Source organism: Streptomyces sp. WAC03905 (genome assembly GCF_057371075.1).
This window is the reverse complement of sequence record NZ_JBXYDZ010000002.1, coordinates 288,358-397,377: the sequence shown is the minus strand read 5'-3', so window position 1 is coordinate 397,377 and position 109,020 is coordinate 288,358. Positions and strand designations below refer to the sequence as shown.

Annotated in this window: 111 protein-coding genes and 27 pseudogenes (1 of these 138 only partly in view); 53 read left to right on the top strand and 85 right to left on the bottom strand. The window is 67.7% G+C overall.

Annotated features, from left to right (window positions below; translation table 11 throughout):
• Window positions 1–311: 311 nt before the first annotated feature.
• Window positions 312–1,125, top strand: a pseudogene (locus AC2RP6_RS02725) (IS110 family transposase); the annotation flags it as partial.
• An 828-nt stretch (window positions 1,126–1,953) separates the two neighbouring features.
• Here the strand turns inward: AC2RP6_RS02725 and AC2RP6_RS02720 are convergent.
• The 6 genes from AC2RP6_RS02720 to AC2RP6_RS02695 form a co-directional block, all read right to left on the bottom strand.
• Window positions 1,954–2,828 (bottom strand): IS5 family transposase gene (locus tag AC2RP6_RS02720; protein WP_486444433.1). Its coding sequence is split into 2 segments (ribosomal slippage): window positions 1,954–2,435 and window positions 2,435–2,828, totalling 876 coding nucleotides; the frame shifts between segments, so codons are not numbered across the junction.
• A 267-nt stretch (window positions 2,829–3,095) separates the two neighbouring features.
• Window positions 3,096–3,485 (bottom strand): DUF6632 domain-containing protein, encoded by a 390-nt coding sequence (locus AC2RP6_RS02715; protein ID WP_486444587.1) that lies wholly within the window; start codon window positions 3,483–3,485, stop codon window positions 3,096–3,098.
• A gap of 108 nt (window positions 3,486–3,593) precedes the next feature.
• Entirely contained in the window at window positions 3,594–4,664 is a 1,071-nt protein-coding gene (locus tag AC2RP6_RS02710; protein WP_486444586.1) for a hypothetical protein, read from the bottom strand.
• 217 nt (window positions 4,665–4,881) lie between these two features.
• A complete protein-coding gene (locus tag AC2RP6_RS02705) occupies window positions 4,882–5,937 on the bottom strand; it encodes a hypothetical protein (protein WP_486444585.1) in 1,056 nt (351 codons plus the stop codon).
• A gap of 150 nt (window positions 5,938–6,087) precedes the next feature.
• On the bottom strand, window positions 6,088–6,396 hold the full coding sequence (locus tag AC2RP6_RS02700) for a hypothetical protein (protein WP_486444584.1): 309 nt from the start codon (window positions 6,394–6,396) through the stop codon (window positions 6,088–6,090).
• 631 nt (window positions 6,397–7,027) lie between these two features.
• Complete coding sequence (locus AC2RP6_RS02695; protein WP_486444365.1) at window positions 7,028–8,272, bottom strand: IS701 family transposase; 1,245 nt, start codon at window positions 8,270–8,272, stop codon at window positions 7,028–7,030.
• A gap of 306 nt (window positions 8,273–8,578) precedes the next feature.
• On the opposite strand from AC2RP6_RS02695, the gene AC2RP6_RS02690 reads away from it, so the two are divergent.
• The 3 genes from AC2RP6_RS02690 (at window position 8,579) to AC2RP6_RS02680 (ending at window position 10,008) form a co-directional block, all read left to right on the top strand.
• On the top strand, window positions 8,579–8,785 hold the full coding sequence (locus tag AC2RP6_RS02690) for a hypothetical protein (RefSeq protein ID WP_486444583.1): 207 nt from the start codon (window positions 8,579–8,581) through the stop codon (window positions 8,783–8,785).
• Window positions 8,786–8,823: 38 nt separating this feature from the next.
• Window positions 8,824–9,105, top strand: coding sequence for a hypothetical protein (locus AC2RP6_RS02685; RefSeq protein ID WP_486444582.1), 282 nt, complete (start codon window positions 8,824–8,826; stop codon window positions 9,103–9,105).
• 381 nt (window positions 9,106–9,486) lie between these two features.
• Entirely contained in the window at window positions 9,487–10,008 is a 522-nt protein-coding gene (locus AC2RP6_RS02680; protein ID WP_486444581.1) for a hypothetical protein, read from the top strand.
• Window positions 10,009–10,077: 69 nt separating this feature from the next.
• Here the strand turns inward: AC2RP6_RS02680 and AC2RP6_RS02675 are convergent, their stop codons facing one another.
• Window positions 10,078–11,310, bottom strand: coding sequence for a replication-relaxation family protein (locus tag AC2RP6_RS02675; RefSeq protein ID WP_486444580.1), 1,233 nt, complete (start codon window positions 11,308–11,310; stop codon window positions 10,078–10,080).
• A gap of 454 nt (window positions 11,311–11,764) precedes the next feature.
• Window positions 11,765–12,004, bottom strand: a complete 240-nt coding sequence (locus AC2RP6_RS02670) for a hypothetical protein (RefSeq protein WP_486444579.1) — start codon at window positions 12,002–12,004, stop codon at window positions 11,765–11,767.
• Window positions 12,005–12,753: 749 nt separating this feature from the next.
• Here AC2RP6_RS02670 and AC2RP6_RS02665 point away from each other — a divergent pair.
• The 5 genes and pseudogenes from AC2RP6_RS02665 to AC2RP6_RS02645 form a co-directional block, all read left to right on the top strand.
• Window positions 12,754–13,389, top strand: coding sequence for a hypothetical protein (locus AC2RP6_RS02665; RefSeq protein ID WP_486444578.1), 636 nt, complete (start codon window positions 12,754–12,756; stop codon window positions 13,387–13,389).
• A 42-nt stretch (window positions 13,390–13,431) separates the two neighbouring features.
• Window positions 13,432–16,035 carry an ATP-binding protein gene (locus AC2RP6_RS02660; protein WP_486444577.1) on the top strand — a complete coding sequence of 868 codons (2,604 nt, stop codon included), beginning with the start codon at window positions 13,432–13,434 and terminating at the stop codon, window positions 16,033–16,035.
• Window positions 16,032–16,949, top strand: a complete 918-nt coding sequence (locus AC2RP6_RS02655) for a hypothetical protein (RefSeq protein ID WP_486444576.1) — start codon at window positions 16,032–16,034, stop codon at window positions 16,947–16,949. Before AC2RP6_RS02660 ends, AC2RP6_RS02655 begins: the two co-directional genes overlap by 4 nt.
• Window positions 16,950–17,387: 438 nt before the next feature.
• Window positions 17,388–17,777: a hypothetical protein gene (locus tag AC2RP6_RS02650; protein WP_486444575.1), complete on the top strand. Its 390-nt coding sequence runs from the start codon at window positions 17,388–17,390 to the stop codon at window positions 17,775–17,777.
• Window positions 17,778–17,946: 169 nt separating this feature from the next.
• Window positions 17,947–18,237, top strand: a pseudogene (locus AC2RP6_RS02645) (transposase); the annotation flags it as partial.
• Between the two features lie 41 nt (window positions 18,238–18,278).
• Here AC2RP6_RS02645 and AC2RP6_RS02640 read toward each other — a convergent pair.
• Together AC2RP6_RS02640 and AC2RP6_RS02635 are read right to left on the bottom strand one after the other, a co-directional pair.
• A protein-coding gene (locus tag AC2RP6_RS02640; protein ID WP_486444384.1) for an IS5 family transposase occupies window positions 18,279–19,153 on the bottom strand; the annotation gives its coding sequence in 2 pieces (ribosomal slippage) (window positions 18,279–18,760 and window positions 18,760–19,153; 876 coding nt in all).
• Between the two features lie 55 nt (window positions 19,154–19,208).
• Window positions 19,209–20,341 (bottom strand): annotated as a pseudogene (locus AC2RP6_RS02635) (IS630 family transposase).
• Window positions 20,342–20,566: 225 nt separating this feature from the next.
• Here AC2RP6_RS02635 and AC2RP6_RS02630 point away from each other — a divergent pair.
• The gene (locus tag AC2RP6_RS02630) at window positions 20,567–21,025 is read left to right on the top strand and encodes an alpha-ketoglutarate-dependent dioxygenase AlkB (RefSeq protein ID WP_486444574.1); all 459 of its coding nucleotides are present in this window, start codon (window positions 20,567–20,569) and stop codon (window positions 21,023–21,025) included.
• 55 nt (window positions 21,026–21,080) lie between these two features.
• On the opposite strand, the gene AC2RP6_RS02625 is transcribed toward AC2RP6_RS02630, so the two are convergent.
• Window positions 21,081–21,386: a hypothetical protein gene (locus AC2RP6_RS02625; RefSeq protein ID WP_486444573.1), complete on the bottom strand. Its 306-nt coding sequence runs from the start codon at window positions 21,384–21,386 to the stop codon at window positions 21,081–21,083.
• Window positions 21,387–21,837: 451 nt separating this feature from the next.
• Here AC2RP6_RS02625 and AC2RP6_RS02620 point away from each other — a divergent pair, with 451 nt between their 5' ends.
• A complete protein-coding gene (locus tag AC2RP6_RS02620) occupies window positions 21,838–22,179 on the top strand; it encodes a hypothetical protein (RefSeq protein ID WP_486444572.1) in 342 nt (113 codons plus the stop codon).
• 42 nt (window positions 22,180–22,221) lie between these two features.
• Here AC2RP6_RS02620 and AC2RP6_RS02615 read toward each other — a convergent pair whose 3' ends face one another.
• The 3 genes from AC2RP6_RS02615 to AC2RP6_RS02605 all read right to left on the bottom strand — a co-directional run bounded on the left by AC2RP6_RS02615 (window position 22,222) and on the right by AC2RP6_RS02605 (window position 24,683).
• A complete protein-coding gene (locus AC2RP6_RS02615; protein WP_158939436.1) occupies window positions 22,222–22,389 on the bottom strand; it encodes a hypothetical protein in 168 nt (55 codons plus the stop codon).
• A gap of 154 nt (window positions 22,390–22,543) precedes the next feature.
• The gene (gene istB / locus AC2RP6_RS02610; protein WP_314250970.1) at window positions 22,544–23,350 is read right to left on the bottom strand and encodes an IS21-like element helper ATPase IstB; all 807 of its coding nucleotides are present in this window, start codon (window positions 23,348–23,350) and stop codon (window positions 22,544–22,546) included.
• Window positions 23,343–24,683 carry an IS21/IS408/IS1162 family transposase gene (locus AC2RP6_RS02605; RefSeq protein WP_486444571.1) on the bottom strand — a complete coding sequence of 447 codons (1,341 nt, stop codon included), beginning with the start codon at window positions 24,681–24,683 and terminating at the stop codon, window positions 23,343–23,345. The genes istB and AC2RP6_RS02605 overlap by 8 nt, the downstream gene beginning before the upstream one ends.
• Window positions 24,684–25,829: 1,146 nt before the next feature.
• Between AC2RP6_RS02605 and AC2RP6_RS02600 the strand changes: the two genes are divergently transcribed.
• The 4 genes and pseudogenes from AC2RP6_RS02600 to AC2RP6_RS02585 form a co-directional block, all read left to right on the top strand.
• Window positions 25,830–26,291, top strand: a complete 462-nt coding sequence (locus AC2RP6_RS02600; RefSeq protein ID WP_486444570.1) for an ATP-binding protein — start codon at window positions 25,830–25,832, stop codon at window positions 26,289–26,291.
• A 369-nt stretch (window positions 26,292–26,660) separates the two neighbouring features.
• Entirely contained in the window at window positions 26,661–27,374 is a 714-nt protein-coding gene (locus tag AC2RP6_RS02595) for a transposase (RefSeq protein ID WP_486444623.1), read from the top strand.
• 133 nt (window positions 27,375–27,507) lie between these two features.
• A pseudogene (locus AC2RP6_RS02590) lies at window positions 27,508–28,511 on the top strand (IS5 family transposase).
• Between the two features lie 114 nt (window positions 28,512–28,625).
• A pseudogene (locus tag AC2RP6_RS02585) lies at window positions 28,626–29,742 on the top strand (IS630 family transposase); the annotation flags it as partial.
• Between the two features lie 86 nt (window positions 29,743–29,828).
• Here the strand turns inward: AC2RP6_RS02585 and AC2RP6_RS02580 are convergent.
• Window positions 29,829–30,359, bottom strand: a complete 531-nt coding sequence (locus AC2RP6_RS02580) for a hypothetical protein (protein WP_486444569.1) — start codon at window positions 30,357–30,359, stop codon at window positions 29,829–29,831.
• Window positions 30,360–30,547: 188 nt separating this feature from the next.
• On the opposite strand from AC2RP6_RS02580, the gene AC2RP6_RS02575 reads away from it, so the two are divergent.
• Window positions 30,548–30,886, top strand: a complete 339-nt coding sequence (locus tag AC2RP6_RS02575; protein ID WP_486444568.1) for a hypothetical protein — start codon at window positions 30,548–30,550, stop codon at window positions 30,884–30,886.
• A 23-nt stretch (window positions 30,887–30,909) separates the two neighbouring features.
• On the opposite strand, the pseudogene AC2RP6_RS02570 reads toward AC2RP6_RS02575, so the two are convergent.
• Window positions 30,910–31,702: pseudogene (locus tag AC2RP6_RS02570) on the bottom strand (IS5 family transposase).
• 499 nt (window positions 31,703–32,201) lie between these two features.
• A pseudogene (locus AC2RP6_RS02565) lies at window positions 32,202–32,353 on the bottom strand (IS5/IS1182 family transposase); the annotation flags it as partial.
• Here AC2RP6_RS02565 and AC2RP6_RS02560 point away from each other — a divergent pair.
• From AC2RP6_RS02560 to AC2RP6_RS02550, 3 genes and pseudogenes are all read left to right on the top strand, one after another.
• Window positions 32,333–33,163 (top strand): annotated as a pseudogene (locus AC2RP6_RS02560) (IS5 family transposase). The pseudogenes AC2RP6_RS02565 and AC2RP6_RS02560 sit on opposite strands and share 21 nt — an antisense overlap.
• A 114-nt stretch (window positions 33,164–33,277) precedes the next feature.
• A complete protein-coding gene (locus tag AC2RP6_RS02555) occupies window positions 33,278–33,841 on the top strand; it encodes a hypothetical protein (protein ID WP_486444567.1) in 564 nt (187 codons plus the stop codon).
• Between the two features lie 9 nt (window positions 33,842–33,850).
• Window positions 33,851–34,038, top strand: a pseudogene (locus AC2RP6_RS02550) (transposase); the annotation flags it as partial.
• On the opposite strand, the gene AC2RP6_RS02545 reads toward AC2RP6_RS02550, so the two are convergent.
• The 3 genes from AC2RP6_RS02545 to AC2RP6_RS02535 form a co-directional block, all read right to left on the bottom strand.
• On the bottom strand, window positions 34,014–34,238 hold the full coding sequence (locus AC2RP6_RS02545; RefSeq protein WP_486444566.1) for a hypothetical protein: 225 nt from the start codon (window positions 34,236–34,238) through the stop codon (window positions 34,014–34,016). The pseudogene AC2RP6_RS02550 and the gene AC2RP6_RS02545 sit on opposite strands and share 25 nt — an antisense overlap.
• A gap of 115 nt (window positions 34,239–34,353) precedes the next feature.
• Entirely contained in the window at window positions 34,354–35,472 is a 1,119-nt protein-coding gene (locus AC2RP6_RS02540) for a hypothetical protein (RefSeq protein ID WP_486444565.1), read from the bottom strand.
• A gap of 725 nt (window positions 35,473–36,197) precedes the next feature.
• Window positions 36,198–37,399 (bottom strand): IS3 family transposase gene (locus tag AC2RP6_RS02535; RefSeq protein WP_486444622.1). Its coding sequence is split into 2 segments (ribosomal slippage): window positions 36,198–37,108 and window positions 37,108–37,399, totalling 1,203 coding nucleotides; the frame shifts between segments, so codons are not numbered across the junction.
• A gap of 68 nt (window positions 37,400–37,467) precedes the next feature.
• On the opposite strand from AC2RP6_RS02535, the pseudogene AC2RP6_RS02530 reads away from it, so the two are divergent.
• A pseudogene (locus AC2RP6_RS02530) lies at window positions 37,468–37,944 on the top strand (transposase); the annotation flags it as partial.
• Window positions 37,945–37,987: 43 nt separating this feature from the next.
• On the opposite strand, the gene AC2RP6_RS02525 reads toward AC2RP6_RS02530, so the two are convergent.
• Entirely contained in the window at window positions 37,988–38,476 is a 489-nt protein-coding gene (locus AC2RP6_RS02525) for a GNAT family N-acetyltransferase (RefSeq protein WP_486444564.1), read from the bottom strand.
• A 504-nt stretch (window positions 38,477–38,980) separates the two neighbouring features.
• On the opposite strand from AC2RP6_RS02525, the gene AC2RP6_RS02520 reads away from it, so the two are divergent.
• A complete protein-coding gene (locus tag AC2RP6_RS02520) occupies window positions 38,981–39,475 on the top strand; it encodes an ATP-binding protein (RefSeq protein WP_486444563.1) in 495 nt (164 codons plus the stop codon).
• Window positions 39,476–39,751: 276 nt separating this feature from the next.
• On the opposite strand, the pseudogene AC2RP6_RS02515 reads toward AC2RP6_RS02520, so the two are convergent.
• A pseudogene (locus tag AC2RP6_RS02515) lies at window positions 39,752–40,015 on the bottom strand (transposase); the annotation flags it as partial.
• A gap of 278 nt (window positions 40,016–40,293) precedes the next feature.
• Between AC2RP6_RS02515 and AC2RP6_RS02510 the strand changes: the two are divergent.
• Together AC2RP6_RS02510 and AC2RP6_RS02505 are read left to right on the top strand one after the other, a co-directional pair.
• Window positions 40,294–40,419, top strand: coding sequence for a hypothetical protein (locus AC2RP6_RS02510; RefSeq protein ID WP_486444562.1), 126 nt, complete (start codon window positions 40,294–40,296; stop codon window positions 40,417–40,419).
• Window positions 40,420–40,792: 373 nt separating this feature from the next.
• Window positions 40,793–41,188, top strand: a complete 396-nt coding sequence (locus tag AC2RP6_RS02505; protein WP_486444561.1) for a hypothetical protein — start codon at window positions 40,793–40,795, stop codon at window positions 41,186–41,188.
• Here the strand turns inward: AC2RP6_RS02505 and AC2RP6_RS02500 are convergent.
• The 3 genes from AC2RP6_RS02500 to AC2RP6_RS02490 are packed head-to-tail and all read right to left on the bottom strand — an operon-like array spanning window position 41,163 to window position 44,918.
• The gene (locus AC2RP6_RS02500; RefSeq protein ID WP_486444560.1) at window positions 41,163–42,287 is read right to left on the bottom strand and encodes a glycosyltransferase family 4 protein; all 1,125 of its coding nucleotides are present in this window, start codon (window positions 42,285–42,287) and stop codon (window positions 41,163–41,165) included. The two genes, AC2RP6_RS02505 and AC2RP6_RS02500, sit on opposite strands and share 26 nt — an antisense overlap.
• A 39-nt stretch (window positions 42,288–42,326) precedes the next feature.
• Entirely contained in the window at window positions 42,327–43,622 is a 1,296-nt protein-coding gene (locus AC2RP6_RS02495) for a hypothetical protein (RefSeq protein ID WP_486444559.1), read from the bottom strand.
• 39 nt (window positions 43,623–43,661) lie between these two features.
• Complete coding sequence (locus AC2RP6_RS02490) at window positions 43,662–44,918, bottom strand: nucleotide sugar dehydrogenase (protein ID WP_486444558.1); 1,257 nt, start codon at window positions 44,916–44,918, stop codon at window positions 43,662–43,664.
• A 65-nt stretch (window positions 44,919–44,983) separates the two neighbouring features.
• On the opposite strand from AC2RP6_RS02490, the gene AC2RP6_RS02485 reads away from it, so the two are divergent.
• Window positions 44,984–45,757: a glycosyltransferase family 2 protein gene (locus AC2RP6_RS02485; protein WP_486444557.1), complete on the top strand. Its 774-nt coding sequence runs from the start codon at window positions 44,984–44,986 to the stop codon at window positions 45,755–45,757.
• Between the two features lie 103 nt (window positions 45,758–45,860).
• Here AC2RP6_RS02485 and AC2RP6_RS02480 read toward each other — a convergent pair whose 3' ends face one another.
• The 7 genes from AC2RP6_RS02480 to AC2RP6_RS02450 form a co-directional block, all read right to left on the bottom strand.
• Window positions 45,861–46,757, bottom strand: coding sequence for a TauD/TfdA family dioxygenase (locus AC2RP6_RS02480; RefSeq protein WP_486444556.1), 897 nt, complete (start codon window positions 46,755–46,757; stop codon window positions 45,861–45,863).
• Window positions 46,758–46,893: 136 nt separating this feature from the next.
• Window positions 46,894–47,370 carry an NUDIX domain-containing protein gene (locus AC2RP6_RS02475; RefSeq protein ID WP_486444555.1) on the bottom strand — a complete coding sequence of 159 codons (477 nt, stop codon included), beginning with the start codon at window positions 47,368–47,370 and terminating at the stop codon, window positions 46,894–46,896.
• On the bottom strand, window positions 47,367–47,570 hold the full coding sequence (locus AC2RP6_RS02470; protein WP_486444554.1) for a hypothetical protein: 204 nt from the start codon (window positions 47,568–47,570) through the stop codon (window positions 47,367–47,369). Before AC2RP6_RS02470 ends, AC2RP6_RS02475 begins: the two co-directional genes overlap by 4 nt.
• A gap of 276 nt (window positions 47,571–47,846) precedes the next feature.
• Window positions 47,847–48,317, bottom strand: coding sequence for a hypothetical protein (locus AC2RP6_RS02465; protein WP_486444633.1), 471 nt, complete (start codon window positions 48,315–48,317; stop codon window positions 47,847–47,849).
• Window positions 48,278–48,493 carry a DUF5999 family protein gene (locus tag AC2RP6_RS02460; RefSeq protein WP_486444553.1) on the bottom strand — a complete coding sequence of 72 codons (216 nt, stop codon included), beginning with the start codon at window positions 48,491–48,493 and terminating at the stop codon, window positions 48,278–48,280. Before AC2RP6_RS02460 ends, AC2RP6_RS02465 begins: the two co-directional genes overlap by 40 nt.
• Window positions 48,494–48,519: 26 nt before the next feature.
• Window positions 48,520–48,909: a DUF6415 family natural product biosynthesis protein gene (locus AC2RP6_RS02455; RefSeq protein ID WP_486444552.1), complete on the bottom strand. Its 390-nt coding sequence runs from the start codon at window positions 48,907–48,909 to the stop codon at window positions 48,520–48,522.
• Window positions 48,906–49,379: an ATP-binding protein gene (locus tag AC2RP6_RS02450; RefSeq protein WP_486444551.1), complete on the bottom strand. Its 474-nt coding sequence runs from the start codon at window positions 49,377–49,379 to the stop codon at window positions 48,906–48,908. Before AC2RP6_RS02450 ends, AC2RP6_RS02455 begins: the two co-directional genes overlap by 4 nt.
• 290 nt (window positions 49,380–49,669) lie before the next feature.
• On the opposite strand from AC2RP6_RS02450, the gene AC2RP6_RS02445 reads away from it, so the two are divergent.
• Window positions 49,670–51,019, top strand: a complete 1,350-nt coding sequence (locus AC2RP6_RS02445; RefSeq protein WP_486444550.1) for an NsdA family TPR-like regulatory protein — start codon at window positions 49,670–49,672, stop codon at window positions 51,017–51,019.
• 4 nt (window positions 51,020–51,023) lie between these two features.
• On the opposite strand, the gene AC2RP6_RS02440 is transcribed toward AC2RP6_RS02445, so the two are convergent.
• The 6 genes from AC2RP6_RS02440 to AC2RP6_RS02415 all read right to left on the bottom strand — a co-directional run bounded on the left by AC2RP6_RS02440 (window position 51,024) and on the right by AC2RP6_RS02415 (window position 54,895).
• Window positions 51,024–52,055: an NAD-dependent epimerase/dehydratase family protein gene (locus tag AC2RP6_RS02440; RefSeq protein WP_486444549.1), complete on the bottom strand. Its 1,032-nt coding sequence runs from the start codon at window positions 52,053–52,055 to the stop codon at window positions 51,024–51,026.
• A 91-nt stretch (window positions 52,056–52,146) separates the two neighbouring features.
• Window positions 52,147–52,524: a toxin Doc gene (locus AC2RP6_RS02435; RefSeq protein ID WP_486444548.1), complete on the bottom strand. Its 378-nt coding sequence runs from the start codon at window positions 52,522–52,524 to the stop codon at window positions 52,147–52,149.
• A gap of 4 nt (window positions 52,525–52,528) precedes the next feature.
• Window positions 52,529–52,780, bottom strand: coding sequence for an antitoxin MazE7 (locus AC2RP6_RS02430; RefSeq protein WP_486444547.1), 252 nt, complete (start codon window positions 52,778–52,780; stop codon window positions 52,529–52,531).
• 71 nt (window positions 52,781–52,851) lie between these two features.
• On the bottom strand, window positions 52,852–54,162 hold the full coding sequence (locus AC2RP6_RS02425; protein ID WP_486444546.1) for a site-specific integrase: 1,311 nt from the start codon (window positions 54,160–54,162) through the stop codon (window positions 52,852–52,854).
• On the bottom strand, window positions 54,159–54,404 hold the full coding sequence (locus tag AC2RP6_RS02420; RefSeq protein ID WP_486444545.1) for a hypothetical protein: 246 nt from the start codon (window positions 54,402–54,404) through the stop codon (window positions 54,159–54,161). Before AC2RP6_RS02420 ends, AC2RP6_RS02425 begins: the two co-directional genes overlap by 4 nt.
• A gap of 17 nt (window positions 54,405–54,421) precedes the next feature.
• A complete protein-coding gene (locus AC2RP6_RS02415) occupies window positions 54,422–54,895 on the bottom strand; it encodes a hypothetical protein (RefSeq protein ID WP_486444544.1) in 474 nt (157 codons plus the stop codon).
• A gap of 85 nt (window positions 54,896–54,980) precedes the next feature.
• Here AC2RP6_RS02415 and AC2RP6_RS02410 point away from each other — a divergent pair, with 85 nt between their 5' ends.
• Window positions 54,981–55,373 (top strand): hypothetical protein, encoded by a 393-nt coding sequence (locus tag AC2RP6_RS02410; RefSeq protein WP_486444543.1) that lies wholly within the window; start codon window positions 54,981–54,983, stop codon window positions 55,371–55,373.
• Window positions 55,374–55,409: 36 nt separating this feature from the next.
• On the opposite strand, the gene AC2RP6_RS02405 is transcribed toward AC2RP6_RS02410, so the two are convergent.
• Window positions 55,410–55,751, bottom strand: coding sequence for a DUF6354 family protein (locus tag AC2RP6_RS02405; RefSeq protein WP_486444542.1), 342 nt, complete (start codon window positions 55,749–55,751; stop codon window positions 55,410–55,412).
• 75 nt (window positions 55,752–55,826) lie between these two features.
• A complete protein-coding gene (locus tag AC2RP6_RS02400) occupies window positions 55,827–56,837 on the bottom strand; it encodes a hypothetical protein (protein WP_486444541.1) in 1,011 nt (336 codons plus the stop codon).
• 237 nt (window positions 56,838–57,074) lie between these two features.
• On the opposite strand from AC2RP6_RS02400, the gene AC2RP6_RS02395 reads away from it, so the two are divergent.
• On the top strand, window positions 57,075–57,506 hold the full coding sequence (locus AC2RP6_RS02395) for a hypothetical protein (RefSeq protein ID WP_486444540.1): 432 nt from the start codon (window positions 57,075–57,077) through the stop codon (window positions 57,504–57,506).
• Window positions 57,506–58,219, top strand: coding sequence for a hypothetical protein (locus tag AC2RP6_RS02390; protein ID WP_486444539.1), 714 nt, complete (start codon window positions 57,506–57,508; stop codon window positions 58,217–58,219). The genes AC2RP6_RS02395 and AC2RP6_RS02390 overlap by 1 nt, the downstream gene beginning before the upstream one ends.
• A gap of 338 nt (window positions 58,220–58,557) precedes the next feature.
• On the opposite strand, the gene AC2RP6_RS02385 is transcribed toward AC2RP6_RS02390, so the two are convergent.
• Entirely contained in the window at window positions 58,558–58,743 is a 186-nt protein-coding gene (locus tag AC2RP6_RS02385) for a hypothetical protein (protein ID WP_486444538.1), read from the bottom strand.
• Between the two features lie 383 nt (window positions 58,744–59,126).
• Between AC2RP6_RS02385 and AC2RP6_RS02380 the strand changes: the two genes are divergently transcribed.
• Both AC2RP6_RS02380 and AC2RP6_RS02375 read left to right on the top strand, forming a co-directional pair.
• Window positions 59,127–59,429 carry a hypothetical protein gene (locus tag AC2RP6_RS02380; RefSeq protein WP_486444537.1) on the top strand — a complete coding sequence of 101 codons (303 nt, stop codon included), beginning with the start codon at window positions 59,127–59,129 and terminating at the stop codon, window positions 59,427–59,429.
• A gap of 875 nt (window positions 59,430–60,304) precedes the next feature.
• Window positions 60,305–61,418: pseudogene (locus AC2RP6_RS02375) on the top strand (IS630 family transposase).
• 4 nt (window positions 61,419–61,422) lie between these two features.
• Here AC2RP6_RS02375 and AC2RP6_RS02370 read toward each other — a convergent pair.
• From AC2RP6_RS02370 to AC2RP6_RS02320, 11 genes and pseudogenes are all read right to left on the bottom strand, one after another.
• Complete coding sequence (locus AC2RP6_RS02370) at window positions 61,423–61,890, bottom strand: hypothetical protein (RefSeq protein ID WP_486444536.1); 468 nt, start codon at window positions 61,888–61,890, stop codon at window positions 61,423–61,425.
• Window positions 61,891–61,983: 93 nt separating this feature from the next.
• A protein-coding gene (locus tag AC2RP6_RS02365) for an IS5 family transposase (protein ID WP_486444433.1) occupies window positions 61,984–62,858 on the bottom strand; the annotation gives its coding sequence in 2 pieces (ribosomal slippage) (window positions 61,984–62,465 and window positions 62,465–62,858; 876 coding nt in all).
• Between the two features lie 338 nt (window positions 62,859–63,196).
• Window positions 63,197–63,517 carry a type I-E CRISPR-associated endoribonuclease Cas2e gene (cas2e, locus tag AC2RP6_RS02360; protein WP_486444535.1) on the bottom strand — a complete coding sequence of 107 codons (321 nt, stop codon included), beginning with the start codon at window positions 63,515–63,517 and terminating at the stop codon, window positions 63,197–63,199.
• Window positions 63,514–64,521, bottom strand: a complete 1,008-nt coding sequence (gene cas1e, locus AC2RP6_RS02355; RefSeq protein ID WP_486444534.1) for a type I-E CRISPR-associated endonuclease Cas1e — start codon at window positions 64,519–64,521, stop codon at window positions 63,514–63,516. The genes cas2e and cas1e overlap by 4 nt, the downstream gene beginning before the upstream one ends.
• Before the next feature lie 10 nt (window positions 64,522–64,531).
• Window positions 64,532–65,284, bottom strand: a pseudogene (gene cas6e, locus AC2RP6_RS02350) (type I-E CRISPR-associated protein Cas6/Cse3/CasE); the annotation flags it as partial.
• 5 nt (window positions 65,285–65,289) lie between these two features.
• On the bottom strand, window positions 65,290–66,087 hold the full coding sequence (gene cas5e / locus AC2RP6_RS02345; RefSeq protein WP_486444533.1) for a type I-E CRISPR-associated protein Cas5/CasD: 798 nt from the start codon (window positions 66,085–66,087) through the stop codon (window positions 65,290–65,292).
• Window positions 66,084–67,241 carry a type I-E CRISPR-associated protein Cas7/Cse4/CasC gene (cas7e, locus tag AC2RP6_RS02340; RefSeq protein WP_470166257.1) on the bottom strand — a complete coding sequence of 386 codons (1,158 nt, stop codon included), beginning with the start codon at window positions 67,239–67,241 and terminating at the stop codon, window positions 66,084–66,086. Before cas7e ends, cas5e begins: the two co-directional genes overlap by 4 nt.
• Window positions 67,242–67,345: 104 nt before the next feature.
• On the bottom strand, window positions 67,346–67,951 hold the full coding sequence (casB, locus tag AC2RP6_RS02335) for a type I-E CRISPR-associated protein Cse2/CasB (protein WP_486444532.1): 606 nt from the start codon (window positions 67,949–67,951) through the stop codon (window positions 67,346–67,348).
• 129 nt (window positions 67,952–68,080) lie between these two features.
• Window positions 68,081–68,494 (bottom strand): hypothetical protein, encoded by a 414-nt coding sequence (locus AC2RP6_RS02330; protein ID WP_486444531.1) that lies wholly within the window; start codon window positions 68,492–68,494, stop codon window positions 68,081–68,083.
• Window positions 68,495–68,510: 16 nt separating this feature from the next.
• Window positions 68,511–68,906: pseudogene (locus AC2RP6_RS02325) on the bottom strand (arsenate reductase/protein-tyrosine-phosphatase family protein); the annotation flags it as partial.
• A gap of 637 nt (window positions 68,907–69,543) precedes the next feature.
• Window positions 69,544–70,881, bottom strand: a complete 1,338-nt coding sequence (locus AC2RP6_RS02320; RefSeq protein ID WP_486444530.1) for an AfsR/SARP family transcriptional regulator — start codon at window positions 70,879–70,881, stop codon at window positions 69,544–69,546.
• 271 nt (window positions 70,882–71,152) lie between these two features.
• On the opposite strand from AC2RP6_RS02320, the gene AC2RP6_RS02315 reads away from it, so the two are divergent.
• Window positions 71,153–71,479, top strand: coding sequence for a hypothetical protein (locus AC2RP6_RS02315; protein WP_486444529.1), 327 nt, complete (start codon window positions 71,153–71,155; stop codon window positions 71,477–71,479).
• Window positions 71,480–71,500: 21 nt separating this feature from the next.
• Here AC2RP6_RS02315 and AC2RP6_RS02310 read toward each other — a convergent pair.
• From AC2RP6_RS02310 to AC2RP6_RS02280, 7 genes are all read right to left on the bottom strand, one after another.
• Window positions 71,501–72,375 (bottom strand): IS5 family transposase gene (locus AC2RP6_RS02310; RefSeq protein WP_486444433.1). Its coding sequence is split into 2 segments (ribosomal slippage): window positions 71,501–71,982 and window positions 71,982–72,375, totalling 876 coding nucleotides; the frame shifts between segments, so codons are not numbered across the junction.
• Window positions 72,332–74,050 (bottom strand): LysM peptidoglycan-binding domain-containing protein, encoded by a 1,719-nt coding sequence (locus tag AC2RP6_RS02305; RefSeq protein WP_486444528.1) that lies wholly within the window; start codon window positions 74,048–74,050, stop codon window positions 72,332–72,334. The genes AC2RP6_RS02310 and AC2RP6_RS02305 overlap by 44 nt, the downstream gene beginning before the upstream one ends.
• Before the next feature lie 7 nt (window positions 74,051–74,057).
• A complete protein-coding gene (locus AC2RP6_RS02300; RefSeq protein WP_486444527.1) occupies window positions 74,058–74,516 on the bottom strand; it encodes a TadE/TadG family type IV pilus assembly protein in 459 nt (152 codons plus the stop codon).
• Window positions 74,513–74,956 carry a TadE family protein gene (locus tag AC2RP6_RS02295; RefSeq protein ID WP_400751244.1) on the bottom strand — a complete coding sequence of 148 codons (444 nt, stop codon included), beginning with the start codon at window positions 74,954–74,956 and terminating at the stop codon, window positions 74,513–74,515. Before AC2RP6_RS02295 ends, AC2RP6_RS02300 begins: the two co-directional genes overlap by 4 nt.
• Window positions 74,953–75,375: a TadE/TadG family type IV pilus assembly protein gene (locus AC2RP6_RS02290; protein WP_486444526.1), complete on the bottom strand. Its 423-nt coding sequence runs from the start codon at window positions 75,373–75,375 to the stop codon at window positions 74,953–74,955. Before AC2RP6_RS02290 ends, AC2RP6_RS02295 begins: the two co-directional genes overlap by 4 nt.
• 27 nt (window positions 75,376–75,402) lie before the next feature.
• Window positions 75,403–75,591: a hypothetical protein gene (locus tag AC2RP6_RS02285; RefSeq protein WP_400751250.1), complete on the bottom strand. Its 189-nt coding sequence runs from the start codon at window positions 75,589–75,591 to the stop codon at window positions 75,403–75,405.
• A gap of 17 nt (window positions 75,592–75,608) precedes the next feature.
• Entirely contained in the window at window positions 75,609–76,043 is a 435-nt protein-coding gene (locus AC2RP6_RS02280) for a type II secretion system F family protein (RefSeq protein ID WP_486444525.1), read from the bottom strand.
• 47 nt (window positions 76,044–76,090) lie between these two features.
• Here AC2RP6_RS02280 and AC2RP6_RS02275 point away from each other — a divergent pair.
• Window positions 76,091–76,965 (top strand): IS5 family transposase gene (locus AC2RP6_RS02275; RefSeq protein WP_486444433.1). Its coding sequence is split into 2 segments (ribosomal slippage): window positions 76,091–76,484 and window positions 76,484–76,965, totalling 876 coding nucleotides; the frame shifts between segments, so codons are not numbered across the junction.
• Here AC2RP6_RS02275 and AC2RP6_RS02270 read toward each other — a convergent pair.
• The 4 genes from AC2RP6_RS02270 to AC2RP6_RS02255 form a co-directional block, all read right to left on the bottom strand.
• Window positions 76,949–77,443, bottom strand: coding sequence for a hypothetical protein (locus tag AC2RP6_RS02270; RefSeq protein ID WP_486444524.1), 495 nt, complete (start codon window positions 77,441–77,443; stop codon window positions 76,949–76,951). The genes AC2RP6_RS02275 and AC2RP6_RS02270 overlap by 17 nt on opposite strands.
• Window positions 77,440–78,357 (bottom strand): type II secretion system F family protein, encoded by a 918-nt coding sequence (locus AC2RP6_RS02265; protein ID WP_470195533.1) that lies wholly within the window; start codon window positions 78,355–78,357, stop codon window positions 77,440–77,442. The genes AC2RP6_RS02270 and AC2RP6_RS02265 overlap by 4 nt, the downstream gene beginning before the upstream one ends.
• A gap of 79 nt (window positions 78,358–78,436) precedes the next feature.
• On the bottom strand, window positions 78,437–79,996 hold the full coding sequence (locus AC2RP6_RS02260) for a TadA family conjugal transfer-associated ATPase (RefSeq protein WP_486444523.1): 1,560 nt from the start codon (window positions 79,994–79,996) through the stop codon (window positions 78,437–78,439).
• A complete protein-coding gene (locus AC2RP6_RS02255; RefSeq protein ID WP_486444522.1) occupies window positions 79,989–80,582 on the bottom strand; it encodes a hypothetical protein in 594 nt (197 codons plus the stop codon). Before AC2RP6_RS02255 ends, AC2RP6_RS02260 begins: the two co-directional genes overlap by 8 nt.
• 62 nt (window positions 80,583–80,644) lie before the next feature.
• Here AC2RP6_RS02255 and AC2RP6_RS02250 point away from each other — a divergent pair.
• Window positions 80,645–81,519, top strand: a protein-coding gene (locus AC2RP6_RS02250; RefSeq protein ID WP_486444384.1) for an IS5 family transposase whose coding sequence is annotated in 2 segments (ribosomal slippage) — window positions 80,645–81,038 and window positions 81,038–81,519 — 876 coding nt in all. Because the reading frame shifts where the segments join, the coding sequence is not laid out codon by codon here.
• On the opposite strand, the gene AC2RP6_RS02245 is transcribed toward AC2RP6_RS02250, so the two are convergent.
• From AC2RP6_RS02245 to AC2RP6_RS02230, 4 genes are all read right to left on the bottom strand, one after another.
• Window positions 81,503–81,868: a hypothetical protein gene (locus AC2RP6_RS02245; protein WP_486444521.1), complete on the bottom strand. Its 366-nt coding sequence runs from the start codon at window positions 81,866–81,868 to the stop codon at window positions 81,503–81,505. The genes AC2RP6_RS02250 and AC2RP6_RS02245 overlap by 17 nt on opposite strands.
• A complete protein-coding gene (locus AC2RP6_RS02240) occupies window positions 81,865–82,557 on the bottom strand; it encodes an SAF domain-containing protein (protein ID WP_486444520.1) in 693 nt (230 codons plus the stop codon). Before AC2RP6_RS02240 ends, AC2RP6_RS02245 begins: the two co-directional genes overlap by 4 nt.
• Window positions 82,558–82,598: 41 nt before the next feature.
• Window positions 82,599–83,177: an ATP/GTP-binding protein gene (locus AC2RP6_RS02235; protein WP_470195530.1), complete on the bottom strand. Its 579-nt coding sequence runs from the start codon at window positions 83,175–83,177 to the stop codon at window positions 82,599–82,601.
• 296 nt (window positions 83,178–83,473) lie between these two features.
• Window positions 83,474–84,106, bottom strand: a complete 633-nt coding sequence (locus tag AC2RP6_RS02230; protein WP_486444519.1) for a hypothetical protein — start codon at window positions 84,104–84,106, stop codon at window positions 83,474–83,476.
• A gap of 1,230 nt (window positions 84,107–85,336) precedes the next feature.
• On the opposite strand from AC2RP6_RS02230, the gene AC2RP6_RS02225 reads away from it, so the two are divergent.
• Window positions 85,337–85,873 (top strand): hypothetical protein, encoded by a 537-nt coding sequence (locus AC2RP6_RS02225; protein ID WP_486444518.1) that lies wholly within the window; start codon window positions 85,337–85,339, stop codon window positions 85,871–85,873.
• On the top strand, window positions 85,870–86,199 hold the full coding sequence (locus AC2RP6_RS02220) for a hypothetical protein (protein WP_469528228.1): 330 nt from the start codon (window positions 85,870–85,872) through the stop codon (window positions 86,197–86,199). Before AC2RP6_RS02225 ends, AC2RP6_RS02220 begins: the two co-directional genes overlap by 4 nt.
• 131 nt (window positions 86,200–86,330) lie before the next feature.
• On the opposite strand, the gene AC2RP6_RS02215 is transcribed toward AC2RP6_RS02220, so the two are convergent.
• Complete coding sequence (locus AC2RP6_RS02215; RefSeq protein WP_486444621.1) at window positions 86,331–86,810, bottom strand: hypothetical protein; 480 nt, start codon at window positions 86,808–86,810, stop codon at window positions 86,331–86,333.
• Window positions 86,744–87,271 carry a replication-relaxation family protein gene (locus tag AC2RP6_RS02210; protein WP_486444517.1) on the bottom strand — a complete coding sequence of 176 codons (528 nt, stop codon included), beginning with the start codon at window positions 87,269–87,271 and terminating at the stop codon, window positions 86,744–86,746. The genes AC2RP6_RS02215 and AC2RP6_RS02210 overlap by 67 nt, the downstream gene beginning before the upstream one ends.
• A 62-nt stretch (window positions 87,272–87,333) precedes the next feature.
• Here AC2RP6_RS02210 and AC2RP6_RS02205 point away from each other — a divergent pair.
• A protein-coding gene (locus tag AC2RP6_RS02205) for an IS5 family transposase (RefSeq protein WP_486444384.1) occupies window positions 87,334–88,208 on the top strand; the annotation gives its coding sequence in 2 pieces (ribosomal slippage) (window positions 87,334–87,727 and window positions 87,727–88,208; 876 coding nt in all).
• Window positions 88,209–88,229: 21 nt separating this feature from the next.
• Here AC2RP6_RS02205 and AC2RP6_RS02200 read toward each other — a convergent pair.
• Window positions 88,230–89,321 (bottom strand): IS630 family transposase, encoded by a 1,092-nt coding sequence (locus tag AC2RP6_RS02200; RefSeq protein WP_486444516.1) that lies wholly within the window; start codon window positions 89,319–89,321, stop codon window positions 88,230–88,232.
• Window positions 89,322–89,428: 107 nt separating this feature from the next.
• Between AC2RP6_RS02200 and AC2RP6_RS02195 the strand changes: the two genes are divergently transcribed.
• The 4 genes and pseudogenes from AC2RP6_RS02195 to AC2RP6_RS02180 all read left to right on the top strand — a co-directional run bounded on the left by AC2RP6_RS02195 (window position 89,429) and on the right by AC2RP6_RS02180 (window position 92,931).
• Window positions 89,429–89,725, top strand: a complete 297-nt coding sequence (locus AC2RP6_RS02195; protein ID WP_486444515.1) for a barstar family protein — start codon at window positions 89,429–89,431, stop codon at window positions 89,723–89,725.
• A gap of 146 nt (window positions 89,726–89,871) precedes the next feature.
• Window positions 89,872–91,071: pseudogene (locus tag AC2RP6_RS02190) on the top strand (IS3 family transposase).
• A 664-nt stretch (window positions 91,072–91,735) separates the two neighbouring features.
• Window positions 91,736–92,011 carry a DUF3303 domain-containing protein gene (locus tag AC2RP6_RS02185; protein ID WP_486444514.1) on the top strand — a complete coding sequence of 92 codons (276 nt, stop codon included), beginning with the start codon at window positions 91,736–91,738 and terminating at the stop codon, window positions 92,009–92,011.
• Between the two features lie 191 nt (window positions 92,012–92,202).
• The gene (locus AC2RP6_RS02180) at window positions 92,203–92,931 is read left to right on the top strand and encodes a transposase (RefSeq protein ID WP_486444513.1); all 729 of its coding nucleotides are present in this window, start codon (window positions 92,203–92,205) and stop codon (window positions 92,929–92,931) included.
• Here the strand turns inward: AC2RP6_RS02180 and AC2RP6_RS02175 are convergent.
• Window positions 92,922–93,225, bottom strand: a pseudogene (locus AC2RP6_RS02175) (transposase); the annotation flags it as partial. The gene AC2RP6_RS02180 and the pseudogene AC2RP6_RS02175 sit on opposite strands and share 10 nt — an antisense overlap.
• Window positions 93,210–93,377, bottom strand: a pseudogene (locus tag AC2RP6_RS02170) (IS630 family transposase); the annotation flags it as partial. The pseudogenes AC2RP6_RS02170 and AC2RP6_RS02175, both read right to left, overlap by 16 nt.
• 7 nt (window positions 93,378–93,384) lie before the next feature.
• Between AC2RP6_RS02170 and AC2RP6_RS02165 the strand changes: the two are divergent.
• The 3 genes and pseudogenes from AC2RP6_RS02165 to AC2RP6_RS02155 all read left to right on the top strand — a co-directional run.
• Window positions 93,385–93,629, top strand: a pseudogene (locus AC2RP6_RS02165) (helix-turn-helix domain-containing protein); the annotation flags it as partial.
• A gap of 7 nt (window positions 93,630–93,636) precedes the next feature.
• A pseudogene (locus AC2RP6_RS02160) lies at window positions 93,637–93,788 on the top strand (transposase family protein); the annotation flags it as partial.
• A complete protein-coding gene (locus AC2RP6_RS02155; RefSeq protein WP_486444512.1) occupies window positions 93,789–93,962 on the top strand; it encodes a hypothetical protein in 174 nt (57 codons plus the stop codon). It abuts the pseudogene before it with no gap.
• A gap of 116 nt (window positions 93,963–94,078) precedes the next feature.
• On the opposite strand, the gene AC2RP6_RS02150 is transcribed toward AC2RP6_RS02155, so the two are convergent.
• The 4 genes from AC2RP6_RS02150 to AC2RP6_RS02135 form a co-directional block, all read right to left on the bottom strand.
• Entirely contained in the window at window positions 94,079–94,561 is a 483-nt protein-coding gene (locus AC2RP6_RS02150) for a hypothetical protein (protein WP_486444511.1), read from the bottom strand.
• Window positions 94,562–94,567: 6 nt separating this feature from the next.
• Window positions 94,568–94,774, bottom strand: coding sequence for a hypothetical protein (locus tag AC2RP6_RS02145; protein ID WP_486444510.1), 207 nt, complete (start codon window positions 94,772–94,774; stop codon window positions 94,568–94,570).
• A gap of 53 nt (window positions 94,775–94,827) precedes the next feature.
• On the bottom strand, window positions 94,828–95,466 hold the full coding sequence (locus AC2RP6_RS02140) for a hypothetical protein (RefSeq protein WP_486444509.1): 639 nt from the start codon (window positions 95,464–95,466) through the stop codon (window positions 94,828–94,830).
• Window positions 95,467–95,551: 85 nt separating this feature from the next.
• On the bottom strand, window positions 95,552–95,863 hold the full coding sequence (locus AC2RP6_RS02135) for a hypothetical protein (protein ID WP_486444508.1): 312 nt from the start codon (window positions 95,861–95,863) through the stop codon (window positions 95,552–95,554).
• Window positions 95,864–95,910: 47 nt separating this feature from the next.
• Here AC2RP6_RS02135 and AC2RP6_RS02130 point away from each other — a divergent pair.
• Window positions 95,911–96,132: pseudogene (locus tag AC2RP6_RS02130) on the top strand (integrase core domain-containing protein); the annotation flags it as partial.
• Window positions 96,133–96,166: 34 nt separating this feature from the next.
• On the opposite strand, the pseudogene AC2RP6_RS02125 reads toward AC2RP6_RS02130, so the two are convergent.
• The 3 genes and pseudogenes from AC2RP6_RS02125 to AC2RP6_RS02115 form a co-directional block, all read right to left on the bottom strand.
• Window positions 96,167–97,118 (bottom strand): annotated as a pseudogene (locus AC2RP6_RS02125) (IS3 family transposase); the annotation flags it as partial.
• 103 nt (window positions 97,119–97,221) lie between these two features.
• Window positions 97,222–98,096 (bottom strand): IS5 family transposase gene (locus AC2RP6_RS02120; RefSeq protein ID WP_486444433.1). Its coding sequence is split into 2 segments (ribosomal slippage): window positions 97,222–97,703 and window positions 97,703–98,096, totalling 876 coding nucleotides; the frame shifts between segments, so codons are not numbered across the junction.
• A gap of 83 nt (window positions 98,097–98,179) precedes the next feature.
• Window positions 98,180–99,054 (bottom strand): IS5 family transposase gene (locus AC2RP6_RS02115; RefSeq protein WP_486444433.1). Its coding sequence is split into 2 segments (ribosomal slippage): window positions 98,180–98,661 and window positions 98,661–99,054, totalling 876 coding nucleotides; the frame shifts between segments, so codons are not numbered across the junction.
• A gap of 41 nt (window positions 99,055–99,095) precedes the next feature.
• Here AC2RP6_RS02115 and AC2RP6_RS02110 point away from each other — a divergent pair.
• A pseudogene (locus tag AC2RP6_RS02110) lies at window positions 99,096–99,299 on the top strand (integrase core domain-containing protein); the annotation flags it as partial.
• Window positions 99,300–99,331: 32 nt separating this feature from the next.
• Here AC2RP6_RS02110 and AC2RP6_RS02105 read toward each other — a convergent pair.
• Window positions 99,332–99,694 (bottom strand): annotated as a pseudogene (locus tag AC2RP6_RS02105) (IS481 family transposase); the annotation flags it as partial.
• Window positions 99,685–99,840, bottom strand: a complete 156-nt coding sequence (locus AC2RP6_RS02100) for a hypothetical protein (protein WP_486444507.1) — start codon at window positions 99,838–99,840, stop codon at window positions 99,685–99,687. The gene AC2RP6_RS02100 and the pseudogene AC2RP6_RS02105, both read right to left, overlap by 10 nt.
• 119 nt (window positions 99,841–99,959) lie before the next feature.
• Between AC2RP6_RS02100 and AC2RP6_RS02095 the strand changes: the two are divergent.
• Window positions 99,960–101,382, top strand: a pseudogene (locus AC2RP6_RS02095) (NF041680 family putative transposase).
• A pseudogene (locus AC2RP6_RS02090) lies at window positions 101,369–101,883 on the top strand (transposase). Before AC2RP6_RS02095 ends, AC2RP6_RS02090 begins: the two co-directional pseudogenes overlap by 14 nt.
• 118 nt (window positions 101,884–102,001) lie before the next feature.
• Here AC2RP6_RS02090 and AC2RP6_RS02085 read toward each other — a convergent pair.
• The gene (locus AC2RP6_RS02085) at window positions 102,002–102,157 is read right to left on the bottom strand and encodes a hypothetical protein (RefSeq protein ID WP_486444506.1); all 156 of its coding nucleotides are present in this window, start codon (window positions 102,155–102,157) and stop codon (window positions 102,002–102,004) included.
• Window positions 102,158–102,335: 178 nt separating this feature from the next.
• Here AC2RP6_RS02085 and AC2RP6_RS02080 point away from each other — a divergent pair.
• A protein-coding gene (locus tag AC2RP6_RS02080; RefSeq protein ID WP_486444505.1) for an IS3 family transposase occupies window positions 102,336–103,588 on the top strand; the annotation gives its coding sequence in 2 pieces (ribosomal slippage) (window positions 102,336–102,618 and window positions 102,618–103,588; 1,254 coding nt in all).
• 20 nt (window positions 103,589–103,608) lie between these two features.
• Window positions 103,609–103,953: pseudogene (locus AC2RP6_RS02075) on the top strand (helix-turn-helix domain-containing protein); the annotation flags it as partial.
• A gap of 73 nt (window positions 103,954–104,026) precedes the next feature.
• Here the strand turns inward: AC2RP6_RS02075 and AC2RP6_RS02070 are convergent.
• The gene (locus tag AC2RP6_RS02070) at window positions 104,027–104,275 is read right to left on the bottom strand and encodes a transposase (RefSeq protein WP_486444504.1); all 249 of its coding nucleotides are present in this window, start codon (window positions 104,273–104,275) and stop codon (window positions 104,027–104,029) included.
• Between the two features lie 165 nt (window positions 104,276–104,440).
• On the opposite strand from AC2RP6_RS02070, the gene AC2RP6_RS02065 reads away from it, so the two are divergent.
• Complete coding sequence (locus AC2RP6_RS02065) at window positions 104,441–104,551, top strand: CsbD family protein (RefSeq protein WP_486444503.1); 111 nt, start codon at window positions 104,441–104,443, stop codon at window positions 104,549–104,551.
• Window positions 104,552–105,583: 1,032 nt separating this feature from the next.
• Complete coding sequence (locus AC2RP6_RS02060; RefSeq protein WP_486444502.1) at window positions 105,584–106,192, top strand: hypothetical protein; 609 nt, start codon at window positions 105,584–105,586, stop codon at window positions 106,190–106,192.
• Window positions 106,193–106,539: 347 nt separating this feature from the next.
• Here AC2RP6_RS02060 and AC2RP6_RS02055 read toward each other — a convergent pair whose 3' ends face one another.
• Window positions 106,540–107,526, bottom strand: coding sequence for an IS3 family transposase (locus tag AC2RP6_RS02055; protein WP_486444501.1), 987 nt, complete (start codon window positions 107,524–107,526; stop codon window positions 106,540–106,542).
• Complete coding sequence (locus AC2RP6_RS02050; RefSeq protein WP_486444500.1) at window positions 107,457–107,756, bottom strand: transposase; 300 nt, start codon at window positions 107,754–107,756, stop codon at window positions 107,457–107,459. Before AC2RP6_RS02050 ends, AC2RP6_RS02055 begins: the two co-directional genes overlap by 70 nt.
• A 78-nt stretch (window positions 107,757–107,834) precedes the next feature.
• Here AC2RP6_RS02050 and AC2RP6_RS02045 point away from each other — a divergent pair.
• A pseudogene (locus AC2RP6_RS02045) lies at window positions 107,835–108,176 on the top strand (IS481 family transposase); the annotation flags it as partial.
• A gap of 56 nt (window positions 108,177–108,232) precedes the next feature.
• Window positions 108,233–109,020, top strand: the 5' portion of a protein-coding gene (locus tag AC2RP6_RS02040) for an IS630 family transposase (protein WP_486444344.1). The gene runs 295 nt beyond the window's last position; the window shows 788 of its 1,083 coding nt (coding positions 1–788); the start codon lies at window positions 108,233–108,235; its stop codon lies beyond the right edge, outside the window.

The window sequence follows — 109,020 nt, the reverse complement described above, 5'->3', positions numbered from 1 at the left end:
CGTGACACACCCCTGGGACTCGATCCCTTGGTCAAAAGCCGGCACCCGGTCCCGTCGCTGCCACCGCGTTCGTACGGAACCGAGGCAGACGACCGGAACGTTGAAGTTCGTGGTCCAAGCCGTTCGCAGGGGTCACCTCTGAAAGAGCCAGGAGCCTGACGAGCTCCCTCACAGACCGAGGGCACTGCAAATCGCTGGGGTCACGAACGGCTATTTGGATGCAGGGCCATCGAGCCCTTCCATTAGGGAGACGCGTGCCCCGCACGGCTGCGACCAGCAGCGACACACCTCAACCGCGAGGACCCGGACCCGTGAAAGTTTTCTGCGGTATCGACTGGGCCAGCGATCACCACGACATCGCGGTGGTCACGCGAAGGGACCCTTTTAGGCAGGGCCCGGATCGGCGACGACGCAACGGGCCTGCAGCAACTCCTCGACCTGCTCACCACACACGGCGACACCGCGGACACACCCATACCGGTGGCCATCGAGACCTCCCACGGACTGCTGGTCGCCTGCCTTCGGGCAACCGGCCGGCCCGTCTACGCAATCAACCCGATGGCAGCAGCCCGCTATCGAGAACGTCACGCCGTCGCCCGCAAGAAGTCCGACCACCTCGACGCTATGGTCCTGGCGAACATCCTGCGCACCGACAGGGCCGCCCACCGGCCGCTGCCCGCCGACAGCGAACTCGTCCAGGCCATCGCCGTCCTCGCCCGGGCCCAGCAGGACGCGGTCTGGGACCGCATCCAGGCCGCCAACAAGCTCCGCTCCCATCTGCGGGAGTACTTCCCCGGCTTCCTCGCCGCCTTCGCGCACGCCCGGGAGGGACTCTGCCTGCCACTCGCCCGGACCGTTCTGGCCGCGGCCACGACCCCGGCCCAGGCCGCCCGACTCACCCGCACCCAGCTGCGGTCCCTGGTGAAGAAGGCCGGCCGCAAACGAGGCATCGACGAGGAAGCGGACCGTCTCCGCGAAGCCTTCAGGATCCCGCAGATGAGACACCTGCCCCAGGTCGAACAGGCCATGGGCCTGCGGACCCTCGCGCTGCTGCGGCAGCTCGCGGCCACCTGCGAGAGCGTCGAGGAACTCACCGCCGCGGCGGTGGAGTCTTTTGATACGCACCCGGCGCGGGCAGGGGCGTGCCGGGCGGCCGGTTACCGGGTCTTCGCGCCGGTGGTGGCGACCAGGGCGGCGACCGTCTCCCAGCCGTGGTGCCAGCGGTCGCCACCGTGGTGGACGCCGAATGCCGAACTGGACATGCAGGACGTCATCAAGGCGAAGTGCTATGAGTCGGCGGCCGACGTCGTTGACGGCCTGGGCGGCCGTCGCGACCACGTCCGGGTGGCCACGGCGGAGGAGCTGGCGGCGGTGCAGGAGAACCTGTTCGCCCGACTCGCCACCAAGCAGGCGAGGAAGCGCCTCGAACGACTCGTGATCAGGCTCAGGGGCGAACTGGACGCCGCACTGGAGGCGCTGCCTGACGACGCCCCGGGCGACGTGGCGGCGGAGCTCCAGCAGAACTTCTTCCGCCAGCTCGTTGTTGCCGGAGCCCCAGACCTGGCCTGACCGGGTGGAGCAAGCTATCCGCCAGGACACTCTTCGGGTCCGCCTGCCGAAAGGCCGGCGGGGCCCGAAGCGCGTCCTGGCGACCCGGACCGAGGGCGGTCCGGGGTTCCCCGAGTAGGGGAACCCCCTTTGTAATACCCCGTGTTTGATCATGGTCGGCGGACCGTATGGCAGGGCCATACCTTGGTACTCCCCCGGCCGCTGACCGGCCGCCCCACACCTGCCAAACAACCTCTTCCAGCTCCGTGGAAAGAGGTGTCGGCGGCGGTTCTCAGCTTGCCCACGGGGTCTGACCGGCGACAACGCGCGGGCGGCCGGGACGGGGGGTCCCACCGACGGTCACACCTCCGGTCCCCCGCCTAGGGCCTGTTGTGAAAGTGCTGGTCACAGCCATTCGTTGATGGCTGCGATCAGCACTGTCGCTTCGTAACGGACGGCGAGTTTGTCGTACCGGGTGGCGACGGCCCGGTGGCGCTTGAGCCGGTTGATCCCGCACTCGACCGCGTGCCGCTGCTTGTAGTCGTCCTTGTCGAACTTTGGCGGGCGCCCGCCGCGCGATCCGCGCTTGAGGCGATTGCGGACCCGGTCCGCCGGAACCGGGATGGTGGCTTTGATTCCGCGTCTGCGCAGGTAGGAGCGGTTGCTGCGGGAGTCGTAGGCCTTGTCGGCCCGGACCCGGTCTGGCCGCTTGCGCGGCCTGCCGAGCCCGAGCCGGGGCACCCGGATCGCCTCCAGGACCGGCTCGAACTGCGGGGAATCACCCCGCTGCCCAGCCGTGATCACCACCGACAGAGGCTTCTGCCCCTGCTCGACCGCGAGGTGGATCTTGCTGGTCAGTCCGCCACGGGAGCGTCCGAGACCGTGGTCGGCCGGCTCGACGAACACTCCGCCGGGCGGCTCCTTCTGGAGGTCCCCCTTTTTGCCGCCCCGGCGGCGTGCTGATGGGCCCGGCAGACGGTGGAGTCGACATTCACGTCCCAGGTGATCAGGCCCTTCGCATCAGCCTCGGCCTGGAGCCGCGTGAGGATCCGGGCCCACGTGCCGTCCCGCTGCCAGCGCCGGAACAGGTCATAGACCCGGTCCCACGGCCCATAGCGTTCGGGCACGTCCCGCCAGGGAGCGCCGGTTCGGGTCCGCCACCGTATGCCGTCTATCAGCTGCCGCCGTGTCCATACCTGCGGACGGCCCGGCTTGATGCCCGTCGGCAGCAACGGCTCAAGCCGGGCCCACTGGCCGTTCGTCAGATCTCCACGTCCCACGACAGGTGATCATCAACGAACAAGATCCACTTTCGCAACAGGCCCTAGGCCCCCTCTGCACGCAACTCTCCAGCCGCCCTCCGGTGCAACTCCCGGAAGTGTCTTCACGGGTAATGCCACCCCCTGGGCAAGCCTAGGTCGAGCTGGGTAAGCCCCCCGGGTAAGCCTCGGACCAAGATCACGTATCGGAAATACCTTTGGTACTTCCGGGACCGGAATCGGATCGCAGAGTATATGAGGCTTTTATCCTTGGTTAGCTCGACGGCTTCATGTCCTGGTGGCGCGGCGGCGAAGGTAGCTTCCTAACCCCAAAACGGGATGCCCTGCAAGCAGGATGATCGCTCCTGCATAGGTTCCGGTTACGTCGCCAAAAGGTAAGAGATGTTCTTGCTCTGTGTGGTCAGATGAGGCTGAGAAGAGCATGGCCGTAGCGTGCATGATGTTGGAGACGATGACGTAGTCGACGAGTGGCCTGTATCGCAGTGGATCCCGTGCGCCCCAGAAGAGGAAGAATCCTAAGGGCACATAAATAGCGAAAAGCATGTACTCGAAGGCTGACATTCTGTTCGGTTCGCCCCATATCCATCCTGGTGCGGAGGAAACCACCAGTGCCGGGTAGACGACGGCATAGCTGAAGCCCGCCACCCTCATGGTCATGCGAGAGTCTTGGGGACTTGCGGAGCTATATGACTGAATACTCATTAGTGGCTCCTTGTTTGCGGGATCTTGACTGAGGCTCGAACCAGGTCAGCTTATGAGAGAACCTCAGGTCATCGATTGCTGCCCGCGCGCTTTCTTGTCGGACGTGTAGGTGGCTCTTCTGCGGGGCCGCTCTTCTCTGCTGGATCTACCAGCTTGGTTCCATAGGTGTGCGATCTGTAGCGGTTTGTCTGGCCGTTGGGTCGTGATGGAGCAATGCTCGGAACTTGTGGATCGGCCCGGGACGGGGTGCCTCCACCGGCCTGCCTCCGCGATCCGCCTGTCAAGGACTTCAGCGAGTTCGCGTACGGTCTCCTCGCTGCGGAGCTGCTCGAAGATCTTCCGGGCATCGGCCTGCCCCCGGCCACGCATCCTTTCCAGAGCTGAGTCCACCTCGGCGAGGAAGTTGCTGCGATTCTCGCCGTGCAGCTCCCCAATCCGCGCGTAGGAAGCCGTCAGGATGCCGCCTGTACCAGCCGCCGGATCGCAGACGGTCAGTTCCCCTCCTTTCAGGAGGATCTCCTCGAACGGCGCCAGGACGCTCTCGACGACCGCGCGCGTGAGTGAGGACGGGGTGTAGTACGAGTCCTTTGCCGGCTGCGGCGCTGCCGAGCGTACGGTGACGGGTGTTCCGGGCTGGACATCAACGATCACGCTGCCGTCCGGTTCCACGGTCAACACAGCGTCCCCGACGCGGGCCCGTAGAGCAGGGGCTTCTCCGCTGGGAACGGTCTCGACGTCGGTGTAGAGCTCCCGCAACCGCTTGAGTGCCAGCGTTTTTACGGGATTGCGCTCCCCTCGTGCCCAGGTTACCGGTGATGGCTGGCCGACCAGATAGGCAAATTCCTCGGAGGGCTGACCGTGGAACCGGACTCGCTGACGGTCGGGTACCAGGTGGTCTTCCTCGTGGAACCAGTGCTTCCCGCCCGGTTCGCCTGCCACGGTGTCGTAGACGCCGATCACCTTGCCGAACGCGGTTCCCACAACAACGGCTACGCGGCTCGGGTCGAAGTGCGTGTGCTTCCGTCCGTCCCCGCGCCCGGAAATCCATGCGCCAAGTACCCCGTGGGCGAGCTTCTCCGGTTCGGCGCCCCGCGCGTGCTTGGAGTTGGTGAACAAGGCGAGGTCACGCTTCACGGATCCCCCAGCATTCGTGGTCAGTGTCACGCCGACGCTAGCGCATCTATCGCATACAGATACTGGGAATCACTAAGTGATAGGCAGGGCAGCATGCTGCCAAGCACTGCCGCACTCCCAACTAGCTGCTCAAGTGGCGGCGAGCTCCAGCGCGCGCCCCCGGCTCGGGGATGTCATGGCTGATTTCCCCGGGCCCGTGGTGTTGCTGGACGAGCTCCTACATCAAGGCGGCGAGGGCCTGCTCAGCCATCTGCACGCCCATCGTGGCCGCGATGGTGGTGCCGGCCTCTACGAGCTTGTCCTTCACCTGGGTGGCGAGCTGGCGCAGGCGGCCTGGCTCGGGGTTCTCCGAAGTCGCCTCGTCGTGAAGGTCCTGAGCTACGCGTTCCAGCTCGACGCGGTCTGCTTCGGGCATGTCCAGGGTGCTACTGACCTGACCGATGTATCCGGCGAGCTGGGCGAACAGCGTGGGGTCGACGCCCTCGGTGTTGTTCTGGGTGAAGTGCTGCTGCTCGCCAATGATGACGCCCTTGGCGTTCGGCATGAAGTTGTTGTACGTGGTGCCGGTGCGGGGCTGGTTGACGTGGTCCTGCACGTTTCCTCCTGCCAGGGCACAGCGGGTGCCCTGCGGTGTGATGGCGGCCGTGGCCGGGTCGGTGTCGGTGTGGTCGATCAACTTGTGCTCGGCTAGGTAGGCGAGCGCCTGGTGGAGATCGGTGCCACTGATCTTGGTTCCGGCAAAGTAGGAGCCGGGGGCCTGGAGGAACAGGACCGGGTTGATGGGTGTCTGGTCGCTGGCGGTGTCGAAGAGCCACCGTAGCAGGGCGTCCATCGTGTGCCGGATCCGGGCGGCGCGGTCCTTTTGCAGGTTTTTCAGCTGGCGCACGGCGACGCGGCCGGCGTCGGTGAGGCGGACATGGGTCTGAGGCCCCATAGCGCGGAGGATCTGCACCAGGCCGTGCTGGTCGAGCTGGAGAGCCAGGATGGCCGGGTCCTCGTCCTCCAGCTGGAGTTCTTCGGGGAAGGCGGCGACGTTGATGTACCCGGCCGGGCTCTGCTTCGCTCGGTCGTCCAGCCACAGCAGCAGCCGGGCCAGGTAGCCGTTGCTTCCGACCATCTCACCGCCGGGTACCGCGCTCGAGGTGGCTTCGATCTGTGCGGAGACGCGAGGAGGGTTCTGTCGTTGGGCCCGCTCCAGGCTCTTGTTGGTCTCCCTGACAAGGTTCTTTGCCCACTTGTCGATCTCGCGCTTGTTGATGCCGCTGCGGGCCACGTTGCCCTCCTGTTTCAGGTACCTCAGCCAAGGGTGCGGAGCAGTTCCGACAACGAGCCTTCCGTCTTCCGCTGCGCCCGAGGGGCGCCGACCGTCCAGGCAGGCGCCCCTTTGTGGGCAGGGGCCGGGCGGCGCCAGGGCGGATGCGAATCAGTCGACGTCGGTGGTGCCGGCCGCGCCGCGAGGTCGGTTGCGGGCCCACCTCTTGAGGTCGCCGACGCGGTAGAGGAGTTCGGTGCCGCGCTTGTCGACGGCGTCGGGGAAGTCCGGGTCGTCGGCGCGCGCTCGGCGCAGGGCATCGAGGGTGAGCGCGGGAAGGTGGTCCTGCTGCGCTTTGCGCAGTCCGACCACGGCGTCGTCCGGGTCTCCGGCCGGGGAGGCATTCTCGGGAAGCGTCGCAGGGGAGCTGGCTGCGGCCTGTCCGGCGGCGGCAGGGGCGCGGGTTGATGCTCCAGGCATCGGCGAGGAAGTCCCGGTCGGTCGCCGGTTCAGCCGCGGGGGCGGGCGGGAAGGTCTGGACGCCGGTGCTCCAGGGGTCGTCGAGGACGTCGGCGGCCGGAGCGGCGGTGGCCGGCTTCTGCAGGGCCGGGCCGGTCGTGGCCTTCGCGTGGACGCCGGACATCGCCCACTCGCGGGCCTCCGCGTTCGACAGATTGAGTACCTGGGTCTCCTGGGCGCGGCCGCGGGTGACGACTTGAACACGGCCGGGATGTTCGGTCGGCATCGGGATGGGGCTGACTTCGGGTACGAGCATGCGCCAGGCGTTGAGGGTGTAGCGGACCAGGATCCGGGTGGAGAAGTTCTCGCGCATCTCCGGGCCGCCGATGGCGCGGGCGGTGGCGGACTGGGCGACAAGGAGGACGTGGAGGCGGACCTGGCGGCTCATGAAGAGGATCAACTCACGACCAGATCACTAGTACTCCAGCAGCGTTTTGCTATCTGGCCTGGTCAGGGGAGTCGTGGGGAGTGTAGTGGGAGGGTTGGGTGCCGGTGGTGGTCTTGGCCGGGTGCTCCACCAACGAGTGGATTCGCCGCTGGTAGTGGCAGTGGCGGGCTGTCGCCTGGCGTCTGCGACGCCAAAGTGACCAGCTCAGCACGTGGCGGCGGAGCGCCCGGCCCGGGCGGCCGCCTGGGCCGAGGCGAAGCGCCAGGAGCCGGCGGACTTCTGCCACGGTGAGGGGAACCACGGCGCCGGAACCGTTTCTGCACCCCCCTTTGTCGCTTCGTGGGCCATGACCGCGAGGTAGGAGTGGGCCAGCATCGCCAGCGTGATGTGGCGATACCAGCCCACGTATCGGCGAACTTCGTACTGGTCCAGGCCGCACTCGTTCTTCGCGGCCTGGAAGCACTCTTCGATCTGCCAGCGCATCCCGGCGATCCGCACCATCTCCTGAATGGCTGTCTCGAGCGGTGTGTAGGCGAGGTAGTAGGCGATCTCCTCAGGCTTGCTGAGACTGCGGCGGGCCAGAGCCCACCGGCGGCGCACGGGGGCCTGTCCCTGGTAGTCGAACTCGGCCACCGTGGGCAGCTCCAGGGCCGCCCAGTGGTAGAGCCGTGGCCCCTTGGCGCCGTCGCCGCAGGAGATCGCCTCCCATGCCTCGTCGGGGGCCCGGGCGAAGAGGTGGTCGATGCGCGGGCCGAAAACCTGCTGGGACTTGGGTACTGCGAGCACGTAGCCGAGCCCGGACTGCTCCAGTAGTCGGCGGAAGCGTCCCTCTTGCCCGTATGCGGCGTCCGCTGTCACCCAGGCAATCGGAAGTTCGGAGGCCAGAGCACGCAGGACCAGGCGCTTGGCCAGCTCTCCTTTGGTGGCGAAGCCCCGTTCGTCGGGGACCTTTGCCGCCTGGCAGCGGTCTCGGTCGTCCGTCCAGGACTTGGGCAGATAGAGCTCCCGGTCGACCAGTGCACGGCCGCGGGTGGTGGCGTAGGCGGCGAAGACGCCGATCTGGCAGTTTTCGGTGCGGCCGGCGGTGCCGGAGCACTGGCGCTGGACCCCGGCGGAGGTGCTGCCCTTCTTGATGAAACCGGTGTCGTCGACGACGAGCACCCCTGCTTCCTCGCCGAGATGCTCAGCGACGTAGGACTGGAGGTCGTCACGGACGTCGTCAGCGTCCCAGTTCGCCCTGTTCAGGAGCCGTTGCAGGCCGTCGGGCGTGCGATGGCCAGCGAATTCGGCCAGTTGCCAGCCGTTCTTGCGGCCGACGGGGGCGAGCAGGCCTCGTATGTAGTCCCGTCCGCGGCGCCGCAGGTCGGCGCGGCCGAAACGGTGGCCGATCCGAAGGAACAGGTCCTCGAGTTGTCGTTCCCAGGCCGCGTCCGCGTGGTCGTCGATCACGAAGACAAGCTGTCCACGACTCAGCCCGGCCCATACCTCTCATCCACTCGTTGGTGGAGCACCCGGCCAAGACCACCACCGGCACCCCACCCTCCCACTACACTCCCCACGACACCCCTGACCAGGCCAGATAGCAAAACGCTGCTGGAGTACTAGTGCAACCGTCCAGACACCTGTGCAGCCCCCTCCCGGTACAACCCTCCCCGGGGCGGCTTGCCCGGCCCCTGCCGTGCTGTCTGTCCCGCCTGCCCGCCGGCCTGCACGGATAACGTGAGGGCGTTCATCAGCGAGGCAGGGAGAGAGCACGTGACGGTGGCGAGGGAGCGGCTGTGTGACTGGGTGGTCAACAAGGACCAGGTCTGGGTCCACGGTGACCGGATCACCGACGGCCGCGTCGCGTTGGACATGGACGGCATCGCCGGTCTCGACCCGAGCATCGTGAACAGGACGGGCAGTGGCGGATCCGTAAGAGCCGGGACCCGCAGTGGCTGGGCCCGGACCACCCGGACCTGACCGACTGTCTTCCCTACACCGGCGCCGACTGGGAGCCGGTGCGGTGGTCGAACTGGACGACTGGCGGCGCCCGGATCGGCGCGGTCCACGGCCGGCCCGTCGCCGTGCACGCCGAGTGGCTGTCGCGGCTCGAGGCCGGCTACCGGATCGAGTGCTCTCCCGAGAACCCGCTCCTGCGCATCATCTGCGAGGCAGCCGCTCCGGCCGTGATCTACGGCACGGTCCACGCGCAGCCCACCATCGTCGGCTCCGTCGTGCCCGTGCAGGTGAAGGCGAGTCCGGCCGTGCTCCGGGCCATCGTGGAGGAGATCAGCGGCTGACCGACGTGCGCCCGGACGCCGCGGGGGCTTGCCCAGCCGGCCTTCAGGCTTGCCCACCCGCCGGATCGGTCACCGGGTCAGGCATGACCGATCTCCACGGTCATCGGTCAAACCGCACGTCAGCGCACGTGACCGATCCATGCAACTCCCCACCGCCCGGTCACCGGCCATCGGTCAGCCGCTGCCTCGCCGAGAGATTCCGGGGCAGGGCCGTGACCGACGCCGCCCCGCCCGACGTGCCCCGGCCGGGGTGGGCAAGCCACCCGTCGAAGCGGCTTGCCCAGGGTCCCCTTGGGCTTGCCCACTCCCCCGGAACACCCCGTTGCGGCAGTGCGCGGCGGGTAGCCTCCGGGCACGAGTGCGCTGAGCTGGGGGTGGGCGTTGAGGTTCACGATCGACACCGAGACCAATTCGTACGAGGACGCGATCCGTACCGTGCGCGCGGCCTACGGCAAGCCGCAGCCCGAGCCGGGCGGCCGGCCGGTGGTGCTGCCGGAGGACGTGGTGTGGAAGCCGCCCAGCCGGTACGACCACCCGGCCTGGACGGAGGAGATGCTGCGGTCCTGGGTGAAGTTGCTGCACACCGTGGAGGAGCTGGACGTGGTGTGGCGGGTGTGCGCGGAGCCGGGCCCGCCCGGGGTCCGGGGACAAGTCATCGCGGAGTACGTCTCCCCGGAGCTGACCGGCAAGCCGGCCCTCACGGCCCTGGGGCTCATCAGCCGGCGGCTGAACTGGGCCGCCCGCGAGCTGTGGGCGCGGGGAATGCCCTTCGTGATCGACGAGGTCAAGCGCACACGGACCGTCGACCGGTCGGTGGCCGCGATCCTGCTCGACGCCCTCGCCGAGCACCCCTTGTGGCCCCAGATGCGCCACCACAGCAACCCGCCCGCGCTCGGCTCCTGAGCCCAGCCGCCCTCCTGCTGGGCAAGCCGCCCTCCTGGACGGCTTGCCCAGACTCCCGGAACCGCGCAGCTATCCGCGACGCCTGAACAGCCCGCGTGCCTTCGACACCTCCGCTTCGGCCGTCGTGCCGGCCGCGACGTCCTCCGCCTGGCGCTGCGTCGCCCGCTCCGCCTCCGCACGAGCGACGGATGCCTCCGCGCACGCCCCGCACAGGTCGTCCCACTGCCCGGGCCACGAGGACCGCTCGGTCTCCCGCCAGCGTTCGTCGGTGAACTTCGCCCCGCACCGCGTGCACACCGGCCGCTTCGCCTCCCGCTCCGCTGCCTCCCGCGCCGCCCGCCGGTCGCGGGCCTCTCTCCGCTGTACGGCATACAGGCGGTCGCCGTCGGGGTTGTCCAGGGCCTCGGGCAGGGTCTGCCATTCCTCGCGCCCGAGCCTGCGCCACACCTTGCCTGCGGCCCCGGCCGGGTCGGCGGTGATCCGCTCCAGCTCGGTGACGACGACGGGCACCGCCTGGTGGTAATCGACGGCCGTGATGCCCGCTCCCCGGCCCGGGTACGGCTCCCCGCCGACGTACATGCGCGCGGCCTGTTCCAGCCGCCGCATCCGGCTCTCGCGCTGCGCATCGGTCTTCCCGGTGAACACGAAGGCGAGGGGCACGTAGCCCTCCCGGCCGGTCGGCGGGTAGATCCGCGACCACAGCCGGAAGTCGTGCACCGCCGCTCCCTGGGCCGCCCGCTCCTTGTTCGCGTCGACCTTCGGCGCCAGGAGCTCGAACCAGTCGTGGTACCGGCGCAGCTTGTCCACCAGTTCGTCGATGGGCTCGTTGACGCGGTCGACCTCCAGGAGCATCGCGGGCACCCCGGCGTCGGGGGCGCGCATCGTCAGGTCGGCGTACTGGGTGTACCCGTACGGCAGGCGGTGGGCGATCTCGGTCTGCCAGGACAGCGGTGTGCCGTACCCGGCCCCGGTGAGCACGGCCGCGGTCGAGGTGACGGCGGCAGCGTGCTCGTCGTAGCCCTCGGCTTTAACCGGCTTGCCTTCGTCGTCGTACTCGAACTTGCGCAGCGCGGACATCCGTACGTTCTTCGGGAGCAGCAGCTTGGCTTCCTTGTGTCCCTTCTCGGTGAGCACCCACAGCTGGTGTCCCGACTCCAGTCGCGTCTCCACCCGGGCCAGGCCCGTCTTCTTCAACGCGTTCAGGGTGTCCCTGGTGAGCCGGTCGTGCCGGTCGGTGGGGCGCAGCATCCTCCAGAGCTGATCGGCGGTAGCCCGCTGGAAGATCCCCAGAGCCTTCAGCACTTCCTTGCGTCACGCTCCGGTCGGCTTCCAGACCTGTGTCGACCTAGGAGGGTTGTCGAACGCGTCGCGGCCCCTTGACTGGCAAGTCTGACCTGCGGATATGCCTCCGGCGGGCGAAGTGGCCGTGAAGGGGGCGAAGGAGGGGCCCATGGAGGGGGCCTGCGGGGCCTGGTCCAGGGCGCCGGCGGGCGCCGGGCCGGGCACGCTGCGGAGGTCTTGGGCGGGGCGGGGTGTGTGGTCGGCGGGCACGGTGTCCTCGAATTCCCCCGGCCTGCGGCCGGGTCGGCAGTCGTCCGGCCCTCACGCTGATGTGCGCACGGGCCGGTGCCACCGTGAGGAGGCACCCCTTGTCCGCGGTCTGACCGTCACCGACGAACGGTGTCCGATTGCTCCTTGACCATCCCCTTGACGGGTGGTTTTGTCCGTGGCCGACGCCACACCGCCCGACCCGAGTTCAGCGGGCGGGCCGGGTGCTGGACGGCGAGGAGCCCAGCCTCCAGTCCGAGGGCTTCTGGCCGCGGAACGCCTCGCCGCTCTCGATCCGGGCCTTGTTCCGGGCGGACTCCCGCTCGGCCGCCGACAGCTGCCGTGGAGCGCAGCCGGGGTGTCCCCAGCCGTCGGCGACCTTCGTGATGACCTCGCCCTGGGCGTAGTCCTTGAAGCAGGCTGGGCAGGTGCCCGCCGTACTTGGCACGCAGCGAGCCGCGCGGCAGCGGTACGGCCTTCTTCGCCGCCGTCTCCTTCGCGGCCGGCTTCCCGCCGCCCGCCTTCTTCGCCGCCTGCGCCCGCTTGATCGCCTCGCGCTGCGCCTTGCCGGGCCGCTTCTTCGGCTGCTGCCCGCGTGCCGCCTTCGCGGCCTTCTGTGCCGGGGTCTGTCCCACGCCCGGATCGCGTAGAGTCCGCCCTCCCGGGTCCGACGCACACCGCGCACACCGGACGTCCGGGGCAGCAGCGCGTGGGTGCGCACCGGTGCGCGCACGGCGCGATGAGTTGCGCGCGATGGACCGCACCCCCCACCGGGCGGTGCGCACCGAGTGGACTCCACCCGCACCCCGGCGCGCACCACGATGGCTTCCACCCGCACCGCACCACGGTGGTGCGCTCCACCGTGGTGCGCTCCCTCCCACCGGTGCGCACGATGGGGTCCACGCTCACCCGGTGGAGCGCACCACCGAGCGGAGTGGACGCCACTCTGCACACCGCACCAGTGCTACGCACCGTGACGGTGCGGGACCGAGAAGTCTCCCCTCCGGCAAACCCCTTCGCGGGCCGATGCGCGACATCGCCTGGACGGTGGCGGACGTGATCGAGTAGCCGAGGGGGATCTCACCCCTCGGCTACTCGATCGCATCGCGCAGAAACGGCGGTCAGACCGCGGTCAAGGGGGGCCTCGGGAGTGTGAGCGCCATCGAGACCAGATGGCGCGAAAGGACGGACACGGACGTGGCCACCACCCAGCACACCCCGGCACTCGACTCCTCCGAGTCCACGCCCCGCTACGACACGCTCACCCTGATGAACCGCGACTGGGCCGCGCTCTGCCGCGACCTGCGGGCGACGGACCGCGTCGCCGCCTGGGCCGGGGAGCACCCGGACCTCGCCGGAGCGGCCGGCCCCCAGGACATCGTCGACAAGATCTCCGCCTACTACCGCCGCGGCGACCTGGACGGCCACGACCGCGTGATGCACCTCCTGGTCGAGCGGGCCGGCGGGACCGGCTTCGACGCCCACCTCGCGTGGCGGGTGGCCGTGCGGGTCCTGCTGCCCAAGGCGGTCTTGATGGCCAAGACGCAGCGACGGTCCTACGGCCTGCCGTGGGACGACGTGTGCCCAGGGCCGCCTGGCCGGCAAGCCGCAGCGGGTCGCTCGACCGCGACTGGCCACCGCCACCTGCACGGTGCGCGTCCGGTCCGCCGAGCGGCCCGCCCCGGCGGCCGCCCCGAAGCCTGCCCCGGCGCCCGCTCCCGTGGCCCGGCGCACCGCCCGCCCGGCACCGGTACCCGCCGCGGCCGCGGCGGGTACCGGGCGGAGCCCAAGACCGGACTGCAGGCCCTCCTGGCCTCCCTCGACGAGCAGTAACCAGCCGCTTCGTCCTCACCACCAGCACAGAAGGAAGAACCCATGCGTCTCCCCGTCCGGCACATCAGCGGCCACCTCATCTGGACCACCGCCGCCACCGTGTGGGCGGTGTGGCGCGTCGACACCGAGAACTACACCCACGCCAGCAAGTCCACGAAGCGGGAGCGGCTGGACTCGTTGGAGTCCCTCTTCAAGTCCCTACGGGGCGAGGCCCTCCTGCTCAGCCTGTGCCCGAGCGTCGACGCCGCGTCGGTCGTCACCCGCATGACCGCCGGCGTCGACCTCGACGCCTCCCCCGAATACGTCGACCTGGCGCTGAAGGTCCTCGACCAGCTCCAGGACCTCGAGCTCACCGGCCGCGTCGACTTCCTCGCCGTCCCCCTGCCGCACCTCGACTTCAAGCAGAGCAGCCGGGCCGTCCTCTCCTCCCTCCAGGTCGAGGTCATGGGTGCGCTCGGCCTGCCGGTCGCCCCGATATCCCTCGCAGAGGAACGCCAGCGCCTGGAGCAGGCCAACCGCCTCGCCGCCGGCTGGCCGTCCGGCATCAAAATGCGTCCCGCCACCGAGACCGAGATCCTGTGGATATACGGGCACAGCGCCCGCCGCGGCCTGAACGAGCCGCTCCTTCCCGAGGACGGCGCACCGCGCGGCCTGCGCGGCCGCGGCCACACGGTGACCGCCCACACCCAGGTGATCCTGGACGAGGGCGGCCGCGGCACCCGGGCCTCCAAGGGCCCGACCAACCCCTTCAAGCGCCGCTACCTGCGCGCCACCAGCGAGCACGGCGACTCCTACCAGGCCTTCTGCGTGCTCTCCGAGATGCCGGAGGCCTTCCGGTTCCCGGGCTCCGAATACCTGGCGGCCTTGGACGAATTCAGCTTCCCCGTCGACTGGGCCGTCCGTCTGCACGTCGAGTCCGGCGCGAAGGCCGAGCCGAAGTCCCGCCGTCAGCAGCGCGAGCTCGCGCACCAGCGCGGCGAGTACGACGGCGAGACCTCCGGCGTGCCGGCCTCACTCGACAAGGCGTCCTTCGCCCTGGACGAGTACCGCGACCGTCTCACCGCCTCCAGCACCGAAGTCGAGATCCGCGCCACCGTCGCCACCTGCGTGTGGGGAACCAGCCCCGAGGAGGCCGACGAGAAGGCGACGTCGCTGGCCAACCACTTCGGCGGCAACGACTACACCCTCGTGCGGCCCACCGGCGACCAGGTCGCGCTGTTCCACGGCATGCTGCCCGGCACCAAGACCCCGGGCCCGATGCTCGACTACACCCAGTACCTGCTCGCCCGCGACTTCGCCATGTCGATGCCGTTCTGCGGCGCCGGCCTGGGCGACGACTCCGGCAGCCTCTTCGGCCTCCAGCTCAACGGGGGCGGAGTCCGCCCCGTGCTCGTCGACTTCTCCCACGGCCCCCGCGTCGACGCATCCGCATCCGCGGCATTCGTCGGCGAGCTCGGGTCCGGCAAGTCGGTGGCGATGAAGTGCGCGATGTACTCGATCCTCACCACCGGCCACCGCGCGGGGCAGAGGAACTCCCGCGGCCGCGCCCTGGTCATCGACCGCACCCCCCAGCAGGAATGGAGCCGGTTCGCGAAGGCGTGCCCCGGCACGACGCAGATCATCAACGTCGACGAGAACGCCGGCGTCTCCCTCGACCCCCTGCGCGTCTTCCGCGGCCCGCGCGCCGCCCGCTACACCGAGTCCTTCCTCACGCCACTGCTGGACATCGGCTCGATGAGCATCGAGGGCATCACCCTCGCTGAGGCCATCGAGGCCACCCGCCTCGGCCCCAAGCCGAGCATGACCGCGTTGATGGAGACGCTCACCGACCGGGCCCGTACGCCCGACCCGGAGGAGCCGAACGACGCCGCGGTCCGTGCCGCCGCCTCCGAACTCGTGCGCAAGCTGCGCTCGCTGGCTAAGAAGGACCTCGGCCGCACCATCTTCGACCCCACGCTCCCGGTCGTGCGGATCACGGCCGCCGACAGCATCGTGTTCGCCGTCGACCGCCTTGGCCTGCCCACGAAGGAAGAGCTCTCCGAGCACCGCCTCCCGAGCCTGGAGGTCGAAAAGCGGTTCGGCTGGCGCCTCATGTACCTGATGACGGCGCTCTGCCGCGAGATCGCTTTCGCCGACCCGAACGAGTTCGCCGGCGTCTTCCTCGACGAGTGCTGGTGGCTCACCTCCTCCGCCGAGGGCTCCAACCTGATGCTCGAGCTCATCGCCGACGGCCGCAAGCACAACGCCGGCGCCTTCGCCGGCAGCCACGACCCGTACGACATCGGCCCCAAGTCCGAGATCGGCGACAAGATCCGGGCGCTGCTCAGCCACATCTTCGTCTTCCGCCACCGCGGCAAGGCGCTGGCCGCCAGGTGCCTGGAGTTCCTCGACCTCGACCCGGCCGACGACGAAATGCTCAAGGTCATCACCGAGAACCTCTCCCCGCTCAACGTCAGCGAGACCGAGCGCGCCCTGCGCGCCGGCGAAGGCCTGTACCGCGACCTCCGCAAGCGCATCGGCGGCATCAAGGTGCTGATCCCCGCCGATGAGAACGCGGCCGCCGCCATCACCACGACGCCCGGGCAGAACGACGAAGAGGACGACGAGGCCGTGGAGTTCGCCGAGGCGGACGGAGCCCTCGCATGAGCCGCATACCGCGAAGGGGGATCAAGCGGCGCCTGGGACTGATCGCCGTCCTGCTGGCCGTGTTCACCGTGGTGCTGGCCCCTGCAGCAAGCGCGGACCCGTCGCCGTCGCCGAGCACGTCCGCACCGGCGAAGCCGGGGGCCGGACCGAATCTGAACCAGAAGCCGAAGGACGGGTCCGACGGCCTGCTCCAGCCGTTCAACGTCACCGACAAGAACGGCGTCCCGATCTCCTCCTACACCGTCAAGACGGACACGGGCGGCTGGAAGGACATCGACCTCAAGATCTGGAACATCATCGCCCAGCTGTTCTTCGGCGCCTCGAAGTGGGTCATCGGCTTCACCTGCTGGCTGGTCGACTGGGCACTCGACTTCGGGCTGGCCAAGGTCATGGTCGGCCCCGTCGAGGACATCTCCAGCACCATCAAGAACCAGGTCATCGACAGGCTGGGGCTCCCCGGCCTGTTCCTGACGTTCGCCGGCTTCTACTGCGGCTGGCTCATCCTCTTCAAGGAGCGCTCGCGGGGCTTCGCAGAGATCGCGGTCTCCCTGGTCGTCGCGGCCCTGACCACCACCGTCCTCGTCTCACCGGCTCAGGTGCTGCTCGGCCAGCACGACCAGGCGCAACCCCAGGGCTCCACCATGCTGCTCTCGGAGGAGGGCCTGCTGGGGAAGTCGAAGGACTTCACCCTGGAGATCGCCAGCATCGTGCTGGCCGACGATCCCGCGAGCGCCAAGGGCAGCGCCGACCCCGAACGTGTCGAAGCCGATCACGAACGCGCTGGTGGAGGCGTTCATCGTCAAGCCCAACCAGCTCATGGTCTACGGGCAGACCTTCGACGGAAAGTGCGACAAGGCCACGGGGCCGGGAAACGGTCCGCAGAGTCAGGTCGAGGAAGTCCTGGGACCAGTTGACAAGCTGGCCTCCGTAGGCGGAGTCCGCCCAGACCTGGGGCAGCTGGGGCTTGACGGCAGACCCATAGGACTCCGTGGACCATCAAAATCCAAGTCTCTCCGGTGTGTAGATCCAGGGCCAAGGCCCACTGCATAACGCCCCTCAATCAGTTTACCCTTGAGTATTAACTACCCATGACACGCCCTCACGCCTTACGAATCATAATGACCATAAATCCACTATGACCCTTCAAGCGGCCACCTATCTACCGAAAGAGAAAAATGACTGCAAGTCTTTTAAGTCGAATTAATCGACCCGCCATTACTGCAGCTGCGGTCATGGGAATAGCGCTATCTTTAACTTCTCCTCAAGCTCACGCGGCCTCTACTATTACAGCCAACCTTCAGATGACAACTACATCTGAATGGACTACAGCAAGTATTACTGCACATCTCCCCATGACCCGGGAGGAGGCGGCGGGATACCTGTATAACGGTGCAAGGGCGTACGTCATGTGCTGGGGTGACGATGAATTGTCGGATGATAACCTCTTCCCATATGAAGCTGATCATGTAGCGAACAAGAAGAAGATATACAGTCCGTCCTACCCCGTCTATGCCGCCGAAGATGGCGTCAGGATTCATATGAAAATTCAGGTCCAGCGAGGCCAGACGCCTCTCATGAAAGATGAGAAAGCTGGCTGGCCGCACGGCCGATATGGCTTCAACGAGGACACCATCATCCCCTCTGGCGAAGATATGGACGAGGTCTTCTGCAGAGTCAGGTGGGTGGATGGCGACGGTGGAAAGCTAACCGCCTTCACCCCCGTCAGGAAGAGCATGTACTAACGAGCTCGTGCACGGTAAGCGGTGAGACGTCGAGGGCTCCGGTAGCACCGATGCTCACCCCTGTCGTCGTGGGCTCAGCTTGTTCTTTATCTTCTGGTCTCGAACGGCGTCTCGTACGGGGTCGCTCACCTGGGGGTTCGCCGGACGTGGGGGCGGCCTTCGTCTGATCATGTGCTCTGGCCAAGGTGCACCGATCAAGACGAAGGCCGTGAGGGTGAGTCTGCTGGCTGGTGTTGTCCGGAGGGAGGCGTTCACGGAAGCGTCACGCCTCCGGGGTGAGTTCTACGAGTGTCTGACGGCCCGGCGTGACGAGTTGTTCGAGTTGGTGGACGCGGTGCTGTGCGCCGATGGTGCGGTGAAGTCTCCGGTGGACCTGACGCTGGTGCCCGAGCACCGCCGTGGGCACGGCGCGCTGTACGGAGCCCTCGACCACGGCCGGATCAACGTCGACGGGTTGCGGTTTCCGACTCAGGTCACTAGGGCCTGTTGTGAAAGTGCTGGTCACAGCCATTCGTTGATGGCTGCGATCAGCACTGTCGCTTCGTAACGGACGGCGAGTTTGTCGTACCGGGTGGCGACGGCCCGGTGGCGCTTGAGCCGGTTGATCCCGCACTCGACCGCGTGCCGCTGCTTGTAGTCGTCCTTGTCGAACTTTGGCGGGCGCCCGCCGCGCGATCCGCGCTTGAGGCGATTGCGGACCCGGTCCGCCGGAACCGGGATGGTGGCTTTGATTCCGCGTCTGCGCAGGTAGGAGCGGTTGCTGCGGGAGTCGTAGGCCTTGTCGGCCCGGACCCGGTCTGGCCGCTTGCGCGGCCTGCCGAGCCCGAGCCGGGGCACCCGGATCGCCTCCAGGACCGGCTCGAACTGCGGGGAATCACCCCGCTGCCCAGCCGTGATCACCACCGACAGAGGCTTCTGCCCCTGCTCGACCGCGAGGTGGATCTTGCTGGTCAGTCCGCCACGGGAGCGTCCGAGACCGTGGTCGGCCGGCTCGACGAACACTCCGCCGGGCGGCTCCTTCTGGAGGTCCCCCTTTCTGCCGCCCCGGCGGCGTGCTGATGGGCCCGGCAGACGGTGGAGTCGACATTCACGTCCCAGGTGATCAGGCCCTTCGCATCAGCCTCGGCCTGGAGCCGCGTGAGGATCCGGGCCCACGTGCCGTCCCGCTGCCAGCGCCGGAACAGGTCATAGACCCGGTCCCACGGCCCATAGCGTTCGGGCACGTCCCGCCAGGGAGCGCCGGTTCGGGTCCGCCACCGTATGCCGTCTATCAGCTGCCGCCGTGTCCATACCTGCGGACGGCCCGGCTTGATGCCCGTCGGCAGCAACGGCTCAAGCCGGGCCCACTGGCCGTTCGTCAGATCTCCACGTCCCACGACAGGTGATCATCAACGAACAAGATCCACTTTCGCAACAGGCCCTAGTGCCGCATCAGGCAACGTTTGCCCTGTCGACAATGGCGCGTAGGCGTCGATCGTCGGCGTGGCGGTTTCGCCAGATGATGTAGCGGCGGATCATGCTGCCCTGTTCGTGGTGGGTGGCGTGGTCGGTGCCGTCGAGGGCGAAGTAGCGCAGGGCGGTGAACTGGGCCTCGATCCTGTTGAGCCAGGAGCTGTTGGTCGGTGTGTAGGCGATTTCCACGTTGTTCGCCGCGGCCCAGGTCCCGACCCGCGGGCACCGCTTGGTGGTCAGGTGGGGCGAGTAGTTGTCACAGATGATCGCGATGCGCACGGCCAATGGGCGCAGTGAGCGCAAATAGCGGCAGAACTCCAGGAACTTGGAGCGGTTCTTGGTCTTCTTGATGTGGCCGTAGAGCTGGTCCTTACCCAGGTCGTAGGCGGCGAACAGGTGGCGGACCCCGTGCGGGCGGGTGTAGGTCGCGCGGCGTCGCGGTCGGGGCTCGCGGTCGGGGTCCTTGTGCTTACCGCCGCGTTCGGCCCACTGGCGGCCGGGGTGGGGTTGGAGGTTGAGCGGGCCGAACTCGTCCATGCAGAAGACGACTCCGGGCTCGTCCTTGTAGGGTATGACCTCGCCGTCGGCGATCGCGTAGAGGTGCTCGACTCGGGCCTTCTTGGCCGCGTAGTCGGGGTCGCGGGAGGTCTTCCAGGTCTTCAGGCGTTGAAAGGAGACGCCTTCCTCGCGGAGCAGGATGCGCAGGCCCTCGTGGCTGATGTCGTCGACCACCCCCTCAGCGACCAGGAGTCGGCCAGCTTGGCCAGACTCCAGGTCGAAAACGGCAGGCCGTGCTCGGCTGGCTTCGACTTGGCGGTCTTCTTGATCTTCCGGCGCTCCGGCAGCGTGAACGTCTTGGGCCGGCCACCGGAATACTTCGGATACAGACACTCGAAGCCGTCGGCGTTGAAGTTGTGGATCATATCCCGGACCCTGTCGTCGGAGGTGAACGTCACCTCGGCAATCCTCGTCACGGACAGGCCCTGGGCCGATAAGAGCACCATTTGCGCACGCCGCCAGGTCACCACCGACCCCGAGCCCCGGCGCACGATCTGCAGCAGGCGCCGCCCCTCGTCGTCATCGATCTCCCGTACCCGCACCCGCTCAGTCATCCGCACAGTGTCCCGGAGCTTTCCGCTCCACGGCCATATCCGGCGTATTCGGCTTCCTCCGTTCCCAAAGAGGTGGCGCAAGGCTGGCTACTGTTCGGGGCATGTCTGAGACTTCCGGCCAGCTTTCCCTGGGCATCGACGCCATATCCCGACCGCAGCCCTCCGCTGGGGTGCCGGGCCTCGGACATCGACGCCGCGCCATGGTCGGCGCAGTTGAAGCGGCGCGTGCAGCACTACGGCCACCGCTACGACTACGGCCGCCGCAGCGTGGCAGCCGACCGGCAGGCAGCCGCGCCGCCGCTTACCGCGTGGGCCCGCCAGACGGCCGCCCGCCTGGCGCGTGAAGGCCTGATGGACCAGGAAGCGGAGCAGGTGATCGTCAACGAGTACCAGCCGGGTCAGGGGATCAGCGCCCATATCGACTGCCTGCCATGCTTCGGTCCGGTCATCACCGCTATCTCGCTGGGCTCTGGCTGCCTCATGGACTTCACCCATCCCGAGGACGGCACGAAGCTGGCCGTGCCGCTCGCACCAGGCAGCCTGCTGGTCATGACCGGCCCGGCCCGCTACACCTGGCGCCATGCCATCGCCGCACGCAAGAGCGATCCCGGAACCACCGGCCGCGTCCCACGCAGCCGACGCGTATCGGTGACCTTCCGCACCCTGCTGCATCCCGACCAGTAGCCTCCACCGAACCAGCGCTATACCCCCGACAGGGCGAACGTTGCCCGATGCGGCCCTAGTCGATACAGGTCAGGGTGGCGAGCTCGACGTGGTCGAGGGTCTGCCACGGACCACCGGGCTTGATCGTTTCGGCCTTGAACAGGCCGATCGTGGACTCCATGAACGCGTTGTCGAGTGCGTCGCCGACAGTTCCGACGCTCGGGGCGGCTCCGGCTTCGGACAGGCGCTGGGTGTAGCGAATCGCCAAGATCGGCTGCCGGGCGTCGCTGTGATGCACCAGCCCGTGCAGGTCACCGAGTCCTTCGCGGTCGCGGGACCAGATCGCCATCTCCAGGGCGTCCAGGACCAGGCTGGTGCGCATATGGTCGGCGGCCCCGCGACGTAGACGGTGCCGGCCAGGTGGCCACGCAGGGCCTCACGGTGGACGCCGGGCTGGTCGGCGACCCGGGAAAACGAACCGACCTTCTGACCGGTCTCCTGACGTATCTCGAACACGAGCCGCACGGCCCGCTCCCGTAGCTCGGCAGGGTACTTTCTCGGTGCTGGCATGCCTCCAACCCTTCCAGGGCTCAGAACCTTCACTCGTTCACCGGCTGGCACCGCCACGTCACCCTCGTCACCGCCGCCCACCTGTTCCTGACCGAACAACGGAGGAACCCAGAAGCCCCTGATGCGGATCTCGAATATTCCCCGGACCTGCTCTTCGCCTCAGTTGGTTCACGGAGTGAACCAACTGAGGAAGGCCGTGAGCGAGGCCGAGTACGACTGGCTGCTCATCGAGTGGTGTCAGACCCCTGGGCGATGATCTGGGCATGCTGCAAGCGAGAGATGAACACGGCCGACGGGTGAGGGATCCGAAGGAATCCGCGTTGAGCCGGATGGTGGCGAACCTCGGCCGGGGCAACGCCTTCGTGATCGTCGAGCGACTCGACGGTGAGGCGGACGGCGACTGGTATGTGCAGGTGTGGCTGAGGGATGACAACACCTATCAGCTGGAGTTCCGCGACGGGACCGCGGCGGAGCACTACCAGACCAGGACGATCTCTCAGGAAAGGGTGATCGCTGCCTTGGGCGGCTGGGCTGAGGAACGTCCGGGGTGGAAGGACGCCTTCATGTGGAACAACATCAGCACCATGTTCACGGACGAGGACTGACCCTGCCGTCTAGGTGGTCGGCAGGGTCGTTGACCTGCTCTTTCAGTTGCGGCGCATCGGAATGACGTCCGGGTTGGCCATCGGTATGGTGGGTCGTGCGGCCTCGGGGGTGGCCAGCAGGGCGACGATGGTGACGGGCTTGTCGCAGTGCGGGCAGTTCCGGACGGCCGTGGGCGCGAGTGGTGTCGGATCCGGCGACGCCGCCGTCATCGTCTCGCTTTCAGAAGCGCTGGTTGTTCCGTCGCGTTCCCGGCGCCGACGTCGGCTTGCCTCTGCTTTGCATCGGGGGGTGCAGTAGGTGTGCCGAACCCCCGCACTGGGGTTGACCTGGAATGACGTCCAGCAGATAGGGCACTCCCGGAACTCAACCAGCACGTCCGGTCACCCCTTTGCGGAGGTTGTCGGAGTGGGACTGGTGCGAGCGGAGACGGTAGGACGGTCCGTCGATGCCGACCACGGCTGCACGGTGCAGGAGCCGGTCGAGCATCGCGGCGGCAACGGTCGCGTCGCCGAAAGCGCCGGCCCAATCTGCAATACCGACATTGGTCGTGAGGATCGTGCTCGACTTCAGATACCTCTGGTTGATCACCTGGAAGAGGGCCGAAGCCCCGTCGCCCGGCAGTGGGAGGTAGCCGAGTTCGTCGATCACGAGCAGGCGGGGGCCCGCGAAGAACCGCATGATGCTCGACCAGCGGCCTTCGAGCGCGGCCTTGTGGCACTTGGCCGCGAGTTCGGCCGCGGTGGTGAAGTAGACGCGGTGGCCGGCATCGACCGCGGAGCGGGCGAGTGCGACGGCGAGCATCGTCTTGCCGACGCCGGGCGGGCCGACCAACAGGACGTTGGAGGCGTTGTCGAGGAACCGCAGCGTGGCCAGGTCACGGATGAGCTTCTCGTCGACGCCAGGCTGGGCGGCGAAGTCGAAGTCGTTGAGAGTCCATGGTTCTGGCAGACAGGCGAACCTCAGCCGGGAGGAGAGTTTGCGTGCTTCAGTCGCCTCGACTTCGATCTCGAGGAGCTTCTCCAGGGCAGTGGTGAGGGTCATCCGCTCGGCGCGGGCCTGGTCCAGGACGCGGGGAAGGGCTTCGGCGGCATCGTTGAGTTTCAGATAGGACAGGTGTCCTCGCAGCTGCTGGTAGCGGCGGGCCTCGCTCATCGGCATGGTGTCACTCACTCTCGCACTCCTGGTCTTCGTGGGTGGGGGCCTGCCGGAGCCGGTCGGCGACGGCGGCGTAGTGGGCCAGGTCGATCACGACCCGGTTCGCGACGTCTGATTCAGGTCGGCCGCGAAGCTTTTCGGCTTCTGCCTGGGCCGCGGCCGATGGAGGCCGCCGGACCTTGGTGCGGCAGGGCGCTTTGTCGGAGAACGAGGCGAGTACGGCTCGTTCGAGGGCGATGACGTGTCCGGCGTCGCGGATGGTCTGCCCGGCGCCGTCCGGTGCCCGGCGGTGGTGGGCGATGACCGCGCGGCCGGCGGTGGCCACGTGCAGGTCGTCCTCGCCGAGACGGATCCGGACTGTGACGTGGGCGCCGGTCAGCCCGGGCGGGACGGAGTAGTGGTTGCCGGCGAAGGAGACCAGCCCTTGAGGGCTGACGACGCGAGTCTGCTCCAGCTCAGCGGGGAACGGGCGGGTCGGCAGCTCCAGCAGCGGCTCGGCTTCAGCGAGCGCGGCGACGGTAGTCGCGGCTCCGTCGAGCTTGCGTTTGCGCAGGTCCATCTGCACGGCCAGTTTGTCGATGCCACTCTGGCCTGCCTCGATGCTGATGCCGTCCGGGACGGTCCGCCACCAGCGTTGGGCCGCGGAGTGGTTGGCCTTCTCTACGACACCTTTGCGGTTGCCTCGTCGCGGTGGGCAGATGTCGACGCCGGCTCCGTAGTACTTCGCAACGGCGGCGAAGGTCGGCAGGATCCGTCCGGTCGGCGGGTGGCAGACGGTGGCCATCCGGTCGAACCGCCACCTCCGGGCGGTTCCGCCCAGCCGCCGCAGCACCGCGTCGATCGCCTGGACCAGGTGCGGAAAGGTCTCCGCCTCCGCGAGCACGGCCCGCCACCGGCCCGAGTGCGCCAGGGCACCGACCAGGAGGTGCGCGTTGGCACCGACGCCCCACTCCGCGGGCGGGTCCGGGAGCTCGACCCAGTCGAACTGGATCTCCTCGCCCGCAGGGTGCTCGATGATCGCCACGTCGCGGCCGTTGGAGGCTTGGCACGGTTCGCAGTGCGGCCGCGCTTGGTATCGCCGCAGGGCCCGGGTGAAGGTGGAGTAGCCGCCTGCGTAGCCGAGTTCCACCACTTCATCGAAGAGCGTTGAGGCCCACAAGTGAGGGTCATCGCTCAGTCGTTGGCGGCAGTACTCCAGGAAGGGCATGAACGCGTCCGGCGACTGGCGGCGGTATCCAGGAACTCGCTCGCCGTTCAGATAGGCGCGGATCGTTTTGCGGTCGTGCCCCAGATGCCGGGCGATCGCCGAGACCGACCAGCCCTGACGACGTAGCGCGTGAGCATCCACGTCTTCCTCCCAGGTGAGCATTCAGGCCCCTCGAACAGGCCGAACTTGTGCTCACGCAGGCTCTCCACGACACGCCGACACCAGTTCGACACGCCGAGAAGGATCACGCAAAGGGTGGGGAGATCACCTGAGCAGGTTTGGCCACCCGAAGAGCAGCACCTGGGGAGGTTCAAAGAGCGCCATCACCCCCTGCCAGGGCCTGCCCCTCTACCAGGCTCCGGACCTCCTCCAACACCTCATCACCACCTGGACCGGCACCTGCCCCACCTGCCAACAAACAGTCCCATGGTAACGACCTGAGTCCGGAATTCTGTTTCGAATTGGGCCCCGCGCTCGAATGCCAGCGAGACGACGCGCCGGCCAAGGGGCAGGTTGCTCGCGAGCAGATCTTCGAGGGTCTCCTCAGCCGACTGGACGAGGAAAAGTCCTGGTCCCTCCCCACCGAGGGCCTATCCCGGTCAGTTCAACGGTCGAGGCAGAAGTTGGATCACCACAACCGAGGTGTCCTCGATCGGTGAAGCGTGGACGGCGCGGACCGTCCAGCTGCCAGGCCCGAGCGGAACGGGCGCCTGCTCCGGCAAGCCTCCGCCGTTCGGAAACTCAACACCCAGCTCGCCCTGGCTGTCGCGAAGACCCTGAACACCGCCGGACCGTCCTCTCCCACACGCCGCACTCCTCCGACGCGGTGGTGGGGTCGGCAACCGGCCTGCCGCCCGACTACTCGATCTATTTCGACAGTCTTGATGAAAATGGTCCGCAAGGTCGTCGACCGCCTGACGAACGGGCCGGCGACACCATCCGGGCACTGGCGAACCGACTGGTTCTACGCCGCGGTGCACCGCCTCCTGGCTGACGCCCGAGCGGACTTCCGCGGACTCGGCGGCACGATAAGCAAACAGCCGTTAACGGCTGTGCCTCCGACTCCTGCCCCAGATGTAGAGCATCCCGTTTCGCTGAACTGCCAGCGTGCGCGGCGCACCCCGCCTGCGCTCGCAGCCCGACATATGCCCACCCCGTAAACCCGGTGCCCGATTTCTTCCCCTTTGGGTATTGCTTACTCGGGGTTTTTGTGCTGCAGAGGCGTGTGATGGAAACAGCAGACGAGGACGCAAGGCTCCCGGCCCCACTGGATAGGCAGTGATCCTGATGACGACCACCACCATCTCCTCCACTAACCCGCAGACCCTGCCGCGGGCCGCCGAGACGGGTGAGTATGTTTTCGGCCTGCCGCTCGAGCACAGCCCGCTGGCCCCGGCCACCGCCCGCCACGCCGCCCAGCCCATGCTGGAATCCTGGGGATTGGACGAGGAGCAGGTCTACGACGCGCTGCTGATCATCTCCGAACTGGTCACCAACGCAATCGTCTACGCCCTGCCCCCCGTCATCCTCCAGCTGCACGCCGCCGCGGACGAGTTCATGCAGGTGCGGGTGCACGTCAGTGACGGCGGCCCCCAGCCCGCCACCGCCGCGGTCGGCTGGCCCGCCAAGCGTCCCGAGGGCGAGCACGGACGGGGCGGGAACATCATCACTACTCTCGCCGACCAAGTCGGCACCGGCTGCGACGCCGATGGCCTCATCGACTACTGGGCCACCCTCGACGCCGCATAACACCCACCACCTGCCACCCTGGACACATTCCGGATGGCCGGATCGCTGGAAAAACCTACCGGGTGCTGCGGGCCGCGACTGGTGCACCCTCGTCGCGCCTGACGGCCCCGGCCTCATAACCTCCTGCCCCACTACCAGGTCGGCCTCTCGTCCTCGGCTGCACTCCAGACCCTCTATACTCCCCGGGATGAAGCGCACCGCTGCACCCACCTGCCGGTTTGGGAGCCGTTAAGGGTGCCCGGCAAGGGCCGGCCAGGCCCGCGCGGCCCTAAAGGGTGTTGCAGAAGGCGTGGTCTTGGGCATTTCTCCTGTATGGGTGGGGTGTTGCGGGCTGAGCCGGTGTGAGTGGAGACGTTCACGGGCTTGCGGATGGACCGGTTCGCGAAGCTGGTGAAAGTGGTGAAGGAGCGGGGCGGGAACGGTCCCGGTGGGGGCCGTCCGTGGTGCCTGCCGCTGGCGGACCGGGTCCTCTTAGTCGCCGTGTACTACCGCACCAACCTCACGATGAGGCAGCTCGCCCCACTCTTCGGGATCTCCCCGGCCACCGTCTGCCGGGTCATCCACCGCCTGCGGCCGCTCCTGGCGCTCGAGCCCGCACCGCGGCCCGCCGCCGACGTGGACCGGCTGTGGATCGTGGACGGCACCCTCGTCCCGGTCCGCGACCGGAAAGTGGGCGCCTCCTCGAGGAACTACCGGTTCTCGGCAAATGTGCAGGTCATCATCGACGCCGACACACGCCTGGTCATCGCCTCCGCCCGGCCGGCACCGGGCAACAAGGCCGACGCCCACGTCTGGCGGGAGTCGGACCTGCCGGCCGCCGCGGCCGGGACGACGGTCATCGCGGACGGCGCCTACCTCGGCACCGGACTGATCGTCCCGCACCGCAGACGAGCCGGACGCCCCCTCCTGCGCGGCCAGGAGGAGGACAACGCCGAACACCGCCGGGTCCGCGCCCGCGTCGAGCACACCTTCGCCCGCATGAAGAACTGGAAGATCCTTCGCGACTGCCGCCAGAAGAGCGACGGCCTCCACCACGCCGTCCAGGCCGTCGCCACCATGCACAACCTCGCCATGGCCCGGTGAAACAACAGGTCAAAAGCCACTCCGACCTGCCCAAGCCCGGCCTTCTGCAACACCCTTTAGGGCCTGTATTGGGTCGTGATCGGTTTGTCGGATCTGCCCTCGCTGCGGGGGTGGATCCGGTAGTCCGGTGCGTGTGACGCGTGCGCAACTGACGGACGATGAGTGGGGATTCATCGAGCCGTATCTGCCGATTGGTGAGTACGGCCCGTATCCCGAGCGGCTGCGGGAGCAGTTCGAGGGCGTGATCTGGAAGTTTCGTTCGGGAGCGCAGTGGCGGGAGATGGCGGAGCGGTTCGGTGCCTGGTCCACGGTGCACAACAGGTTCAGGCAGTGGCGGGACGGCGGGGTCTTTGAGGGACTGCTGGAAGGCGTGATCGCCGAGGCGGCTGGGCGGGGCAGGGCTGACATGTCGCTGGTCAGCGTGGACTCCACGACGGTCCGCGCCCATCACGACGCGGCCGGGATGCGCTTAGAGAAGGAGGTTCTGGACGCTCTGGAGAAGGCCGCCCTCGAGGCGGAGGCGGCCCGGCAAAAAAAGGGGCGACACGGCGGAACAAGACGGACACGGCAACGCCGGGGATCCCGGCCGGGCCGAGCGACGGCGCGTCCGGCGACGGCGCAAGCTCCGTCTGAAAGCAGCTCTGCTCGGGCGATCGCGAGGCGGGCAGACCAGCAAAATCCACCTGGCTGCCGACCGCCGCTGCCGGCCTCTGGCCCTGACCTGACCGCGGGGCAGGCCGCGGACAGCCCCCAGTTCATCCCCGTGCTCAAGAAGGTGCGGGTCCGCGGGCCCGCCGGACGTCCGCGCACCCGGCCCGGCGCGGTCGCCGGGGACAAGGCCTACTCGTCCCGCGACAACCGCTCCTACCTGCGCAAACGCGGGATCAAGGCAGTCATCCCGGAGAAGAAGGACCAGGCCGCCAACCGGAAGAACAAAGGCCGCAGGGGCGGCCGGCCAGTCACCCACGACACCGACCTCTACAAGGAACGCAACACCGTCGAGCGCCTGATCAACAAGCTGAAGGCCTGGCGAGGCATCGCCACACGCTACGACAAGAACCCCGCAGCTACCTCGCAGGCCTCCACCTCCGTGCCGCCATGATCTGGATCAAAGACCTCACCCGGACCGACCTTTGATCACGACCCAATACGCGCCCTAGTGCTGTGACCGGGAAGGTTCGCCGGGTTGGCGGTGCGGGGTCCAGTGCCGGTTGGATGGGTGGATGTCCGAGTCGGTCTGGGGAGGCGTTGGTGTCGGAGCCGGTCCGAGTGCGAAGACTGACTGATCAGGAGGGGCAGCAGTTACAGCGGATCGTGCGGCGGGGCAGTACCAACTCGGTGCGCTGCCGGCGGGCGATGCTGCCTCTGGCCTCGGCCGGCGGCAACTGGGTTCCGGTGATTGCCCGGCTGGTGCAGGCGGACGAGGACACGGTGCGGGATACGATCCACCGGTTCAATGAGACCGGGCTGGCCTGCCTGGACTCTCGGTGGGCGGGAGGCCGTCCCCGCCTGCTCGGTCCTGACGACGAGGACTTCGTCGTCCAGACGGCCACCACCCGACCCACCAAGCTGGGCCAGCCTTTCACCCGCTGGTCGATACGCAAACTGCTCCCCTACCTGCTCCGGGCCCCCGGCCGGGTGATCCGCCTCGGCCGCGAGGCCCTGCGCTGCCTGCTCGCCCGGCGCGGCGTCACCTTCCAGCGGACCAAGACGTGGAAGGAGTCCACCGATCCCGAGTACGACGCCAAGCTGGAGCGGATCGAGCACGTCCTGGAGCACTTCCCGGACCGGACGTTCGCGTTCGACGAGTTCGGACCGCTGGGCATCCGCCCCGCCGGCGGGTCCTGCTGGGCGGAGCAGGGACGGCCTGACCGGATCCCGGCGACCTACCACCGCACCCACGGAGTGACGTACTTCCACGGCTGCTACTCGGTCGGCGACGACACCCTGTGGGGAGTGAACCGGCGCCGCAAGGGCGCCGCCAACACGCTTGCCGCACTGAGGTCGGTCCGGGCCGCCTGCCCCGATGGCGCCCCGGTCTATGTGATCCTGGACAACCTCTCCGCCCACAAGGGGGGCCAATAACCGGCGGTGGGCGCTGAAGAACAAAGTCGAGCTGTGCTTCACCCCGACCAACGCGTCCTGGGCCAACCCGATCGAGGCGCACTTCGGACCGCTGCGGCAGTTCAGCCTGGCCAACTCCCGCCACCCGAACCACACGGTCCAGACCCGCGCCCTGCACGCTTACCTGCGCTGGCGCAACGCCAACCCCCGCCACCCCGACGTCCTTGCCGCCCAGCGCCGCGAGCGCGCCCGCATCCGCAGCGAAAAAGGCCTGCGCTGGGGCGGACGCCCGCTTGCCGCCGCTGGCCGCGGGCCGCTGGCCGCGGGCCGCTGGCCGCGGGCCGCTGGCCGCGGGCCGCGCAGCCGCACCGCCGGTCCGTACCCTGGACATCAGGGGGCCACGTCATACACGGTGAAGAGCTGGTCAAGATCGTTGTCCAGCCCGGTCACTGCCTTGATCACGTTCCACAGATAATCCTCGTCCGGGCCCCAAGAGGGGATCTTGGCCCGTACCTCGGCCGGCAACGGGTCGCCGACGACGGCACCGAAGACCGGCGCGGGCTCACCATCCCTGAAGGAGACGTGACGGACCAGGGTCCCATCGTCATAAAGCCACAGAGCGTAGGTGCTCGAGATGCTCGAGAACAGGACCGCCAGCGCCTGCGTACCCCTGAGCGTTCCCGGACCATCCCTGTCGATGCGTAACCCCACTCGCGGCGGGAACCGCTGGTCGGGGTCCCACAAATGGCACCAGCCACCCTCGTCCGAGAGGTAGAGGCGCCGGCCCGGCGAACCAGCCCATGCAGACTCGGCTGCAAGCTCTTCCCCGGTCCGCCGGTACTCGAAGACATCCGGCAGGAAACCGAGAACATCCTCACTCGATCGGTCACGGACAAATAACGCGGAAGTATTCCATCCCATACGCGGAAGTGTCCTGCCAGCCAAGATCGTCGTCAAACATGGCAGCCGGTGAACCTTTCCGGCCACAGCACTAGCCAGCAAGAAATACCCGAGACGCCCACGGAACTTGGTCCAGCGAGAGGGGCAGCTACCAGCCAATCCGCAGTTCTGCGCTCTCGCCGGCTACCCTTAAGCCGTGGAGGGGCGACATGACCATTGACGACAGAGCCCATCCGGCGCAGATCATCGCCCGGGTGGGCAACTCTGCACCTCGGGAGCGCGCTCTTGAGGTGTGGATGTATCTCGCTACCAAGGCCGGGTGGACAGCGAGTGTCGTCCCAGACGCAGTATTGGACGCCGGCGCGGGTGACTGCGGCGTCGTCGAGGTGGAGGGTCTGCGTTATCGGATCCGTCTCACTCCCCGGGTGAGGACGACGCTGGTCGATGACGCGGGCGGCCGGATGTTGCAGCGTCCCGTCTTTACACACGCAGCCTGGGCCGACCCCTTGTTGGAGCCGGACAACGTTGTGCCCTACCTCGGCCGATGAGGCACTGCCGTCTCGCTGAGTCGTCAGTGGCAGATCAGGGCTGCAGCTTTGCCGACGAAGGCGAGGAAGTGTTCCGTCTTGCGTTCGTAGCGGCGGTGAAGCCGACGACAGCCGCCCAGCCAGGACACGGTCCGCTCAACGACCCAGCGATGACTGCCGAGACGTTTGTGAGGATTCGGTGCCGCGACGGGCGATGCGGTGGCGGACGCCGCGTCTACGAAGCCATCGCCGCAGGTGGTCGTAGTCGCAGCCCTTGTCGGCATAGCTTGCCGGGGCGCCGTCGGCGAGGGCCACGCCGGGACCGGATCGGCGGGATGCCCCGCACGAGCGGTTCTAGACCGAGGCTGTCGTGCATGTTCGCACCCGAGATACCCAGCGAGAGCGGCAGTCCGTTCCGGTCGGTGATCAAGTGAACTTTCGATCCGGGCTTGCCACGGTCGGTCGGATTCGGTCCCGTCAGAGGCCCCCTTTTGCGGCCCGCATGCTGACGGAGTCGATCGCACACCGCGATCAGTCCAGTTCCCCACGTGCCCCGAGTTCATCAAGGGTGACGCGATGGAGCCGGGCCTATACCCGAGCCCGGCTCCACTGTGCAAAACGTCGGTGGACCGTCTGCCAACTGGGGCCGAACACCGGCGGGAGCTGCCGCCAGGTGCAGCCTGAAGTCGCCACGAAGATGATCCCGGCCAAGGCTTCGCGGTCACCTGCTCGACGCCGACCGCCACCCTGCGGACGTATAGCCTCCGACGGCGGGACCACCCGCCGCAACAGTGCCCACAACTCGTCCGGCACGAGCCGCTCAACCAAGTCCGTCATGCACGGTTCAACGAACAATCACACCAAAAGAAACGACATCTTATACGGGACAAGCCTTGGGGCCCGATATCACTCGCTGGAACGCTCTATCTATATGCACATAGGCGTTGTCGGCGTACCGCAAGTCGGGGGCTGGTCCCGCACTAACGCGAGTGTTTCCTGGGAGGAAGTTGTAGAAGCGCCGCTTGCTAAAGTTAAAGCAGCTGCGGCGACTACGAGTTTCTGGAGTAATGCATTCATCTCTACGCTCCATTTCGGATAGTTGGCTTGGCCCCATAGAGAGTAAAGAGCCCTTGAAGCGCACCTGTAGGTAGTCACGACTCAAGAGGTTATCCGGGCTCCGGTATTTAAGGTGACGTCTGGCTCTTTGAAGGGGTCGTTTTTTCAATCTTTTGTGCCGATGCAGGATGTTCTGTGGTCTTCATTGAGTCGCGCCAGGTGGATGGCGTGGGCGCTGATGCGGCGCGTGGAGCATCACGCTCGCCTGTACAGGTGCCAAGCGCCGTCGCTGGCCACGGCGCGAGCGATTAAGGGGATATCCTTCACAAGCGGTATCAGGGCCTGTCTGTCGTGCAGGTTTGCCCCGAAGATGCCGACGGATATGGGCAGACCCGACCGTTCCGTGATCAGGTGGATCTTCGATCCGTACCCAGTGATCTGCCCGATGCCCGGTGGCAGCTGGTCGAGCCGGTGCTCACCGCCTGGCGGTCCGAGCGCCGCGGCGGGGGCCTGGACATCGGCCAGCCACCGGACCACGACCTGCGGAGCCTGCTGGACGCGGGCCTCTAGTGACCCGGACCGGCATCCATGGCGCTACCTGCCCCACGACCACTAGAACACCGTCTACGCCTACTTCGCCCGCCGGCAGGAAGAAGGCGTCTTCGACCAGCTCAACAGCCTCCTGCGACGTCAAGTCCGCAGGCAGGAAAAGGCTGGGAGGAAAACCGACCGCCTGCGTCATCGACTCCCAGAGCATCAAGACGTCCACCAAACGTCCCCGCCTGCGAGCAAGGCATCGATGGAGGGAAGAAGATCGTGGGCCGCAAACGGAGCATCGTCACCGACGCCGTCGGCCTCCTCCTCGGAGTCCTGGTGACCGCCGCGAGCGTGCAGGACTCGATCGCCGGCCAGACCCTCATCGAACGAGTCGCCGCCGAGCATCCCACCGTCCGCAAGACCTGGGTCGACGGCGGCTACCGCCAACACCTCGTCGACCACGCCGCAACCCTCGGAATCGACATGCGCATCGTTCGCCGTGACCCCGCCACCAGGGGATTTTCAGTCCTCCCACGACGCTGGACCGTCGAGAGAACACTCGGCTGGCTCATAAACCACCAACGCCTCGCCCGCGACTACGAAGCCCACTCACACCGCTCCGAAGCCATGATCAACCTCGCAATGATCAACCTCATGACCCGCAGACTCACCGCCGAATTCACCCCAACTTGGCGTGGTCTATGAATCGCACTCGCTCCGGCAATCTGTGATCAAACAACGGGATAAAACGCCCTCTAACGACCTCGTGCACGATAGGCATCGCCGCAGGTCAGCTCCTACGCCGCTATCATGGCAGCCATGACCGATGCAACTGAACCGGATCCGCTGGGCATATGTATCGTGGCCAATGTCGCCCAGGAGACCAGCCATGGCGAAGGTGGACTGGAGATCCGTAAGGGGCTGCGGCACTTTGCGCCGGGGGCGAAGGTGTATATAGCACCGCCGGCCTGGGGCGATGGCGGCGAACGCGTCATTGTGGCTGGACGCCATCGGGGTAACCACCGTCGCTACATGCGAATCGTGATCGAGAGCCGATTCCTGCTTAACTTCCGGGTCCGTGCCGTCTACAGCCCGGCGCTGGTGCGTGCGTTGACAGAGGCGGAGCGTGGTGAGGAGAAGAAGTTCGGCGCTCACTTCCTGTGGCCCCTGGAACAGGCGGAGAGCTGGGCACGGTCCTGGAACACGCCGAAGATGGAGGCCCGGGTGGACGGCCACCGCAGTTGGGGTCACCTGGTCACCGATCCTCCGCCCATGGAGCTGCAGCTCGACGGCATCACCTACTACCTGGCTCATTTCAATTCCCGTGGGGCCCGCTACTCGCCGGAGCCGCCACCGGTAGAGCCGTCGCCGACGACTGGCTGAGGAAAGCGACCGGCTCCTTTCCGCAGAGGAATCGAGTCCTCGCAGCGACTGGGCCGCCATCGCTGGACCATCGAACGCACCATGGCTTGGCTCGCCGGCTGCCGCCGCGCCGCCGCTACGAACGCAAAGCCGACCACTTCCTCGCCTTCACCAGCATCGCCTGCACCCTCATCTACTTCCGAAGACTGACCAAATGAGAGCCACGGGTCTCCTCCCACTCCTTCGTGGTCATGGTGGTCTTGGGGCGGAACTGGCCGAGGGCGCCGATCTCGCCCTCGGGGGCGAGCTTGAGCCCGGCCGGGACGGACGAGCGGGGGTCGGCGTGGTCAGTCGCGTACACCGGCTCGTCGGTGTTCACGGCGATCGGGTAGCGCTTGGTGTCGACCTTCCCGGTCATGAAGTCTGACGGACGTGTGGCCACTGGCGGCGTTCTGTCGAGTGTGGCTGAGCCTTGAAGATCTGGACCGCGACTCACGGCTGTAGTACCTGCAGCTATTCAGGATGAAAGAGGCTCACGGGCGGACGCTCCTACTATTTAGGCCTGCCACCAGGCGGCGCATGACGACGCGGCCTGTATCGCCATGTCCGGCTTCGGTGTAGCCAGCGGCAAGGAATGCCGATACCCAGCCCACATGCGCTGCTCTGTAGGTGGCACGTGTACCAGAGGCGAGAGGGTAGCCCTCGATCACATCGGCGCCTTGCTCGCCAGCGTAGCAAGCGGCCGCTTCCAGAAGCCGGATGGTGATGCCTTCACCATGGCGTTCCCGTGGTACATAAAAGCAGTTCACCGACCAGATTCGGTCACCGTCAAACCGTGGCAGTGAACGATCGCACATTTTTTCTAAGAAGGGAAAATGTTCCCGCGGGGCCACTGAGCACCAGCCGATCGGCTGGCCATGTTCGTACAGCAGCAGGCCAGGTACCGTGCCGTCGGCAACCGCCCGGCCCAACACCTTCCGGTTTTCGCCGTTATCCCGTCCCCGATGTCGATCTGTCGGACTCAATGTGCGCCAGTACGAACACCAGCAGTTGTCGTTCGCTTCGCCCTCCTTGAACAACTGGACGAGATCCAACCAACGATGCCGTGTCAGCGGGAAAGGACCATCCGGTAATGAGGTCGGCGGGCCCGACTCGGTGGTCACTTCCGCATTCAACGGTCGTTCAAGCCGGAAATCAGTCCATCTCCACCATCGGTGCGACTGCGGTATCCAGTCAGGAGCGTCCGCGCCCAGAGCTTCTGCCCTTGAGCGCAACCGTTCATCTAGCTGGTCCTCATCCGAGGCGATAACACAGGTCGCGGCGAATCGGTCTCCTGCCAATGTTCCGCTGAATAGTACGGCCGCCACCGCTAGCTGCGATCGCATGATCAGCGCCCGCTCAACCTCTTCTTCTCCACCGTCGCAAAGTTCCCAGAGCCAGCCTTCCCACTCGTCGAGCCTGGCTTCTACAGCCAAAAGCTGTTCAGATGCACGTAATGCCCAGGGCCGCGCGGCGGCCCAATCTGTCTCGCCTGCGAGGACCGCCTCACCCAGCTGTTCAAACACGCTCATGAAGCGCCGCATCTGCCAAGGCTGCTCTCCCGCGCTCGCCAGAGAAGCGTCAGCTTCCGCAATGATCGTTTCAATCGTCATCTACTAAGGGTAACCCTAATGGGCGTTGTCATATTGGCGGGGATATGGGCGTCAGGCTGCGGTCGGCCGGGTGGCGGTCCCTGGGGCAGGCCGTAGCGGGCTGGCTGATGACGCCGGACACGGAGGAAGGAGGTGCCACGTATGGCTGGAGCTCGAGCACGTGGAGAGCGGCAGCGATCGTGAGGGCGGGGCGGTCGTCGTCGGAGATGTGGAAGCTGATGTGTGTCGTCAGGCCGTAGGAGGGGCCCACGTGCCCGGTGTAGCCGACGCGGGGCAGGGAGCGGACGAGTTCCTCGGCATCGAGGTCATACCGATCCAGGATGTCGACGGTGAACTGCCAGACGGGCCACTGGCCCTCCCTGAGGTACTGCTGGGCCGTCGTCGTCAGGCAGGATCTGTTGCCGGGAGAGGGCGGCTGCCAGGTCGATCATGACACCTGTCTTCCATCGAGGGCTTGGTCAGGGCAGGGCCCTTCGGCGCGGGCGAGACGATGGCGGCAGCCCGGCTCGGCCCGGCGCCGCTGCAGAATCGCGGATTACGGTGTGCGCTGGACCAGGCCGGCGGTGAACCACTGCACGAGGGTGGCAGCCAGGTGTAGGGCCATCTGGCCTCGCGCTGGGTCTCGAACCGGGTCGGGGTTCTGTAAGCCGTGCCAGGCGGTCTGGCCTTTCCACAGCCGCTGCATCATGGCGGGTCGGGCCTTGACCCCGAGTCCTGGACACGGGCTATGCGGCTTGGGCCAGCGTAGGTGATGTTGTTGTGACTGCCGTCTCGTAGGCGATCGGGCTGCGTTGTCCGAGGCGGGAGTGTCGGCGTCGGGTGTTGTAGCGGTGGAGCCATCGGAAGGCGTCGAGGCGGGCCTCGCGCTCGCTGGACCATGCCTTCCTGTCTTGGAGCGTTTCGCGTTTGAAGGTCGTGTTGAAAGACTCCGCCAGCGCGTTGTCCGCGCTGGACCCGATCGCGCCCATGCTCTGGATCACTCCTGCTGACGTGCAGGCTTCGGCGGATGCCCGGCTCTTGTACTGCGAGCCGTGATCGGTGTGCATGATCGCACCGGTCAGGCTGCCGCGGGTCCGCCGGGCCGCGGCCAGGGCGTCGGTGACGAGTTCCGTGCGCATGTGACCGGCGATCGCCCAGCCGGCCAGGCGACGTGAGGCGAGGTCGATCACGGCCGCCAGATAGAGGAACTTCCCACCGTCCAGCGGTAGATAGGTGATATCGCCGACGTACTTCGTGTTCATCTCGGTCGCGGTGAAGTCACGTCCGAGCAGGTCGGGGGCGTTGGCCGCGGCCTGGTCGGGGACGGTGGTGCGGTGCCTGCGGCGAAGCCGCAGGCCTGCGAGCCCGATGCTCCGCATGATGCGGGCGACCCGCTTGTGGTTGACCGGCTCGCCGTCCTCTCGGAGCTCGGCAGTGATCCTGGGGACGCCGTAGGTTCCGTCCGATTGCTGGTGCACGACCGGTATTCGGGTGGCGAGCCGGGCGTCGGCCGCCTGGCGGGCGGCTCGGTCGGAGGCTGTCGCGCGCCAGCAGTAGAAGCTGGAGCGGGCGATCCCCAGAATCCGGCTTAACCGCTTGACGCCGTACCGGCGCTGGTAGTCGGCGACGAACTGGAAGCGGTTCACCAGCGCGTCTCCCCGGCGAAATACTTCGCCGCCTTCCTCAGGATCTCGCGCTCCTCCTCCAGCTCGCGGATCTTCATCCGAAGAGCGGCGTTCTCCGCCTCCAACGGCACCGCCGGCTGGGCCGGCGCCTGCGCTTGGTGTCCGCGGGGCCGCCTCGCGCCAGCGGCTCGGATCCAGTTGCGCAGGGTTTCGGGGTTGATTCCCAGATCGGCGGCGATCTGCTTGATCGTCGCTCCGGGCCGTGACTGGTACAGCGCGACCGCGTCCGCCCTGAACTGCGGCGGACAGTTCTTCATGACCACGAGATGTCCGTCCTTCAGATCCTCAGGATCCACTGTCTCGTGTGTCCAGGATCAGAGGTCAAGGCCCGGACCTCGCGCACCGGATCCTTGTCCTCGATGAACGCATCAAGGTCAACGAGAAGGCGATCGCAGCGCTGTTCCGCACTGACGAGCGGGCCGCGATCATCGAGTCTATGCCCGGCATGGGTCCGGTTCTCGGAGCCGAGCTCCTCGCCATCGTGGGCGACTTGTCCATGCACAAGGACGCCGGCCACCTCGCCGCCCATGCCGGACTCGCACCAGTGCCCCAGGACTCCGACCGCAAGACCGGAAATATGCACCGTCCCAAGCACTACAGCCGCCGCCTACGCCACGTGTTCTACATGTCGTCGCTTGTGGCGATGAGACTGCCGGGCCCCTCGCAGGACTACTACCGGAAGAAGCGGGCCGAGGGGCTGATCCACACCCAGGCCATCATGTCCCTGGCCCGCCGCCGAGTAGATGTCCTATGGGCAATGCTGCGGGACAAGAGACCCTTCACATTCACCCCGCCGGCACCCGAGTGAGATCGATCCTGCTACGACCCTAATCATGCAGCGGGATGCGGTCTCAAGCACCTGCTCTCTCGGCATCGTGCTGGAGCCAGGTGTAGTTGACCGGCTGGGCTGTATTCCAGCTGTCGGCGAGTTCAGCATCAACTGGCACGAAACCGGCTCCCCGATAGCATCGCAGCGCTGCTTCGTTGTCGGGGTGGACGCGCATGAAGACGTCGGAGTAGCCGGTCTCGAGCGCATGCGCGAGAAGTCCTCGTACCAGCACGCGACCGGTCCCCTTTCCGCGAGCGTCGGGCGCCACGATGATGCGAGCGAGTTCAACCTCCTCCTCTTCGGAGTCAAGCCATAACTCTCCGTAGCCGATGGTTTTGCCGTCTTCGACGAAGACGTACCCCTGTACGTCTTCACCCTTCTGCCAGTCGGTGACGGTCTGGGGAGGCACGGGGAACTCCTGCCGCCCGCACCACATGGCGACTTCATCGACGGAAACTGGCCAGTCAGCCACCGTGGCAGCGTGAGCGGAGGAAAAGGAAAGAAGATTCATAACTCATCCAACTAATTGACCTGGTCTAATCTGCGCATGGCCAGGTAGCCACTTGGTACGCAGGATGACATTACGCACCCCGCCCGCCTTCAGTCACCCTCAAACTTCACACGCAACGACCGCTGCACCTGGCTCCCAGGGTGCAGTCGCTCCACCGCACTCTCCTCGACGTCACAGGGCGCTTGACATCGGTTATTGAGATGCCCCCGAGCAGACTGTGACCACCGCCAAGGGGCTTTGCCGCCACTTCAAGGAGGGGGGAGTCTTTGAAGCGCAGGACTCACTGTGCACTCCCGGCCAGGAGAAACAGCCGTCCAACGGGGCGGACACCAGTAAAAATGTCCTGGTTCCTCCGGGTGGTGAAACGCCGGAAGGCTGGTCTTGGGCACAGGCTGCTCAGGATCCGGCGCGAGGGAGGAGGGAGTGTGGTGGATGAGAAGGAACGCCGTCCCGGACCGGGCCGGGCTTCCTGGCAGACGGATATTCCTACCGGAAGTGATCGTCATGTATGCCACCACCCCCTGCGTGGGCCCGGCCGGCGGCCCGCTGCCGCAGCCCAGCCCCACGGCCAGCAAGGATGACAGTCCTGCGGCGGCGGCTTCCTGCCCGCTCCCCAACGAGGTCAGCCAGAACCTGGACCACCGCCCCCAGGCCGTCGCTACAGCCCGCCGCGCCACCCACCGGGTGCTGAAAGGCTGGCACATCACCGGCGAAAGAGCCGACGCCGTGATGTTGGTGGTCTCCGAACTGGTCACCAACGCCGTCGAACACGCCCGGCCCCCGCTCGCCCTGCACCTGCACCGCGAGCACACCGGCAGCCGGCTGTGGATCGGAGTCAGCGACGGCGGCCCCGCACCCCACCACGGCCCCTGGACCACCTCCTGCATCCCCGACGAACACGGCCGCGGCCTGCACATCATCCACGCCCTCGCCCACACCCACGGCACCCGCACCCACCCCCACGGCAACACCACCCACTGGGCCAGACTCACCACCTGACCTCTCCCCTCATACTCCGGTTTCCTTCCACCCGACAGTGAAGGACACCGGACCGGCCCCGTCACCGGTGGACAGCATCCGGCGGCCAGGGCCAAAAGGGCGGGATCCCTACCACCCCCGGGGATCCCGCTCGCCCCCTATCGATCAGGGCGAATACCTCAAACGGCGGGGGCTGCCTCACAGGTGCGTGTCCAGTTCAGCGAAGGACCCTGGAACTGTGGTGAAGAAGAACGTCTGGACGTGCGGTCAGTGCGGGGGGTGCCCCTATGGGTTTCGTCAACCCGTGGGGGCGGGTTGGGGTTCGTAGAAGGTGCCGTCGCGGAGCATCGCGAAGAGCACGTCGGCCCGTCGTCTCGCGAGGCAGAGGAGGGCTTGGGTGTGGTGCTTGCCCTGGCTGATCTTCTTGTCGTAGTAGGCCCGGGACGTCGGGTCGGCCAGAGCCGCGAACGCGGACAGGAAGAAGGCCCGTTTGAGCTGCTTGTTTCCGCGGCGGGAGGGTTGTTCGCCTCGGATCGAGGAGCCCGAGCGAGGGTGGGCAGGCCGGTGACGATCGCGGCCAGGCGCTCGGTGCGGATGGCGTCGGTGGTGGCTTCGCCGAGGAAGGTCAGGGCGTAGCGCAGTTCGGCGTCGTCCAGGGCATCGAGGTCGCGGCCGACCGTGGTGGCCGCGGCGCGGAGGTCGTCGGGGATGTCGCGGGCGCGCTGGCTGTGGCGCAGGTGGAGCGCGGCCCACCACTGCTCGGGGAGGTTGTCGGGGAGCGGCTGGGTGGGCTGGAGGGTGGTGCTGTCGTCCAGGGTGGTGACCCGGACCGGGATGTCGTGTCCGTGCAGGGTGAGGGTGCCGATGAGGAAGGTGTCGTGTCCTTCGAGGCGTGCGTCCAGGACGAGCAGCGGGCCGGTGGCGGCGGGAACGGTGCGGCCCTGTACGGGCAGGGCGCGGGGTGAGTTCAGCATGGTGCGCTCCTCGGAGCGGCGCCCAGGCCTGAGGTGGTGGGCAGGGTGAGGTGTCCGTGGTCGGACGGGGTAGGCGTAGAGGTTCTGGCGGCCGGGCTCCCACTGCTGCCGGTATTCGACGGCCAGGACCCGGTCGGGCCGAGCGGCAGCCAGGTGGAGGCCGGGTATCAGGGAACGGCCGTGCAGGAAGACGGGGGTGGTGGTGCGGGCCAGGATCCGGCGGGCGGCGGTGAGTCCGCCGCAGCCGACCACATCCAGGGTGAGCACGGTCGGCCGGAATCAGGAGGGCGAGAGGGGTTGGCCTTACGTCAACCCCCGCACACCCGGCGGAGGAACGGTGACCACAGCGACAGCCCCCTCATACGTGAGCGAAGGGCGAGCCCCCCGGCAGCAAAGCCTGTTCGCCCTCCTCCGCCCGGGCCTGCAGACGAAGGCCGCCTCTCCTCCGCCCTCCCCTCCAGCAGAGAAGACCGCGAGCGACCTCTCGCACACCTGGGTTGCAGCCGCCGAAGTGGAGGTGACGCCCCGCATTGCGTCGATCGCCGAATTCCGCGGCTGCATCAAGGCCACCGCTGGGCAGCGCATCGAGGCGCTGGAGGTGTACTGCCGCGGCTGCCGACAGCCGTCCGCCGAGGTCACCCTGAACGCCAACAACGTCGTTCTGTTACACGGGTCCGAGGGACAGCGTCGCCATGTGCGCTATGCCCTCGTCGCCCCGGTCGGAGTCCGGTGCATCACGACGTCGCTCCGGAACGGCTGACGCGGAGCGTCAGTTCGCGAAGCCGACGGCTGGTGGTGTTGATGTCGTATCGGCGCGCATTGTTGAGAGCCGCGCAGGTCAGCGCCTCGCGACGGTCTACGTCCCGGCCCAGATCGTCCAAGGCCGCGGCCAGCGACTGCGGGTCGCCGGGGGTGTAGGGAACGCCGGTGTCTCCGAGGATCTCCCTCGCCTCGGGAAGGTCGGAGTAGGCCACCTGAAGGCCGTGTGCTTGGGCCTCAATGAGGACGAGCCCGAAGGCCTCAAGGCCCGTGGTCGTTCCCACGAAGGCGTCGAATTGCGGTAGCCGGCGCCACAGCTTGGCGCGGGGCAAGAACCGCTCGAACTGCACCCGATCCCGTACACCGAGCTCGAGTGCTCGCTGCTCGAGATGTTCCCGGAGTACGCCTTGGCCGATCACGGAGAGGTGGTGCGGCTGCTCGGTCAGGGCAAGGGCTTCGACGGCAGTGGTTGGTGACTTGTTGGCGTCGAGGCGGCCGGCGTGCACCAAAGCCAGGGGTCCGGGTCCGCTCGTCTGGCGATCGCGGACGTGGGCGTCGGCCAGACGGATACCCCAAGGGATGACGGTGAGCCGGTCGGTGAACCGGCGGCCGGTGAGGCGGTCGATGCGGTCCGCGAGGGCGGAGGTCGGGGCGACGATCGCCGCACTGGCAGCTGCCACTTCGTGCAGGCCTTCGCGCTCCCACTCGCTACGCTCGGCGACCATCACATCAGGGCCGTGGGCGATGGAGATGACCGGAATGTCGCCGGCGGTGCGGATGAAGGCCTGGCTGAGGGCGAAGCCGAGGTACTGGGCGTGGAGGGCGTGCGGCCGGACCTTCTCGATGAGCTCCCCGACTTCGGTGGTCAGCTCGTCCACGTACGACTCGAAGTCGGGGCCGTGGGGGCGCTTCACCGTGGAGAGGACGGCCAGCTCACCGAATGCGGCTGCCCAGGTTGCATCGACCGGTTCTCGGCCGAGGAAGGTCGTGTGAGTACCAGGCATCACGCTGTATAGGTCGTTGACGAGAATCATGCTCCCCGAGGAAGGCGCCGAGGGACGGTTGATTCCGGTCAGGATTTTCAGGAATTTGCTGGTCATGCGGAACCCCAATACCTTAGTTCGGACGCTAGGGCGCACCTAGATTGCACCCTGGCGGGGAGGCGCCCACCAGGACGCCAGGTGCGGTGTGACAACCGCTCTGACCTCCTCGAACGGATGGAGATAGCCCTCGCCGTCCTGCTCTGCGACCCAGACCCTGACCGAGGATCGGGGGTAGACGGGATGTATCCCGATTTCCCCCTTGGGGAGGATCCCATTGAACGGTGTTGGGATTCCTTCGCTGTTCCAGTATTCCCATGCTTCAAGAGCCTTGGATTTCTCGAAGCAGTGGTATAGCTGGCTGTAGCGGGTCATATGACGGATCACGCGGAATACCATCTGGCCGACGAGTCCAGGCGCGGTCTCCTGGAGCAGGTCGAGCTCGGCGCCCTGGAAGGTGAAGGTGGCCGCGTCCTGGGACGGCTCCAGGGAAGTTAGTGCGAGCAGGTGCGACAGCCGTCGCCGGACGTACTCGGCGACTCCCCGAACGAGATCGGGCTCCAGGCCTTCGAAGAGCTGGACGAGCCGGTGGTAGCGCGGGTTGAAGCGGGCCAGGTCGAAGAGGCGGTCCATGCCGTCCACGGCGGCGAAGGCCAAGCGCTTGTAGAGCCAGTTGTTCAGCTCGCCCTCCTGGGCGTAGGTCTTGGTCTCTGGCGTGACCGAGTGGAGCATCAGGTACTCGGACAGCACCTCGAAGTAGAGGTAGCCGAGGAACGGTACGTGGGGGACGGCGTCGGCCAGGCGGTCGACGAACTCGGGCGCTGACGTGGCATGGCCGGTGGCGTTGCGCAGGGCGATGTCCAGGAACGGGGCCGCTGCGTGCAGGCCGGCCCCGACGGTGTGTGCGAGCTGGTCGGCCTCGGCACGCGTGAGGAGGTTCTGGTAGCGCAGATAGGTGCGCAGGTGGATGGAGCCGAGATGCAGGTAGTCGATCCCCATGGGCCGAACCGGAGCGTCCGGGGTCACCTCGAAGACCAGGGGGGTGGTGGATGGCTTCGTCGCCATCAGGTAGGCGCCGAGGTTGTGGGGGCGCAGTCCCCCACCCCGTGGGGTGAGGGGCGAGCAGTACAGGGCTCCGACGAGGCAGCCGGCGGAGACGTGCACCTGGCCGCTGGCGCGGATGGCGTCGATGCCCCGGGTGAGGTGCAGGAGATACATCGGCTTGCCGCTGGCCAGCGCTGCGGTCAGGGCGCTGTTGCGGATCAGCCACCCGTTGGGGGTCGAGTGTTCCAGGTAGTTGCGCCAGTCGGCTTCGCTGTCGGCGAGCGAAGCCGGACTGCGGCGCTGCGCGGGCAGGGCGTAGTCCGTGTGGGCGTGCTCCCATTCGGTGCGCAAGAGGGAACTCCTGTTGGGGGTCGGTGCCGGTCGGTTGAGTTAGAGGACTTCGACATTCGCTCCGGACATGCGGTTGCGGCAGTCGAGAACCCAGACCGCGTTCTGCTGGATCATCGGAAGGTCAAAGCGCGCGTGGTCCATCAGGAGCACCACGGCGTCGGCGGCCGCGATCTCCTCGGGTGTCGCGTCCACCCGGCGGAGGTTCGGCCCAGTGTCGGCGTCGTCCGGAATGTTGGGCTCGGCTCCGCGGACATCGGCGCCGAGCATGGTCAGGAGCTCGGCGACACGTGCCGACGGCGAGTTGCGGAGGTCCGTGGCATTGATCTTGTAGGTCAGGCCGAGCAGCAGGATCCGAGCCCCCGCGACGCCTGCGCCCCGCGCGTCGAGTGCTGCGACAACGCGCTGGACGACGCAGTCGGGCATGCCGTCGTTCACCTCGGCGGCGAGCTCCACGAACCGGAAGGCCTCGCCGAGCTCCTCGCGGATCTTCCAGGACAGGAACAGGGGGTCGACGGGCAGGCAGTGCCCGCCGACCCCCGGCCCGGGGGTGAATCGTGTGAATCCGAACGGCTTGGTGGCGGCGGCGTCGATCGCCTCCCACACGTTCACGCCGAGGCGGCCGGTCAGCGTCGCCAGCTCGTTGACCAGGGAGATGTTGACGAGCCGGAACGTGTTCTCGATCAGCTTGGCCAGCTCGGCGACCTTGGGCCCGGACACCGGCACGGTGGTGTGAAAGATGCCGTCGTAGAACTTCTTGATCACTTCGAGTGATGTGGCGTCGATGCCCGACACCAGCTTCGGCGTCCCTTCGAAGCTGAACCGCGCGTTGCCGGGGGCGATCCGCTCGGGACTGAATCCGAGCCGGAAGTCCGTTCCGGCCTTGAGGCCCGAGGTCTGCTCCAGGATCGGCAGCAGCAGTTCCTCGGTGGTGCCGGGGTAAGTCGTGGACTCCAGGACCACGGTGGCGCCCGGGCGCAGGTGCTCGCCCAGGGTCCGGGCGCAGGCCTCGATGTAGGTCAGGTCGGGCACGCCGTCCCGCAGCGGGGTCGGGACCGTGATTACCGCGAGGTCGTAGTCGGCCAGCGCGGCGGCATCCGTGGTCGCGGAGTAGGCCCCGCCGCCCAGGACCGTACGCAGCCGGTACGAGGCCACGTCCTCCACGTACGAATCGCCGGCGGCGAGCTGCCGGACGCGGTGCGAATCCACGTCGTAGCCGACGACACGGTGCCCCACTTCGGCGGCACGTACGGCCAGCGGAAGCCCTACGTAACCCTGACCAGCGACAACGATCTGCATGGCAGCTCCTACTCGAATGCGGTGCTTGAATGGGGCGTCGTTCCTGGTCTGGCAAGGAGATCGCTGTGCCCTTGGTGTCTGTCGTGATGCCCGTCTACAACTCGGCGGCCACTCTCGGCGCAGCGGTTCGGTCGGTGCTCACGCAGACCCACAGCGACCTGGAGCTGCTGATCACCGACGATCAGTCCTCCGATGACTCCATGGACCTGCTCCGCGCGTTCGCCAAGGAGGACGAGCGCGTCCTGCCGGAGCCGGCACCCGAACAGGGCGGCGCCGGCAGGGCCCGCAACCTCGCGATGCGGCGGGCCCGCGGGGATTACATCGCCTTCCTCGACAGCGACGACATGTGGCTGCCGGAGAAGACCGAAAAGCAGCTCGCCTTCGCCGCGGACGGCGATGCGCCGCTGACCTTCACCTCGTACTTCAAAATGGACGCCAGCTACGGCGGCGAGAGCACCGACTGGATCCCGAACGGCCGGGTGGTCCGCGCCCGGCAGTACGTGGACTACCGCGCGATGCTGTTCCAGGACCACATCGGCGCCCTCACCGCCATGTACGACCGCAACGTGCTGGGTACGCGACTGATGCCGGAAATGCGCAAGAGGCAGGATTACGCCCTCTGGCTGTCGATCATGCGGGACGGCTTCGACGCCCGGGGCCTGGCCGAGCCGCTCGCGGTCTACAGAGCCGCGCGGGCGGGGTCGCTGTCCTCCAACAAGTTCTCGCTCGTGCGGTACAACTGGGACCTCTACCGCGAGCACGAGCACCTCTCCGTCCCACGGGCGACGCAGGCTCTGGTCGGCGCTGCGTGGCAGTCCCTGCGCAACTCGCGCATCTAGCGGTCCGGGAAGTCCGTCGCGACGGCCCCCGCCCTGAGGCCGCCCGCCTGCGCGACGGCTGGGCCCGGGGCGAAGACCGGAGGCGCGCGGTGCTGTCGGCCGGTTAGGCGGCCGTGCCGGCGTCGACGGGCGCTCGCAGGAACAGCTGGAGCAGCAGACGCCTGTCATCGACCGGGAGGGTCTCCTGCCCGTCCTGGAGCGCCTCCCGCCCGTGCAGGAAGCGGCGCTGGTTCACGACGAGGTAGTCCCCGGGTTCGAGCATGAAGGAGACCTGCCCTCGTACGAGCTCCCCCGCGAGCTGCCTGGCGGCGTCGGCATAGGCCGGGCCGAGCTGGGACCGCTGCAGCATCTTCGCGGTGAAGCGGACGAATCCGTTGGGGCCGTCCAGGACGGGGAACTGTGCGTAGTCCTCGCCGACGCCGTGCAGGTCGAAGAACGTCCCGTAGTGGTAGGCCGCCTCGGCCAGGAGCGCGCGGCAGTCCTCCGACAACCGCGACACGGCCGCGTGGCCGTTGGAGAGGATGCTGGGGCCGCCGCCGAGCGGGTCGCGGCGGACGCACAGGAGCGTGGTGTAGTCCGGCGGCAGAGTCCCGTTCACGATGTCCATGTGGAACGCGTTGTAGCCGATGCCGCTGGACTTCCCGGGGTCCTTGTCGATCTTGACTCCGATGGGCTTCCACAGGGGCCAGCGAGGGAAGGGCGAGAAGGGGATAGCCACCTCGGCAGCGAAGGCCGTCGCCAGCCGCAGGAACCGTTCGTCGTCAGCCCCGCCCAGGGCCTTGGCGAGGCGCCCCAGGCGCAGTACGGCGTATCCGCCGCCTTCCCCGGCCAGCGCGCGGCGCAGCGTCGTGACGGTGTCCTCGCACCGTGGGGCGGCCGCCAGCTCGGCCCGGTACTGCCCCCTGGTGGACTGCGCCAGGGACGGGACGTCCAGCTCCCACGGCGGGAGCGGACGGTCGAGCAGAGCGTCTTCGAGTTCGCTGGTGAGTTCGATGATCACGGGGAGCTTCCTGTCTCTTGAAGGATCAGAGGTCAGAGGCCGGCACCAGGGTTTCCGCAGGCGCGATCCGGGCGCCCGGGTGCGGCAGTGGGGGGCACACGGAGGCCGTCGGCAGGGTGCAGCGACGGACTCGGGATCAGCGGGCCAGGACTTGCACGGACTCGCCCTGCTGGGCGCGCAGCGCGGCCTCCAGCCAGGCGCCACGTTTGTCGTCGAGAAGCGTCATGGCGTCGGCCGGGCGGACCCAGCGGGCTTCGGACAGCTCGCTCTCCTGAAGGCGAACCGAGGTGCCGGCCGGGACCTGGCCGCCGTCGAAGAGGAACTGCACGACCGCCCGGCCGCCGCTCGACTCCGTCGGGATGTGCCACATCACTGCGAGCAGGCCGACCGCCCGGCAGTTCAGGCCGGTCTCCTCCGCGAGCTCGCGTTCGGCACACGCCGACGGGTACTCCCCGAGGTCGAGCATGCCCCCCGGGAACTGCCATCCGTACGGCTTGTAGTTCGCCTTCACCAGCAGCACGAGACCATCTTCGTCGGTGACGAGCATCGAGCCGACGGCGACTACGTGGGGCAGGCTGGCAAGCCATTCAGCTTTCGGAAGCAGCGTGTTCATCCGTCACTCGTTTCCGTGTCGTCGTCGGGGACGGTGAGGACGTCAAGGCCGGCGCGGAGCGCGGCTTCCAGCTCGGGTCCGTAGTCCTGGTCCTCCCAGTCGGCGGGCGGCAGGACCGCGGTGGCGTCTGTCAGTAGCGGGCGCAGATACTGCGCATCGCCGTGGTCGAAGCCCGCAGCACCCTGGACTACGGACCGCAAGCACGCGGGCCTCTTCGTCCAGTGACCACCCGTGGCAGCGGTAGATGACCACGGCGAAGCGGAACCAGCCACCTGGGTGGTCGGCGTCCATGGCCTTCCACAGCCAGTTCGCGGCCACCTCCAGGTCTCCCCGGGACAGCGCCACGGATCCCAGGCGGTAGCACGAGTTCGCGTGCGCCCTGAGCTCCAGGAGCGCCGTCTCCTCGGGTCGACCCTCACCCCAGTCGCAGTCGGGCCGGTCTCAGACATCGCGCCTCTCTGCGGCCGCCGCCGCCTTCACCGGGCCCTCATCCACTCGCGCGGGGCCCGGTACCTCAAGGCGACCCGGCCGGTCAGGATGCGGTCCTCGTTCGCCGACCGGGGCTCGTGCTCCGGGCTGACGGCCAGGAAGCACCCCCCGCCGCCACGCACCACAAACGGCCAGATCAGGTCCTGGGGGAAGAAGGTCAGCGCGTCGCGCGGGTGTCCGTAGTCCAGCGCCCAGTAGTCCCAGATGTTGTAGACGAGCTGCCCTGTCCGCGGGAAGCTCCGACCGTAGCGGAGCCCGAGACCGCTCGCGATCGCCAGCATCGCATTGCCGGCCACGGCATTGCGGGTGTGCGCGTGCGGGTGGAACAGGGTGACGACGGGCACCGATCCGCGCAGGGTGTACCGGGTGTCGACCTGGATCCCCGGCAGGAACTCCGGGTCCGGCGGTGCGAGCCTGCTCACCGGCTCCCCCTGCCCGAAGACGGCACTGCGGGGCACGGGCGGTGCGGCTCCACGACCTGGCCGTCCGGGAGGAGCTCCCCTGTGTCCTCGAAGAGCAGCACTCCGTTACACAGCAGGCTCCACCCCTGCTCGGGGTGATGTGCCACTGCGCGGGCTGCCTCTCTGTCAGGGGCATCGGAGGTCGGGCAAGGCGGCTGGTGCTGGCAGAACATGGCCATCCTCAGCGATCGGCGTGGGTTCAGGGGTGGGGGGCCGGGAGCGGGGCCAGGAGATCGACCAGTCCGAGGCCGACTACCGCCATGCGTCTCAGGTGCAGCCGGACGCCGAGGTAGTCGCCGGGGGGCTCCGTCTCCAGCAGGAGGTGAGCCTTCTTGATGAGGGCGGCGAAGTCCGGCTTCCTGGCGTCGTGGGAAGGGACCACGGGGAGGAGTTCCATGAGGGAGCCGCGCATCCACATGATCAGAAGGGGTACTTCCTCTTCGTTGGGCACGTGGTCCGGGCCGAGGACGGCGTCGAGGACATCGAATGTCGAGTCCGGCACGTCCGGGGGCGGGAAGGAGCGGCGGAGGCCTTCAAGTACCCGTAAGAGCACGGCCTCGCTCGTGCCGCCGTCGGTGTCGAACCTCACCGGGGACCGCCTGAGGTTGTGTGGTGGAAGACGCACCAGACCGCTCCGCTGTCGGCGATCCCCCACGCATCGGCGAAGGCCTCCACCAGGAGCATGCCGCGTCCGCCCTGCGCGAGCGGATCCGGGGAGAGCGGCCGCGGCGTCCACGACCCCCCGTCTCGGACCTCGATCCGCAGATGGGTGTCGGAGACGGAAATCCGGATGGTCACCGTCTCGCCCTGCCCGTGCACGAAGGCGTTCGTGACCAGTTCGGAGACTGCCAGGCAAGCGGGGTCCACGAGCTCGGCCAGTCCCCACAGCCGAAGGAGAGCAGCCGTGATCCGACGTGCCTGTCCCGTGCGCGGCGCGTCCCGGCCATGCAGCCCGCTGCGCTCGAAAGAAGCATCGGCCAGACGGTGAACTTGCGCGGATACGCGGAACCCGGCACGCCCAAGCGCGGCGGCATCGAGCGGTGGTGCGGCAATCGACATGGCGCCTTCCTCTCGCTTCCCTCCCGGTCGGTCGGGGACGGTGTGGGGCCCTTCGTCGGTTGGGTTGCGCTCGACGCAGTTGCCGTCCCCATCACTCCTCCTCGTCACGGACTGGCCACTTAGCGTGGCGCTATAAGGTAGGTGGTGCCTATGTCGGGGATGAGACTTCTGGCTGCCTCCTTGGGTGACACGATGACGCGGCTATGACTTCTTGCTGCCTTCTGGCGGAGGGCAGTTCCATCGGGCTGCAAAGGCGGTATCCCATGAGAGGGAACCGATCCGGAGGGAACATGGAAGACGGCCGGCGCACGGTGCTGTTTCAGCTGGTGAGCGCGAAGGGCATCAGCTCCCACCCGCACTTCAGCGAGGCGTACAGCCGCGCTGCAGACGAGTTACGGCGGGCCGGCTACGAGGTGGCGCCGCCACCCGGGGCCCGCCAGTACGCGCGCCTGCTCACCGTCGGAGGCGTCAAGACAGCCCCTTTCCGGCCCACCTCTCTCGTGCTGGAGCGGATGCTCGGCCGCCCGGTCAACGAGCTGCTGCGCGCCGCCGAGGAATCGCCGATCCAGAGCGCCCCCGGTCGGACTCCCTCTCCGCCTATGCCCACCGAAAGTGATCTACTGATGACCGCTCGGGACGCCGCCGACCACTCAGGCGAAGCCGCCGCGCTCCGCGTGGACGAGCTGACCCTCGACCAACTCACCGATGACCTCAACAGGCTCTCCCGCGAATACGGGTGCAGGGCGCCCGCGGAGGTCTTCCACGAAGCCACCAGCCTGCTCAAGCACGCTCAGATGACCTTGGAGCGAACCCGCTCCCCGGAACAGCTGACCCGCCTCTACTACGCCGCCGGGCAGGCCAGCTCCCTGCTCGCTGCGGTCTGCTTCGACCTCGGGAAGCTGGCGCCCGCGGTCTCGTTCGCCCGTACCGCCGTCCAGTACGGCAAGACCATAAGTCACGGCCCTCTCCAGGCGTACGCCTACGGGATGCTGGCCTTCATGGCCTTCTGGGACGGTCGACCGTCCGAGTCCGTACGACTGGCTCGTATCGCCCAGGACTGCACAGGGTTGGGCAGCACCGCCCGCCGGCGGTTGTACGCCATTGAAGCGCGGGCTCACGGACACCTCCGGGACGACGTGGAAGCGCGCCGCTGCATCGTGGCCGCCATGGAGCAGACCGGCGGCATCCGGGACGAGCTCCATGACGACATCGGGGGCGAGTTCGCCTTCGACGAAGCCCGAACTGCCATGAGCAACGCGACGACAAGCCTCCTGCTGCGGGACGGGGAGGCCGCAGAAGAGTTCGCCACCACGGCACTCACCCTGCTGAGCAGCCGCCCGACGTCGGAAGTCCCGTTGGTGGTGTCGGGGCCGGCCGCCATCGACCTCGCCCGCGCTCGGCTGACGCGGAACGAGGTCGAAGGCGCCCAGGAGGCCTTGAACCCCATGTTCCAGGTAGCACCCGGGCATCGGTCCTCGGGGATGATGGAACGGTTGACGGCTGCCCGGATGGAACTGACCCGACCCGACTTCCGCGGAGCAGCCGCAGCAGTCGCCCTGGCCGATCAGATCGAGGAGTTCAGCGCCCTCTCCCCAGCGCGCCGGCTCGGCGCCCAGAGCGCGCTCGCCATCGAGTCCTGACCTGCTACCGGCTCAGGGCGCCAAGGATCAGCGCCTCCTTCTCCGGTGCAATGCCGTGCTCTGCCCACCGCGGGTGATCCACCGGCACCCCGCCGCCGCGAAGCCACGTCCACGAGTCGGCCACGGTCTCCGCGAGCGGCCGGCAGACCAGCCCGGCCGCCTGCGCCCGGGTGGACTCGATCCGCCACACCCCCGCGTGGGTGCGCCACAGCGGCAGCTCCGTCCATTGCTGCACCCCGTGGTCGAGGAGCAGCTTGTCGGGTGCCCAAGCCAGCTGAGCGTCTCCGCCGGTGGCCAGCACGCATGCCGTGAGGAAGTCGGCCATCGTCTCCCGGCCGATGGGGGCGACGCAGTTGTACGCGCCGCCCCCATCGGCGGCGGCCTGGTCCAACGCGAAGGCGGCCACGTCGCGCACATCGATCGGCTGGATCGGCTTGTCCGGGGCTCCGGGGGCGAGCATCCGGCCGCCACGGGCTGCTCGGTTGAGCCACCACGGCAGTCTGCCCACGTACTCGCCGGGCCCGAGGATGACGCCGGGCCGCAGGATCACCGCGCGGTCATCACCGAAGGCCACGGTGGTCGCCCTCTCGGCGCCAGCCTTCTGCCGGCCGTAGTACCAGTCCGGCCCGTCCCAGCCGTCAGGGAGCCGGCCGTAGTCGGCGTCGGCGTCCGGGGGACCATCCAGGACTTCCGAGTCCTCCGTGAGGGAATCGTTCGGCCAGCCGCGATAGGCGTTCACCGTGGAGACGAACACGTATCGGCGTGCGACCGGCTCCAGGGCGCTGGCGCCCGCAAGGACATCGCGCGGAGCCATCTCGGATGCCGAGGTGTCCACCACGGCGTCCCACGGGCCTTCCCCGGCCAGCCGGGCCAGGTCAGCCGCGACGGTCCGATCGCCTCGAACCGCTTGGGCTCCCTCTGGCACCGCCCCCGACCGGCCGCGGTTGAAGACCGTCACCTCCCACCCACGGTCGAGCGCAGTCTGAGCGACCGCCCGCCCCAGAAACCAAGTCCCGCCCAGCACAAGAATCTTCATGTCGAAGATCCTCCTGTGCGGGCGGGGACGAGCGGAAGACGATCAGCGGCCATCCCCTCGCACGGGCCGCAAGGCGGTGAGGCCGCTGGCGTCAGCCGACCTGGATGGATCGGAGTCGGTCCGCAATGGCGTAGGAGTCGAGTCGCAGGGACCGGATGTCCGTGATGAGGTCGCGCCACGGCTCGTACTCGGCCACGACGCGCTTTCCGGAAGCCTCCAGGTAGGCGAGAGCGACGCCGTAGCCGTACGCCTCGTTACGGGCTGGGAGCGGGCGCAAGAGCACGCACTCCTCCAGAAACACCGCGGCGCGCCAGAACGCGTCGGGGTCGGCGTGGTCCAGGCGGGGGGTGTTGACCCGGTGCCGGGCGGCCATGCCGACCAGCGCGGAGAGGTCGTTGACGGTGAGGTCGGAGCGGAGGATGTCTTCCTGGCGGTCCAGGAGCCATCGGTAGTCGACGAGCAGTTCCACCGGCTCAGGCCACCCGCGAGGTGTCGTGGGCGGCGGCCGGCGGCAGCCCTCCGAAGTCGGCGTCGAAGCGGTCCAGGACCCCGGGCGCGCCGATGGCCCGCCGGAAGGCGGCCGTGGCGGTGTCCAGCAGCTGCTCGTGTTCCTTCTCCGCGGCGACGCGCGCGAGGTAGTCCTTCATGGACACGCCCGCGGCGTCGGCCAGGGCCTTGAGCCGGTCCCTGGTGGTGTCGTCGATCTTCACACTGGTGTCTGCCATGCCTTCGAGTATGCCCATCGGTATACCCGTCTGGCTACCGGTTCGCCCATGACGCCCCTGAGCTGCCCTTTTTACCCGTCCCCTCGCAGTGCGGCTGTGCCAGATCGAGCCTGAGCCACCGCGGCATGCGCGGGCCCGCCGAACAGCGGGACGGCGTCGAGGGGGTCGTGCTTGCTGATGTCGATGCTGCCGTCGGGCCGGTTGTAGTCGTCGTCGGAGAGGGTGGAGCCTGGGCTCCAGTCACCGGCCTCGTTGCGTTCGGAGAGCGGAACGTCGGCCTGGGCCATGTCGGTGTTCGGGCCGGCGCGCAGGCTGTGGGAGGTGACCTTGAGGCCGTTGATGAGGGAGACGCCGGCGGCTGCCGCGCGAGCCTTGACTATCTCGTTGACGGCCCGGCCGGTGAGGAACAGGCCGCGGACGGTGGCGTTGGCGCGGCGCTTGAGGTTGCCCAGGCGGGTCAGGGCCCGGAAGAGCGGCTTGTTCGGGAGGTAGGCCGGTTCACCATCGGTGGGGTTCTGGTCGGTGGCGGTGGGCTCGCGCAGTTCGCGAAGGTCGGCGAGCCAGGCGCGTGTGCGGGCGACGATCTGGAGGTCGGCGCGGTCGCGGATGAATCGCCACCGGCCCTTGCCATTCCGGCGGGTCTTGGACATCGCGGTCCACACCCATACCCCGTCGGTGTCGACACGGACGTGGCGGACGAGGAGGTTGGTGACCTCGATCGAGCGGTAGAGCATCCCGTACTGCAGGACGAGCATGGCAGCGTCGCGGCGGCCGATCCTGGTGGTCTCGTCGATCTCGGCGAGAACCCGCACCAGGTACCGCAGGGTGAGGCCCGCCGACTGCTCCTTCTCCCCGCCGGCCGGAATGTACTCCTCGAGGCGGTAGTCCTCGATCATCTGGCGGACCAGGGAGGCGTCGGGACGATCGCCCTTCGGGTACCAGGAGGTGATCCGGGACGAGTAGGCGAGCAGGGTGTCCGGGCTGTACCTGGTGCCGTCGTCCTTGCCCTGCTCCATGAGGTGGCCGAAGTACGCGGCAACGTTCGCCGTGGTGGTCGTCGGCCGGGCGACGCGGCCCTGGCTCGCACACCACTGCTCGAAGCGGTCGCGGGTGGAGTCCCGGTTGACGCGTGTGTTGCGCGCCCCGCGCGAGTCGAGCCGCTTCTTGACGCCTTCGGGGACCTTGAAGTCGATGTCGGTGAAGGTGTCCGGCTCGTCGGCCCGGGGTGGGAGCTCGCCGGGGCCGAGGACGGTGTGCCGGGTGACCCGGTACCGCGGTGCCGCGGTGGTCGGCGCGGCTGCGGGCGCCAGGGCAGCCTCCTCGACGAGTTCGGCGTCGAGGATGTCCAGTTCAGCCCCTTCGGCTACTGCGTCGGTGGTCACCGGTTGCCCTCCACCAGCTCGACGCACAAGGGATCGGCGCACGTCACCTCGGCGATTGCGAGGTCTTCCCCGAGGGGGTCCTTCTCGACGTGGATCGTGACGGCTCCGATCGAGCTGGTCAGGCTGCAGTACACGCCCGCGGTCGGCCGCTCCAGTGCAGCGCGGTGAAGCGCGGCGACGCCCTCCGGGAACAGGTTGCTGCTCCCCGGGACCCGCGCCTGGTGCACGACGTGGGCAGGCATGGTTCTCCCTTCAAGGGTCAGTCGCGGGCGAGGGCTGCGGACCAGCACTCGCCGCAGGTCAGGTCCTCGTCGTCGCGGGGCTGGAAGGGCAGTGTGCACCGGGTGCAGTTGTCCAGATCGTCGAAGGCCTGCGAGCAGCTGAAGCAGAACGCGCGCTGCTGCTCCGGTGCGTCGGCAAGGTACGCCTCGTCCACGAGCGTGCGGTCGCGGCACTCCGGGCAGTAGCCGGCCGGCTGACCCGTCTTGCGGTAGTCGCGCCAGGAGTGGCCGAGGACGTAGACGGCGTACTCGAGCGGAAACGTCGCTGGCTCCCACGAGCGCTCGCACACGCGGCAGCCGAGCAGGCCTCCCTCGGCGACCAGGGCCCACATGTCGCAGTCGGGGCAGCGCAGGGTGGAGTGCTTGAGCGGCGCGAGCTCGGATTCGAGCGTGGTCAACCTGGCGTTGGCGTACCCGCGGATGCGCGGCACGTTGGCCCGCACGAACCGCATCTCCTCCTCCAGGTACGCGGCGTCGTCCGCTTCCAGTTCGATCCGGATGTGGTCGTCGATGAACCGTAGAAGGAACTCCAGGACGATGCCGGAACGCTTTTCGACCGCTGTGGCGCTCAGCGTGCCCCCGAAGTGCGCGATTGTTGCGCTGCACGGCGAGCCGCTCGATCTCCTTCTTCTCCCGGTTCGCGATCACCACGCCCTCCTTCTTGAGGAGTGTGATCGCCTTGCTGGCACCGATGCTGATGAAGTCGCCGGCCTTGTACGCGGCCTCGTCCACTTGGTCGGGGTCGATGAAGACGAGCTTCCAGTCAAGGGAGGCGAGGGCCGCCTTGAGGAGTATTTCGGTGGCGGCCTGGAGGTGCACCACCGCGAACTTCACCGCGCGGGGATCCGGGTCGGGCCCGTCAAGGTGCTCGACAACGCTCCGCAGGAAGTCCAGGCCGTTGCGTACGGCGGGGTAGCTGAGTTCGGGTGAGGAAGGCGTCTGGCTCATACCGGCAGCTCCGCGGTTTCATCCCCGGCTGACTGAAGGGTCCGCAGGACGTGCAGGGCGGCGCGCGCGTAGTCGGGGGGGGGTAGCGCCGGGCCGGTGGACCTCGGCGACGGCGGCCAGCAGGGCCAGATACTGCGGGTCGGCGTCGGCCGGGTCTTCGATCAGCTCGAAGGCGGCAGACCGCAGCCGGGCGGTGCTCGCGTGGGTCTTCCTGCCGGCCTGGCCGCCAAGGTCGTGTTCGACGACGAGGTCGGCTCGTCCGTCCCGGATCGCGGTGACGCGCAGGCGCCGGTCCCGGGACTTCATGTCGGAGGCGAGGTCGCGGTACAGCTGGTTCTCCGCGACGGTGCTGCTGCTCACAGGCGGTTCCTCTTCGTCGGTGCGGGACGGGCTACAGATGGGTCTTGGTACGGCTGCGCGCGATGCGAACCCACCTCACCTCGTGGCGAGGTATTCGCACTCGCCGCAGAGGCCCATGGTGTCCTTGTCCGGCACGTAGAGCTTCTCGCAGGCGTTGCACGCTGGAAGATCGTCGTGCCTGGTGCCGCAGCCGAAGCAGAGGGAACAGCGTGTCAGGGGGTCGGCGGCGACCTGTACACAGTCGAGGAGGAGCGCCTTGACGCCGCACGTCGGGCACGGCTCGATCACTTCGCTGTCTTCGGTTCGCGCCCACTGGTACAGGTCAGCTGCCCCATTGGCTCCGCGGTCCCCCCAGTTCTGGTGGCAGAAGTGGCAGGTCGGCTCGCCTTCTTGGCCGCCGACGACCATCGCCCACTGGTCGCAGGAGGGGCATTCCACCGTCTTGTCCTGTACTGCCCTCAGCTCTCCCTTGAGGCGGTTGAGCCGGCGCTTGATGAAGGACTGGATGGTGCGGACGTCTTCGCCGACCGTCTCCAGCGTGCCGGCCACCTTCCTCACTTCGTCGGGTGACAGGGCGGGCAGCAGCTCGGTGTGGACGAAGGCCAGCAGGAAGTCGAGGACCTTGACCGCGTGGGATTCGACCGATCGGGCGCTGTAGGTGAGGCCGTAGTGCTGCAGGGCGTTGCGGGACTTGATCAGGTCCTTCACGTACCCGACCGTCTTGTCGTCGATGATGACGCCTGCTATGCCCTGCAGGCGGGCGATGGTGCCTTCGGTGGTGCAGCTGTCGAACGTGCCGGATTCGAAATTCTTGCGGGTGGCGGTCTCCGGCTTGGCGAAGACCAGGCTCCAGTGCTCGCTCTGGAGACGGGCCTTGAGCAGAACCTCGGTGGCGGCCTGAAGGTGGAGCACGGCGTACTTCAGGTGCCGTGGGCCGGGCGGCTTCTCCGCGGTGAGGTGCTCGACGACGCTGAGGAGGTAGTCGACGCCGTTCTGCACCGGCGGGAAGTCGACTGCGTGGTCAGGTGTCGACCGCTTCGGCTCGTCGTCGCCGGGACGCTCTTCGTTCGGCTCGCTAACGGTCAAGGTCTCAACCCCCATCCCCCGGGCGTCGGGTGACGCTCCCTCATTACCTCGTATTCTTCCACGAATAGGAGGTAAGGACGCCCTAACTCGCAGATGAGGCCCGTATGCGGCTGCAGGGTAGTGCACCCGCGCGGCGGTCCGGGCGAACCGCCCCGCGGGCCGCGTCCCGACGGGTATGGTGCCAAGCACACGTTAGAAACACGTCTATCAACGTCTGATGTAACGGAAGAGCTCCCCTTGAAACTGACGGTCACCATGGCGGTCGAGGATCCGACCCCCGAGTTCCTCCACGACCTCGATGTGCTCTTCACCAAGCACGCCGCCGTCGTCACGGCGAACCCCGTCTGGACTCCCGACCTGGCCCGGCTCTACTACGACAAGCTCCCCGAGCGGTCCAAGGCCATCATCCGGGAAGCCCTCCAGCGGGGAGGCAGTGTCGCGGACCACGCCCTGCGCCCCGGGGGCGGCAAGAACCTGCGAGGCCATGCCGGCGGCCTGAAGAAGACCCTGAACAGGGGGGCCGTGGCAGGGTGGTGGCCGCACGGCTTGCAGTCCCCGATCACCGGCATCGGCCCCGGCTACGGACCGGTGCAGGGATACAGGATCCGCGAGGAGGACCACTCCGCCTTCCGGGAAGGCCTCGCTTTCCTCCTCGACGCGGAGAAGTGATGTCCAACAACGGCGACGAGTTGGTCTTCTGGGGCCGCTGCCGCGCCGGCCGCCGCTGGTTCTGGGCCGCCCGCTGGCACGACTACGCCGCAGGTCAGGATCACACCGCGCACGGCTGGACCGACAGCGAGCCGGGCCCTGATCGCGGGCGACGCCGCTGCCCGGACGCTCACCGGCGACCAGCCGGCCCGCCTACTCGTCCGCCACGGCCTGGCCGCGGACGTCCTCAAGGCGGTCAACGCGGCCCGGCGCACCAGACCGCCGGAGAGGCCGCCGCTCCGGCCGAACACCTCTACGCCCTCGACCCCGGGGACGAACACAACGACTTCACCGCCCGCGTCGTCAGCTTCCCGATCACCCGCCGCACGGCCCGGCGCGTCTACTACGTCCGCGACGTGCACGCCGGGGTTCCAGTGATCGGGTACGTGGACCGCGCGCCGCTCGATGACGCCGGCGAGGTCTTCCGCGGTGGCGGCTGGTGGGAGCCCGACAAGCACCTGTATGCCGCACCGCCGGAGCTTCCCTCGGCGCGGCCGTCCGCCGCGGACGAAGACCTTGCTGCCCTCAAGCAACGGATGGCGGCCGCGCACCCGGACCGCGGCGGTACCGAGCAGCAGTTCATCGCCGCTCGCGCCGCCTACAAACGCGCCCGCATGCAACTCGCCGGGGAGCCTGCACCAGAACGTGGAACATCGCGAGAACCGCAGCGGTAACGCCGGAACCTAAAATGCACCGCTACGAGAAAACGAGCTCCCTCAGCTTCTGCGATGCGTAACTTTCCTCGGGAGCGCCGAACTTAAAAAATCTTCACTCCGCCAAAAATAGCGATCCGTGGAAAATTAGCGATTTTTGGAAGCTGCGAGACGCCGGAAAATAACGCTCCTCGCGATTTTAAATCTGGAAACCGTGATTTTGCGGTACGCTACGAAGCAGCGACACGGCAAGAACGTGTCCGCTGCGCGAAAAAGCGCGGTCCGCCCGGTGCGGGAACACCGGACGGACCGCATCTCGCGTACCGCCGGTCCGGGCGAGCTCTAAACGTCCGGACCGGCTACTTGCCAGCGATCACCTGGATCCCGTGGATCACGGTGAGGGTGTTCGCTGCCAGGGTGACCAGCGGCGCACTACGCCGAGCCTTGCGCAGGTGCCGCCAGCACGCCTCCGCGCGCTCGCGCAGCTCCCTGCGAAGGCGGTCCCATCGCGTCTGCTGCTGATCATCTCCGCTGCCGAGGTCCATGTGGACCTCCTCTCTCTCGAGTCCGGTACCTAACTGCGGGAGCGCCGGCATGCGACGCTCCCGCAGATATGCACCGCAGACCCCCGTGTTGCAGAGAGTTCGACAGCGATTACAGATTAGCGTATTCACATCGCGCATTCCACCAGCTATGGAGCCCAGCGCATTCCCTCCAAGAATTCCTGGAGAAATGTCCCACGTAGGTGCCGGGTTTACTCGAACGCGCGCTCGAAATTCAAGACCTCGGGAAGGCCTCTCGTACCTGAACGACGGAGCCGCAGATCACCAGCCGTCTTCGACGACGTGGCGGGGCGCCGAGCTGACCGGCGGGAACGGCGAACCATAACAAGATCCCCGGGTTCGACGTACATGAGGTGAAGGGGCGCATGCCCCACTCCGCCGATCCGCACAAGGAGATGCCCCTCCATGAGCACCATAACGGCCCCGCCGATGCGGGCCACCACCGGCATAGGGCCCCGGCGGCCGTCGACGCGGCACTGGACGCGGCCTACGAGACGCACCGGCGGTTCCGGCACGGTGCATTCGCCGAGCAGTGCCCGACCTGCCACGTGCCCGCCAGCGAGCTCTGCCTGGCCCGTCGCAGTGTCCACGTCGCGCGCCGCCGGGCGCACCGGGCCCGACTCGCGCAGACCGAACTGGTGCCGCTGCTCGCCGCGGTGGACCGATGAGCGCCCTGGCCGTGGACACGACGACGACCGTGGCCCCTTGGGATGGTCGGCTTGTCGTGCGTGCCGCCGGCGGGCGGCTGCTGCACGTCGGTGCCGAAGGGGTGGTCTCGCCCGGGGCCGCGGTGTTCACCGTGGCGCTGGAGTGCTCTCGCGATGAGGCGCAGGCGCCGGGCGTGCGGCCGTGGGTCGGCCCGGTCGACGAGGCGAGCGTCTGCGCGACCTGCCTGCGGTCGCTTCGCGGCGAGCCGGAGCCCGTGCCGCGGCGCGGGGTCGACGCGGGTGCAGCCGACCATGGCGTGGCGGGCGCCCCGGCCCGCCGGCTGTGGGCGGTGCCCGCCCCCACAACCTGGGCTGCAGCCGTGCTCCCGGCGGAACATCGCGGGCGTCCCATCACCTGGTCGTCGTGGACGTCGGCGCCCGTGATCACCCACTACTCGTCCGCCTGCAGTTGGTGCGGAGACGCCGGACCGTGCGAGATGGCCGGCGGCCGCCAGGGCAGTCCGCAGTCCGTGACCGACCCGCTGCGGCGCTACGTCGCCTACCGGTGCTCGCCCTGCGAGGAGATGACCGCGTACGAGCACGTCGGTACCGATCTCGAGCAGATCGCCCACACAAGTCGCGCGCACCGAAGGGCAGCCGCCGATGAACACGATCGTCTCCGTGACCTTCACGGGAGTCGGGAGGACGTCCCGCATCGCGATGATCGCGTGTGGCATCCGTCCGGACAAGACGGGCGCGTGCGAGACGTGCACGCGGAAGGCCGACGGCCTGTGGCGCATCGCCTCCACGGGGTCGCTAGTGCTGTGACCGGGAAGGTTCGCCGGGTTGCTCGTGTGCTGGTTGGCAATGCTTTCCCGGACCAGTGGGGAGGCGGGATGGCGCAACCGGTCCGGGTTCGCGGGTTGACCGAGCAGGAGGGGCAGAAACTCCAGCACATCGTCCGGCGAGGTAGTACCAGCTCGGTGCGGTTCCGGCGGGCGATGATGCTGCTGGCCTCGGCCGGCGGCAGCACGGTCCCGGTCATAGCCCGCCTGGTCCAGGCGGACGAGGACACCGTCCGCGACGTGATCCACAAGTTCAACGAGATCGGGATCGCATGCCTGGACCCTCGCTGGGCGGGAGGCCGTCCCCGCCTTCTCGATCGTGACGACGAGGACTTCGTCGTCCAGACGGCCACCACCCGCCCGACCGTGCTGGGCAAGCCCTTCACCCGCTGGTCCATCCGCAAGCTCGCCGATCACGTGCGCAGGAACATCGCCCGGCCCGTCCGGATCGGCCGGGAGGCCCTGCGGTGCTTACTGGCCCGCCGCGGGATCTCCTTCCAACGCACGAAGACTTGGAAGGAGTCCCCTGATGCGGACTTCGACGCCAAGCTGGCCCGGATCGAGTACGCGGTCAACCAGCGGCCGGACCGCACGTTCGCCTTCGACGAGTTCGGCCCGCTGGGCATCCGCCCCACCGCCGGCTCCTGCTGGGCAGAACAAGGCAGGCCAGACCGGCTGCCGGCGACCTACCGACGCACCCACGGAATCACCTACTTCCACGGCTGTTACTCCGTCGGCGACGACAAACTGTGGGGAATCAATCGGCGCTGCAAGGGCATCGACCACACCTGGGCCGCGCTGCGGTCGATCCGAGCCGCCCGCCCGGACGGCGCCCCCATCTACGTGATCCTCGACAACCTGTCCGCCCAACTGAACTGGCGAATCCGCAGGTGGGCGACCCGGAACAAGGTCGAGCTGTGCTTCACCCCGACCTACGCGTCCTGGGCCAACCCCATCGAAGCCCACTTCGGACCCTTGCGGCAGTTCACCCTGGCCAACTCTCACCATCCCAACCACACGGTCCATGCACGCCTACCTGCGCTGGCGCAACCAGAACGCCCGTCGCCACCCCGACGTCATCGCAGCCCAACGACGCGAACGAGCCCGCATCCGCAGTGAGAAGGGTGTTCGCTGGGGAGGGCGTCGCACCACGATGGCAGCCTGAACGACTACACCTGTTCCTGATACACCCTGATCTCGGTCGGCTTGAGTCTGTGAATCGTTGCCCAGGCCGCTCGCTCGGTCAGTCCTTGAGCCCACTCTTCGAGATCGTCTCCGGCATCGTGGAAGAACCACGAGTCGAAGCTTCCGAGGGCCTCCAGCGCGGGTGCAAGGCCGTATCTGAGCTCGCAGTGGACCTGAACGTAATGGTCGTGATCACCGTCGCTGTCGGAGACCTCGAACTGCCGGGTGAGATCCAGCATGAACGCCCGAGGGCCGCCGAACGCGTGGATCCCGTACTGGAACAGAAGACCGTCAGCGTCGGGTGTGTCCGGGACGTCGAATAGCCGTCGGCCAAATCGGAGGAAGGCAAGCCAGAAGTCTTCCGTGACCAGATCGTCAAGCGCTCGCTGCCCTGACCTCAGTTCGCCCTCAAGCAATCCCACTGCCTCCTCCATCGACAGTCTCCGCGTCATGCCCGACCTCCTCGCCCTCCACAGCCTCGCTCAGCGTACTGACCCGGTGAACCTTCCCGGTCAGAGCACTAGGGCCTGTTGTGAAAGTGCTGGTCACAGCCATTCGTTGATGGCTGCGATCAGCACTGTCGCTTCGTAACGGACGGCGAGTTTGTCGTACCGGGTGGCGACGGCCCGGTGGCGCTTGAGCCGGTTGATCCCGCACTCGACCGCGTGCCGCTGCTTGTAGTCGTCCTTGTCGAACTTTGGCGGGCGCCCGCCGCGCGATCCGCGCTTGAGGCGATTGCGGACCCGGTCCGCCGGAACCGGGATGGTGGCTTTGATTCCGCGTCTGCGCAGGTAGGAGCGGTTGCTGCGGGAGTCGTAGGCCTTGTCGGCCCGGACCCGGTCTGGCCGCTTGCGCGGCCTGCCGAGCCCGAGCCGGGGCACCCGGATCGCCTCCAGGACCGGCTCGAACTGCGGGGAATCACCCCGCTGCCCAGCCGTGATCACCACCGACAGAGGCTTCTGCCCCTGCTCGACCGCGAGGTGGATCTTGCTGGTCAGTCCGCCACGGGAGCGTCCGAGACCGTGGTCGGCCGGCTCGACGAACACTCCGCCGGGCGGCTCCTTCTGGAGGTCCCCCTTTTTGCCGCCCCGGCGGCGTGCTGATGGGCCCGGCAGACGGTGGAGTCGACATTCACGTCCCAGGTGATCAGGCCCTTCGCATCAGCCTCGGCCTGGAGCCGCGTGAGGATCCGGGCCCACGTGCCGTCCCGCTGCCAGCGCCGGAACAGGTCATAGACCCGGTCCCACGGCCCATAGCGTTCGGGCACGTCCCGCCAGGGAGCGCCGGTTCGGGTCCGCCACCGTATGCCGTCTATCAGCTGCCGCCGTGTCCATACCTGCGGACGGCCCGGCTTGATGCCCGTCGGCAGCAACGGCTCAAGCCGGGCCCACTGGCCGTTCGTCAGATCTCCACGTCCCACGACAGGTGATCATCAACGAACAAGATCCACTTTCGCAACAGGCCCTAGACGCGCTCGCGGCCGCCATCTGCGGCTCCTTGCGCGGGGGCGCGTGTGCGCCCTGCACGGCGAAGGCGAAGGACATCATGGAGGTCGTGACGGGAGGGATTGCGTGACCAGGGATGGCGAGATCGTTTCCTGGCAGGTGTGGCCGGCGGAGCTCGCTCGGGAGTGGCTCCGCAGGCCGACCACGGTCCGGAGCGCGGATCATACCCGCACCCGCGGGGACCACCGGCGCAGCAACCGCATGGCCTGCCGGAGGAGCGGACCATCCCCGCACCCGCGGGGACCACACTTTCTCACCTGGGCTTTTCAGCGGAGGGCGCGTCGTTCTCGTTCACTTGCCTTTGGGGGCGGGCGGAGAGGATCAGCCCGTCAAAGTCGACGGGCTGCCAGCGGTCGCGGCCTGCGGTACGGACGGCCCAGCCCTGTTCGTTGGCGGCGGGTTCGATGAGGATGGCCTGGCCGTCCCCGATCCTGGTGGCCAGGAGTTCCCAAAGACGGTCGCGGATGCGGCGGCTGGTGTTGCCGACGAATACGCCGCCGCTGGCCTCGACCATCCAGCGCGTGAGGTGGCCACGGAGGCCTTCCGGCGCCGCGATAAGGATGATGACGGTCACGATGTTGGCTCGGCCTCGTTGATTTCGGGACCGATGACCGCAATGTGATTGTCGGTCATTCCGTGTACTGACAGGTCCGCGTGACTGGCGTAGTTGGTGCCGCCCGGGACGGCGCCGAGGTGTTCGTCCCACAGGAGGTTCGCTTCGGGGTCCTCGACGTCCGTTCCTTCGGGGGTCAGAAGGTTTTTGACGTCGGTGACAATGCGGCCGAGGAGTTTGTCACGGGCTATGAGGTCGCGGAGCCCCAGGCGAGCGTCCCGCTCTTCTGCGAGGCCTTGGGCCGCAAGGTCGAAGGCGAGCGGGATGGTGTATTCGGCCTTGTAGAGGTCCGCGATGTCCAGGACGAAGGACGTGGCTTTGCCGGTGTGGACGAAGCCGAGTCCCGGGCTGGCGCCAAGTCCGACGATGACGGCGTGGCAGATGCCGTAGAGGGCGGCGTTGGCGGCTGACAGGAGGCGGTTGAGGTCGTCGCCTGCCGCGAAGGCGTCGCCGGCCTTGTAGACGCGGCCGTTCCAGGCGATGCCGGTCCGGGCGGCCTGGGCGCGGTAGTACTTGCGGATACGGGTGCCTTCGCGGCCGCGGAGTTGCTGCATGGTGAGCGTGGATACGTCCTCGCCGGCGAAGCGCATACCGTACATGGTGCGGGCGACGGCGAGGCGTTCCTTGGGGCGGGTGACGAGCCAGGCTTGGCGGTGGAGAAGGCCGGCGCCGCGGCTGGGGCCGAGGCCGGCTGCGTACATGCGGACGCCTTGCTCGCCCACCCAGCACACGGTAGTGCCGGAGTCGGCGAGTAGGCGGATGGCTCCGTGGGTGACGCGTGTGCCGGGGCCGAGGAGCATGACGGCCACCATGGCTGCAGGGACGCGACCCGTTTGTCGCTTGTTGATGATGACGATGGCGTTCTCGTCGCGGTCCAAGTGGCTTCGCTCCACGTAGACGCTGGAGACGCGGTCGACGAGGCGGTGGAGGTCTTGAGGGTCTGCCTTCCACCAGATGTCGGGCACGGGTTGTCATCGCCCTTCGGGGAGGGGGGGCGAGGGTGAGGAGTCCGCATCCGTAGGCCTTGGAGGGGCCGATGCCTGTCAGGAGGTGTTCGGTGAGCAGGGCGGGGTCGGTGATGCGCAGGCGTCCTTCGTAGGTGACGGAGTTCATGACGACCTGGGCTTCTTTCGTGGTGGTCGGTCCTTTGCCGAAGGAGCGTCGTTGGCGGTTGGTGATGCGGATGTCGCGTGGGGGCTCGTCGGTGGTGTTGCGGGTTTCGTTCAAGTGGGGAGCGGTGGGGACGTCGAAGCCCCAGCGTGTGGTGCGGGTAAGGAACCAGTCGAGCTGGGCGGCGGCAGTGCGGTGGCCCAGGCGGAAGCCGCGCCGCCGGCCGCCGGCGTCGATGTGTGCCTGTTGGCTGGCGGTGGGCTTGTCGGGGCGGGTGGTGTTCTGGACGGGATTGGCGGTGAGGCGGAAGGCGAAGGTGCGGCCGGGTGCCAGCTGTTGCAGGAGCGGGCCGTAGTCGCGTACGGCGTAGTGCTCGCCTTCGGCGGCGGGCCATCCGGCCTGTTCGACGAGGTGGGTCCAGTCCGGCTTGTCGGTGGTGAGGACGAACAGGTTGGGGCGGTGGGGGTTGTCCGGGTCGAGTCGCCACAGCGTGCGTGCTTGGTCGGGTAGGCCGGGAAGGCCGCCTTGGACTGCGGCATGCATGGCACGCGGGCTGGCGAGGAGTGTGCGGCTTTCGGCGCGTAGGGGGTTGACGCGAATGCGGGAGAGGAAGGGCATGTCGGTCACCAGCCCAGGAGGGCGAAGGGGTCGTGGCCGCCGGTGTTCCGCGGGCGTGCGGGGTCGGGTGTGAGGCCGGTGGGCGCTTGAAGGTAGGTGTGCCGAGTGCGGCGGGTGGTGAAGGTTCGGCCGTTGGGGGCGAAGGACACAGGGACGTCGTCGCGGACTTCGTCTCCTGCGGGGTCGTCGAGGGTGACGGGTAGGTCGATGTGGGCCGCGTGGCCGTTCTGGCGGCCCCACCGCTTGCGTACGGCGGGGGCGGCCTGCCAGGGCTCTGCGCGCAGCGCGTCTTCGAGGTGGCCGGTGCGCTGGCCCAGGGACAGGGGTTGTGTGGGGACGCAGGAGCGGCGGCCCAGGGCGAGCGGGAAGGCGGGGTGGCTCACGGCGTGTTCGAGGGTGGCGATGAGGCCTTGGGGGCCTGCCACTGCTGCGAGAAAGATGGCGTCCTGGAGGTAGAACCGCTGGGTGATGTGGGTGTGCTTGGCGGGTGAGGTGGGCTTTTGCCGGCCTTTGGCGTTCACGGCGGCGGAGAGCAGTGGCTGGCCGCGGTAGTCACTGACGGTGTGGTAGTCGCGCAGGAGGGTGCCGGGCTGGTCGATGCGGATGCCGAGGGCAAGGCTGGCTAGGTCGTCCAGGGCGGCGTGGCGTGAGCGGCCGGCGGCTGCGGCGAGGAGGCCGATGATGCCGGATTTCGTGGGTTCGGGCCGGGTTTCGCGCCGGTTGAAGGTGCTGCGGTCGCCCCATGACTGAAGGGGGGCGGCCAGACGCAGGAGGAGGACTGCGTTCGGGTCTGCGGTGCTCACGCCTGGGCTCCCAGGGCGGTTGTGATGCGGGCTCGCAGGGTGGTGCGCAGGTCGGCGAAGGTGACCGGGGCGCCGAAGGCTTGGGTGAGGGTTTCGGCAGTGTCCTTGGTGCGGGGCTCGCTTGTGGTGAAGGTATGGCTGGCTGCGTTGTACAGGGGGGCGTCCCCCCAGATCTGTGTGGCGGTGATGTGCTCCTCGGCGAGGCGACGGGCGGAGTTCGCCTGGATGCCGGCTTCTGCCGCCACGGGTTCTTCGAAGGCTGATACCAGGTTGACGGGCTGGTCGGTGCGCACGACGACTGCGACGAGGCTGGGCCGGGTGCGGTGCGCGAAGGCGTTCTGGTAACCGGTGGGTGTGGAGAGGGCGAAGCTGTCGACGAAGTGGTCGAGAGCCTCGAGGGCGGCTTCGGTGTCACCGCCGAGGTTGTCGGTCAGCTGGGCGAATCCGACGGTGGCGTAGCGGTAGAGGGTGGCGGAGTTGAAGCCGATGGTGCCGATCATTCCGGCACCGGTCTCATCCTTTTCGTTCTGGTCGTCGACGGCGGTGAAGTAGTCGAATTCAAGCTGCGTCTCATGGGTGGAGAGCGCGTGGGCGACCTGTACGGCGGCGTCGACGTTGAGTTTGGGGATGTCGGCGACCATCCGGCCGAAGAGGGCGACGCCCGTGGGGTGTCCGGTGGTGAAGGTCTTCGCGACGGGCAGTTCCTTGAGCGCCTCGACCAGTGCCTTGTCGTCGAGGGCGGCCAGGTCCACGGCCTGGTTCTGTACCAGGGCCGCGACGTTGTCGAGCTGGGCGTTGCCATAGAAGAGGAGGTAGGCGGTGTCTCCGGCCTTCTTGCCCTGGCTGAGGCCGAGCTGGGCGAGCATGGCGGCTGCGATACGTCGGGCGTCGTCGTGGTTCACGCCGGAGGTGTTGGTCTCAATCCGGGTGGCAAGTTCGTTCGTGATGCGCTTGGTGCGGGTGGCGCGCTCGGGCTCGGGGGCCTGGGCGTCGAAATGCTGGCGGGTTGCCCGCTTCCAGGCCTGGGAGGAAATGCGGGAGCGGCGGACCCCTCCGTAGACGGCTTCCTTGGGGTTTCCCTGGTCGTCACGGTTGAGGTTGGCGGGTGGGACGGTCTGGACGACGTGAACATCGATGTAGAGGCGCTGGTTCATAGGTGGCTCCAGATTGTCAATGGGCCGTGCGCGACGGACCTGCGTCGGCCGACGCGCGTGGGTAAGGGGGCGACTGCGGTGGGGGCTGTCGAGGTTGCGGTCGGTCAGCGGCCTGACGGCGGAGACTCCGGCTTCTGGGTCCACGCGTAGTAGTCCAGGCCCCAGCGGCGGCGCACGCGGGTGCGGGATTCGGGGCGGCTCCAGTGGAGGAGGTCTGAGGCCAGCTGGTTGTAGTCGAGGGGCTGCTTGATGTCCCTGAGCTGGGTGATCAGTCCGCGCAGCCGGAGTTGGAGGGCCGGTGTCGAGGTCGCAGAGAAGGCCTGCTGGAATCGGGCGTCGACGGCTGCCTCGCTGCTGCGCTCGTGGCGCCGGAGTTCGAGCATCGCCCTGCCCAGGCCGAAGGAGTCACGGTGCATGGGCCGGTCCTGACTCTGCTGGTGGAGCCCGTATAGGGCGAGTGCTGTGTGCTCGGCCTCCTGCGCAGCCGAGACCTCTCCGCGGCGTGCGGCGAAGTCGTCGACCGGGCAGGTGTAGAAGGGGAACATCTCCAGCACGGTTCCGGCGGGGCGGCCGAGTCCCCTGCGCAGCACGGCGAGGTCTTCTCCGGGTGGGCGCTGGGCGGCGGGGGTGCCGGTCTTGCGGCGCCAGGTGCCGTCCGCCGCGGTGTAGCGGTGCCAGATTCTGTATTGCGTGTGGTCTATTTCGGTCATGACCGCTTCCAGACGTGATGAGGTTTCTGTGGCACAGGAGGGCATGCGGGATCCCCGAGGGTGCCCTGGGAGTGTGGTCGGATCGATCCGGCTGGCGTGTCCGAATGGTGGCGCCTCGGCCGTTGTGCTCTACCGGCTGTCGGAGCGTCCGTTGGTGCGGCGCAGAGCGTCAGCGCGGTGGAGGATTTCCGCTCGTCGTCTGAGGAAGGAGGCCTCAGCCAGCGGGACGCGGTGCGTACGCTCGGGCTTGCCCTCCCCCTGGGAGGTGCTTCGTCCCGCGTATGCTCCAACCGGTACCGACTGCAGGAGGCGGTCGGCGATCTCCCAGCTGCGGCGCCAGGCGAGTTGTTCCCATGCGAGCTGGCCTGCTTCGATGCGCTCGAGGTCTTCCAGCCCTCTCATTCCTGCCAGCAGCCGTCGGACCAGGGGGTCCAGGGCGTGCAGGACGAGCTCGCCGGGCCGCTGCCCCTTGTCCCAGGGGATTGGTTCGGTGCCGAGCGCACGCCGCAGATCTGCCGAGAGATGGTTGACTGCCGAGGCCACCGCCGCATCCGGCTGATCAGCCGGACTTCGGGCGGTGTGGTCCGATGTGCAGGGCGGTGCCCGCCTCGATCACCACGGCGCAGTCGTGGAAGGTGCTCTCGTCCTGTCCCACCGGGTCGGGAACGTCGCGGCCCGGAAGGTAGAGGCCCAGTTTTTGGGCGTTGCGGCCGTCGTCGATCGCATGGAGGGTGTCGAGGACGGCGGTATCCATCGCCAGGACGTCGTCCGCCCAGTCCAGGTCCTGGCGGGTGATCTGCTGTCCTCGGTGGTGGGTGAGGTCGAGTCCCAGGCGCCGGGCTGCGTTGATCATGGACGGGTTGGCGGGGTGGTCTTGCCACTTGCCGATCAGCCCGGCAGAGTGGACGGTGACCGCCGGTCCGCCCCTGCGCGTGAGTGCGACCTGCGCGAGCGGGCTGCGGCTGGTTACCCAGGCACACTGTCAGGAGCTTACGCATCATGAGCCTCCCGACGGAGTTGAGGGTTCGGTCGAGTGTGATCGCCACGCGGGCGATGTCGTAGTCGCTGAGGTGCTGGTGGAAGGGCAGGCTGAGGATCTCCCCACCCACCTGCTCGGTGGCCGCCAATGGGCGGCGCCAGGCGGGCGACTGCGGCAGGCCGGTAACGGCCGAGCGCACTTCCGGACGATCCCCGCGGGCGCGGGGTCGACTCAACGCCGTCACGGCGGAGCTGTCCGCGCGCCGGACCATCCCCGCAGGCGACTCCAGGGTGCGGGCCAGAGTCTCGCCGAAGGCCGGACCATCCCCGCAGGCGCGGGGTCGACCGGGGGTTCGCCGAGGTCGATCTTCCCGGTCCCGGACCATCCCCGCGGGCGCGGACATGCGGCCCGCCACGGAGTCCGAGGCGTTCCAGGGACCATCCCCGCGGGCGCGGGGTCGACACTTCCTGAGCTGGGGCTCTATCGCTCTAGGTAACCGTTTTCATTCGGTTGCTCTTGCATGCGGACGGAAGACGCCGAAGTCGACTGGACCCGGCTCACCGCCCGCTCCAGAACGCACGATCCCTCCATTTCTTGGCGAGTCGGCCGGTCGCTAGCGTCGGATGGCCGGCGTCGGCAACAGGGTGCTCAGGAGCTGCGCGGTCTCGGCCTCCATGTCCATTCCCCCGCCGAAACCCTCGTTGATCCGGGTCAACCGCGCGGCGGCTTCGCGGAGGGCGATTACGTCTCCGGCTGCGTGGTGGGCAAGAAAGACCTGCCGGTGCAACATTTCGTTCTCTTCAGCGGCGAGGAGGCCCTGCTGGGCGGCCCAGAGCGCGCTGGCGTAGTCGGCGGCCTCCCGACGACGGGTGGACAGCTCGTAGGCGACGTCGGCGATGGCCGAGACCATTTCCTGGATGGCCGGCTCGGCCCAGGCGTAGCGCTGGGGGTCGATCGCGGCGAAGGGACGGCCTCGGACGAGTGAGAGGGCCCTGCGCAGGGCGAGCTCGCCGTCCTCGTCGTGGCGGGCGAGGCCGGTGCGGGCGAAGTTCTGGAAGGCCTTCCAGTCGCAGGTGACGGCCTGGGCGAGTCGGTAGCGGCTGTCACCGGTGTCCTGGACCCGCGGGAAGTAGGCCTCGCCCCCGGCATTCTTGCCGAGCCAGGAGCGGGTGCGTGAGATGACGGCGTTGCGCATCTGCTTGTTGACCAGGCGGCCCGGCCAGAGGGCGTCATCGATCGCGTGGTGGTCGGCGCCGGGGTTAAGCGCGAGGTAGGAGAGGAGCTCGACGGCGGCGCTCTGCCGGTTGGAGTCGATCCGGCCGGCGGCGCCCTCGATGACCACCCGCCCGAGTAGGAGCACCTTCGGCGCGCTCCCCTCGGTGCCGTCGGCATCGTCAGCGGTGGCGGTCGGGGCGGGCACCGGTACGGGGAGTGGAACCGGGGCTGCGACCGGGAGGGGGGCCGGTACTGGGTTTTCTGCCTCAGGGGTCGCCTCGGTCGGGTCCCCTCCCTGCATCGTCAGCAGGGGGCTGGCTGCGGGCGCCTGTGCAGGCGCAGCGGTTGCCGGGGCCGGGGCGGGGACGGCGGGCGGCTCGAAGAGGTCAGCGGGGGTCTGGCCGCTGGTGCCGTGCTCGGTTTGGTCGTCGGATGCCTCAGCCGTGGGGTCTGCGGGCTGTGCGGGCCCCTCGTCCGTCTCGTCGGCCTCAGTGTCGGTGTCGGCCTGATGCTCGGTCTCCAGCTCCTCGCGCTCGATGTCGGCGTATTCGTCCGGCATACCGTCCTCGTCGGCGCTAGCCTCCGGCTGCGGTGCTTCGTCGTCGCTGCTCTCCTCAGCGTCGTCCGCCGCGTCTTCCTCGTCATCGTCCGCGTCCTCCTGGTCGTGGTCCTCCTGCGCCTCCGCCTGCTCGTCGGTGTCGAGGAGGCCGTCGAGCCACTCGTCGCGAGCGGGCACGTCGGTGTCGGCGGCGGAGAGGGTGAGCAGCTCGATCGCGTCGGCAAGGTGCGGGTCCGACAGGCCCTGGAGTTTGATGGGCAGGCCGGAGCCGGGCAGGACGATGGTCGCGTCGGGGCCCGCGCAGTCCAGGGTCCAGCCCCCCTCCGGAGCAAAATCCGCGTTCCCGCTGGCCGTGACGACCGCGCTGGCGACCCGCGGCTGGGCCGTGATCAGACCGAGCAGCGACTCGGTCTGATCCCCTTCGGGGAAGCTCGCCAGCGAGGAGGATGTGAGGTGTCCAGGAGCCGCCGGCGTCTTCCTGGAGGCGCGCTGCGCGGAGGGTGGGTGCGCCGAGCGCGGCCAGGGCGCGGCGCTGGTCGGCGGTGTGGCTGGTGAGTTCGGCGACCGCGTCGGCGAGGTCGTGGGTGCGGGCGACGCGTTCGGGTGCTGCCTCGTCGAGGCCGGCGGCCGTATCGGCCAGCGCGGTGATCTCCAGGTGGCCGGGCAGCGGGGTGCTGGCGAGTTCTACTGCGATGGCTTGCAGGACGTGGCGGGCGTGGTCGGTGTCGCCGTCCAGGTGGAGGACGCCGACATGCTCCAGGTCGACGAGGACTAGGGCCTGTTGTGAAAGTGCTGGTCACAGCCATTCGTTGATGGCTGCGATCAGCACTGTCGCTTCGTAACGGACGGCGAGTTTGTCGTACCGGGTGGCGACGGCCCGGTGGCGCTTGAGCCGGTTGATCCCGCACTCGACCGCGTGCCGCTGCTTGTAGTCGTCCTTGTCGAACTTTGGCGGGCGCCCGCCGCGCGATCCGCGCTTGAGGCGATTGCGGACCCGGTCCGCCGGAACCGGGATGGTGGCTTTGATTCCGCGTCTGCGCAGGTAGGAGCGGTTGCTGCGGGAGTCGTAGGCCTTGTCTGCCCGGACCCGGTCTGGCCGCTTGCGCGGCCTGCCGAGCCCGAGCCGGGGCACCCGGATCGCCTCCAGGACCGGCTCGAACTGCGGGGAATCACCCCGCTGCCCAGCCGTGATCACCACCGACAGAGGCTTCTGCCCCTGCTCGACCGCGAGGTGGATCTTGCTGGTCAGTCCGCCACGGGAGCGTCCGAGACCGTGGTCGGCCGGCTCGACGAACACTCCGCCGGGCGGCTCCTTCTGGAGGTCCCCCTTTTTGCCGCCCCGGCGGCGTGCTGATGGGCCCGGCAGACGGTGGAGTCGACATTCACGTCCCAGGTGATCAGGCCCTTCGCATCAGCCTCGGCCTGGAGCCGCGTGAGGATCCGGGCCCACGTGCCGTCCCGCTGCCAGCGCCGGAACAGGTCATAGACCCGGTCCCACGGCCCATAGCGTTCGGGCACGTCCCGCCAGGGAGCGCCGGTTCGGGTCCGCCACCGTATGCCGTCTATCAGCTGCCGCCGTGTCCATACCTGCGGACGGCCCGGCTTGATGCCCGTCGGCAGCAACGGCTCAAGCCGGGCCCACTGGCCGTTCGTCAGATCTCCACGTCCCACGACAGGTGATCATCAACGAACAAGATCCACTTTCGCAACAGGCCCTAAGGCGGCCGGCGTCGTCCCAGCCCAGGGAGACGAGCGCCGGGTACGGCGCATCGGCGCCTTGCAGAGCGTCGCGGTCGGCGAGGTCGGGGCTGGAGGCCGGGCACGCCCATAGATTTGTGCCGCCGGCGGCGGCGGAGAAGGGCTTCATCGGCGCGGTGTCCTGGTCGAGGTGGAGTTCGACCTTCTGCTCGTGCAGGACGACGGCGGTGACCACCGGCAGCTCACGCTCTGCGGCGGCGAGGTTGAGGGCGAGGGTGCGTAGGGCGGCGTCGAGGAGGTCGAATCCAGTGGGGTGCTGGGCTGCGCGCAGGCCCTGTTCGGTAGCGGCGGCGCTGCCGGTGGGCATGGGGATGCGTCGGCCGGGCCGACGGCGGCGCTGCTGAAGGATGCGGCGGGTGGCGAGCGTGCCGATAAGGGCGGCGGCCAGGGCGCCGGCTCCCATCCAAACGGCAGCGGGGGCCAAGGCCTCGTCAGGATCCTGCAGCTGCTGGGCGGTGTCCGCCTTCTGGCCGTCCTGCGCGGGCGCGGGAACGGCTGTGGTGGGCGCGGTGCTGGGGGTGGAGGCGGCAGGCGCAGGCGTGGAGGGCGTCGAGGGCGCAGGGGCGGGCGCCGTCGGCGCGGGGGTGTCCTTCGCCGTGTCCGGCTTCGGGGGCGTCTTGGTGTTCGGGGCGGGCCGGCTGTCGGAAGCGGGGGCCGGGGCTGTTGCCGTGGGGAGGATGAGTTCCTGACCTGGGACGATCAGGTCCGGGTTGTCGAACGTCCCGCCGCCGGGCAGCTGCTTGCCCCGGTTGGCCTCGAAGATCTCCGGCCAGTCCTCGGGGTCGCCGTGCTCGTCCGCGATGCCCCACAGGTTTTCACCGGCCTTGACGACATGCTCGGCCTCAGCCGCAGCAGGCTTGGCGTCCGTGGGGGCGGCCTGCGCGGGCTGCTGCACGGGCGCGGCCGTCTCGGCCGCTGCCTGGGAGGGCGCCGTAGCCGGGGCCGGGGCGGCCGGCTTGGCGATGTTGGCGTCGGCGGGGAGCCGGATCACGCTGCCCTTGGGCAGGAACTGGTCGCCGGCCGCGAGTTGCGGGATGGATGGGTTGAGCGCGGCGATGTCCTTCCAGCGCGGTCCGCTGCCCAGGTATTGCTCGGCCAGGTCCCACGGGAGCTCGGAGTCCCCGGTGACCGTGTGGGTGGGCCAGGCGTCCTGCTCCGCCGCCGCCGTTTGGGCCGTCGCCGCGCTGCTGGTGCCCGCCGTCTGCACGGCAGTTGCTGCGACGGCCGGGCCGGTCGTGGCGGCCGAGGCAGCGGTGGGGGCGATCAGGACGAGGCCGCCGATGAGGAGGCCGGCGAAGGACTGCATCCCGCCGAGGCCCTTGATCCGCTTCGCCTTGCGGCCGCGGAACAGGGCGACGATTTCGACGAGGGCGGAGAGGGTGAACAGCGCCCAGCCGATCCAGCCGATGGTCGTGAGCACCGTGAAGAACAGCCGGCCGTCGTCCTGCTGGGTCAGCAGGTCCCAGCCGCCGGCGAAGTCGGTGGGCTGGTGCCCGACGGCCAGCAGGACGAGGGGGATCCCGGCGATTAGTGCGGCCAGGACGGCGAGGCCGAGCAAGGCGCGGAGCAGGCGTAGGGGGGTGCTCATGGGGCGGTCAGCCTCCGGCTTGGGTGTGCAGTCGGGCGTGTGCCTTGCCGGACACGCTGATCGTCGACCTACCCACGAACTGAGCGAACAACGTGGTGTAGGTGTCGTGGACGGTGACTTCGAGGCGCTGACCGCCGTCGGTGACGGTCACGGAGCCCGAGACGTCCTGGGCGGCGAGGTAGTCCTGGGCGGCGGCGACGGCGGCGTCCGGATCCACCGTGATCTCGGTGCCCTGGACGGCGGCGGGCACGTTGAGCTGCTGGCCGGCCGCGCGGGCCGCTTCCTGCGCGAGGCCGGTGGCCTTGTTCGTCGCGTTGAGGGCGCCGCCGCCGTCGACCAGCAGCCCCATGATCATGATGATGCCGATGGCGCTCAGCGCGTAGAACGGCGAGAGCGACCCGCGGTCCCCGTCGTGGCGGAAGCGGTCCCGCACAGCGGCAAGGCGGCGGGTGAGGGCGGTGATCACTGGCGGCCCCTGTAGGAATCAATCGGGCTGGTCCACGAAGCCCGGAGCGTGCGGGATCCCGGGAGGCCGGGCAGTCCGATCTCGCCGAGCGGAGCCGTACAGGCCACGGTGACGCGGACGGTGGCGTCCTGGCCGAGGTCGAGGCCGTAGCCGGAGGTGTCGACCGAGACGCTGGAAGAGGCGCAGTGGATGCCCTCGCCGCCCAGGCTGCGAGTCGCGGCCGCCGCCCCTGAGGCCTGCGCGGCGCCGGCTTCCCGTTCAAGAGAGGCAGCGCGCGCGGCCGCCCGCGCGGCGCCTTCCACTGCGCCGGACGCGTCGGTGACCCGTCCGAACGCGATCATGAGGAGCATGAGGGCGATGATGGCTGGGGCGAGGATGACGGTCTCGACGCTGTAGCTGCCCCGGTCCTCTCGCCAGTTGATGCGCCGTACCCACTTCATGGCGCCTCCACCCAACGCTCGACCGGAGCTTCCGCGCTCTGGACGACATCCAGCTCGAAGCCGGGGACCAGGGTGGCGACGGTGCCGCGCACTGTGATGCGGATCTGCTCGGGGCCGCTGCCGTCGGCGGATACGGACGAGCCGCGGACGCTGCCGTACTTGGCGAGGAGTTCCTGGGCCTGGGCGACGCCGTCGCCGGGGCCGGCGCCGAGCTGGCGGCCGGCCTCCACCCCTTGGGTGGCGGCGGAGCGGGCGACGGATCGGGCGTGGTAGTACATGCCGGTCTGGATCGCGGCGAAGACCAGGAACAGCACCACGACGGCGAGTACGGCCAGCTCGACGCTGCCCGAGCCCCAGTCGCCTTCCTCCCGCAGACGTGCGCGTAGGCGCCGCCACCGGTTGCCGGCCTGGTCTTTCACGCCGCTTCCTTCCTTCTGGTGGGTGGTTCAGCCGCTGATGAGCGGGATCTTGGCGTCGGTGAAGGTCTTGATCGCGGCGACGACCGCGATGGCGATGGCGATGACGACGCCGGCGATGACGGCGAGCTCGGCCGAGGTCTGGCCGGCGTCGCGCGGGGCGTTCTTCAGGCGCTCGACACGGGCGGCGAGGAAGGTGGTGAGGAAGCGGATGTGCATGGTTTCTCCCTTGGGGTTCAGCCGTTGAACATGGAGACAACGGGCGGCAGGACGACGAAGACGAGCATCAGCAGGACCGCGAAGGTCACCGGCAGCACCATGCTGGTGCTCGCTTCGTTGGCTTGGGCCTTGGCGTCGGCGAGGATCGCGACGCGCAGCTGGCGGGCTTGGGCCTGGAGGGTGGTGTAGACGGCGGCGCCGTCGCCCGCGAGGGCGAGGGTGTCGGCCGGGCGGGTCAGTTCGGGGATGTCGAGTTCCTCGCCGAGCTGCTTGAGGGCGTCCCAGACGGTGACTCCGGCGAGGTCGGCCTCGTAGAACGCCTGGCGCATCCGCTCGAAGATCCAGCCATCGCCGACATCGGCGGTGTCGGTCAGGGCCTGGGCGGCGCCGGAGTTGGCGATGCGGGCCAGGGCGACGCGGTCGAGGTAGGAGGCAGCGGCGTGCCGGACCACTAGGGCCTGTTGCGAAAGTGGATCTTGTTCGTTGATGATCACCTGTCGTGGGACGTGGAGATCTGACGAACGGCCAGTGGGCCCGGCTTGAGCCGTTGCTGCCGACGGGCATCAAGCCGGGCCGTCCGCAGGTATGGACACGGCGGCAGCTGATAGACGGCATACGGTGGCGGACCCGAACCGGCGCTCCCTGGCGGGACGTGCCCGAACGCTATGGGCCGTGGGACCGGGTCTATGACCTGTTCCGGCGCTGGCAGCGGGACGGCACGTGGGCCCGGATCCTCACGCGGCTCCAGGCCGAGGCTGATGCGAAGGGCCTGATCACCTGGGACGTGAATGTCGACTCCACCGTCTGCCGGGCCCATCAGCACGCCGCCGGGGCGGCAAAAAGGGGGACCTCCAGAAGGAGCCGCCCGGCGGAGTGTTCGTCGAGCCGGCCGACCACGGTCTCGGACGCTCCCGTGGCGGACTGACCAGCAAGATCCACCTCGCGGTCGAGCAGGGGCAGAAGCCTCTGTCGGTGGTGATCACGGCTGGGCAGCGGGGTGATTCCCCGCAGTTCGAGCCGGTCCTGGAGGCGATCCGGGTGCCCCGGCTCGGGCTCGGCAGGCCGCGCAAGCGGCCAGACCGGGTCCGGGCAGACAAGGCCTACGACTCCCGCAGCAACCGCTCCTACCTGCGCAGACGCGGAATCAAAGCCACCATCCCGGTTCCGGCGGACCGGGTCCGCAATCGCCTCAAGCGCGGATCGCGCGGCGGGCGCCCGCCAAAGTTCGACAAGGACGACTACAAGCAGCGGCACGCGGTCGAGTGCGGGATCAACCGGCTCAAGCGCCACCGGGCCGTCGCCACCCGGTACGACAAACTCGCCGTCCGTTACGAAGCGACAGTGCTGATCGCAGCCATCAACGAATGGCTGTGACCAGCACTTTCACAACAGGCCCTAGGCGCGCGGCGGCGGCTTCCTTCTTGACTTCCTGGCCGGGCCACAGCCAGAACAGCGCGCCGAGGCCGAGGCCTGCGGCGGCCGGCATCACGAAGGGCAGGCTCACCCCGAGCATGGCCAGGAGTGCCCCGGCCAGCTGCGGCAGGACCAGGCCGTAGAGCGCGAAGAGGAACCTCTTGCCCAGGTGTTCGGCCGGGCTGATGCGGAGCAGGTTGAGGTCGCGGACGGGCAGGGTGATCCGCTCGCCGAACGCGCTGAGAAGCCGCGTGCCGACCTTCTCGGGCAGGGACCCGGTGCTGGTGGCGGTGATGCGGGGCTGGCGGGCGATGTGATCGGCGTCGAGCCGGTCCATGACCGAGACGACGTTGGGCCGGGCAGGCAGCAGGGCGCGGATGGCCACGCCGGTGAGGGCGCCGGCGGCCGCGGCGGGCAGGACCGCTTCCATGGGGATCATCGGGCGGCTCCCGTCAGGGCCGGCTCGGCCTGGTCCAGGGGGTTGAGGAGGCGGGGGTCCGGCTTCGTCGCGGCAGCCCGGCGCAGCCAGGACAGCGTCCAGGCGAAGAGACCGCCCAGAATCGCGAGCGCGAGCTGCCCGGCCGGGGACTGGTACCAGGCGGACCAGGCCTCGTTGAGCATGCAGCCGACGAAGACGATGCAGATCACGATGGACACAATCCGCGAGGATTTGCGGATCTTGGCGCGGTCGGACTCGATGTCGCGGGCGTCGGCGGCCTGCTGGTGGATCGTCACCGCCAGCGCCTCCAGCGCCGTCGACAGGCCCGGGCCCATGTTCGCAGCGTGCGACTGGAAGAGCAGGGCGACGTGGTCCACGACGCCGTCGCCGAGCTCGTCCGCGAACAGCGCGAAGGCCTGCTTGGAGTCCATGCCGGAACGCAGCCGCTCATCGAGCGCTCGGACGTTCGCGGCGATGGGGGCGGGGGCGTTGCGGGCGCTGGCGCGGATCGTCTGGACGAGGCTGATGCCCGCGGTGTGGATGCCGGCCAGGCCGTTGAGCCACTGACCGATCGCCTCCAGTCGCTCGATGCGCTGCTCGGCCGCCGTGCCCGGGTTGAGGAGGAACGGGAAGCCGAGGACCGCGGCGCCGGCGAGGACGCCGTGGACGGGCCACCCGGTGTACGCCCACACCGCGAGCACGGTGATACCGGCGGTGATGACCAGGGCGCGCCAGCGGCGCTGCCAGGCCTCGGGCAGGCCGGCCTTCGCCGCCCGGATCCGACTGGCACGGCGGGAAGCGGGCTTCGCCTGGTCCACGACACGGCCGCGCCACTCGCGCACGGCCAGGATGCCGGCGAGGACCGTGACGAGGGCGCACAGCGCCGCGACAAGGGCGAGCTGGGCGGAGTTCACTTGGCCTCCCGAACGTCTACCGCATCACGTACAGCACCACGGCGATCAAGGCGCCGACTCGTCGCCAACCTGTATGCGTTCATCGGCTCACCGTCTGCAGAGCCGGGCCCCAGGCACCCTCGGGGTCCTTGGCCAGCCAATGGCGATGGAAAGAACCGGTGCGCTCCAAGACGTCTATGAAGCTCGGCATGTTTCGGTACACCGCGCGCGGTTCGTCCCCGTGGGGGGCGAAGAGTTCGCTGGTGGTGGGGCGGCCGCCCTCACCGACGACATCGTGGACCTCGTAGATGTGGGAGACGAAGCGGTGCTTGCGGCCGCCGATCGCGGTCTCGTCGAGGTAGGTGAGGTAGACGACCACGTCGATCGCACTGGCGATCAAGTGGTTGGCGGCCTCGGTCTGCATGCCGGCCTCGGTGCACAGCTGCACCAGGCGGGAGATGATCGCGTGCGGACGGCGCACGTGCAGGGTGCACATCGAGCCGGAGCCGCCCGCGGACATCGCCTGGAGCATGGGCAGGACCTCGGTGGAGCGGACCTCACCGACGATGACCCGGTGCACGTTGTAGCGCAGGGCGGTGGGGAACATGTCGCCGATGGTGACCTCGCCGGAGTTGGCGCCCCCGCGGACCTCGCCGTTGGACTGGCGGGCCTCGAACGCGAACGTCAGCGGCCCCGGCTTGTCGGGCGGGCCTGGCTCGTCGAGGTAGAGCTCGCGGTCGGACTCCAGGGTCGCGATCCGCTCCCCCGGCGGGATCTCCCGGCCCAGGGCGCGGAGCAGCGAGGTCTTGCCCGCGCCCATGTCGCCGACGACCAGGATGTTCAGCTTCGCCTGGACGCAGGACTGCAGGAAGGATCGCAGGAGCGGGTTGATCGAGCCCCAGCGGACGAGTTCGTCGATGCCGTGCTGGCGGATGCGGTGCTTTCGGATGACCACTGAGGGGCGGGTGGTGAGGAGGCTCGCGGTGACGCGGGAGCCGTCGGGCATGCGGAAACCGACGTTGGGGGTGGCCTGCGTCAGGGCGCGCTCGCCGTGCCCTGACAGGCCGGCCATGCGGTTCACCCAGGTGATCAGCTCCGCGTGGGAGTCGGCGACCCGCTCGATGGTGCGGCGGGGACGGTCGTAGTACTCGATGTGTGCGCGGACGCCGTCGACCATGACGTCCTCGACGCCTTGCTCGTCCAGGAGGCCCTGGAGGCGGCCGCCGCGGAACATGGCGTCGAACACCGCGCTCCCGATGGCGCGTTCCTCGTCCGCTGAGAGGGCGGGGGCTCCATGCGAGTACTTGGTGGCCCAGCTCGCGACGGCTTTCGTCACCATGGAGCGGGCCTGGGCCCGGCGGTCGTCCTCCTCCAGCAGGCGGCCGGGGTCGTGCGCGGACAGCTCGGCGGACACCTCCGCCTGGAGCGCTTCGATCACCTCCCAGCCGACCGGTAGCTGGCCGGGAAGCCCAGCAAGTTTCGGTACGGCGCCCGGGCTGGCGGCCGTCGGCCGGGTGGGAGCCGGCAGCGCGGGCTCCGGTGCGGGGGCGGCGGCCGGCTGGGGGATGCGGGTGGTGCCGATGCGGCCGGTCAGCAGTCCGGCGATGTCGGCGGGGCCACGCGCGGCCCCGCCGTCGGGGCGCTGTTGTGCGTCAGACACGGGGGTCCACCTTTCCCTGTCCCAGGCGCTGGAGCACCCCGGCGACCTGCGGAACGGGTGCCTCCAAGGCGGGTGCCGGCGCAGCTGCTGGTGCCGGCAACGCGGCCGGTGCTGGCGCCGGTGCGGTGGGCGCGTACTTCTGGTGCAGGGCTCGGCGTGAGGCGGCCGCCTGGAGGTGGCCGAGCGCGTTGCGGGCCGAGTTCAGGAGCGCGGACTTCTTCAGTCCGCGCGGAGCCCGGCCGGTTCCCGCCAGGTAGGCGGCCGTGTCCGGCTCCCACGGCAGTGCCGCCATCACGGGCAGGCGCAGGGCCTCGGAGACCTCGTGGGCGCGGCGGGGGCCGTCCTCGATGAGGAGGACGCCGAGGGCGTCCGGGCCGGTGCCGCGGTCGGTGAGTTCGTTGCGCAGCGGTTCGGTCATGTGGCGGGCCAGGGCGAGTGACTGGTCGGTGGCGCGTACGACGAGGAGGACCAGGTCGGCGCCGTGGAGGAGGGGTGCGGGGGTGAGGGTGGGGTGGAGGCGGCCGGACTCCAGGGCGAGGCGGCCGGCGTCGATGACGACGTCGTAGCCGCCTTCGTCGGAGAGCACGCGCATGACCTGGGCTAGGGCCTGTTGCGAAAGTGGATCTTGTTCGTTGATGATCACCTGTCGTGGGACGTGGAGATCTGACGAACGGCCAGTGGGCCCGGCTTGAGCCGTTGCTGCCGACGGGCATCAAGCCGGGCCGTCCGCAGGTATGGACACGGCGGCAGCTGATAGACGGCATACGGTGGCGGACCCGAACCGGCGCTCCCTGGCGGGACGTGCCCGAACGCTATGGGCCGTGGGACCGGGTCTATGACCTGTTCCGGCGCTGGCAGCGGGACGGCACGTGGGCCCGGATCCTCACGCGGCTCCAGGCCGAGGCTGATGCGAAGGGCCTGATCACCTGGGACGTGAATGTCGACTCCACCGTCTGCCGGGCCCATCAGCACGCCGCCGGGGCGGCAGAAAGGGGGACCTCCAGAAGGAGCCGCCCGGCGGAGTGTTCGTCGAGCCGGCCGACCACGGTCTCGGACGCTCCCGTGGCGGACTGACCAGCAAGATCCACCTCGCGGTCGAGCAGGGGCAGAAGCCTCTGTCGGTGGTGATCACGGCTGGGCAGCGGGGTGATTCCCCGCAGTTCGAGCCGGTCCTGGAGGCGATCCGGGTGCCCCGGCTCGGGCTCGGCAGGCCGCGCAAGCGGCCAGACCGGGTCCGGGCAGACAAGGCCTACGACTCCCGCAGCAACCGCTCCTACCTGCGCAGACGCGGAATCAAAGCCACCATCCCGGTTCCGGCGGACCGGGTCCGCAATCGCCTCAAGCGCGGATCGCGCGGCGGGCGCCCGCCAAAGTTCGACAAGGACGACTACAAGCAGCGGCACGCGGTCGAGTGCGGGATCAACCGGCTCAAGCGCCACCGGGCCGTCGCCACCCGGTACGACAAACTCGCCGTCCGTTACGAAGCGACAGTGCTGATCGCAGCCATCAACGAATGGCTGTGACCAGCACTTTCACAACAGGCCCTAGGGCGGGCCATGTCCGGGCGAGGGCAGGGGCCTGGGCGGGGTCGGTCAGGCCCGGCAGGACCTGGCGGTTGCCGGACTCGTCGAGGCTGACGAGGTGGCTGGCGAAGGCCTGCGCGAGGGCGTCCTCGCCGGCGCGTTCGGCTACGGCGAGGTGGTAGAGGCCGGTCCCGGCGGTGATCTGGGCCTGGAAGAGGCCTGCTCTTATGGTGCCGCCGGCTGGGTCGCACTCGGCCAGCAGCGACGGGCGTGTGGAGGACAGGGTCATCGCGAGGGCGCTGGTGGTGACACCGCACGACTTGGCGCTGACCAGCGCGGTGACGGTCACGGTCCGGTCCGGACGTCGCGGACCAGGGCGATCCGGCCGGAGGAGGCGCGGGTGGCCAGCAGCGGCCCGTCTGTGGAGGCGACCGCGAGGTTGACGACGACGGCGCCGGAGGCGTCGGGCCGGCTGACGGAGACCACGACGGCCTTGACCGAGGTGGGCGGGGCTTCGGCGCCGTCCTTGCCGGTGGGCTGCTCGCCCTGGCCGGGGACTGTGACCGCGAGGACCTTGTCCCCCGGGACGAGGGAGCCGGCGGGGGCCTGGCCGCGCTTGGCCTGGACTCCGACCTGCTGCTTGTCGTCGCCCAGGCCGGTGCCGGGCTGCAGCTGCCCGGCGACGAGCAGGCTGCCCTTGCGCAGGTCTACCGCCGGGCGCTTGCCCACGACGCTGGCCCGGTCGGTGGCCGGCATCGGGGTGAGGGCCGAGTCGGCGGAGACCTCGGCGACGACAATGTCCGCGTCGGTGAGGGGCTGTCCGGCCGGGACGTCGTTGGCGATGGCCAGGACCTTCGTGCGGTCACCTACGGCGGACACGGCGGCGGCTGCGCCGAGGGCGGCCGCGACGGCGAGGACCGTGCTGAGGGCGGCCGCGGCGTACCGGCGCTGCTTCTTCACGGGTGCCGTGGTGGTGATGGGGAGTTCGGTGCGCGGGCCGACCGGGCGCGGGATCGGCGGGGCGGCGGGGGTTTCCATTCGGAGTACTGCCTCTCGGGGAAGTGCAAGCCGTGCGCGTTCTAGTTGAGGACCTGAACCTCGGCGACGTTGATGTCCACGGCGCTCGTGCGGATCTCGGTCAGCTGTCCGCCCTGGGCGCCGCCGGTGACCTGCCAGTCGATGGACCAGGTGGACGTCGCGGTGACGTGGTAGGTGCCGGAGCCGGTGGTGGAGGACGGCTTGTCATAGCGGTGCCCGCAGTCGGGAGACGAGTTCTTGCCGTACTCCGGCTTGTAGGGCGTGCCGGCGGTGGTGCAGGTGACGGTCTTCCCGTCACCCATGTTCCACACGATCTTCGACACCCTGGCTGTGGCCGTCACCGATACCGGTCCGACGGACGCCGAGGCCACGTTCGGACCGTACGTCTCGGGCCCGGTCTCGGTCCACATGTAGACGGGCATGCCGACAACGCCCTTGCCGCCCGGCTTCGGCGTGATGCCGATCGCCGGCGCGCGCAGCCGCATCTTGTCCACGGCCTGCTGCGCAACGACTGCGGGGTCAATCACCGGACCTCCTCCGCCTCCAGGCGGGGCGTCGGTGAAGATGTTCTTGATGTCGTGCATGCCGGTCTCGTTGTCGAGGCAGTCCTCGATATACATGGAGACGCCGGGCTTCCGGCCGCCGGGCCCCCAGAGCGCGCTGTCGTCCCCGGGCTGGGGGTCGGCCAGGCTGTAGGTGCAGGTGTAGCGGCTGTCGCCTCCGCCGGTATCCCCTCCACCGCCGCCTCCCCCACCGCCTCCAGATCCTCCGCCAGTGCTTCCGCCGGGACCACCGGGGACCACGACGATTGGACAGACGAAGCCGGTCTCGCACTTCGGCTTCTCGTCTGCTTTGGCTGTGGCGGGGAGAGCTAGGGACAGGGCGAGGGGCAGGGCAAGAGCGACGTGTCGGCGGGTCAGCACGGCTGATCCGCGTGGAGTTCGTACTTGAGGACCATCCAGGAGCCGTTCCAGCGCTCCATCTGGCTCGTGATGACGTACTTGGGAACGGGGCTGGACGCAACGGGTGCCGGCTGGCCGGTCTTTTTGTCCGTGATCTTCCACTTTGAGACGTCCAGGCAGGCCAATACGGAGACGCTGGGGCTCTTCTTCTCCAGATCCGCCCCGGTGACGGTGGGGTTCAAGAGGACCGGCTCGCCGGTCATGACACGGCCGTTGGTCTTGAGGTTGGCGGTTTCCTCGATGGCCTTGTTGAGGGCATCCGCGGTGGCGTACTTCTTGAGGTCGGTGCTCTCGATCGCCGGCACCGCATAGGCCTTGGGCAGTTCCGTCCAGTACGCCTTGTAGGCGGTGAGGGCCTCGGCCTTTGCCGCCTCGGCCGGGTCGAGCGTCGCCGACTTGCTCGGCGCGGCCGAGGCTGTGGGGGACGCCGCCTTGTCCTTCTCGTTATCCGAGCCGCTCGATGAGGTACACGCCGCGGTGAAGGCGACGCAGACAGTCAAGAGAAATGCAGGAACTGCCCTACTGCTGTTCCGGCCAAGCTGAGCGAGTCGTGCCATCGGTACCGCTGCCTCCCCGTAGAAAGCCATCGCGCCCGGTGTAGACCTTTGAGGCCTGTTTTCGCGCGGCGTGAACCAAAACCGTCACAAGCGACCGGACTGTTCCCATACGTTACGCAGAGGCGGCCAACATCGAAAGCCATTAGCGCAGTTCACGGCCACGCTGATGGTGCAAACCAGACGTTTCTACTCCCTCGCGGTACCTTCTCGGAATTCAGTCCGAGGGGCGAGATGCCAGCAACTGGAACGCTCAGGCCCACCCCTTCCTGGCAACTCAGAATGTCGATTCATCTGCACTTAGGATTCTGCAAGCGGATTGGCTAAATATGTAATCGGAATGGCTGGAAATAGACGCAACCGTCTAGCTTGGAGCGGACGGTCTCCGATGGTGGGACGTCCCTACACCCGCTGTTGCTCTTGGTGCCGGTCCACCCAGCCGACAGCGCTCCGGCGCGAACCTCGTTACTCAGCCTCAGGTCAGGGAATGTTCGAACCTTCAGGCTGCGTTGCTGCTCGGCTCCCCGCTTCAACCTCGGCCGGTCGCATCATGTCCCGCGCACCGGTCACCTGGCCATGGACGCCCGGTGAACTCCTGCACCCCGGACGGCGCCAGCCACTTCCACCAGAGGCAACTGCCCAGTGGAGGGCCCCCAGGCCCGGAGCGGTGCGTGGGCGACCTTCAGGGAGCCTGCGCAGGGCAGGCGGCAGTGGCTGGTCCAGCGCAGCCGAAAGGCGCTGGCGAGGGGTCCGGGGGCGAGGAGCCCCCGGGGCGGGGTGCAGGGGCGCAGCCCTTGCCAGGGGGTCCGGGGGCTGGCCCCCGCGCCACGGCCGGTCCAGCGCGGCCTTTGCGCTGGCGGGGGGTCCGGGGGGCTGGTCCCCCCGGTTATCGGGCCGCAGGTCCGATGCTCACTACCAAGGTCAGGTTCGAGTCCGCGCGGGCCCTTCGTCCTCGCTGGCCGTTGTTCAGACCGTCCGTTGCAGAGGGTGGGGCTCAAGCAGGGGTGGGCAAGGGGTCGTGACCCCTCCTCAGGTAACCAGCATATAGAAGGCGCCGAGACGAAGTGGTCTCTGACCTGCGCAAATGCCTTTTCCTAAAGGGTCTCTGACTGCATCACATGATGAAGCCAGAAACGTGCAACTGTGCTGGATGAGCACAGTGAAGTGTCTCTGGTTTCATGATGCGTAGGTGTCCGAACTGTCCTAGAAACAAGGTGAATCGCGACACTCGCGCAGTGTTGTTCTGAGGAACAGTGTCGTGCAATGATCTTCGGATTACTGTTCCCGAGGGGAAAGGTGCGCCTCGCTGCCATGCCGGCACAACCCGCGCGCGTACGGCGCTTCGCCGACCGCGACACCGGCGTGATCCAGGAGCTGGAAGAACTGGACGCCGACTCACGTCCGACCACCCCCTACAACTACCCAGGAGGCTTCACTGCAGTAAGTAACCGCACCGGCCTTGCCATCCTGAGCAAGGAGTCCGGGCTGACGCCTGCGGACCGGGACGTACTCGCCCTTCATGTGCACGGTCCCGAGAAGCGCGGAGATGTACTGCGCTGGCCTCGGCAGAAGATGGCCGACTACCTCGGCATCACAACCCGCACCGTGGCGTCGTCGATCAAGAAGCTCACCAAGGGGGGATGGCTCTTCGAGGCCGAGCGACACGGGCGAACCATCTACTACCGGGCGACCGCGCACCACGCCTCGCGGGCAGGCGGTGAGCAGCAGCAGCAGGACGCTGCCTCGTACCGTTTGCCTGTACTACCCGGAATGCCTGAGAAGGAAGGACGCACAGCATGAGCAGCTACCCACTCGTCGGCGATGGGATCGACCCCGTCGTCCTGAGTCGGACTCTGTCCCTGCCGCATCCCCAGATGCGGGTGGTGGCGTTCTACCTGACCGCGCAGAAGGACCCGGAGTTCGACTACGGCGTGGTGATGACCGGGCAGGAGATCGCCGAGGCCATCGACATGAATCGCACCACCTTCAGCAAGCAGCTCCCGGTGCTCACGAAGGCCGGCTGGCTGCGGGTGGCCCAGCGCCACGGCAACGTCACGTATTACGGTCTCGGCCCGGTGGCTGAGCCGGAACGGAGCAACGTCGTGCCGCTGAGGCGCACAGCATGACGATGCTCGTTGCACGACACGTTTCCCTGTGGGAAAGGTGATCGGCGCGGGATTTCACCACACTGTGCTCCACAGGAAAGATGCACGTTGATAGGGGCGGGAGGCCAAGCCTCCCGCCCCTATCGGCCGTCTCAGGCAGCAGCTGCCACTGCCCCCCTGATCCAGGCATCCACAGGTTCCGAAGGGCCGAGGATCGGAGTGAAGGCGGGCTCGAACGGACCATGGGCGCGGAGCTGGTCCAGGGTGGTGACGCCGGCGCGGAGTGCGGTTGTCGCGAGTGCGGGATCGCTGGCGGCGAGGCTGCGCAGGTCGGCAATCCGGCGAGCCAGACGGTCCTCAGAGGCTCCGGTCAGGACGAGCAGAAGCCGGGGGAACGCGGGGTACCGGTAGCGCCAGGCCGGCATCGCGGCCTGGCGCCGCGGCCCGCGGGTTCCCTTGGCGCTCTGGGGCTGAGGCGCGTACTCGTGGTAGGCAACGTAGGCGTGCAGCTTCTGGGAGAGGCGGGCGATGGTCATCTGGGTGCGGTCGACCTCGACGAAGAAGGTCAGCAGGGTGCGCTGCTTGCCAGCGGTGTGGACGTAGTTGAGGACGGCGTCCGGGACGAGGCACAGCTCCTCCCTGGCCGGGCTTCGTCGCGGTAGTAGTGGGCGATCTCGGGCGACCAGTCCAGGGGGCCGCACTCGTGGCCCAGGCGGCGAGCGTGCTCGACGAAGGCCGCTCCGGTCTCAACGACGGCGAGGGTGTGCTCCTGGAGCGGGCCGAGGGCGGCCTCCTGGCTCATCCGGTATGCGCGAGGCTGGAGCAGGCCGACGGCCTCCACGGACTGCGCCCCCTTCTCCGTCAGCCACCACAGCAGCTGGGTCTGGCCGGCGCTGCGCCGGCCGACGGCCTCGGCGAAGCCGGCCTGGCGCAGGGTGTGGAGCTGGCGGCGCAGAAACTCGGAGCGGGTGTGGTGCGGGGTGATGAGCCGGTGCAGCTGCATGGTGGAGACCAGGCGGTGCTGGTAGAGGACCTGGGCCGCCTGCTGGGCGACCTGGCCCAGCCCGGTGGGGGCGGAGTGCGGGTAGGGCATGGGGTGCTCCCCTTCTAGGGCCTGTTGCGAAAGTGGATCTTGTTCGTTGATGATCACCTGTCGTGGGACGTGGAGATCTGACGAACGGCCAGTGGGCCCGGCTTGAGCCGTTGCTGCCGACGGGCATCAAGCCGGGCCGTCCGCAGGTATGGACACGGCGGCAGCTGATAGACGGCATACGGTGGCGGACCCGAACCGGCGCTCCCTGGCGGGACGTGCCCGAACGCTATGGGCCGTGGGACCGGGTCTATGACCTGTTCCGGCGCTGGCAGCGGGACGGCACGTGGGCCCGGATCCTCACGCGGCTCCAGGCCGAGGCTGATGCGAAGGGCCTGATCACCTGGGACGTGAATGTCGACTCCACCGTCTGCCGGGCCCATCAGCACGCCGCCGGGGCGGCAGAAAGGGGGACCTCCAGAAGGAGCCGCCCGGCGGAGTGTTCGTCGAGCCGGCCGACCACGGTCTCGGACGCTCCCGTGGCGGACTGACCAGCAAGATCCACCTCGCGGTCGAGCAGGGGCAGAAGCCTCTGTCGGTGGTGATCACGGCTGGGCAGCGGGGTGATTCCCCGCAGTTCGAGCCGGTCCTGGAGGCGATCCGGGTGCCCCGGCTCGGGCTCGGCAGGCCGCGCAAGCGGCCAGACCGGGTCCGGGCAGACAAGGCCTACGACTCCCGCAGCAACCGCTCCTACCTGCGCAGACGCGGAATCAAAGCCACCATCCCGGTTCCGGCGGACCGGGTCCGCAATCGCCTCAAGCGCGGATCGCGCGGCGGGCGCCCGCCAAAGTTCGACAAGGACGACTACAAGCAGCGGCACGCGGTCGAGTGCGGGATCAACCGGCTCAAGCGCCACCGGGCCGTCGCCACCCGGTACGACAAACTCGCCGTCCGTTACGAAGCGACAGTGCTGATCGCAGCCATCAACGAATGGCTGTGACCAGCACTTTCACAACAGGCCCTAGTCTTCTGAGTCAGGAATTCTGTTCAGATAGCTGGTGAGGCGTTCAAGGATTTCGTCCGCGGTCCTGGTCCAGACGTAGGGCTTGGGATCGCTGTTCCACGCGGCGATCCAGGTCCGGATGTCCTGTTCCAGGGCCTGGACGGTCTTGTGAACGCCTCGCCGTATCTGCTTGTTCGTCAGCTCCGCGAACCATCGCTCCACCAGATTCAGCCAGGACGACCCGGTGGGTGTGAAGTGCAGGTGGAATCGGGGATGGGCCAGCAGCCAGGTCTTGATGGCCGGGGTCTTGTGGGTGGCGTAGTTGTCCAGCACCAGGTGGATCTCCACGCCGGCCGGGACTTCCTTGTCGAGCTTGATGAGGAACTTCTTGAACTCCTCGGCGCGGTGGCGGCGGTGGAGTGAGCCGATCACCTTGCCGGTGCCGACCTCGAGGGCGGCGAAGAGGGTGGTGGTGCCGGCGCGGACGTAGTCGTGCGTGACCCGCTGCGGGACACCGGGCATCATCGGCAGGACGGGCTGCGAGCGGTCCAGCGCCTGGATCTGGGATTTCTCGTCCACGCAGAAGACCAGGGCCCGCTCCGGCGGGTCGAGGTAGAGGCCGACGACGTCGTGGACCTTGTCGACGAAGTACGGGTCCGTCGACAGCTTGAAGGTTTCCGAGCGGTGCGGCTGCAGGCCGAACGCCCGCCAGATCCGTGACACGGTCGACTGCGACAGGCCTGTCTCCTTCGCCATCGACCGCGTCGACCAGTGCCTGGCGTCCTTCGGTGTCGACTCCAGCGTCCTGGTGACCAGCGCGGCGACCTGCCCGTCCGTGACCGACCGTGGACCGCCCGATCGCGGCATGTCTCCGAGGCCGGCGATCCGGTGCTCGACGAACCTCGCACGCCACCGGCCCACCGCATGCGCGGTCGAGCCGAGCCGGGCTGCCACATCCTTGTTCGAAGCGCCTTCCGCACAGGCCAGAATGATCCGGCAGCGAAGTGCCCACGCCTGCGGCGTAGAACGGCGCCGCACCCACTCCTCGAGTGCGGCCCGCTCCTCATCCGACAACGTCAACTCGGCCTTCGGCCGCCCCGTCCGCGCCATAAACCAAGCCTACACATCTGAACAGAATTCCCGACTCAGAAGACTAGAGCCTGTCTCCTAGACCGGTGAGTGCCTCGTGGTGGGAGGGCTGGTTTTAGTCTGCTGCGATGACGAGCAGCGAGCTGATTGTTGACCTGTGCGGTCGGCCGATCGAGACACTCAACGACTTCTGGGATGCGGTTGCCGAGCCGTGCGGGCTGCCGGAGTGGTTCGGCCGGAACCCGGACGCGTGGTCGGACACGATCGAGACTCGGGGCATCTCCGAGGTGATCGACAGCCACGACATTCTTACTGTGCACGTCGACCAGCAAGGTCTCTTCGGTGGGGATCGGCGGGAGGCCGATCTCCTGGCCGGCATCTTCGACGGCGAACAGAACCGGCTCGTCGTCCATGGGCTGGTCTGAGTAGTCCTTTGGACACCTTGCTCAGCGCCGGGTCCAGATGAGAATGGCAGCAAGGTGGAGTGCGGCCTGGTAGGCGATGGTGAGATGACCCCTTTGGTGTGGACACTCTGACAATGGATCCTGGTGGTCCGAGGAAAGGTGTCCTGGTGGGACGTAGGTCTCCGTATCCGGAGGAGTTCAGGAACGACGCTGTGGCGCTGTATCGAGCCGCGGCCGGCAGACGTTCCTTCTCGGCGGTGGCGGCGGATGTCGGCGTGACCGGCGAGACGCTGCGGAGCTGGGTCCGGCAGGCCGACGAGCAGACCGGCCGAGTGAGTAGCGGCGGGCCGTGTCAGAGAGCCGGGACGAGGAAGTCGTCCGGCTGCGGGCCGAGCTGGGTCGGCTGCGCAAGGCGGAGAAGGAGTGGGGAGCTCGAGCGGGAGATCCTGCGGCGGGCGGCCCAGTATTTCGCCAGGGAGATGAGGGCATGACCGGCCGCTGGGACTTCATCTCCGCTCACCGCGCCGAGTATGGCGTGCAGCGGATATGCGGGGTCCTGGGCGTCTCGCGCTCGGGCTACTACCGGTGGCTCGGCGGGGCCGGAGCCCGCCGGGTTCGCCGGGCAGCCGACGATGCCTTGGCTGCGGAGATCCGTGAGATCCACGCCGTCCACCGCGGGACGTATGGAGTGCGCCGGGTCCACGCTGAACTACGGGGCTTCGGTCACACCGTGAACCGCAAGCGCGTAGAAAGGCTCATGCGGCGGGAGGGAATCGAGGGCCGGCATCTGCGCAGGCGCAAGCGCACCACAGTCCCGGACCGGCTCGCGCCGCCCGTCCCGGACCTGGTCCGACGCGACTTCACCGCCGCGGCACTGGACGAGAAGTGGTGCGGCGACATCACATACGTGCAGGTCGGCAGCGCATGGCTCTATCTGGCCTGCGTGATCGACGTCTGTTCGCGTCGGGTGCTGGGCTGGTCGATGGCCACCCATATGCGCACGGAACTGGTAGTCGACGCGCTCACGATGGCGGTGTCAGCCCGCGGCGGCCACGTGGCCGGGGTAATCTTCCACGCGGACAGGGGCTCGCAGTACACCTCCACTGCGTTCGGGTTTCGGGATCCGCAGGAGCATGGGGCGCGGCGGGTCCAGCTACGATAACGCGCTAGCCGAGTCGTTTTGGCAGGGACTGAAGCGAGAAGCCCTACGCAGGCCGTTCACGACGGTCCGTCAGGCCAGGCTGGAGATCTTCCAGTGGCTCACCTACTACAACGCCCGCAGGCGCCACAGCTCACTCGGCTACCTCTCACCCGCCGAGTTCGAACACCAGCAACAGCGAAGCCGTAAACTCACACTCGCTGCATGAACCCCCCTGTCCACGCTCCGGGGGTCACCTCAGTGCTGGCCCGTCTCCGCTGGGATACCCGCACCCGCGGCTACATCGACAGGCGCGTCTCCGAAGGCAAGACCCGACGCGAAGCACTCCGCTGCCTCAAACGCTACGTTGCACGCGAGATCCACCGGCTCATCACCCACACCACCACCCACGTTCTAGCGGCTTGACATCCATAGGGGCATCAAGACCCCCGAGAGCTACCTCGCCGGACTCAATCTCCGAGCCTCCATGATCTGGATCAGCGACCCCACCAGCACCACCCATTGATCACGACTCAATACAGACCCTAAACTAGAACGGAAGATCTGCGGGGTGCCGGGTGTTCTTGCATTTCAGGGGCCAGCCGGGCCACTCACGCATGAAACTCAACGCTGAGGGAAGCCCAGAACCGTTGCAATCTTCGCGTAGCCCTGCAACGGCCGGAAGTTCGGCGACAGGATTGGCCCGCACGCCGAACCCCTCCTTGAGCTCCTTGAGGTCTCCCAGGCTCCTCGGTCCCGAAGGAGGCCGTGGGGCAGCGCACTACGAGCGATACGCCGGGCACCGCGTCTTGGGAAGGCGCCCGCGGCACCATCGGCGGCGCGTCCGCCGCCGGTTGTGGTACAAACAATGTCCATCCCTTATCATGGCCCGCATGTTGTTCATGATTATTGAGATGTTCCGGGGCGGGAGCGCAGCACCGGTGTATGAGCGGTTCCGTGAGCGCGGGCGAATGGCGCCAGACGGCCTTCACTATATCGATAGCTGGGTCGATGCTAGTTTTAGCCGCTGCTTTCAGCTCATGGAGTGCGAAGACCTGAGTCTGTTATTGGCCTGGGTCTCTCAATGGAACGATCTAGTGGAGTTCGAGGTCGTCCCCGTCGTCAGCAGTGGTCAGGCCTCTGCAGCGGCGAGCATAATCAGCGATTAGCTTCTCGTTGATCCGGTGCGCCGAAGCTTGGTTCCGACCTGGCGGTGGATCGGCTTGTGGTTAGGGCTGCTCGGTAGCTTAAAGGTTCCATCGACGGCCCATCTGACCAGCCATTTGGATCCTTGAACGCCTCGCCAGCTATCTGAACAGAATTCCCGACTCAGAAGACTCGAGCTCGTGCATGGTTGGCGGTGCGGTGCTGGATCGTGATCCCTGATCATGTTCGTGTGGTGGGGAACGGGTCTCGTGCAGCGATCATCAGTGGCCGGCGGATTACAGGGCTGTCTGCTGACGTGATCGTCGAACTCGTCGCCGAGGTGGGTCTGTTATGGCGTGAGCGGCGCCAGGCAAAGCTGGGGTCCAGGCCGCGGAAGCGGGCCGTCGGGGCCGGTGCAAAGCACCGGCTGGTCTCCATCGACCAGCTCCTGGCCATGCTGGTCCACCTCCGTCACGGTGCCACCCATGACGTGGCCTGCTGGTTCGGCGTCAACCGGTCCACGATCACCCGCGCCATCGGCGAGGTGCGGCCCCTGCTCGCCACCCGCGGCTGCACCATCGCGGCCGGCACCCGGCTACGCACCCTCGCCGAAGTCATCGACCACCTCGGCGCGAGCGGACAGACCGGAGTCATCGACGGCACCGAGATCCGCGTCCACAGGCCCGCAGCCGGCCGCAAAGACCGGGAGAAGTACATCTCAGGCAAGAACAAGCAGAACGCGGTCAAGACCATGGTCCCCACCGACGCCGACGGCCGACTCCTGTTCTGTAGTCCAGCCCAGCCGGCAAGCTGCGCCGGCGTCGCCCACGCCCGGCAAATAGGCCTGGTCAAGCACCTGACCGACGGCCCGGCCCTGGAGATCCTTGCCGACGCCTGCTACCAGGGCCTGGGCGCCCAGACCGGCAGCCGCGTGGTGACATAGCCGGTGTCGGCCCAGGCCTTGGTGATTCGGGGGTGGGCCTTGGCGATGTGGGAGAGCAGGTAGATGCCGCCGGCGTTGTCGGAGACGCTGGCCGCGGTGACCCAGACCGCGAGGAGGAGACCGAGGGTGTCGACGCCGATATGGCGCTTGCGTCCGGTGATCTTCTTGCCCGCGTCGATGCCTTGCCCGGCGGCCGGGACGATGGCCGAGGTCTTGACGCTCTGGGGGTCCAGCACGCACGCGCTCGGTTTCGGCATCCCGGCCTGCGGCCTCCCGAACTAGCCGACGGAGCAGGCAACGTTTGCCCTGTCGACAACGGCGCGTAGGCGTCGATCGTCGGCGTGGCGGTTTCGCCAGATGAGGTAGCGGCGGATCATGCTGCCCTGTTCGTGGTGGCTGGCATGGTCGGTGCCGTCGAGGGCGAAGTAGCGCAGAGCGGTGAACTGGGGCCGATCGGTCCGCAAGGGCAGGCCGTGGTCGCTGCCGTTGGAGGACCGGGTGCTGCTGGTGGCCGCGTGCTGGCGCACCAACCTCACCCTGCGCCAGCTCGCCCCGCTGTTCGGCGTCTCGAAGTCGGTGGCCGACCGGATCGTCGCCCATCTCGGGCCGGCTCTCGCCCTCCACCCCGGCGGTTCCGTAAGGAGGCCGTGCTCATCGTCGACGGCACGCTGGTCCCCACCCGCGACCGGACCGTGGCCGGGTGACACACCGATCAGACGGCTTCCCGGCCGGGACCTCACCACAACCCAGCAGACGATCAACCGGGCCCGTCAGCGGCACGGGCGCCGGTCGAACGGAGCATCGCAAGGCTGAAGTCCTGGCAAGTCTTCCGCAGAGCCCGCTGCAGCCCCAACTGAATGACCGCCATTGCCACAGCCATCCTCACCCCTGGAACGTCAACGCTGAAAGCTCAGTGGGCACAGTACCGCGCGTGGGCCACTGACGACCTCCCCGACCGCATCGAGAAGACCGCCGCCACCGCCGCAGTCAGCGGCTGGGCCTGGGAGATCAACGAGGAGGCGACCACCTGAGCCAGTGCCCAAGTGGGAGATTGAGGACTGGGTAGCCTGCGCCAGTGAGACCGCGACGACTACATCAGCAGGTTTCCCGGCTTCTGCACTGCTCGGTGTCGTGCCGTGTGCACGTTCTAGAGAGGGCTGCTAGTGAGGAGGTGCGTGAATTGCGGATTAAATCCCCGGTCGGTGAAGTGTCCGTTAAGAAGGGTTTTGGTGGTCCCGTAAACCGGGACTGCGAGCTCATTGGTGAGCATACGGATGGTCTGTCGGCTGCTGGCGGTGGTGGCCGTGCCACAACCGAGCAGCCGAACGGCGGTGATGTTCAGATCCTCCAATAGCCCGGAGTCCGCGAGCTCACTGAAGAAGCCAGACACCGCTGAGTCCAGCATGTTGATCACGGTGGTCCCGATGCGGAGAAACCGGTGGCCGCCCGTGGAGTGGCCAATCAGGTCGAGATTAACCGGAGTAGCAGGAGGAAGCTCGCTGTCCAGGATCTTGCGTACCGCCGTTAGGCTGTCCGCGCGCCGCAAAGCGGCGCGGCGCGCGGATCCTTTGAACAGCACGGCCTCGACGTCGGGGGAGACAATACTGACCGATGCGAGGCTAGTGGACATGACTGGTTACTCTCCGGCGCCCGGAGGCAGCTTCGGGTCTTCGATGACAGCCATCGCGGTAGTAGAGGCCACGACGATGGCAGTGGCACCCACGGTCCCGAGGAGGGCGGCCATGCGGGCGAGACGCTTACGGGCGGTGCGGGTGGCAGCTGGCTGGGCGTCGTCCTGGCCGAGAAGGTTGGTCGCCTGGTCCGTCAGTAACTGGTTGTCCATCTTTTTCCTTCAGAGATGAGACTGATTCTTCAGCCCGAGAGTGTGGTTGGGTGTTACAACTGGCCAGATCGCAGGAAGAGCGCGCCGGTCTTGGGCGCGTCTCCAAAGCCGATCGTGGTCAGACCGGAGGGGCCCGCGTCATGCTGCTCGCACGAGGCGAGGTCGATCCATACCGTGGTCAGCTCTGCGGCGGGGTCCTGCGACCGGCCCCGAGGAAAGATCGCCAGGCGTGCGAGGGTGCCCCGTTTCTCGAGGAGATGAGCGTGGTGCCCGGTGTAGCGGCTACCCGCCCGCGGATCGTCCAGGCCTGGCTGATAGAGTACCGTTGTGTACTCGTACGGATAACCGCCCATCCCCGTCGGCGGGCACACAGGCCGCAGAGCCTCAGGCAGAGTCTGCAGAAACCGCTGCTCCAGATGAACCGAGCCCGTCAGGTGGAGCTCCGGCCAGGCCGGCCCCGACGTGGTGCCGGCCAGAAAACCGTTCGGCCCGGTGAGGCAGTCATCGACTTGAACGCCAGTCCATGAGATTTTCCCGGCGGCTGCCGCAGCAGGCGTTCTTCCCAGGTCTACTGCGATCAGACGCCCGGGGTCGAATTCATGCTCGGTGGGGTCTTCGGTCCAGAGCGCGCAGCGGGTCAGGCTGTCTACCCGGCCAAGGAATGCTCCGAACGAGGTGAAAACGCAGCGCATCAAAATACCTCCTGGAGCCCCTGAGACACCGCCGGACCGTGACATATCTAAAGACGTAGATCGCACCTGATTCTAAAAGCATCGATCACACATGGGCTGAGTAAAAGAAGCTCAAATGATGGAGAGCCCGTTCCACCACGGAGAAGGCACTCTTGCCCACCCGGCTCGCCATCGCGGCCGAGGCTGCCTCGGGATCGGCGCCGGCCTCCTGGTCCTCAACATCGTCGTCGGCCTGGCCTGGCAGCGAAAGGGTGACGAGGTCGGCGTCCACTACCTGCTGCAGGATGTGGTTGTCTTTCCCGGCAACCTCCAGAAGCCGCTCCCGCCATGCTTCCTCAGTCATCGAGCGGCCCATGGTCACCCCGGCCCCGCCGTAGCCATCGCCGGGTTTCAGCACCAGGGAGGTCTGGTCTTGTTTAAGGGCCTCGGCCCGAGTGAGGTGACGGGTCCAGCTACGATAACGCGCTAGCCGAGTCGTTTTGGCAGGGACTGAAGCGAGAAGCCCTACGCAGGCCGTTCACGACGGTCCGTCAGGCCAGGCTGGAGATCTTCCAGTGGCTCACCTACTACAACGCCCGCAGGCGCCACAGCTCACTCGGCTACCTCTCACCCGCCGAGTTCGAACACCAGCAACAGCGAAGCCGTAAACTCACACTCGCTGCATGAACCCCCCTGTCCACGCTCCGGGGGAACCGTCACTGACCTGGGCGAACGCAGTGGAGGTGTACTGCGAGCCCCTGTCCGCGTGGAAGATTACCCCGGCCACGTGGCCGCCGCGGGCTGACACCGCCATCGTGAGCGCGTCGACTACCAGTTCCGTGCGCATATGGGTGGCCATCGACCAGCCCAGCACCCGACGCGAACAGACGTCGATCACGCAGGCCAGATAGAGCCATGCGCTGCCGACCTGCACGTATGTGATGTCGCCGCACCACTTCTCGTCCAGTGCCGCGGCGGTGAAGTCGCGTCGGACCAGGTCCGGGACGGGCGGCGCGAGCCGGTCCGGGACTGTGGTGCGCTTGCGCCTGCGCAGATGCCGGCCCTCGATTCCCTCCCGCCGCATGAGCCTTTCTACGCGCTTGCGGTTCACGGTGTGACCGAAGCCCCGTAGTTCAGCGTGGACCCGGCGCACTCCATACGTCCCGCGGTGGACGGCGTGGATCTCACGGATCTCCGCAGCCAAGGCATCGTCGGCTGCCCGGCGAACCCGGCGGGCTCCGGCCCCGCCGAGCCACCGGTAGTAGCCCGAGCGCGAGACGCCCAGGACCCCGCATATCCGCTGCACGCCATACTCGGCGCGGTGAGCGGAGATGAAGTCCCAGCGGCCGGTCATGCCCTCATCTCCCTGGCGAAATACTGGGCCGCCCGCCGCAGGATCTCCCGCTCGAGCTCCCACTCCTTCTCCGCCTTGCGCAGCCGACCCAGCTCGGCCCGCAGCCGGACGACTTCCTCGTCCCGGCTCTCTGACACGGCCCGCCGCTACTCACTCGGCCGGTCTGCTCGTCGGCCTGCCGGACCCAGCTCCGCAGCGTCTCGCCGGTCACGCCGACATCCGCCGCCACCGCCGAGAAGGAACGTCTGCCGGCCGCGGCTCGATACAGCGCCACAGCGTCGTTCCTGAACTCCTCCGGATACGGAGACCTACGTCCCACCAGGACACCTTTCCTCGGACCACCAGGATCCATTGTCAGAGTGTCCACACCAAAGGGGTCATCTCAGCACTCACCGGTCTAGGGCCTGTTGTGAAAGTGCTGGTCACAGCCATTCGTTGATGGCTGCGATCAGCACTGTCGCTTCGTAACGGACGGCGAGTTTGTCGTACCGGGTGGCGACGGCCCGGTGGCGCTTGAGCCGGTTGATCCCGCACTCGACCGCGTGCCGCTGCTTGTAGTCGTCCTTGTCGAACTTTGGCGGGCGCCCGCCGCGCGATCCGCGCTTGAGGCGATTGCGGACCCGGTCCGCCGGAACCGGGATGGTGGCTTTGATTCCGCGTCTGCGCAGGTAGGAGCGGTTGCTGCGGGAGTCGTAGGCCTTGTCGGCCCGGACCCGGTCTGGCCGCTTGCGCGGCCTGCCGAGCCCGAGCCGGGGCACCCGGATCGCCTCCAGGACCGGCTCGAACTGCGGGGAATCACCCCGCTGCCCAGCCGTGATCACCACCGACAGAGGCTTCTGCCCCTGCTCGACCGCGAGGTGGATCTTGCTGGTCAGTCCGCCACGGGAGCGTCCGAGACCGTGGTCGGCCGGCTCGACGAACACTCCGCCGGGCGGCTCCTTCTGGAGGTCCCCCTTTTTGCCGCCCCGGCGGCGTGCTGATGGGCCCGGCAGACGGTGGAGTCGACATTCACGTCCCAGGTGATCAGGCCCTTCGCATCAGCCTCGGCCTGGAGCCGCGTGAGGATCCGGGCCCACGTGCCGTCCCGCTGCCAGCGCCGGAACAGGTCATAGACCCGGTCCCACGGCCCATAGCGTTCGGGCACGTCCCGCCAGGGAGCGCCGGTTCGGGTCCGCCACCGTATGCCGTCTATCAGCTGCCGCCGTGTCCATACCTGCGGACGGCCCGGCTTGATGCCCGTCGGCAGCAACGGCTCAAGCCGGGCCCACTGGCCGTTCGTCAGATCTCCACGTCCCACGACAGGTGATCATCAACGAACAAGATCCACTTTCGCAACAGGCCCTAGGAGACAGGCTCTAGGGCCTGTTGTGAAAGTGCTGGTCACAGCCATTCGTTGATGGCTGCGATCAGCACTGTCGCTTCGTAACGGACGGCGAGTTTGTCGTACCGGGTGGCGACGGCCCGGTGGCGCTTGAGCCGGTTGATCCCGCACTCGACCGCGTGCCGCTGCTTGTAGTCGTCCTTGTCGAACTTTGGCGGGCGCCCGCCGCGCGATCCGCGCTTGAGGCGATTGCGGACCCGGTCCGCCGGAACCGGGATGGTGGCTTTGATTCCGCGTCTGCGCAGGTAGGAGCGGTTGCTGCGGGAGTCGTAGGCCTTGTCTGCCCGGACCCGGTCTGGCCGCTTGCGCGGCCTGCCGAGCCCGAGCCGGGGCACCCGGATCGCCTCCAGGACCGGCTCGAACTGCGGGGAATCACCCCGCTGCCCAGCCGTGATCACCACCGACAGAGGCTTCTGCCCCTGCTCGACCGCGAGGTGGATCTTGCTGGTCAGTCCGCCACGGGAGCGTCCGAGACCGTGGTCGGCCGGCTCGACGAACACTCCGCCGGGCGGCTCCTTCTGGAGGTCCCCCTTTTTGCCGCCCCGGCGGCGTGCTGATGGGCCCGGCAGACGGTGGAGTCGACATTCACGTCCCAGGTGATCAGGCCCTTCGCATCAGCCTCGGCCTGGAGCCGCGTGAGGATCCGGGCCCACGTGCCGTCCCGCTGCCAGCGCCGGAACAGGTCATAGACCCGGTCCCACGGCCCATAGCGTTCGGGCACGTCCCGCCAGGGAGCGCCGGTTCGGGTCCGCCACCGTATGCCGTCTATCAGCTGCCGCCGTGTCCATACCTGCGGACGGCCCGGCTTGATGCCCGTCGGCAGCAACGGCTCAAGCCGGGCCCACTGGCCGTTCGTCAGATCTCCACGTCCCACGACAGGTGATCATCAACGAACAAGATCCACTTTCGCAACAGGCCCTAGCCGAGTCGTTTTGGCAGGGACTGAAGCGAGAAGCCCTACGCAGGCCGTTCACGACGGTCCGTCAGGCCAGGCTGGAGATCTTCCAGTGGCTCACCTACTACAACGCCCGCAGGCGCCACAGCTCACTCGGCTACCTCTCACCCGCCGAGTTCGAACACCAGCAACAGCGAAGCCGTAAACTCACACTCGCTGCATGAACCCCCCTGTCCACGCTCCGGGGGTCACCTCAGGCATTGTCTGTCAGGACCCGTTCGATGCGGGTGATGCCTTGACTGTGGAAGAACGCGGCCGCGCGGGTGAGGAAGCCCGCGCAGGTCGCGGCCTTCTCGTCGTCGTGGATCTCGCTGTAGGCGAGTCGGGTGTGGTCGTCGATGGCGGAGTGGACGTAGTCGAAGCCCACGCCGGACTTGGTTCTGCGGCCGGCCTCGCGGCCCAGGGCACGGTGGCCGCCGCCCTCGGGGATCCGGCCGAGTTTCTTCACGTCCACGTGGACGAGCTCGCCCGGACGCTCGCGTTCATAGCGTCGGATCACCGCTCCGGTCGGGCGATCCAGCCAGGACAGGCGGTTCAGGCGGTGCCGGGTCAGGATCCGGTGGCCGTGGGCAGGCCCAGGATCGGGCCGATCCGGGCCGGGCCGAGTTTGCGGGCCTGTTCCTCGATGAAGCGGTCATCCGCTGTCGTGGGCCCAGACCCCGCCTCAGACGCCTTGACTATGTTCTCGCTGGTCAGAAGCGGCACTCATCCATGATCGGAGTTACACCGAATTCCTTACAGTCCCGTACTGGGTCGTTCACCTGGGGGTTCGCCGAACGTGGGGGCGGCCTTCGTCTGATCATGTGCTCCGGCCAAGGAGGCGCATGACCACGACGAAGGCCGTGAGGGTGAGTCTGCTGCTTGATGCTGTCCGGAGGGGAGCATTCGTGGAAGCGTCACGCTTCCAGGGGGGAGTTCTATGAGTGTCTGACCGCTCGGCGTGACGAGCTGTTCGAGCTGGTGGACGCATTGCTGTGTGCGGACGGTGCGGTGCAGTCCTCGGTGGATCTGACACTGGTGCCCGAGCATCCTCGTGGGCACGAAGCGATATACGGCGGACTGAACCACGGCCGGATCGATGCCGACCGTCTGCGGACGGTGCTCGCCGGCCTGCCACTGCCGCGCTTCGACGGCGGGCGGCTGGTCCTGGCGGTCGATGGGGCACCGTGGCTCCGCTCGGACGCGCCGTGCTCGGCCCACTGTTCTGCCATGTCTACGGTCGGGCGAAGACGGCCTCGCAGTTCATCCCGGGCTTGCCGCATTCCTTCGTGGCCGTGCTGGAGCCGGGTGCCACGTCCTGGACCGCGATCCTCGACGCGGTCCGGCTCGGCCCGGCGGACGACGCCACCGCCGTCACCGCCACCTAGCTCCGAGGAGTCGTTGAGCGGCTCATCGTCGCGGGGTAGTGGCAGGCCGGTAACCCGGATATCGTGATCGTCATGGACGCGGGCTACGACGTCCTCCGCCTGGCCTGGGTCCTGCGTGAGCTGCCGGTCGAGCTTGTCGGCCAGGTCCGTTCCGACCGCGTCATGCGCCTGCCGAAGCCGGTCCGGCTGCCCGGGACGAAGCCGGCCACCCAAGCCACGGTCCGGAATTCCGCTTAACAAAACCGGAGACCTGGCCCGAACCCGCGATCACCACCGTCACCAACACCAGCAACTACGGCAAAGCTGAAACGCAGGCATGGGACCGGGTCCACCCCCGGCTCACCCATCGCTCCTCCTGGCTTGGCCACGACGGCGAACTGCCCTTGGTCGAAGGCACTTTAATCCGGCTCAAGGTAGAGCACCTGTCGAAGGACCGGGACGCCCCAACGGTGTGGTTATGGTCCTCGAAGACGGGTGCCACCTCCACCGATGTGGACCGCTCCTGGCAGGTATTTCTCCGCCGCTTCGACCTGCAGTACACCTTCCGCTTCGCGAAGCAGACCCTCGGCTGGACCACCCCGAAACTCCGTGCTCCCCGAGGCCGCAGATCGCTGGACCTGGATTCTGATCGTCGCCCACACTCAGCTCCGGCTCGCCCGGCCCCTCGCCGCGGACCTCCGCAGGCCCTGGGAGAAACCCGCCGCACGGCCGACTCACCCCGGCCCGGGTCCGCCGAGGATTCAGAAACATCCGCCCACACCTCGCCTGACCGACCTGTGTTCCCAAACCCTGAGGCGCCGGCCCTGGACGGCCACCCGGCGCCAAGAATAAGACTGTGTCCTATGTGGTGAGGCGTTGTTGTCGGTATGGGGCGGGGTAGGTGGAGTTGGATTGTTCCGGATGGGCTGTGGGAGATCGCGGAGCCGCTGATCCCACCGTCGAAGGTGCGGCAAGCCGGGCTCCAAGATGCACGTCCTGTCGGACGCGGCCGGACTGCCCCTCCTCGTCGCGTCACCGCGGCCAACACCCACGACAGCCTCGCGCTGAAACCCATGATCACGGGCAACCAAACGAGACACGACCCCCACCGCGGCCGCCACTTCAAACCCCGGCGTCTGCACGCCGGCAAGGCCTACGACGTACCCGAGCTGCGGAAACGGTTACGCGGGAAGCGATCGGAGTCCGTATCGCACGCAAGGGCATCGAGCCATCGGAACGGCTCGGAAGACGCCGGTGGGTGATCGAGCCGACCATGTCCTGGCTCACCGGCTACCGCCGACTCAACCACCGCTACAAACGCCACCCCCGCAACTACCTGCCATTCCTCGGCCTCGCCGCAGCCCTCTGCTGCTACAAGCGCCACGTCCACCTCACCACATAGGACACGGTCTACAGATCCTGGCCGTGGCTGTGCGGCCGACTTGCGTCCGCCCGCGACGGCCCTGCGCTTTCCTGCCGGACACCAGCGGGTGGGCGCAGGGCCACAGTGCTGCCCGGTATCAGCGGTTCTGCTGCTCGACGGTCGTCTTGAGATCGCGCAGGAGCTCCGTCGTTTCCTGCTTCTTGCTCCAGTCCTCAGGGGCGGACTTGAGGTTGGTCTCGATCTTCTTTACCTTCTCCGCAGCATCCTGCATGCCATGCGACATTTCTGGCATCTTTCCACCTCTCAGAAACGGGCAGACTACCTGACTGCAGCCCGCCGCCTAAAAGCTGTATACCACCCAAATAGTGCGAAGTATCTGACCGTCGTCTTCCTATGGACGGGTGTCGGCCGACGGCACCGTGAACCGTTCCGTGTTCGGTAGAGACTCGATTCCATGAAAGGATCGAGTCATGGCACGACCTTCCCGTTATCCGCTTGAGCTCCGCCGTCGTGCGGTGCGCATGGCCGCCGAGGTGCGCGGCGACTACCCGACCGAGACGGCCGCCCTGCAGGCGGTCGCGGAGAAGCTCGGCATCGGCTCCCGCGAGACGCTGCGGAACTGGATCAAGCAGCACGAGATCGACGCGGGGGCGCGTGCGGGGACGACGACGGAGGAGTCCGCCCAGCTCAAGGCGCTGAAGAAGGAAAACGCCGAGCTGAAGCGGGCGAACGACATCTTGAAAGCCGCGGCGAGTTTCTTCGCGGCCGAGCTCGACCGGCCACACACTCGCTCGTAGCGTTCATCGACGAGCACCGGGACCGCTTCGGCGGCGTCGAGCCGATCTGCAGGACGCTCACCGAGCACGACTGCAAGATCGCCCCCTCTACCTACTACGCCCACCACAAACGCCTCGCCGAACCATCAGCGCGATCCGTGCGAGACACGGAACTCAAGGCCCTGATCCACGAGGCCTTCACCACCAACTACCGGGTTTACGGAGCCAGGAAGATCTGGCGGGAACTGAACCGGCAGGGCCACGAGGTGGCCCGCTGCACCGTCGAGCGCCTCATGCGCGAGCTCGGCATCCAGGGCGCGGTGCGCGGCAAGCGCGTCATCACCACGCTCCCCGGCGGACAGACCGAGCGGGCCCCTGATCTGGTCGACCGTGACTTCGTCGCAGCCGCCCCGAACCGGTGTTGGGTCGCGGACTTCACCCACGTGAAGACCTGGGCCGGTGTCGTCTACGTCGCCTTCGTCGTGGACACCTTCTCCCGCCGGATCGTCGGCTGGTCCGCCGCGACCGTGAAGGAGACGATCTTCGTGCTGGACGCCCTGGAGATGGTGATCTGGCAACGCGACCGCGACCAACAGCCTGTCCAGTCAGGCAAGTTGATCCACCATTCCGACGCCGGGTCGCAATACACGAGTTTCCGGCTCGCCGAACATCTGGACGCCGCCGGCATCGCCGCCTCGATCGGATCGGTCGGCGATGCCTACGACAATGCCCTCATGGAGAGCGCGATCGGCCTGTTCAAGACCGAGCTGATCACCCCCCGGCGGCCATGGAAGTCACTGCCCGACGTCGAGCTCGCCACCGCCGAGTGGATCGACTGGTACAACCACCGACGAATCCACGGTGAGATAGGCCACGTCCCTCCCGTCGAATACGAAGCCAACTACTACACCGAACTCACGAAACCCCAGGCCATCACCACAGTCTGAGATCTCTACCGAACCCGGGGCGGTTCACCCAGAAACTCGATGAGTTACGTGAACGAGGACGGTCCCAGCAGCGAGGAAGCGAGCGCATCCGGGCCCGCGGAGCCGGCGCCAAGGACAAGCTGACCACCGCGGATCGAGTCCTGGCCAGCGTTCTCTACCTGCGCAAACTCGGCACCCGAGACCTGATCGCCCAGCTTTTCGGCGTCAACGGCAGCACCATCACCCGGGCCGTTCACCACATCCAGCCCCTACTCGCCGACCACGGCTACACCGTTCGACCCTCGACAGCCAGATTCCGCACACCCGCCGACGTCACAGCGTTCCTCACGAACAGCAACACCACAGAGATCAAGTCAGCATGTTGATTCCCTGCGAGCCCTAACGAACTCGTGCATGGTTGGCGGTGACGCGTCGAAGGGTGCGGGTCGGCCCCGATGGTCACTGTGGCTGGCGGGCCGCGGTGGTGGTCTGCTGGTATGAGAGCAGGCTGGTGACGGCTTGGATCGTGTCGCTCATGTGCTCGCGACGGCCGTGGTGGCGGGCGAGGGATCGCCAGTTCTTGAGGTGGGCGATGCCGTGCTCGACGCGGATGCGGCGTGAGGAGTGCGCCTTGCGCTGGCGCTGGTAGATCTCCTCGTACCAGTCCGGCGGGTTCTTCTTGAACTTGCGATGCGGTGGTGTCACCACGCGGCCGCCGGTCTGGGCGCCCAGGCCCTGGTAGCCGGCGTCGGCACCTCGGTGTGTCTTGTCGGCTCTGCACGGGGTGTCCTACCACAGCCCCGACCCGCGGCAGCCGCTGTGCCCCGACCAACATCCCATGGTCGGGCCCAGCCACGCCCACTGGCCTAAAGCATGTCAGAGCGCGGGCTGGCCACCCACGTCGAGATGGCCAACGGCAAGGCCAAGGAGTCCATAGGCCACATGACCGGCAATGAGCGGATGACCGCCGACGGACACGCCTAACAGGCCCAGGGCAATGCCTGCCAAGCCAAGGGCCTCGGGATCGTGAGCAGGCGAGTCGTCACGATATCCATCGATCCAGACCGAGACTGAGTCCCAACGCTTCCAGCCCACGCAGAAAAACCTCCTCCCAGACCCGACATGCGACCACCTCCCGAAGGCGAGCCGCTCGTCGCACATAAGTAAGCAATAAATACCCTAATCCTACGCGTGCGTGCGAAGTACTATCACCGCATGAAAATTTCACTGAAAAGTAAAATTGGCCTAGCTGCGGCGATTGCCTTCGGGGCAATTATTCCGATCGCCTCGACCGCCAGTGCAGGATATCAGCCTTACGGCTGGACCAATTCTTCCCTATACTACTATAATGATTCTCTCACTGCTTGCTACCTAGCGGCCTGGCAGTCCGAGACGTACTTAAGTAGCGGCGGCTATAGCTCGTACAACGGATATAAGCACGTCGGTAGAAACCAGTCGGCCCTTCTGGATTCCGGGTACATGCGAACAGCAACTCCTACAACACCAGCGGTTGAGAAGCGCGTATCCGGAACTTATGCCACTATAACACACTGCGGCGGGTTCTAGTTTAATTTTGAGTTTGGGGTTAAAGAGGTGCGGAATGCTTCCTTAACCCCAAACTGGCTTATCTGCTGCGACGTCTGGCTGTGCATGAAGAGTCAGAGAGGCACGCATTAAGGGCTGAAATGGTTACGCAACACACAGGCCGCCTGAAGCGGCGATTGGGGTCAGTGCAAACGCGCCGTCAGACTGAAGGAAGACCCGGCGCCTACCGGGACATGTTCTTCGGAAGGAATGTGCACCCAATTTTTTAACTCCAACGTATCCGCAAGATTCCCGAACCGCCTTTAATGGCCCATTCGTTGTCGGATGCGTGAAAAAGTAGTTCGCTAAACTATCTCAGCTAGAGCGGATTGATACCTCAAAGGTCGGCCTGGTCGAACTATGGTTGATTATCCACCAGGTATATCAAGTAAGAGTTCATTAGGCGAAGGGATTTCAATGAGGCAGGGGAGGGTGATCTTTGCCATTTTTCTTTTGGTATCACTTGGTGCGTGCTCATTCGAACGAGAATATCAAGGCCAGAAGGAGGGCGGCAACGCTTTCAGGAACAGTGCCCCGCTTAAGACTGCCCCCGGCATGGTGTCCGTGGAAAGCGATTTAGTTCGTTCTTGTTCATCTGGGGAAAGTTTTGGCAGCCATGACAGTTATAAGCAAAACGGTGGCCGACACTTCATAGTTGCGATGGCAAAAAAGGGGGAATCATCCTATACTTCCCAGTCTCACCTGCTGCCCTCTGATTGGAGCGTCGGAAGTGAAGATGGGATGATCGACTTGGTAGCTTGCCTGGAAATTGCATCCTCATCGAAGAGTGAAGAAATTTGTTCTGCGAAAGTCTTGGATTCGGGACGAAAAATTTCACTGCCACTCTTCACGGCAACCTATAATGCCCGCATCTTGGAAGTCAAGACGGGTAAAGAGATCGGTAGAGAATTGGTTCATAGTTCGAACTCAAGTTGTCCGCCACAATTTTTTCCTGACGATGAAGCTCGAGGAAAATTTGTGAGTGACGCCGCCCCTGATTCTCTAAGAAGGGCACTCGCAGGCTATATGCAACCTTCTTGATCCGAAACGGTTCCGAGTTCTGGGTCATTGGTGAGGTGTGAGCGGTCTGATGGGGGACGCGCGGCATGTATCGCCGTCGGCGCAGGAGGCCTTGCGGCTGCGGGCGGTGACCGCGTTGGTGGTGGGGCGGGACCGTGAGGACGTGGCGGTGGTCTTCGGGGTGTCACTAAAGGCTGTCGACGGCTGGTGGGGGGCGAAGTGGGCTGGCGGGCGGGCGGCGCTGGTCATGCGTCCGCGTGGCAAGCCGGTCGGTGTACATCAGGTGCTTGGAAGGTCCGAGCAGGCCGCGCGCTGCGACGGGCGGTCCTGGACCACCTGAGCTTCCCCCGTTGTGCGGGAGGTGCTGATTACTTGGTCAGTGCGGGTGCGGTTGGGTTGGATTCCACCGGTTCGGCCGTCAGCTGTTTGGCGTGATACTTCGCCTCGTACTCGTCAGGGCTGAGCCAGCCGAGACGCTTTTGAATGCGGCGAGTGTTGTACCAGCCGTCGATGTAGGCGAACAGGGCGAGGTCGGCGTCGGTGCGGGTCGCGAACGTCGTGCGGCGCACGCACTCGGTCTTCAGCACGCTCCAGAAGTTCTCCGCCAGAGCGTTGTCGAATGAGTCGCCGACGCTGCCCATGCTCGGCTCGATACCAGCCTTGAGCAGGCGGGTTGTGAGCTTGATCGAGGTGTACTGACAGCCGTGGTCGCTGTGGTGGACCAGCAGTCCGGGCTCGACGGGCCGGCCGTGCAGGGCGTATTCCAGGGCGGTCAGGACCAGGTCGGCGTCCGCCCGTTCCGAGGTGTGCCAGCCCACGATCCGGCGGGAGAACGCGTCACGGATCGTGGCGAGCCACCAGGCGCCCTCGCCGGTGGGGACCAGGGTGATGTCGGCGACCCACAGCCGGTTCGGGGCTGCCGCGGTGAAGTCGCGTCGGACCAGGTCCGCAGCCGTTTTGGCAGCGGGGTCGCGGCGGGTGAAGCCGCGGGGCCGGCGGGGGCTGACGCCCTGGAGACCGGCCTGCCGCATCAGGCGCTCGATGCGCTTGCGGCCGACGTTGACGCCCTCGCGCCGCAGCATCGCGTGGACGCGCGGAGATCCGTAGGTGCCGTCCGATTCGGTGTGGACGTGGCGGATCTGTTCGGTCAGTGCGGCGTCCTGCCGGACCCGGTCGCACGGCTGGTGGGCGGTCCGCCGCCAGCGGTAATAGGTGGAGGCGGGGATGTGTAGTTCCCGGAGGACGGGCTCGGCCCCGAAGCGGTCTTGGTGCTCGTCGATGAGCTTCAGTACCGTCGCCGGGTCGGGTCGAGCTCCTGGGCGAAAAAAGCCGAGGCGGCCTTGAGGATCTCGCACGAGCGCCGCAGTTCGGCGTTCTCTTTCCGCAGCGCGGCCAGCTCCTGCTTCTCCGTCGTGGTCAGCCGGTCATCGCGTTCACCGTGATCGGCCTCGTCCTGGCGGATCCAGTTCCGCAAGGCCTCCGGGTGGACCCCAGCTTCCCCGGCCATCCGCCGGATCACCGGCTTCGGGTCCGCTTCGCGGTACATCTGGACCGCCCGCCGACGCAACTCGGGCGGGTACTTCATCGGTGCAGCCATCACACAAGGCTCCCTTCTCACGGCCCATCAGGCCATGAACGGCAACCTTCCGCATGTCGGGGGAACCTCAGCCGGCTGGCCTGGTTCGACCGTCCCACCGGCACAGTGATCCGCCGCTACGAACGCGAGCGGCCCGGCGAGCTCGTCCACGTGGACGTGAAGAAACTCGGCCGGATCCCCGAGGGCGGCGGCCACCGTGCCCTGGGCCGCGGGGCCAGCCGCAGAACCAAGTCCGGCGTGGGCTTCGACTACGTCCACTCCGCCATCGACGACCACACCCGACTCGCCTACAGCGAGATCCACGACGACGAGAAGGCCGCGACCTGCGCGGGCTTCCTCACCCGCGCGGCCGCGTTCTTCCACAGTCAAGGCATCACCCGCATCGAACGGGTCCTGACAGACAATGCCTGAGCCTAGTGTTCTGAGTCTTGAATTCTGTTTAGATGTAGGCTTTCGGTATGGCGATGGGGCGGCCGAAGGCCGAGTTGGTACTGACCGATGAGGAGCGGGCCGCGCTCGAGGGCTGGGTGCGGCGCCGTTCGACGCCTCAGGCGTGGGCCTTGCGTTGCCGAATCATCCTGGCCTGCGCCGAAGGCGCGACGAACAAGGATGTTGCGGCCCGGGTGGGTTCCACGCCTCAGGCGGTAGGCCGCTGGCGGGCCCGTTTCGTGGAGTACCGGATCGCGGGCCTTGGAGACATGCCGCGTTCGGGCGGGCCCAGGACGGTGACGGACGAGCAGGTCGCCGCTCTCGTCACCAAGACGCTGGAGTCGACGCCGAAGGGTGCGACGCACTGGTCCACGCGGTCGATGGCCAGGGAGACCGGTCTGTCGCAGTCGACGGTGTCGCGCATCTGGCGGGCGTTCGGCCTGCAGCCGCACCTGTCCGAGACGTTCAAGCTGTCCACGGATCCGTACTTCGTCGACAAGGTCCACGATGTCGTCGGCCTGTACCTGGATCCGCCGGAGCGGGCCCTGGTGTTCTGCGTCGACGAGAAGTCGCAGATCCAGGCCCTGGACCGGTCACAGCCGGTGCTGCCCATGATGCCGGCGGTGCCCGAGCGGCGGACGGCCGACTACGTCCGGCACGGCACCACCACCCTCTTCGCCGCACTCGAAGTCGCCACCGGCAAGGTCATCGGATCCCTGCACCGCCGCCACCGAGCCGAGGAGTTCAAGAAGTTCCTGGTCAAGCTCGACAAGGAAGTCCCGGCTGGCCTGGAGGTCCATCTCGTGCTGGACAACTACGCCAC

Coding starts and splice junctions, on each gene's coding strand:
- AC2RP6_RS02450 (WP_486444551.1), bottom strand. CDS start 49,379: ATGTCGATTGCCGCACCACCGCTCGATGCCGCCGCGCTTGGGCGTGCC.
- AC2RP6_RS02445 (WP_486444550.1), top strand. CDS start 49,670: ATGGAAGACGGCCGGCGCACGGTGCTGTTTCAGCTGGTGAGCGCGAAG.
- casB (WP_486444532.1), bottom strand. CDS start 67,951: ATGACCGAAATAGACCACACGCAATACAGAATCTGGCACCGCTACACC.
- AC2RP6_RS02390 (WP_486444539.1), top strand. CDS start 57,506: ATGTCCAACAACGGCGACGAGTTGGTCTTCTGGGGCCGCTGCCGCGCC.
- AC2RP6_RS02420 (WP_486444545.1), bottom strand. CDS start 54,404: ATGCCTGCCCACGTCGTGCACCAGGCGCGGGTCCCGGGGAGCAGCAAC.
- AC2RP6_RS02715 (WP_486444587.1), bottom strand. CDS start 3,485: ATGACCATGAGGGTGGCGGGCTTCAGCTATGCCGTCGTCTACCCGGCA.
- AC2RP6_RS02475 (WP_486444555.1), bottom strand. CDS start 47,370: ATGAACACGCTGCTTCCGAAAGCTGAATGGCTTGCCAGCCTGCCCCAC.
- AC2RP6_RS02270 (WP_486444524.1), bottom strand. CDS start 77,443: ATGATCCCCATGGAAGCGGTCCTGCCCGCCGCGGCCGCCGGCGCCCTC.
- AC2RP6_RS02305 (WP_486444528.1), bottom strand. CDS start 74,050: ATGAGCACCCCCCTACGCCTGCTCCGCGCCTTGCTCGGCCTCGCCGTC.
- AC2RP6_RS02410 (WP_486444543.1), top strand. CDS start 54,981: ATGCCGGAACGCTTTTCGACCGCTGTGGCGCTCAGCGTGCCCCCGAAG.
- AC2RP6_RS02700 (WP_486444584.1), bottom strand. CDS start 6,396: ATGCCTGGAGCATCAACCCGCGCCCCTGCCGCCGCCGGACAGGCCGCA.
- AC2RP6_RS02490 (WP_486444558.1), bottom strand. CDS start 44,918: ATGCAGATCGTTGTCGCTGGTCAGGGTTACGTAGGGCTTCCGCTGGCC.
- AC2RP6_RS02580 (WP_486444569.1), bottom strand. CDS start 30,359: ATGGGATGGAATACTTCCGCGTTATTTGTCCGTGACCGATCGAGTGAG.
- AC2RP6_RS02185 (WP_486444514.1), top strand. CDS start 91,736: ATGTTGTTCATGATTATTGAGATGTTCCGGGGCGGGAGCGCAGCACCG.
- AC2RP6_RS02295 (WP_400751244.1), bottom strand. CDS start 74,956: ATGAAGTGGGTACGGCGCATCAACTGGCGAGAGGACCGGGGCAGCTAC.
- AC2RP6_RS02240 (WP_486444520.1), bottom strand. CDS start 82,557: ATGGAAACCCCCGCCGCCCCGCCGATCCCGCGCCCGGTCGGCCCGCGC.
- AC2RP6_RS02140 (WP_486444509.1), bottom strand. CDS start 95,466: ATGCGCTGCGTTTTCACCTCGTTCGGAGCATTCCTTGGCCGGGTAGAC.
- AC2RP6_RS02200 (WP_486444516.1), bottom strand. CDS start 89,321: ATGGCGCGGACGGGGCGGCCGAAGGCCGAGTTGACGTTGTCGGATGAG.
- AC2RP6_RS02555 (WP_486444567.1), top strand. CDS start 33,278: ATGACCGATGCAACTGAACCGGATCCGCTGGGCATATGTATCGTGGCC.
- AC2RP6_RS02620 (WP_486444572.1), top strand. CDS start 21,838: ATGCTGCAAGCGAGAGATGAACACGGCCGACGGGTGAGGGATCCGAAG.
- AC2RP6_RS02085 (WP_486444506.1), bottom strand. CDS start 102,157: ATGCCAGAAATGTCGCATGGCATGCAGGATGCTGCGGAGAAGGTAAAG.
- AC2RP6_RS02150 (WP_486444511.1), bottom strand. CDS start 94,561: ATGTCCACTAGCCTCGCATCGGTCAGTATTGTCTCCCCCGACGTCGAG.
- AC2RP6_RS02225 (WP_486444518.1), top strand. CDS start 85,337: ATGATCTTCGGATTACTGTTCCCGAGGGGAAAGGTGCGCCTCGCTGCC.
- AC2RP6_RS02210 (WP_486444517.1), bottom strand. CDS start 87,271: ATGCCCTACCCGCACTCCGCCCCCACCGGGCTGGGCCAGGTCGCCCAG.
- AC2RP6_RS02655 (WP_486444576.1), top strand. CDS start 16,032: ATGAGCCGCATACCGCGAAGGGGGATCAAGCGGCGCCTGGGACTGATC.
- AC2RP6_RS02525 (WP_486444564.1), bottom strand. CDS start 38,476: ATGAATCTTCTTTCCTTTTCCTCCGCTCACGCTGCCACGGTGGCTGAC.
- AC2RP6_RS02545 (WP_486444566.1), bottom strand. CDS start 34,238: ATGACCGGGAAGGTCGACACCAAGCGCTACCCGATCGCCGTGAACACC.
- AC2RP6_RS02660 (WP_486444577.1), top strand. CDS start 13,432: ATGCGTCTCCCCGTCCGGCACATCAGCGGCCACCTCATCTGGACCACC.
- AC2RP6_RS02285 (WP_400751250.1), bottom strand. CDS start 75,591: ATGCACATCCGCTTCCTCACCACCTTCCTCGCCGCCCGTGTCGAGCGC.
- AC2RP6_RS02220 (WP_469528228.1), top strand. CDS start 85,870: ATGAGCAGCTACCCACTCGTCGGCGATGGGATCGACCCCGTCGTCCTG.
- AC2RP6_RS02370 (WP_486444536.1), bottom strand. CDS start 61,890: ATGACGCGGAGACTGTCGATGGAGGAGGCAGTGGGATTGCTTGAGGGC.
- AC2RP6_RS02430 (WP_486444547.1), bottom strand. CDS start 52,780: ATGGCAGACACCAGTGTGAAGATCGACGACACCACCAGGGACCGGCTC.
- AC2RP6_RS02145 (WP_486444510.1), bottom strand. CDS start 94,774: ATGGACAACCAGTTACTGACGGACCAGGCGACCAACCTTCTCGGCCAG.
- AC2RP6_RS02415 (WP_486444544.1), bottom strand. CDS start 54,895: ATGCGGTTCGTGCGGGCCAACGTGCCGCGCATCCGCGGGTACGCCAAC.
- cas7e (WP_470166257.1), bottom strand. CDS start 67,241: ATGAACCAGCGCCTCTACATCGATGTTCACGTCGTCCAGACCGTCCCA.
- AC2RP6_RS02600 (WP_486444570.1), top strand. CDS start 25,830: ATGACGACCACCACCATCTCCTCCACTAACCCGCAGACCCTGCCGCGG.
- AC2RP6_RS02460 (WP_486444553.1), bottom strand. CDS start 48,493: ATGTTCTGCCAGCACCAGCCGCCTTGCCCGACCTCCGATGCCCCTGAC.
- AC2RP6_RS02235 (WP_470195530.1), bottom strand. CDS start 83,177: ATGTATATCGAGGACTGCCTCGACAACGAGACCGGCATGCACGACATC.
- AC2RP6_RS02575 (WP_486444568.1), top strand. CDS start 30,548: ATGACCATTGACGACAGAGCCCATCCGGCGCAGATCATCGCCCGGGTG.
- AC2RP6_RS02500 (WP_486444560.1), bottom strand. CDS start 42,287: ATGACCAGCAAATTCCTGAAAATCCTGACCGGAATCAACCGTCCCTCG.
- AC2RP6_RS02520 (WP_486444563.1), top strand. CDS start 38,981: ATGTATGCCACCACCCCCTGCGTGGGCCCGGCCGGCGGCCCGCTGCCG.
- AC2RP6_RS02195 (WP_486444515.1), top strand. CDS start 89,429: ATGACGAGCAGCGAGCTGATTGTTGACCTGTGCGGTCGGCCGATCGAG.
- AC2RP6_RS02050 (WP_486444500.1), bottom strand. CDS start 107,756: ATGAAGTACCCGCCCGAGTTGCGTCGGCGGGCGGTCCAGATGTACCGC.
- AC2RP6_RS02650 (WP_486444575.1), top strand. CDS start 17,388: ATGACCCGGGAGGAGGCGGCGGGATACCTGTATAACGGTGCAAGGGCG.
- AC2RP6_RS02380 (WP_486444537.1), top strand. CDS start 59,127: ATGCCCCACTCCGCCGATCCGCACAAGGAGATGCCCCTCCATGAGCAC.
- AC2RP6_RS02385 (WP_486444538.1), bottom strand. CDS start 58,743: ATGGACCTCGGCAGCGGAGATGATCAGCAGCAGACGCGATGGGACCGC.
- AC2RP6_RS02540 (WP_486444565.1), bottom strand. CDS start 35,472: ATGACGATTGAAACGATCATTGCGGAAGCTGACGCTTCTCTGGCGAGC.
- AC2RP6_RS02065 (WP_486444503.1), top strand. CDS start 104,441: ATGTCAGAGCGCGGGCTGGCCACCCACGTCGAGATGGCCAACGGCAAG.
- AC2RP6_RS02155 (WP_486444512.1), top strand. CDS start 93,789: ATGACCGCCATTGCCACAGCCATCCTCACCCCTGGAACGTCAACGCTG.
- AC2RP6_RS02595 (WP_486444623.1), top strand. CDS start 26,661: ATGGACCGGTTCGCGAAGCTGGTGAAAGTGGTGAAGGAGCGGGGCGGG.
- AC2RP6_RS02625 (WP_486444573.1), bottom strand. CDS start 21,386: ATGCGCACCAGCCTGGTCCTGGACGCCCTGGAGATGGCGATCTGGTCC.
- AC2RP6_RS02615 (WP_158939436.1), bottom strand. CDS start 22,389: ATGACGGCGGCGTCGCCGGATCCGACACCACTCGCGCCCACGGCCGTC.
- AC2RP6_RS02230 (WP_486444519.1), bottom strand. CDS start 84,106: ATGGCTTTCTACGGGGAGGCAGCGGTACCGATGGCACGACTCGCTCAG.
- AC2RP6_RS02440 (WP_486444549.1), bottom strand. CDS start 52,055: ATGAAGATTCTTGTGCTGGGCGGGACTTGGTTTCTGGGGCGGGCGGTC.